This window comes from Synergistaceae bacterium, from assembly GCA_017450125.1.
Lineage (GTDB): Bacteria > Synergistota > Synergistia > Synergistales > Aminobacteriaceae > JAFUXM01.
The window spans coordinates 1-115,343 of record JAFSWZ010000013.1 but is presented as its reverse complement, the minus strand read 5'-3'; the positions used below and the strand labels follow the sequence as shown (position 1 = coordinate 115,343).

The 115,343-nt window shown below is 55.1% G+C and carries 106 protein-coding genes, 6 tRNA genes, 1 pseudogene and 1 riboswitch (1 of these 114 running past the window's edge); of the genes and pseudogenes, 51 read left to right on the top strand and 62 right to left on the bottom strand.

Translation table 11 applies throughout. The annotated features are described in order from the left end of the window. The 3 genes in view from IJT02_02445 to maf are tightly spaced (at most 11 nt apart) and all read left to right on the top strand, a layout consistent with a single transcriptional unit that may run on beyond the window. A protein-coding gene (locus tag IJT02_02445) for a ribonuclease J (protein ID MBQ7543780.1) crosses the window boundary here: on the top strand, positions 1–159 show its 3' portion. Its footprint begins 1,635 nt before the window's first position; only the last 159 of its 1,794 coding nucleotides appear in the window; its start codon lies off the left edge, out of view; it ends in the stop codon at positions 157–159. An 11-nt stretch (positions 160–170) separates the two neighbouring features. Beyond that, positions 171–974 carry an undecaprenyl-diphosphate phosphatase gene (locus IJT02_02440; protein ID MBQ7543779.1) on the top strand — a complete coding sequence of 268 codons (804 nt, stop codon included), beginning with the start codon at positions 171–173 and terminating at the stop codon, positions 972–974. Further along, positions 971–1,546: a septum formation inhibitor Maf gene (maf, locus tag IJT02_02435; GenBank protein ID MBQ7543778.1), complete on the top strand. Its 576-nt coding sequence runs from the start codon at positions 971–973 to the stop codon at positions 1,544–1,546. The genes IJT02_02440 and maf overlap by 4 nt, the downstream gene beginning before the upstream one ends. Here the strand turns inward: maf and lpxK are convergent. From lpxK to IJT02_02420, 3 genes are read right to left on the bottom strand one after another with little or no spacing between them, the layout of a single operon-like run. Beyond that, entirely contained in the window at positions 1,462–3,720 is a 2,259-nt protein-coding gene (gene lpxK / locus IJT02_02430) for a tetraacyldisaccharide 4'-kinase (GenBank protein MBQ7543777.1), read from the bottom strand. The genes maf and lpxK overlap by 85 nt on opposite strands. Next, positions 3,717–5,447, bottom strand: coding sequence for an ABC transporter ATP-binding protein (locus IJT02_02425; protein MBQ7543776.1), 1,731 nt, complete (start codon positions 5,445–5,447; stop codon positions 3,717–3,719). Before IJT02_02425 ends, lpxK begins: the two co-directional genes overlap by 4 nt. After that, positions 5,444–6,538, bottom strand: coding sequence for a cdisaccharide synthetase (locus IJT02_02420; GenBank protein ID MBQ7543775.1), 1,095 nt, complete (start codon positions 6,536–6,538; stop codon positions 5,444–5,446). The genes IJT02_02425 and IJT02_02420 overlap by 4 nt, the downstream gene beginning before the upstream one ends. Positions 6,539–6,625: 87 nt before the next feature. Here IJT02_02420 and IJT02_02415 point away from each other — a divergent pair, with 87 nt between their 5' ends. Then, entirely contained in the window at positions 6,626–8,350 is a 1,725-nt protein-coding gene (locus tag IJT02_02415; GenBank protein ID MBQ7543774.1) for an ABC transporter ATP-binding protein, read from the top strand. Positions 8,351–8,355: 5 nt separating this feature from the next. Next, positions 8,356–9,627, top strand: coding sequence for a hypothetical protein (locus tag IJT02_02410; GenBank protein ID MBQ7543773.1), 1,272 nt, complete (start codon positions 8,356–8,358; stop codon positions 9,625–9,627). Positions 9,628–9,679: 52 nt separating this feature from the next. On the opposite strand, the gene IJT02_02405 is transcribed toward IJT02_02410, so the two are convergent. The 21 genes from IJT02_02405 to IJT02_02305 form a co-directional block, all read right to left on the bottom strand. Then, positions 9,680–10,939, bottom strand: coding sequence for an MFS transporter (locus IJT02_02405; GenBank protein MBQ7543772.1), 1,260 nt, complete (start codon positions 10,937–10,939; stop codon positions 9,680–9,682). Beyond that, the gene (cysS, locus tag IJT02_02400) at positions 10,940–12,370 is read right to left on the bottom strand and encodes a cysteine--tRNA ligase (protein ID MBQ7543771.1); all 1,431 of its coding nucleotides are present in this window, start codon (positions 12,368–12,370) and stop codon (positions 10,940–10,942) included. 21 nt (positions 12,371–12,391) lie between these two features. Next, positions 12,392–12,757 carry a hypothetical protein gene (locus IJT02_02395; GenBank protein MBQ7543770.1) on the bottom strand — a complete coding sequence of 122 codons (366 nt, stop codon included), beginning with the start codon at positions 12,755–12,757 and terminating at the stop codon, positions 12,392–12,394. Next, positions 12,750–13,868 (bottom strand): glycosyltransferase, encoded by a 1,119-nt coding sequence (locus IJT02_02390; protein MBQ7543769.1) that lies wholly within the window; start codon positions 13,866–13,868, stop codon positions 12,750–12,752. Before IJT02_02390 ends, IJT02_02395 begins: the two co-directional genes overlap by 8 nt. Before the next feature lie 9 nt (positions 13,869–13,877). Beyond that, entirely contained in the window at positions 13,878–15,005 is a 1,128-nt protein-coding gene (locus tag IJT02_02385; GenBank protein MBQ7543768.1) for a flagellar basal body P-ring protein FlgI, read from the bottom strand. A 1-nt stretch (position 15,006) separates the two neighbouring features. After that, positions 15,007–15,579 (bottom strand): flagellar basal body L-ring protein FlgH, encoded by a 573-nt coding sequence (locus IJT02_02380; GenBank protein ID MBQ7543767.1) that lies wholly within the window; start codon positions 15,577–15,579, stop codon positions 15,007–15,009. Between the two features lie 13 nt (positions 15,580–15,592). After that, positions 15,593–16,531 carry a flagellar basal body P-ring formation protein FlgA gene (gene flgA, locus IJT02_02375; protein ID MBQ7543766.1) on the bottom strand — a complete coding sequence of 313 codons (939 nt, stop codon included), beginning with the start codon at positions 16,529–16,531 and terminating at the stop codon, positions 15,593–15,595. 5 nt (positions 16,532–16,536) lie between these two features. Continuing rightward, on the bottom strand, positions 16,537–17,328 hold the full coding sequence (gene flgG / locus IJT02_02370) for a flagellar basal-body rod protein FlgG (protein ID MBQ7543765.1): 792 nt from the start codon (positions 17,326–17,328) through the stop codon (positions 16,537–16,539). A 15-nt stretch (positions 17,329–17,343) separates the two neighbouring features. After that, positions 17,344–18,150, bottom strand: coding sequence for a flagellar hook-basal body protein (locus IJT02_02365; GenBank protein MBQ7543764.1), 807 nt, complete (start codon positions 18,148–18,150; stop codon positions 17,344–17,346). Between the two features lie 16 nt (positions 18,151–18,166). Next, complete coding sequence (locus tag IJT02_02360) at positions 18,167–19,213, bottom strand: rod shape-determining protein (GenBank protein MBQ7543763.1); 1,047 nt, start codon at positions 19,211–19,213, stop codon at positions 18,167–18,169. Continuing rightward, positions 19,200–19,868 carry a hypothetical protein gene (locus tag IJT02_02355; protein MBQ7543762.1) on the bottom strand — a complete coding sequence of 223 codons (669 nt, stop codon included), beginning with the start codon at positions 19,866–19,868 and terminating at the stop codon, positions 19,200–19,202. The genes IJT02_02360 and IJT02_02355 overlap by 14 nt, the downstream gene beginning before the upstream one ends. Then, a complete protein-coding gene (gene larB, locus IJT02_02350; protein ID MBQ7543761.1) occupies positions 19,865–20,635 on the bottom strand; it encodes a nickel pincer cofactor biosynthesis protein LarB in 771 nt (256 codons plus the stop codon). Before larB ends, IJT02_02355 begins: the two co-directional genes overlap by 4 nt. A gap of 53 nt (positions 20,636–20,688) precedes the next feature. Beyond that, positions 20,689–20,985: an acylphosphatase gene (locus tag IJT02_02345; protein MBQ7543760.1), complete on the bottom strand. Its 297-nt coding sequence runs from the start codon at positions 20,983–20,985 to the stop codon at positions 20,689–20,691. Further along, complete coding sequence (locus IJT02_02340) at positions 20,982–21,692, bottom strand: hypothetical protein (GenBank protein MBQ7543759.1); 711 nt, start codon at positions 21,690–21,692, stop codon at positions 20,982–20,984. The genes IJT02_02345 and IJT02_02340 overlap by 4 nt, the downstream gene beginning before the upstream one ends. Positions 21,693–21,765: 73 nt before the next feature. Then, complete coding sequence (locus IJT02_02335; protein ID MBQ7543758.1) at positions 21,766–22,566, bottom strand: class I SAM-dependent methyltransferase; 801 nt, start codon at positions 22,564–22,566, stop codon at positions 21,766–21,768. A 71-nt stretch (positions 22,567–22,637) separates the two neighbouring features. Continuing rightward, positions 22,638–24,371, bottom strand: coding sequence for a (2Fe-2S)-binding protein (locus IJT02_02330; protein ID MBQ7543757.1), 1,734 nt, complete (start codon positions 24,369–24,371; stop codon positions 22,638–22,640). After that, the gene (locus tag IJT02_02325; protein ID MBQ7543756.1) at positions 24,365–26,224 is read right to left on the bottom strand and encodes an FAD-dependent oxidoreductase; all 1,860 of its coding nucleotides are present in this window, start codon (positions 26,222–26,224) and stop codon (positions 24,365–24,367) included. Before IJT02_02325 ends, IJT02_02330 begins: the two co-directional genes overlap by 7 nt. 75 nt (positions 26,225–26,299) lie before the next feature. Next, a complete protein-coding gene (locus tag IJT02_02320) occupies positions 26,300–27,292 on the bottom strand; it encodes an aldose 1-epimerase family protein (protein MBQ7543755.1) in 993 nt (330 codons plus the stop codon). Beyond that, positions 27,292–28,788, bottom strand: a complete 1,497-nt coding sequence (locus tag IJT02_02315) for a UDP-glucose--hexose-1-phosphate uridylyltransferase (protein ID MBQ7543754.1) — start codon at positions 28,786–28,788, stop codon at positions 27,292–27,294. The genes IJT02_02320 and IJT02_02315 overlap by 1 nt, the downstream gene beginning before the upstream one ends. A gap of 59 nt (positions 28,789–28,847) precedes the next feature. Continuing rightward, a complete protein-coding gene (locus tag IJT02_02310) occupies positions 28,848–29,984 on the bottom strand; it encodes a DegT/DnrJ/EryC1/StrS family aminotransferase (GenBank protein ID MBQ7543753.1) in 1,137 nt (378 codons plus the stop codon). A gap of 31 nt (positions 29,985–30,015) precedes the next feature. After that, positions 30,016–30,534 (bottom strand): hypothetical protein, encoded by a 519-nt coding sequence (locus IJT02_02305; protein MBQ7543752.1) that lies wholly within the window; start codon positions 30,532–30,534, stop codon positions 30,016–30,018. A 115-nt stretch (positions 30,535–30,649) separates the two neighbouring features. On the opposite strand from IJT02_02305, the gene miaA reads away from it, so the two are divergent. Genes miaA through IJT02_02290 form a run of 3 tightly spaced genes read left to right on the top strand, consistent with a single transcriptional unit; the run spans position 30,650 to position 34,092 of the window. Beyond that, positions 30,650–31,594, top strand: a complete 945-nt coding sequence (miaA, locus tag IJT02_02300; protein MBQ7543751.1) for a tRNA (adenosine(37)-N6)-dimethylallyltransferase MiaA — start codon at positions 30,650–30,652, stop codon at positions 31,592–31,594. Continuing rightward, positions 31,591–32,442 (top strand): 4-hydroxy-3-methylbut-2-enyl diphosphate reductase, encoded by an 852-nt coding sequence (gene ispH / locus IJT02_02295; GenBank protein MBQ7543750.1) that lies wholly within the window; start codon positions 31,591–31,593, stop codon positions 32,440–32,442. The genes miaA and ispH overlap by 4 nt, the downstream gene beginning before the upstream one ends. Before the next feature lie 27 nt (positions 32,443–32,469). Continuing rightward, complete coding sequence (locus tag IJT02_02290) at positions 32,470–34,092, top strand: S1 RNA-binding domain-containing protein (GenBank protein ID MBQ7543749.1); 1,623 nt, start codon at positions 32,470–32,472, stop codon at positions 34,090–34,092. Between the two features lie 66 nt (positions 34,093–34,158). Here IJT02_02290 and IJT02_02285 read toward each other — a convergent pair whose 3' ends face one another. The 4 genes from IJT02_02285 to IJT02_02270 are packed head-to-tail and all read right to left on the bottom strand — an operon-like array spanning position 34,159 to position 38,732. Then, positions 34,159–35,475, bottom strand: coding sequence for a PAS domain S-box protein (locus IJT02_02285; GenBank protein ID MBQ7543748.1), 1,317 nt, complete (start codon positions 35,473–35,475; stop codon positions 34,159–34,161). Beyond that, a complete protein-coding gene (locus IJT02_02280; GenBank protein MBQ7543747.1) occupies positions 35,460–36,239 on the bottom strand; it encodes a TIM barrel protein in 780 nt (259 codons plus the stop codon). Before IJT02_02280 ends, IJT02_02285 begins: the two co-directional genes overlap by 16 nt. Continuing rightward, entirely contained in the window at positions 36,236–36,943 is a 708-nt protein-coding gene (locus IJT02_02275) for a phosphotransferase (protein ID MBQ7543746.1), read from the bottom strand. Before IJT02_02275 ends, IJT02_02280 begins: the two co-directional genes overlap by 4 nt. Beyond that, positions 36,930–38,732, bottom strand: a complete 1,803-nt coding sequence (locus IJT02_02270; GenBank protein MBQ7543745.1) for an ATP-binding protein — start codon at positions 38,730–38,732, stop codon at positions 36,930–36,932. The genes IJT02_02275 and IJT02_02270 overlap by 14 nt, the downstream gene beginning before the upstream one ends. A 75-nt stretch (positions 38,733–38,807) precedes the next feature. Here IJT02_02270 and thpR point away from each other — a divergent pair, with 75 nt between their 5' ends. The 3 genes from thpR to IJT02_02255 all read left to right on the top strand — a co-directional run bounded on the left by thpR (position 38,808) and on the right by IJT02_02255 (position 40,349). Continuing rightward, complete coding sequence (gene thpR, locus IJT02_02265) at positions 38,808–39,350, top strand: RNA 2',3'-cyclic phosphodiesterase (GenBank protein MBQ7543744.1); 543 nt, start codon at positions 38,808–38,810, stop codon at positions 39,348–39,350. A 68-nt stretch (positions 39,351–39,418) separates the two neighbouring features. Beyond that, complete coding sequence (locus IJT02_02260) at positions 39,419–39,763, top strand: hypothetical protein (GenBank protein ID MBQ7543743.1); 345 nt, start codon at positions 39,419–39,421, stop codon at positions 39,761–39,763. Next, a complete protein-coding gene (locus IJT02_02255; protein MBQ7543742.1) occupies positions 39,744–40,349 on the top strand; it encodes a 4Fe-4S binding protein in 606 nt (201 codons plus the stop codon). Before IJT02_02260 ends, IJT02_02255 begins: the two co-directional genes overlap by 20 nt. Before the next feature lie 40 nt (positions 40,350–40,389). On the opposite strand, the gene IJT02_02250 is transcribed toward IJT02_02255, so the two are convergent. Next, a complete protein-coding gene (locus IJT02_02250; GenBank protein ID MBQ7543741.1) occupies positions 40,390–45,723 on the bottom strand; it encodes a hypothetical protein in 5,334 nt (1,777 codons plus the stop codon). A gap of 104 nt (positions 45,724–45,827) precedes the next feature. Here IJT02_02250 and IJT02_02245 point away from each other — a divergent pair, with 104 nt between their 5' ends. Then, complete coding sequence (locus IJT02_02245) at positions 45,828–46,739, top strand: chemotaxis protein CheV (GenBank protein ID MBQ7543740.1); 912 nt, start codon at positions 45,828–45,830, stop codon at positions 46,737–46,739. Between the two features lie 38 nt (positions 46,740–46,777). On the opposite strand, the gene IJT02_02240 is transcribed toward IJT02_02245, so the two are convergent. From IJT02_02240 to rpsO, 7 genes are all read right to left on the bottom strand, one after another. Then, positions 46,778–47,056: a prepilin-type N-terminal cleavage/methylation domain-containing protein gene (locus tag IJT02_02240; GenBank protein MBQ7543739.1), complete on the bottom strand. Its 279-nt coding sequence runs from the start codon at positions 47,054–47,056 to the stop codon at positions 46,778–46,780. Next, a complete protein-coding gene (locus IJT02_02235; GenBank protein MBQ7543738.1) occupies positions 47,037–47,813 on the bottom strand; it encodes a peptide chain release factor N(5)-glutamine methyltransferase in 777 nt (258 codons plus the stop codon). Before IJT02_02235 ends, IJT02_02240 begins: the two co-directional genes overlap by 20 nt. Then, positions 47,803–48,882 (bottom strand): peptide chain release factor 1, encoded by a 1,080-nt coding sequence (prfA, locus tag IJT02_02230; protein MBQ7543737.1) that lies wholly within the window; start codon positions 48,880–48,882, stop codon positions 47,803–47,805. Before prfA ends, IJT02_02235 begins: the two co-directional genes overlap by 11 nt. Continuing rightward, positions 48,879–49,697, bottom strand: a complete 819-nt coding sequence (locus IJT02_02225) for a DUF1385 domain-containing protein (protein ID MBQ7543736.1) — start codon at positions 49,695–49,697, stop codon at positions 48,879–48,881. The genes prfA and IJT02_02225 overlap by 4 nt, the downstream gene beginning before the upstream one ends. 85 nt (positions 49,698–49,782) lie before the next feature. Beyond that, positions 49,783–50,472, bottom strand: a complete 690-nt coding sequence (locus tag IJT02_02220) for an FAD-dependent thymidylate synthase (protein ID MBQ7543735.1) — start codon at positions 50,470–50,472, stop codon at positions 49,783–49,785. Between the two features lie 42 nt (positions 50,473–50,514). Beyond that, a complete protein-coding gene (gene rpmE, locus IJT02_02215) occupies positions 50,515–50,745 on the bottom strand; it encodes a 50S ribosomal protein L31 (protein ID MBQ7543734.1) in 231 nt (76 codons plus the stop codon). Between the two features lie 9 nt (positions 50,746–50,754). After that, positions 50,755–51,021 (bottom strand): 30S ribosomal protein S15, encoded by a 267-nt coding sequence (gene rpsO / locus IJT02_02210; GenBank protein ID MBQ7543733.1) that lies wholly within the window; start codon positions 51,019–51,021, stop codon positions 50,755–50,757. 148 nt (positions 51,022–51,169) lie between these two features. On the opposite strand from rpsO, the gene upp reads away from it, so the two are divergent. From upp to IJT02_02125, 17 genes are all read left to right on the top strand, one after another. Further along, entirely contained in the window at positions 51,170–52,264 is a 1,095-nt protein-coding gene (gene upp, locus IJT02_02205) for a uracil phosphoribosyltransferase (GenBank protein ID MBQ7543732.1), read from the top strand. A 2-nt stretch (positions 52,265–52,266) separates the two neighbouring features. Further along, positions 52,267–53,151: an undecaprenyl/decaprenyl-phosphate alpha-N-acetylglucosaminyl 1-phosphate transferase gene (locus IJT02_02200; GenBank protein MBQ7543731.1), complete on the top strand. Its 885-nt coding sequence runs from the start codon at positions 52,267–52,269 to the stop codon at positions 53,149–53,151. Next, a complete protein-coding gene (gene wecB, locus IJT02_02195; protein ID MBQ7543730.1) occupies positions 53,148–54,257 on the top strand; it encodes a UDP-N-acetylglucosamine 2-epimerase (non-hydrolyzing) in 1,110 nt (369 codons plus the stop codon). The genes IJT02_02200 and wecB overlap by 4 nt, the downstream gene beginning before the upstream one ends. Before the next feature lie 18 nt (positions 54,258–54,275). Next, positions 54,276–55,526 carry a UDP-N-acetylglucosamine 1-carboxyvinyltransferase gene (murA, locus tag IJT02_02190; protein MBQ7543729.1) on the top strand — a complete coding sequence of 417 codons (1,251 nt, stop codon included), beginning with the start codon at positions 54,276–54,278 and terminating at the stop codon, positions 55,524–55,526. Continuing rightward, positions 55,519–56,337 carry a hypothetical protein gene (locus IJT02_02185; GenBank protein MBQ7543728.1) on the top strand — a complete coding sequence of 273 codons (819 nt, stop codon included), beginning with the start codon at positions 55,519–55,521 and terminating at the stop codon, positions 56,335–56,337. The genes murA and IJT02_02185 overlap by 8 nt, the downstream gene beginning before the upstream one ends. Beyond that, positions 56,334–56,921, top strand: a complete 588-nt coding sequence (locus tag IJT02_02180; protein MBQ7543727.1) for a uracil-DNA glycosylase — start codon at positions 56,334–56,336, stop codon at positions 56,919–56,921. The genes IJT02_02185 and IJT02_02180 overlap by 4 nt, the downstream gene beginning before the upstream one ends. 5 nt (positions 56,922–56,926) lie before the next feature. Next, positions 56,927–57,625 carry a di-trans,poly-cis-decaprenylcistransferase gene (gene uppS, locus IJT02_02175; protein ID MBQ7543726.1) on the top strand — a complete coding sequence of 233 codons (699 nt, stop codon included), beginning with the start codon at positions 56,927–56,929 and terminating at the stop codon, positions 57,623–57,625. Further along, positions 57,606–58,448: a phosphatidate cytidylyltransferase gene (locus IJT02_02170; GenBank protein MBQ7543725.1), complete on the top strand. Its 843-nt coding sequence runs from the start codon at positions 57,606–57,608 to the stop codon at positions 58,446–58,448. Before uppS ends, IJT02_02170 begins: the two co-directional genes overlap by 20 nt. Next, on the top strand, positions 58,445–59,542 hold the full coding sequence (locus IJT02_02165) for a 1-deoxy-D-xylulose-5-phosphate reductoisomerase (GenBank protein ID MBQ7543724.1): 1,098 nt from the start codon (positions 58,445–58,447) through the stop codon (positions 59,540–59,542). Before IJT02_02170 ends, IJT02_02165 begins: the two co-directional genes overlap by 4 nt. A 98-nt stretch (positions 59,543–59,640) precedes the next feature. Beyond that, positions 59,641–60,630 (top strand): ABC transporter ATP-binding protein, encoded by a 990-nt coding sequence (locus IJT02_02160; GenBank protein MBQ7543723.1) that lies wholly within the window; start codon positions 59,641–59,643, stop codon positions 60,628–60,630. Positions 60,631–60,635: 5 nt separating this feature from the next. Beyond that, the gene (locus IJT02_02155) at positions 60,636–62,516 is read left to right on the top strand and encodes an iron ABC transporter permease (protein MBQ7543722.1); all 1,881 of its coding nucleotides are present in this window, start codon (positions 60,636–60,638) and stop codon (positions 62,514–62,516) included. Then, a complete protein-coding gene (locus tag IJT02_02150; protein ID MBQ7543721.1) occupies positions 62,513–63,355 on the top strand; it encodes an ankyrin repeat domain-containing protein in 843 nt (280 codons plus the stop codon). The genes IJT02_02155 and IJT02_02150 overlap by 4 nt, the downstream gene beginning before the upstream one ends. Positions 63,356–63,386: 31 nt before the next feature. Beyond that, positions 63,387–64,688: a hypothetical protein gene (locus tag IJT02_02145; protein ID MBQ7543720.1), complete on the top strand. Its 1,302-nt coding sequence runs from the start codon at positions 63,387–63,389 to the stop codon at positions 64,686–64,688. A gap of 24 nt (positions 64,689–64,712) precedes the next feature. Beyond that, complete coding sequence (locus IJT02_02140) at positions 64,713–65,507, top strand: VWA domain-containing protein (GenBank protein MBQ7543719.1); 795 nt, start codon at positions 64,713–64,715, stop codon at positions 65,505–65,507. Between the two features lie 8 nt (positions 65,508–65,515). Then, entirely contained in the window at positions 65,516–66,895 is a 1,380-nt protein-coding gene (locus IJT02_02135; GenBank protein ID MBQ7543718.1) for a protein phosphatase 2C domain-containing protein, read from the top strand. After that, on the top strand, positions 66,882–67,673 hold the full coding sequence (locus tag IJT02_02130; protein ID MBQ7543717.1) for an ankyrin repeat domain-containing protein: 792 nt from the start codon (positions 66,882–66,884) through the stop codon (positions 67,671–67,673). Before IJT02_02135 ends, IJT02_02130 begins: the two co-directional genes overlap by 14 nt. Positions 67,674–67,683: 10 nt before the next feature. Continuing rightward, a complete protein-coding gene (locus tag IJT02_02125; protein MBQ7543716.1) occupies positions 67,684–70,398 on the top strand; it encodes an ankyrin repeat domain-containing protein in 2,715 nt (904 codons plus the stop codon). A 62-nt stretch (positions 70,399–70,460) separates the two neighbouring features. Here the strand turns inward: IJT02_02125 and flgC are convergent, their stop codons facing one another. Continuing rightward, positions 70,461–70,880: a flagellar basal body rod protein FlgC gene (flgC, locus tag IJT02_02120; GenBank protein MBQ7543715.1), complete on the bottom strand. Its 420-nt coding sequence runs from the start codon at positions 70,878–70,880 to the stop codon at positions 70,461–70,463. 14 nt (positions 70,881–70,894) lie between these two features. Further along, complete coding sequence (gene flgB, locus IJT02_02115; GenBank protein MBQ7543714.1) at positions 70,895–71,296, bottom strand: flagellar basal body rod protein FlgB; 402 nt, start codon at positions 71,294–71,296, stop codon at positions 70,895–70,897. Positions 71,297–71,341: 45 nt separating this feature from the next. Between flgB and IJT02_02110 the strand changes: the two genes are divergently transcribed. From IJT02_02110 to IJT02_02065, 10 genes and pseudogenes are all read left to right on the top strand, one after another. Beyond that, on the top strand, positions 71,342–72,292 hold the full coding sequence (locus IJT02_02110) for a helix-turn-helix domain-containing protein (GenBank protein MBQ7543713.1): 951 nt from the start codon (positions 71,342–71,344) through the stop codon (positions 72,290–72,292). 125 nt (positions 72,293–72,417) lie between these two features. Continuing rightward, positions 72,418–73,689, top strand: coding sequence for a rhamnulokinase (locus IJT02_02105; GenBank protein MBQ7543712.1), 1,272 nt, complete (start codon positions 72,418–72,420; stop codon positions 73,687–73,689). Between the two features lie 4 nt (positions 73,690–73,693). Beyond that, entirely contained in the window at positions 73,694–74,944 is a 1,251-nt protein-coding gene (locus IJT02_02100) for an L-rhamnose isomerase (protein MBQ7543711.1), read from the top strand. A 3-nt stretch (positions 74,945–74,947) separates the two neighbouring features. Next, on the top strand, positions 74,948–75,760 hold the full coding sequence (gene rhaD / locus IJT02_02095; protein ID MBQ7543710.1) for a rhamnulose-1-phosphate aldolase: 813 nt from the start codon (positions 74,948–74,950) through the stop codon (positions 75,758–75,760). A gap of 18 nt (positions 75,761–75,778) precedes the next feature. Next, positions 75,779–76,926 (top strand): annotated as a pseudogene (gene fucO / locus IJT02_02090) (lactaldehyde reductase). A gap of 60 nt (positions 76,927–76,986) precedes the next feature. After that, on the top strand, positions 76,987–78,492 hold the full coding sequence (locus IJT02_02085; protein ID MBQ7543709.1) for a sugar ABC transporter ATP-binding protein: 1,506 nt from the start codon (positions 76,987–76,989) through the stop codon (positions 78,490–78,492). A gap of 15 nt (positions 78,493–78,507) precedes the next feature. Then, positions 78,508–79,512 (top strand): ABC transporter permease, encoded by a 1,005-nt coding sequence (locus IJT02_02080; GenBank protein MBQ7543708.1) that lies wholly within the window; start codon positions 78,508–78,510, stop codon positions 79,510–79,512. Positions 79,513–79,514: 2 nt separating this feature from the next. Further along, positions 79,515–80,594, top strand: a complete 1,080-nt coding sequence (locus IJT02_02075) for an ABC transporter permease (protein MBQ7543707.1) — start codon at positions 79,515–79,517, stop codon at positions 80,592–80,594. Positions 80,595–80,613: 19 nt separating this feature from the next. Beyond that, positions 80,614–81,627, top strand: coding sequence for a substrate-binding domain-containing protein (locus IJT02_02070; protein MBQ7543706.1), 1,014 nt, complete (start codon positions 80,614–80,616; stop codon positions 81,625–81,627). A gap of 3 nt (positions 81,628–81,630) precedes the next feature. Then, positions 81,631–81,948 carry an L-rhamnose mutarotase gene (locus tag IJT02_02065; GenBank protein MBQ7543705.1) on the top strand — a complete coding sequence of 106 codons (318 nt, stop codon included), beginning with the start codon at positions 81,631–81,633 and terminating at the stop codon, positions 81,946–81,948. A gap of 40 nt (positions 81,949–81,988) precedes the next feature. Here the strand turns inward: IJT02_02065 and IJT02_02060 are convergent, their stop codons facing one another. The 18 genes from IJT02_02060 to thiT all read right to left on the bottom strand — a co-directional run bounded on the left by IJT02_02060 (position 81,989) and on the right by thiT (position 95,716). Then, on the bottom strand, positions 81,989–83,878 hold the full coding sequence (locus tag IJT02_02060) for a hypothetical protein (protein MBQ7543704.1): 1,890 nt from the start codon (positions 83,876–83,878) through the stop codon (positions 81,989–81,991). A gap of 158 nt (positions 83,879–84,036) precedes the next feature. Beyond that, positions 84,037–84,112, bottom strand: a tRNA-Lys gene (locus IJT02_02055). Positions 84,113–84,125: 13 nt separating this feature from the next. Beyond that, positions 84,126–84,199: transfer RNA gene (locus tag IJT02_02050), tRNA-Arg, on the bottom strand. A gap of 14 nt (positions 84,200–84,213) precedes the next feature. Continuing rightward, positions 84,214–84,290 (bottom strand) — tRNA-His (locus IJT02_02045). 16 nt (positions 84,291–84,306) lie between these two features. Next, positions 84,307–84,383, bottom strand: a tRNA-Arg gene (locus IJT02_02040). Between the two features lie 12 nt (positions 84,384–84,395). Further along, positions 84,396–84,472: transfer RNA gene (locus IJT02_02035), tRNA-Gly, on the bottom strand. Positions 84,473–84,500: 28 nt separating this feature from the next. Beyond that, a tRNA-Pro gene (locus IJT02_02030) sits at positions 84,501–84,578 on the bottom strand. Between the two features lie 46 nt (positions 84,579–84,624). Next, positions 84,625–85,404 (bottom strand): PhzF family phenazine biosynthesis protein, encoded by a 780-nt coding sequence (locus tag IJT02_02025; GenBank protein MBQ7543703.1) that lies wholly within the window; start codon positions 85,402–85,404, stop codon positions 84,625–84,627. Positions 85,405–85,473: 69 nt separating this feature from the next. Further along, positions 85,474–86,889, bottom strand: a complete 1,416-nt coding sequence (locus IJT02_02020; GenBank protein ID MBQ7543702.1) for a hypothetical protein — start codon at positions 86,887–86,889, stop codon at positions 85,474–85,476. 18 nt (positions 86,890–86,907) lie between these two features. After that, positions 86,908–87,909, bottom strand: coding sequence for a 4-hydroxythreonine-4-phosphate dehydrogenase PdxA (gene pdxA / locus IJT02_02015; GenBank protein MBQ7543701.1), 1,002 nt, complete (start codon positions 87,907–87,909; stop codon positions 86,908–86,910). 12 nt (positions 87,910–87,921) lie between these two features. Then, entirely contained in the window at positions 87,922–89,229 is a 1,308-nt protein-coding gene (locus IJT02_02010; GenBank protein MBQ7543700.1) for a four-carbon acid sugar kinase family protein, read from the bottom strand. A 30-nt stretch (positions 89,230–89,259) separates the two neighbouring features. Next, positions 89,260–90,201 (bottom strand): UDP-N-acetylglucosamine--N-acetylmuramyl-(pentapeptide) pyrophosphoryl-undecaprenol N-acetylglucosamine transferase, encoded by a 942-nt coding sequence (locus IJT02_02005; protein MBQ7543699.1) that lies wholly within the window; start codon positions 90,199–90,201, stop codon positions 89,260–89,262. Further along, positions 90,198–91,316, bottom strand: a complete 1,119-nt coding sequence (locus IJT02_02000; GenBank protein MBQ7543698.1) for a cell division protein FtsW — start codon at positions 91,314–91,316, stop codon at positions 90,198–90,200. Before IJT02_02000 ends, IJT02_02005 begins: the two co-directional genes overlap by 4 nt. After that, a complete protein-coding gene (gene murD, locus IJT02_01995) occupies positions 91,304–92,626 on the bottom strand; it encodes a UDP-N-acetylmuramoyl-L-alanine--D-glutamate ligase (protein ID MBQ7543697.1) in 1,323 nt (440 codons plus the stop codon). The genes IJT02_02000 and murD overlap by 13 nt, the downstream gene beginning before the upstream one ends. A gap of 99 nt (positions 92,627–92,725) precedes the next feature. Beyond that, positions 92,726–93,307 (bottom strand): NAD(P)H-dependent oxidoreductase, encoded by a 582-nt coding sequence (locus IJT02_01990; GenBank protein ID MBQ7543696.1) that lies wholly within the window; start codon positions 93,305–93,307, stop codon positions 92,726–92,728. A gap of 12 nt (positions 93,308–93,319) precedes the next feature. Beyond that, complete coding sequence (locus tag IJT02_01985; protein ID MBQ7543695.1) at positions 93,320–93,820, bottom strand: flavodoxin; 501 nt, start codon at positions 93,818–93,820, stop codon at positions 93,320–93,322. Positions 93,821–93,863: 43 nt separating this feature from the next. Continuing rightward, positions 93,864–95,198: a cobyrinate a,c-diamide synthase gene (locus IJT02_01980; protein MBQ7543694.1), complete on the bottom strand. Its 1,335-nt coding sequence runs from the start codon at positions 95,196–95,198 to the stop codon at positions 93,864–93,866. Beyond that, positions 95,195–95,716, bottom strand: a complete 522-nt coding sequence (gene thiT / locus IJT02_01975) for an energy-coupled thiamine transporter ThiT (protein ID MBQ7543693.1) — start codon at positions 95,714–95,716, stop codon at positions 95,195–95,197. Before thiT ends, IJT02_01980 begins: the two co-directional genes overlap by 4 nt. Positions 95,717–95,755: 39 nt before the next feature. Continuing rightward, positions 95,756–95,861: riboswitch (TPP riboswitch) on the bottom strand. An 80-nt stretch (positions 95,862–95,941) separates the two neighbouring features. On the opposite strand from thiT, the gene IJT02_01970 reads away from it, so the two are divergent. The 5 genes from IJT02_01970 (at position 95,942) to ispG (ending at position 103,305) form a co-directional block, all read left to right on the top strand. Further along, positions 95,942–98,107 (top strand): carbohydrate-binding domain-containing protein, encoded by a 2,166-nt coding sequence (locus IJT02_01970; GenBank protein ID MBQ7543692.1) that lies wholly within the window; start codon positions 95,942–95,944, stop codon positions 98,105–98,107. Between the two features lie 68 nt (positions 98,108–98,175). Continuing rightward, on the top strand, positions 98,176–99,993 hold the full coding sequence (gene cadA, locus IJT02_01965; protein ID MBQ7543691.1) for a cadmium-translocating P-type ATPase: 1,818 nt from the start codon (positions 98,176–98,178) through the stop codon (positions 99,991–99,993). A 21-nt stretch (positions 99,994–100,014) separates the two neighbouring features. After that, positions 100,015–101,202 (top strand): pyridoxal phosphate-dependent aminotransferase, encoded by a 1,188-nt coding sequence (locus tag IJT02_01960; protein ID MBQ7543690.1) that lies wholly within the window; start codon positions 100,015–100,017, stop codon positions 101,200–101,202. Positions 101,203–101,216: 14 nt separating this feature from the next. Continuing rightward, positions 101,217–102,260, top strand: coding sequence for an RIP metalloprotease RseP (gene rseP / locus IJT02_01955; protein ID MBQ7543689.1), 1,044 nt, complete (start codon positions 101,217–101,219; stop codon positions 102,258–102,260). A 4-nt stretch (positions 102,261–102,264) separates the two neighbouring features. Next, positions 102,265–103,305, top strand: coding sequence for a (E)-4-hydroxy-3-methylbut-2-enyl-diphosphate synthase (gene ispG, locus IJT02_01950; protein MBQ7543688.1), 1,041 nt, complete (start codon positions 102,265–102,267; stop codon positions 103,303–103,305). A gap of 36 nt (positions 103,306–103,341) precedes the next feature. On the opposite strand, the gene mcrC is transcribed toward ispG, so the two are convergent. Genes mcrC through IJT02_01935 form a run of 3 tightly spaced genes read right to left on the bottom strand, consistent with a single transcriptional unit; the run spans position 103,342 to position 106,354 of the window. Beyond that, complete coding sequence (mcrC, locus tag IJT02_01945) at positions 103,342–104,367, bottom strand: 5-methylcytosine-specific restriction endonuclease system specificity protein McrC (protein ID MBQ7543687.1); 1,026 nt, start codon at positions 104,365–104,367, stop codon at positions 103,342–103,344. Next, the gene (locus IJT02_01940) at positions 104,361–105,794 is read right to left on the bottom strand and encodes an AAA family ATPase (protein MBQ7543686.1); all 1,434 of its coding nucleotides are present in this window, start codon (positions 105,792–105,794) and stop codon (positions 104,361–104,363) included. The genes mcrC and IJT02_01940 overlap by 7 nt, the downstream gene beginning before the upstream one ends. Further along, positions 105,764–106,354 carry a sugar O-acetyltransferase gene (locus IJT02_01935; protein MBQ7543685.1) on the bottom strand — a complete coding sequence of 197 codons (591 nt, stop codon included), beginning with the start codon at positions 106,352–106,354 and terminating at the stop codon, positions 105,764–105,766. Before IJT02_01935 ends, IJT02_01940 begins: the two co-directional genes overlap by 31 nt. 95 nt (positions 106,355–106,449) lie before the next feature. On the opposite strand from IJT02_01935, the gene IJT02_01930 reads away from it, so the two are divergent. The 6 genes from IJT02_01930 to coaD are packed head-to-tail and all read left to right on the top strand — an operon-like array spanning position 106,450 to position 112,505. Beyond that, positions 106,450–107,814: a GntP family permease gene (locus IJT02_01930; protein ID MBQ7543684.1), complete on the top strand. Its 1,365-nt coding sequence runs from the start codon at positions 106,450–106,452 to the stop codon at positions 107,812–107,814. 53 nt (positions 107,815–107,867) lie between these two features. Next, positions 107,868–109,253 (top strand): phosphomannomutase/phosphoglucomutase, encoded by a 1,386-nt coding sequence (locus IJT02_01925; GenBank protein ID MBQ7543683.1) that lies wholly within the window; start codon positions 107,868–107,870, stop codon positions 109,251–109,253. Further along, positions 109,241–110,164, top strand: a complete 924-nt coding sequence (gene trmB / locus IJT02_01920; GenBank protein MBQ7543682.1) for a tRNA (guanosine(46)-N7)-methyltransferase TrmB — start codon at positions 109,241–109,243, stop codon at positions 110,162–110,164. Before IJT02_01925 ends, trmB begins: the two co-directional genes overlap by 13 nt. Then, the gene (locus tag IJT02_01915; protein ID MBQ7543681.1) at positions 110,151–110,633 is read left to right on the top strand and encodes an RsmD family RNA methyltransferase; all 483 of its coding nucleotides are present in this window, start codon (positions 110,151–110,153) and stop codon (positions 110,631–110,633) included. The genes trmB and IJT02_01915 overlap by 14 nt, the downstream gene beginning before the upstream one ends. Positions 110,634–110,667: 34 nt before the next feature. Further along, complete coding sequence (locus IJT02_01910) at positions 110,668–112,002, top strand: MATE family efflux transporter (protein MBQ7543680.1); 1,335 nt, start codon at positions 110,668–110,670, stop codon at positions 112,000–112,002. Continuing rightward, positions 111,999–112,505 carry a pantetheine-phosphate adenylyltransferase gene (gene coaD, locus IJT02_01905; GenBank protein MBQ7543679.1) on the top strand — a complete coding sequence of 169 codons (507 nt, stop codon included), beginning with the start codon at positions 111,999–112,001 and terminating at the stop codon, positions 112,503–112,505. Before IJT02_01910 ends, coaD begins: the two co-directional genes overlap by 4 nt. Positions 112,506–112,519: 14 nt before the next feature. Here the strand turns inward: coaD and IJT02_01900 are convergent, their stop codons facing one another. From IJT02_01900 to IJT02_01890, 3 genes are all read right to left on the bottom strand, one after another. Continuing rightward, on the bottom strand, positions 112,520–113,140 hold the full coding sequence (locus tag IJT02_01900; protein MBQ7543678.1) for a hypothetical protein: 621 nt from the start codon (positions 113,138–113,140) through the stop codon (positions 112,520–112,522). 317 nt (positions 113,141–113,457) lie between these two features. After that, positions 113,458–113,994 (bottom strand): hypothetical protein, encoded by a 537-nt coding sequence (locus tag IJT02_01895; protein MBQ7543677.1) that lies wholly within the window; start codon positions 113,992–113,994, stop codon positions 113,458–113,460. 52 nt (positions 113,995–114,046) lie between these two features. Continuing rightward, a complete protein-coding gene (locus IJT02_01890; GenBank protein MBQ7543676.1) occupies positions 114,047–114,454 on the bottom strand; it encodes a PaaI family thioesterase in 408 nt (135 codons plus the stop codon). A gap of 133 nt (positions 114,455–114,587) precedes the next feature. On the opposite strand from IJT02_01890, the gene IJT02_01885 reads away from it, so the two are divergent. Then, a partial coding sequence (locus IJT02_01885; protein MBQ7543675.1) for a Glu/Leu/Phe/Val dehydrogenase occupies positions 114,588–115,343 on the top strand: 756 nt, incomplete at its 3' end.

The window sequence follows — 115,343 nt, the reverse complement described above, 5'->3', positions numbered from 1 at the left end:
AGGGTGAACGTCGATGCCCTGAAGAAGACACTGAAGGCACGTGTGAGGGATGTGCTGAGGAAACGCAACTCATCATTTGCTGTGGTGCTGCCGGTTGTGTCGGTGAGACAGTCGGGGTATTACGACGACATAAGCAATTACGAGAAAGAGTTTTTCTAGGAGGAATAATCATGATAAAGACGCTTATACTCGGGGCGGTCCAGGGCTTATGCGAGTTCCTGCCGGTCAGCAGCTCTGGACACCTTGCGCTGTTCCAGATATTCATGGGCTATGAAGATAACCTTGTGGCGTTCGACATACTGCTTCACTTCGCGACACTGCTGGCGGTTGTGCTGTTCTTCTGGCGGGACATCTGGGAGATTCTGTGCGACTGGTTCGGCGGGTGGTTCACGAAGAGCAAACGTTCCGGCTGGTCTTATGGCTGGGCAATAATAATCGCGTCATGCGTTACGGCGGTGCTCGGGCTGTCCTTGAAGAACGTCGTCGAGAAAGCCAGCGAGAGCTTGTTACTTGTCGGAATAGGAGAGCTTTTCACGGCGATAGTGCTTCTGATGATACCTGTATTTTCGCGCCGTCCAAGCAACTCATCGCTTATGGCGATAGCTCTGGCTGTGGGCTTCGCGCAGGGCATCGCGGTACTGCCGGGCGTTTCGCGCTCTGGAATGTCAATCGCTATGGGCTTGTTCATGGGGCTGAGCATCTCTGAGGCGTTCAGGTTCTCGTTCCTGATCTCGATACCTGCGATTCTCGGCGCAACACTTCTTGAGTGCCTGAAGTACATCAAGGGCGGAGAAGCTGTGTTTCTGCCGGAAGGATGGATAGCTGGTGCAGTTGTGGCGTTTGTTCTCGGAATGGCCTCACTGAAATTCATGAAGGGACTCGTTGACGCAGGGAAGTGGGTATACTTCGGGGTGTACTGCCTTGTGATTGGTGCGGCGGCTGTGCTGTTCGGGCTGGGGGTGCTGCAGGTTTGAGGATAATTCTTGCGTCGGGAAGCCCGAGACGTAAAGCCTTGCTCGCTGAACTTGGCCTGACATTCGAGGTGTGGAAGCCTGATGCTGACGAGTCTCACTCTCCCGACGAAGCTCCTGAAGCACTGTGCGTGAGGTTATCGAGGCTGAAGGCAGAAGCTGGCTCACGAAGATTCCCTGACGCGCTGATTATTGCCGCAGATACTATCGTGGTGATTGATGATGCGGTTCTCGGGAAGCCAACTGACCGTGAAGACGCTGTGAGAATGCTGACGATGCTTCAGGGACGCACGCACGAGGTCTTGACGGGAGTAAGTGTGTGCAGGGGCGGAAAGATTTTCTCTCACGCAGAACGTACCCTCGTGAAATTCCGGCCTCTGACGCGTGAGGAGATAACCGCGTATGTAGCTTCAGGAGAGTGCGACGACAAGGCCGGTGCGTATGCTGTTCAGGGTAAGGGCTCGCTGTTGGTCGAAGGGCTTAACGGGGACTACTTCAACGTTGTGGGGCTTCCTGTGTGCGCACTGGGGAAAATGCTGGCCTCACTCGGAGTGAACCTGCTAAGCCGCATGTAGACTTCCTCGCGGATCTTCCAGCCCAGAACCTCACAGGCATAGTCAGCGATGCCGTCGAGTGCTCCGGGCTCGCCCATTCTCTCGCGTCCTGCGCGGCTCATCGACGAATACAGCTCTTCATCACGCAGAACCATCAACGCACATTCAGCGAGTGCTTTTCCCGACGGCTCAGTGAGAATCTCAGAATCACCGAGCAGTTTCTTCTGCACACGTTTTCCCTTCTCGTCGATGCTGATGACTGGAATCCCCAGCCCCGCGCACAGCTGGTTAGCCGTCCCCCCGAGACCAATAAGAATCTTCACGCCCTCTGCTGCCCTCGCTATGGATTCGTGCGTTAGGGTGATAGTTATTCCGCTGTGCAGAAGCCTTCCGTTATTCACAGTCCAGCCGTAACCCTCGCAGGCCTGCAGGAACTCATCATCCGGCAACGTAGGCGCAAGTACCATCCTGAAACTAGTCTCTCCCGCCTCGCACATAATCTCTGCGGCATCAAGCAGCATCTTCACGTCCTTGCAAGCCCTCATCCTTGAGCCCGGCAGCAGAAGAATCACATCTCCTTTCACGCGTTTGTGTTCACCCAGCAGATCCATCACCGGGCTTCCCGAATACACGGCGTTGTGCCCGAGCTGTTCAGCACTCTTCCTGTCGCGCGTCCATGTCCGCAGGGTGAAGCGGCTGATTATTGCCCGCTCAATCCGCCAGTGCCCGGAAAGGTAGACAGTTTTTGCCGTAGCGCAGAACATCGGGCGAGCACCAGCCCCCCATAACGTATGAAGCAGAAGGTACACATCCCCGACGCAAATGGGAGTCCTCACCGAGCGCGCAATCTTCTTCCAGTCAGCGAGCTGAGCACGCACATGCTTCAAGAGGCCTGCTCTCATGTCTCCCCATAAATCTTTCAGGGAATATTTCAGGACACCTCCCGACGGCGTAACTGACGGAGCAGATTTCACCGTGAACCCTGCCTGCAGGTACGCATCACCTTTTCCGACGAGCGGGAACGCCGAGACTTCGGAGGCCGGAAGACGTGTGCGGAGCTTATCCGCGAGCGCAACACCTATTGCGTCCTCGCCGTAACCGTTTGACGCGACAACTATTCGGGGCTTCATGCAGTCGCACAGCGCAGAGAAGAAGGCTTCAGGCTCGTTGACTGCGGCACGAACTTTCGGGACAGCAAGAGGAAGCGTGAACGGCCAGAGGTTACGCGCTGGAAGGTTGTAGAGGTCTTTCTCTGTGCAGGCCATGAAGTCAGCACCTTCCGCGAGAGCGCACAGTTCCTCAAGGTCTCTGACGGAAAACTGATGATGATCCGTGAAGCTCTTGTGCCCCGCAAGAATGAAGCCCTGCTCCTCGAGCGACTTCCTGAAACTTTCGGGACTTCCTATCGCAGAGAACGCAAACACACGCGCTCCCTTCGCCGGAGGTTTGTCCGTTCCGTGAAGAACCCAGCCGTCAGGTTCGAGCCTCGACGTGAAGATTCTCTCTGGGGGCACGAACTCAGCGACACGTTCACGCAGTGCAGAGAGTTCATCTGTTGTAACCTGCTCCGACTTCGTGAGCACAACCATGCTTGCACGTGAGAGCGCATTAACCTTCTCGCGCATTATCCCCGCCGGAATCAGCCTGCCGTTCCCGAACGGACACAGAGAGTCGACGAGAACAATATCTGCATCCCGGCCAAGTGCTTTATGCTGGAACGCGTCATCAGCGATAACCAGTTCAGCACCGGCCTCACGCAATGCCTTCACACCTTCAAGCCTGTTCTTGGCCACAGCTACCGGCACATCAGGAAGCTCGCGCGAGAGAAGAAGCGGCTCGTCCCCTGCAAGTTCACGGTCTCCTTCTCCTCCGCGAATCAGTATCACCCTGTGTGAATGCCCAGTGTAGCCCCGCGTAACAATTCCGGCCTTTATGCCCTTAGCCTGCGCGTAACGTGCCAGCATTTCGACAAAGGGAGTCTTGTTCGTCCCGCCGTAAGTGATGTTGCCGACGCTTATCACGGGAAGAGGAGGCTCGGAGGTTTTCAGCAGTCCGTGTGCTCTCAGAAAGTCCGTGAACGCAATCACCGCACCGACAGGCCAAGAGAACGGAGCAAGGAAGGCGTTAAGCATAATGCTCTGCCTCGTGCCCCGTACGTGGTGCATGTAGGCTCTCATGAAAGAATACATCTTCACCGCACCTCGCCGAACTGCATACGGTACAAGTCAGCGTAAAGCCCTCCGGCTCTCAGCAGTTCTTCATGAGTACCTGACTGCGTGAACTTTCCGTCCTCGAGCACTAATATTCTGTCGGCCTCACGTATTGTTGTGAGACGGTGCGCGATGATGAATGACGTTCTGCCCTTCATCGCCTGGTTGATTGCCTTCTGCACAGCCTGTTCTACTGCCGCATCAAGCGAGCTCGTAGCCTCGTCGAGGATTAGTATTCTCGGGTCTCGGATTACCGCGCGGGCTATGGCGATTCTCTGACGCTGTCCGCCGGAAAGGGTTACGCCGCGTTCTCCGACTTCGGTTTCGTACTTCTCAGGGAGGCTCTCAATGAAGCTCCGAATGTCCGCAATCTCCGCCGCCTCTGCAATCTTCTGCATGTCGGGTTTGTCGATGCCGTAAGCTATATTGAAGGCTATTGTTCCCTTCATCAGCACGCATTCCTGCGGCACAATCCCTATCTGACGGCGCAAATCCTTAAGTGAGAGCGTTCGTATGTCTTGGCCGTCAACTAGGATTCGTCCTGCCGTCGGGTCATAGAATCGAGGGATAAGGTCTGCGAGCGTAGATTTTCCCGAGCCCGTCGCTCCGACAATCGCGATTTTCTCGCCAGCCTTCACGTCGAGGTCAATACCCTTAAGCACTTCCTGTCCGTCCTCGTAGCTAAACGACACTCCCTCGAACTTCACAGCCCCAGAAAGCCTGCCGGGATTTATCCCCTCGTCGCCTGTTGAACCTTCTACAGGAGCATCAAGCATCTCACAGATTCTTTCCGCGCTCGCTATCCCCGTCTGAAGTGTACTCATGCTGTTCATCACCGAACGTATTGGCTGAACCATGAAGGCTATGTACCCGATGAATGAGATTAATTCTCCGGGCGTTAATGTACCCTCTATGACGTTCTGCCCCCCGAACCAGAACACCACAGCCAGCGCGGCAATAAGGAACTCCTCAATCACTCCCGCCAGAACTCCCTGAATCGACACTGCGGACATCAGCGCGTTGTAGTTCTCCGCGTTGGCAGTCCTGAAACGTTCCAGCTCCATGTCCTCAGTCGCGAATGACCTCACAACGCGTATCGCGCTGAAAGCCTCCTGCGCTGTCGCCGTAATGTCGGCCAAGTGCTCCTGTACGTTGTGCCCTGCCTTGCGGAGTTTCTTTGAGGCGAACGACAGCAGGAATCCCACTACCGGCAGGACAAGCACGATTAAGCACGTCAGCCGCCAGTTCAGGTAGATGATGAACGCGAACATTCCCAAGAACGTTACTAGGTTGAAGAGCAGGTCGACTATCGTGCTCGTTACTATGTTCTGTAACACAGCAACATCGCCCGTTATCCTGCTCATGAGCTCTCCTATGCGCGAGGCGTAAATTTTCGCGAGGCTCATCCTCTGCATGTGGTCATAGAGGGCTATGCGTATGTCCATCACGGCACTCTGCCCAGCGTCGTTCATCAGGTAACGCTGAAAGTATGTCGTTATCGCTTTGAGCCCGAAGATTACGACGATGGCAACGCAGATCATGTTCAGCATGAAGACATTTCGCGAGATAAGCACGTCATCAACAACGGTCTTGAACAGGTACGGAGGCAGGACGTTAAGCCCCGAAGACGCGAGCATGAACAGCATGGACAGGCAAATCTTCAGGGAATATTTGCGCGTGTAGGAGAGGAGGAACTTTACCGGGCTGCTCATCTTGCCGTAACTATGTCGCACAGTCTCGAGGCAGCACCGGCTTCACCCGACAGGCTCAGCAGTTCCGCGCGGGTACGCTTGAGGCCGTCCTTGTCGAGGAGGCGTTCGCAGATTTCTTCGGCGGCATCTTCCGGCGTAATGTCTCCCCACATCTCATTCATGACCTTGTGCGGAGATATTCTGTTCGGCAGGGAAATGCATCCGTTCCAGCGTTTTATGATTCTCATTGCTCCGTACCTTCTCAGCTTCAGGCCAAGAATCGGAAGCCCCGCCAATATCCCCAGCACTCCCGAGACCGGCACGAACGGCAGGAACTTTTCCGGCGCAACGACCAGAGCAGGAAGCCCGCAGTGCATAAGCTCGAAGTTGTTTGTTCCCGGCTGGGTCAGTGCGTAATCAGACGCGCGCATCGCAACGCCTGCACCGGCTCTTATTGGGTTGAGCCCTGCCTTCTGCCACTGCACGAACTCCGACTCCGGCATGAACTGCGAGAACAGAGTACGTACTCTCACGGCGGGCATTCTTGCTTTCAGCGCAGTGTGGACATCGACCAGCCACTGAAGGGCGGGCTTGCGGATTGCCGGACGGCTTCCGGGCAGGAACAGTACGCGCGGAGAACCTTTCTCTTCCGGCCAGTTCCACGACGAGAGGCTGTACTTCCCCGCGTCAAGAGCAAGAGCATCCTTCACGATGTCGCCGATAGCTTCTGCCTTCGTGCCGTTAGCCTGTGCCTCGTATGCCGTGAACATCCTAACGCCGTCAATGTCCTTTCTCGGCCCGTAAGTGTAGCACACGAGAGACGCGCGGGTTGTCTCTGACATTCGGAGGCCGAAAGCTATATCACCTCCGAGCTGTATAATCTTGTCCGTTCTCTCGTAAGCAATATCCTTCCAGATTGTTGAAGCACCAGCCGGACCTTCCAGTTTGTCGACACCGAGAAGCGATGCGGCTTCGCGCTCATGCCCCGACGCAAACTGGCAGGGCAGTATCCAGAGAGATATAGTGTGTCCGCGTTTCCGAAGTTCCGTAACGACAGGACGAACCCAGCCCCATAATTCGCCGGGCCCGTTAGTGAGAATAGTAATCCGCAAGAAATTCACATCCCCGAATTAAGATTGTTAGTGATTGAGAAATTATAATATGGTCTGAGTAAAAAATTTCACACGGAGAAAGAAATCATGTACGCCAAATTAGCAGCAAGTATCCGCGAATATAAACGCCCCTCAATCGAAGCACCGTTTTATGTGTCGCTTGAGGTAGTTATGGAGTGCCTTATACCCTTTGTTGTCGCCAGCCTCGTGAACCAGATTCGGGCGGGCTGCGAGCTGTCGAGCCTCTTGAAGGACGGCGGGATTCTCGTAGTGATGGCGTGCATGTCGTTATTGTTCGGGATACTCGCCGGCAATGCGTGTTCCACAGCGTCGTGCGGCTTCGCGAAAAATCTCCGTATGGACATGTTCAGGGCAGTGCAGACGTTCTCTTTCGGGGACATAGACAGGTTCTCTTCGGCATCGCTGATTACGCGCCTGACCACTGACGTTACGGACGTTCAGGAAGCGTACATGATGCTTGTGCGCACGGTGATACGCGGGCCGTTGATGGTGATCTTCTCGTGCGTAATGGCCTTCGCGATGGGCGGCCGGATTGCGGTTGTGTTCGTCGCAGTAGTGCCGTTCCTGGCACTTGGCCTGTGGTCTGTGGCACGTTGGGCAATGCCGACATTCAGACGGTTATTCGTGAAGTATGACCGCCTAAACGAATCGATTCAGGAGAATGTGCGGGGTATGCGTGTCGTGAAGGCGTTTGTGCGCGAGGACTTCGAGAAGGAGAAGTTCTCACGTGCGGCGGGTGAACTTTGCGGGGACTTCACGACGGCGGAGAGGATAATAGCCCTCAACAACCCCATGATGCAGCTCAGCATGTACACTGTTACGCTGTTCATCCTCTACTATGGCACGTACAAAGTCATAACATCGCGGGGGCTTGACCTGAATGTCGGACAGATAAGCGCGCTGATGACCTACGGTGTGCAGATACTGGGCTCATTAATGCGCATGTCGATGGTGTTCGTGATGGTAACCCTTGCCCGCGAGTCGGCAATACGAATCGTTGAAGTGCTTGACGCTGTGCCGTCAATCTCCAGCCCCAAAGACGGACTGCAGGATGTTGCGACGGGTGATATAGAGTTCGAGGGAGTAAGTTTTTCGTACGGAGCTGGTGCTAACGCACTCGAGGGAATCTCCCTGAAGATTCGTTCCGGCGAGACGATAGGGATAACCGGCGGAACAGGCTCGTCGAAGTCAACGCTTGTGCAGCTTATCCCCCGTCTCTATGACGCATCAGAAGGAGTCGTGAGAGTCGGCGGGCACGACGTGAGAGAGTATGAGCTTGAAGCGTTGAGGAACAGTGTAGCCGTCGTTCTGCAGAAGAACCTGCTGTTCTCCGGGACGCTGCGCGACAATCTGAAGTGGGGAAAACCAGATGCGACGGACGCGGAAATTTGGGAGTCCTGCAGGATCGCGTGTGCTGATGAGTTCATAGAGAGGCTGCCGAAGAAGCTCGACACATGGACGGAGCAGGGAGGCACTAACCTTTCCGGCGGGCAGAAGCAGAGGCTGTGTATTGCGCGCGCGCTCCTGAAGAGGCCGAAAGTCTTAATCCTCGACGACTCCACAAGCGCGGTCGACACGCACACGGACGCGAAGATACGTTCTGCACTCCGTGAGTACATGCCCGGCACGACAAAGATAATCATTGCCCAGCGTATACTGTCGGTGCAGGACGCGGACAGAATCATCGTAATGGACAAAGGAGGTGTTGCGGCAATCGGAACACACGAGGAGCTGTTAAAGACGTGCGGGATTTACGGCGAAATTTATGCATCACAAAACAAGGAGGAGTGATTATTATGCGTAAATTGTTGGTTATGGTTATGGTGCTGTCGTTGTGTGTGAGTGCGGAGGCAAGCGACTGGTCAAGCTACTTCAAGTTTGACTGGGATGCCGTGAAGGATTACACCTCCGAGAAGTGGAATGACGCGTCAGACTACGTGTCGGGATGGTTCAGCGGAAAGAGTGAGGACGTAGAAGTGAAGGCATCGGACGACAACCTTCCTCCCGCTGTAGCAGAGGGCTGGGACAGGCTTACAGGAACACTCGGCGACACTCTGACCTTGCGGGACAAGCAGGAGACACTGCCGCGCAGTACGTGGATACCGTTCCGCGAAGACCAGCAGAGCAACGGCAGGAAGATTAACGCACTGCTTGATAGGGCGGTAAACATTCTGGTGAACGGCGAAGCAGGAGACATCCGCAAAGAGGCATCACAGCTCCGCGACACAATCACGAAGCAGAAGACCGAGCTTGACGGCCTCAGGAACAAGCGCATAAGTGCACCCGAGAAGTCATCTCTTCCCTGGAAGCTCACGAAGTCCAAAGCTGACGAGAGGATAGCCCGCCTTCAGGAGGAGATAGCGGACGAAGAAGAGAGGCTCGGAGCAATAACCTCACGACTCACTGACGCTCTTAAGGCTGTCGGGCTTGAGCTTGACGAGGCACAGACAGATATACTGCTCAACTCCGTAACAGGAGATGACCTCATGCAGAACACGATAGTTTTCAGCAACGTGAAGGCAGTTGTGGCGAAGCTCGAGGAACTTGCCCAGAACGACACGAACACGCTCGAGATTACGCGGCGTTACACGGGAATGTACCTCGTGCTGAATGACCTGCTCATACACACGCAGGAAGAGCTGGTGAGGAAGATTGACGAAGAGTACAAAGCACGCCTCAAGGCAATAATAGCTGAGGCTGAGGCACTGAGGAAGGAAGCATTAGCGCGGAGCAACCAGAACATCTACAGTGTTGAACAGCGCAAGGGTTTTGCGGCAAACGCACAGTCGAACGCACTGACGATTCAGGTTGCGAACCTCTACACGGAACTTCTTGACAGCCAGAGAGCCGGAACGATGGAGAGCCTCAAGAGTTTGCGCCTGAACAGGGACTTGGCCGAGAACACGTACAAGACTGTTCGGAGCTCGGGTGAACTCAGAGGGTTAATACACACGGGGCTGAAGCTGTTTGACGCTGTCGGTGCGCTGAAGATGCCGGAGCTGAAAGTGTTTGAGAGCGGGGCGATGCGCCTAGAGTTCGAGGAGATTAACCGCAGACTGAGGAAGTAAGGGAAAAGGATAAAGAAGCCGCCCGGTGAAGAGCCGGACGGTTTTTTTTGTGCTACAGCATTCCAACCAGAAGCCCGACGATAAACGTAGTCGGCCCCATCGTTAAGAACAACTGCGGGATACTTACTCCCCACGAGATCAACACCCCCGCACCGAGCGCGGCAACCGCCATGAAGATGGAGTCGGTGATGTTCGAGCACGCGATAGCTCCAGAGACTTTGTCGCCAGCACCTGTCTGCATCACTGCATAGAGAGGCACGATGTACAGCCCTCCGCAGAATGCAATCACGAACAAACACGCCGTAATCGTCCAGTTCTCCGGCCGCGCAAAGAACTCCCAAGCTCCGATTATCGGTGTTCCTGCCTCTACCGGCGGCCTGTCGCTCACCCACCAGAGCAGAACGCTCGCAACCGCAATCCCGTACGCGGCGGAAGGCACGAAGCGCGTCGTAACCTTACCCTTCAGGAGCGAGTCGCAGACCATAGAGCCGATGCCGATACCGCACGAGAATATTGCGAGGAACGCAGTAGCTACGCTCTCATCCGTTCCGAGAACGAGCCGCGAATACGTCGGGAACTGCGCGAGGAACACCGAACCCACAAGCCAGAACCACGATATAGCGAGCATTGCCCCGAAGACTTTTCGCATCGGCACAATGTCCGCGAACATCTCACGAGTCCTCTTTACGATTCGGAACGACACTTCACGGCTCGGGTCAATCGGTGTTGTCGGAGGAATGAACATACTGCTTAACCATCCTGCGGCGGCAATTGTTACCGCGAGCCCTCCGACCCAGTAGATGCCGTTCTCCCTGAGAATCATAAGCCCGCCCGAGATTGTGCCCGTGAGAATCGCTAAGTACGTTCCCATCTGAATAAGGCCGTTCCCCGCGATTAATTCATCTTCGCGCAAGTGCTGGGGAAGTATGCTGTACTTTGCGGGCGAGAAGAAGGCAGACTGCGCGCCCATAAGGAACAGCACAGCCATCAAGAGCCAGACATTTCCGAGCCAGAAGCCCAGTGCCGCCCCGGACATCACAACGATTTCCGCGAACTTCACCCAGCGCATGAGGTCTGAACGGTCGTACTTGTCGGCCAGGTCGCTTGCTGTCGGCGCAAACACGAAGAACGGCAGAATGAACACACCGGCGGCGGCGTTCACGAGGATTCGCGAGTCCACACCTGCGGCATCACCGAGCCGGTACGTTATGAGCATCATCAGCGCACTCTTGAAGAAGTTATCGTTGAATGCCCCGAGAAACTGCGTCAAGAAGAGGGGCATGAATCTCCTGACAAATAACAGCTTTATCATCTACAGTTCACGCTTCCATTTCGTGCCCTGCGGAGTGTCTTCGAGGACGATTCCCCGCGCCTTGAGGGAGTCTCTTATCTCGTCGGAACGCTTGAAGTCTTTTGCCTTCCTTGCGTCCGCACGTTCCTGAATCAGACGCTCGATCTCTGCGGATTCGTCGTCGTGCTCTGTCTCTGCGTCATCAGAACCGATTACCCCGAGAATTTCGTCGTACTCAGACAGCGCGTCCTTCGAGAGCGTGAAGAACTCTGCAGGAAGTTTCCCGTTCTCCTTAAGGCTGGTGTTGATGAGGTAGACCACATCGAAGAGGATTCCGATTGCGGCGGCGGTGTTGAAGTCGTCGTTCATTGCGTCGGCGAATTTTCCGTGAAGCTCCGCGAGCTGTGCCTTGAACGCCTGAACGTCGAACGCTGAGGCTTCATCTGCACGTGTCCTGGCCGCAAAGTCGAGGTCGCTCCGGCAGTTCCTGAGGCGTGCTACTCCTGCTGAGGCCTGTTCGAGAGATTCGGGCGTGAAGTTGATGGGGCTTCTGTAGTGCGCGCTCAGCATGAAGAACCTCAACGCTAACGGAGGGTACTCCTTGAGGGCTGCCCGTGCTGTGAGGAAATTGCCGAGAGACTTGGACATCTTTTCGCTGTCGATGAGAAGGAAGCCATTGTGAAGCCAGTAGTTCACGAAAGGTTTTCCCGAGCCCGAGGCAGCTTCGCTCTGTGCGGCTTCGTTTTCGTGGTGCGGGAACATCAGGTCAACTCCGCCGGAATGTATGTCTATGTTGTCGCCCAGATACTTGCTCGACATTGCGGAGCACTCTATGTGCCAGCCGGGCCGTCCCTTTCCCCACGGGGAATCCCACGAAGGTTCGCCGGGCTTCTCTGCTTTCCACAGCGCAAAGTCCAGAGGATCACGCTTCTTTTCGCCGGGTTCGACGCGCGCGCCTGCTTCGAGGTCTTCGAGGTTCTGCTTGCACAGCGAACCGTACTGCGGCCAGCTCTGGATGTCGAAGTACACATCTCCGTCCGCAACGTATGCGTGTCCGTTGGCGATTATGCGTTCGATGGTGCTGATTATCTCGGGAATGTGTTCCGTTGCACGGGGCGAAACGTCAGGCCTGCGTATTCCGAGCGCGTCCGCATCCTTGTTGTACTCCGCTATGAACCTGTCGGCGAGCTCCTTCACCGTAATTCCGTCGTGTCGGGCACGGTGTATCATCTTGTCGTCAATGTCCGTGAAGTTCTGCACAAACGTAACCTTATAGCCTTCATGTTCGAGCCACCTTCTGAGGACATCGAACACGATGAACGGCCTTGCGTTGCCGATGTGGAAATAGTCATAGACCGTCGGCCCGCAGGAATAGAAGCTTACGTGCCCGGGCTTAATCGGGTTGAACGTCTCCTTTCTGCGTGTCAAGTCGTTGAACAATACAATACTCATTGTGATAACAAATCCTTTCTCTTATGCCTGAACGTCCAGCCTTGAGGCTTCTTCGTCTGCCGCGCGTCTGGCTTCGGCTTCCTGGTCTGCCGCGAGCTTGCCGATCATGCTGTCATAGAGCATCTTCCACAGCCCCGCGCCTCCTGAGCCTTCGACGAGGTCATCACTTGCCATCTCAAGCGACAAGTCCTCCATCTTCTGGAACGTGTGGCCTTTGTCGTTCCCGCTTATTGCCTGTGCAGAGTCCCGCATGTCCTTCCAGAGCTTCGCCCACAGAATAGACTCGAACTGCTGGCACGACTCCTTGAGCTTCTGTGCGTCTTCCGTCTGGTGAATCTCCGGCGGAACTTCACGCACTATCCTTGTACTGCTTATACCGTTAATCATTGTCTGCTGCTCCTTCGCAAAGTTTCTCTATCGCGGACTTGGCCGCATATACATCACCGCACTTTATCACCCGCGAATCCTCACGATGTATTGTTTCTGGTGCTCCTCCTGCGTCATATGTTACCACCGGCGTACCGCAGGCTTCCGCTTCGAGGTTCACTGTCGGGTAATTGTCCTCATACGTCGGATTGAACAGCACATCAGCGGCAGTGTATATCTCCGCAAGTTCCTGCTGATTGCGGGTGCGCTCTATGTGAATGATGCTGTCCGGCAGTGCGTCATGCTTGCGGCCAACAAGCACCACCTTGAACCTTTCAGAATCCAGAAGCCCCGAAAGCCTCACGAAATCCTTTATCCCCTTTCTGGGTTCCCATCTGTTGGCAACTCCGAGCACTATATGTTTGCCTGCAAGTCCGTACCTCTCGCGGAAATCTCCCTGCACAGGACGGAAAATGTTTCTGTCTATTTCGTTGTGCCTGACCTCACAGGGATATTCGCCCAGAAAACTCTGTGCCGCAAGGTCAGCAAGCCATTGCGACGGAGTTATCAGGGTCATATCTTTTACGCCGGTGAAGAGCCTGCGTTTGTCCTCGTAATTCCTGTAACTGCAGTCCACAAAACTTGCAGGGTATGCACTTTTCTGCGGGCAGTGTTCGCAGTGCGCCCTCCACTTCTCACAGCCAGCAAACGTGAAGTATGCGCAGTGCCCGGTGAACGCCCAGCAGTCATGAAGAGTCCAGAGCACCTTCATTCCAGGCCGGGACTTTATCCACGTGAACAGCATCTCCATATTGATGTAGTAGCCGTGAATGTTGTGCAGCCACAGCAGGTCAGGACTATATTCTTCAGCCCAAGACAGAAAGCGTTTTGTTGCACCGCGCGAGAAGAACCCGTTTCTGTCGGTGAGGCGTGTCATGAGTGCGTGAAAGTAGACATCAACAGCTGAGCCGATTCTCACAGCGTACTTCCTGAATTTCTCGGGAATGTCCGGGTCTCTGCCGTAAGCTATCTTCACTTCGTGCCCCTGACGCTCGAACTCTTCAGCCTGAGCCGCCGCTATCTTGCCATGACTTCCTATCCCGCACTGTACGTTGATGAACAGAACGCGCATAAACCTTCCTCACATCGTAACAAGTTCGCCGTGAAGCGCACCAGCCCTGCTTATCGCCTGCAGAATCTCGATGATATCTCTCGGCCGTGCCCCTACAGAGTTCAGCACACGCACCAAGTCTCTCACCGTCGTCGTCGAAGGCATCGCAATGAGGCTTCCTCCTTCTTCGTCCGCAGTAATGTCCGTCCTGTTCGTGATGGCCGTAACTCCTCCGCTCATGCTCTCGGGCTGAACAACAGTTGCGGTGTCCCCGACGGTAACCGTCAAGTTCCCGTGCGCAACTCCGACCGACGAGATTTTCACGTTTCCGCCGAGAACCACAGTGCCGCTCCGTTCGTTGACCGCAACTTTAGCTGTAGTGTCCGGCTCAATCTCGAGGTTGCCCATGTTCGCGAGGAACGCCGCAGGTGCCTGAACGTACGGGCCGGGAAGGTTCACAGCGACTCGCGCGGCATCTTCTGCGTAAGCTACCACACCATAGACCTCATTGATTGCGTCGGCGATTCTCTGTGCTGTCGTGAAGTCAGGATCTCTCAGCAGCAGCGCAACCTGCCCGCCCATCGTGTAATCCGTCGGGACTTCGCGCTCGACGATTGCTCCGCCGGGAATACGTCCGGCTGTCGGGATGTTCTGCGTACGCGAAGCTCCTGCTCCCTGTGCGGAACTTCCTCCGACAATCACAGGCCCTTGCGCGACCGCGTAAACTCTGCCGTCAGCTGCTCTTAGCGGAGACTGGATCAGCATTCCTCCCTGAAGGCTCGAGGCGTTGCCCATCGTGCTGGCTATAACGTCAATGTTCTGGCCTTCTCGGACATAAGGAGGAAGAGTAGCAGTCAGCGAAACTACCGCAATGTTCCTCGTCCTCACCGAACGTGCATCAAGAGTTACGCCGAAGCTCCGCATCATGTTGCGCATCATCTGTACGGCCATCGGCGAATTGTCCCCTGTACCGTTGAGCCCCGTAACGAGCCCAATTCCTGTGAGCTGGTTTCCGCGTGCCCCCTCAACTTCGGTGATGTCCTTTATGCGCACGGAAGGATTAACGCGGGTGAAGTCCATGTCCTGAAGGTTCACCGCCGCAAAGATCTCTGCCTGAACGCTGAGCACAAGCAGAATCACACACAATACTTTCTTCATCTTAGAACACCGTCTGCAGAATCTGCGTGATTACTCCGACTTTCTGGGTACGCGAGATCATCCCGCGCCCCTTCACGGAAATTTCGGCGTTCGCGACAAGGCTGCTGTTGATCTGGTTGTCCGCCGTAACATCCTGAGGACGAATCACACCCACAAGCTGGAGCTGTAACATCTCCTCGCTCGTGCGGATGTCTCTTGTGCCCTCAATCACTAAATTTCCGTTGGGCAGGACTTCCGTAACCAGACACGCCAGAGTTGCCGTAGCGTGGTGCTTGCGTTCCGCCGAACCGTCGCCAGCTGTTGAGTTTGTCGTGCTGAACGTTAAGCCGCGAATGAACTTCAGGATTCCCAGTCCGTCTTGGCCGCCGTTGATGTCGTTGTTGCTGGACTTGCTCACGTCCATTGTCGCCTCGTCCTTAGCGTCGGTCTGCTCGTTCACGAGGACGGTAACGATGTCTCCGACCCTGCGGGGACGGTCATCCGCGTACCAGTTGTTGTCGTCGTTCCACAACGAGCCCGCGCACGCACTCCCTGCCACCGCCAGCACAAACAGTACGCACAAAAACTTCTTCATGTACATTCCCTCCTTAGTTGACCTGAACTTCTACCGTGTTTTCATTGATGATGCGCGCCCGCAATTGTACCCTCTTGTCGTCTGCCCTGCGAACCTTCACCCATTCGCCCGGACTGCCGTCCTCCATCAGGATACCTTCTGCCGACACAGTTATTCCGCCGTAACGCGCAATTATCCTCACCCTCCGGCCTCTCTTGAGCATGTTAGAGCTCGTTACACTGCTGAGAGGGATGGGCTCTCCCTGCTTGATGGTCTTGTTGGCAGTGAAGCCCGCTATTTCTGCAACAGATGAAGCGTAAAGTCCGGGACGGGTTATCTTCATCGGCCTCACTATGAGGCTTCCTGCAGTGAGCCGGTCGCCCTTGTTGACGTTCCGCGAGGCGAAGACTACGTTCTGCGTCCACGTCAAGCGAACTCCCAGAGACCGAACGCATCCCGTGCTGTCCCTGAAGCGCAACGTTGCCGCCTGAGTTCCGGGCACGATGCTCGCAGGGTCAACAAGCTCACCGTCAGGCACAGGAGAACCCGCGCTCACCTCAACTTCTCCGTTCCACGACGCGAGGGACTTGATGAGCGGTGCTAGGCTCTGTGCTGTGCGTACCTGCGGAGTCTCCGTGAAATTCCCCTCGTAGCCCGGAGCTTCTATGCGCGAAAATGGAGGCATGTAGAGTTCTATCCTTGCGTCGCTGGCATCACTGTCCTGAATCGCACGAAGCACCTCGTTCCGCGTCAGCCTGCCTCTGTCCGCAAACACCTGAACGTTCACGAGGATATTCCGCGTCCTGAGCTGTCCGCCTGTTATACGTGCAACTTGGCCGAGCGTGAAACTGTCTCCGGCAGCGTAAATGACCTCAGGAATCTCTATCCTGATGGTCTGCGCGGCTTCAGCACCCGCAATACAACAAAGCAGGAGCATCAATGCCAGACACTCCTGCCGCAATAACTTGCGCATAACCTTTAACGTTTCAGGCCGTTAGCGATTCTGAGAAGGTCATCTGCTGTCTGTATGCCCTTAGAGTTCGCCTCGTAAGCCCTCTGTGCAACTATCATTTCTACCATCTCTTCAACTACCTGAACGTTCGACATCTCTACGACGTTCTGTCTGACTTGCGGCATTCCGTCTTCTCCGGGAACTCCCGTAATGGGTTCGCCGCTCGCGTCCGTCTGCACAAACAGCCTGTCGCCGATCGCGCGGAGACCTGTGGGGTTGATGAAGCGGGCAAGCTCTATCTGTCCGAGTTCCTGAAGCTCAGTCTCGCCTGCGATACGTACGCTGACTACTCCCGTCGGCGATAACTGAATCTCCTGCGCGTTTGCAGGAATCGTGATTGCGGGTTCGAGTAAATACCCGTCCTCGTTGACTATCTGCCCCTGATCGTCAATCTGCCATGCTCCGCCTCGCGTGTAACCTATATCGCCGTTGCCCAAGTTCACCTGAAAGAAGCCGTTGTCGTCGATTATTGCCCAGTCAAGCGGCCCGTCCGTTATCTGGAAGTTTCCCTGAACCATGAAGCTGGGTGTTGCTGTTACTCTAGTGCCTAGTCCTACCTGAACTCCTGTAGGCACAACGCTTCCGCCCTCGATTGGTGCGCCGGGCTCGCGGTAAATCTGGTACATCAAGTCCTCAAAGTCTGCACGTCTCTTCTTGTAGCCCTGCGTGTTGACGTTCGCCAAGTTGTGCGTAACTACGTCTAAGTGTGTCTGCTGGGCTATCATTCCTGACGCGCTCGTCCACAATGAACGTAACATTATCGTTTCCCTCCCTTATCCGCGACTGAATGCTGTAACCAGTCGGCTCGTCATTTCGTCATGCGTCATCAAGGCCTTCGATGCTCCCTCATAGATTCTCTGAGCCTCAATCATTCGTGCCATCTCCGTAACTACTTCAACGTTCGACATCTCCAGTGCACCGCTCCACACACGGACATTCTCGACAGCTTCCGCCTCGCCGGACTGCTCCGTAGGCGTGAGGAGGTTGCGCGACTGGTGATGAAGGTACGTCGGATTCCCGAAGTTGAAGACTGCGATTCGCCCCACGACCTCACCGTCAGCGATGACTTGGCCGGAGCGGTTGATTTCGACGTGCGACGCGTTGCCGATGCTTATTGCTCCGCCCTCACCCTGAAGCATCATTCCGTTCGGCGTAACGATGTTTCCCGTGCCGTCAAGCGTGAAGTTCCCCTCGCGCGTGTAGAACGTGTTGTCGTTCTCGTCAGCTACCGCAAAGAACCCCTCGCCCTCTATCGCCACATCCAGCGGGCTTTCAGTGGTCTTCAGCACTCCCGGAAACGTGTCCATAACGTCCTCAGAGAAGATTGCGGCAAGAGCAACTGAGCCGATGACCTCGCGCCCCCTGAAAGGCATATCCGCAGGCAGCACGGTGGTAATCTTCGTCTCGCCGTCCTCGCTGACCTTCTCGATGCGGTCAAGAAGTGCAGAGAAGTCCGCCGTCGCGCTTATCCTCCGCTTGTAGCCCGGCGTGTCTACGTTGGCCAAGTTGTTGGTGATTACGTCAAGATGCGTCTCCTGAACAAGCATTCCCGACGCGGCTTCGTATATCCCTCTGTTCATGACTCCTCAACTCCCTCTAGTAGTGCTTGCGGCTCGAACGCTTCAGGTTCACCAGCATTGAGCTTCTGCCGGAACTCTTGAGGCGGTCAATCTCCGACAAGGCTTTACCTGTCCCGAGCGCAACGCTCTCCATCGGGTTTTCTGCCGTGAAACAGTTTATGCCGGTCTGCTGGGCTATGAGTTCGGGCAGTCCGTGAAGCAGAGCTCCTCCGCCCGTAAGCACTATTCCTCTGTCAATTATGTCGGCGGATAATTCGGGAGGAGTTAGCTCGAGGACGTTGCGTATTCCGTCAATCAGCGTCTGTATCATCTCGCCAATCGCCATATTCACCGCCGAACTGGTTACGTCTATCTGTCGCGGAAGTCCCTGCACGAGGTCTCTGCCTTTCACTATCATGTGCTTGTCTTCCTCAAGGGGAACGCATGTGCCTATCCAGATTTTGAGGTTCTCTGCAGTCTGCTCACCTATTGCAAGATTGTACTGTCTCCGAAGGTAGCGCATAATCCCTTCATCGAACTTGTCGCCCCCGAGCCTTAATGACTTCGACACAACAACTCCTCCGAGCGAAATCACGGCAATATCCGTCGTTCCTCCGCCGATGTCGACGAGCATTTTTCCGCGCGCCTCCTCAACGTCGAGGTTCGCACCTATCGCGGCGGCCATTGGCTCTTCAATGAGGTACGCTTCACGTGCCCCGACCTCTAGAGCTGCCTCAAGCACAGCACGACGCTCAACATCCGTTGCTCCCGAAGGTACGCAGATCATAGTGCGGTTGCGGAAGAACCTCTGCGAACCCTTAGTTACACGCCTCATGAAGTGCTGAAGCATAGCCTCAGTCATCGCGTAGTTGGCGATTACTCCGTCGCGGAGGGGACGTACTGACGTTATGCTGCCCGGTGTCCTGCCGACCATGCTCTTGGCATCGTAACCCACCGCCAGAATGTCGCCGGTGTCCTGATCCACCGCAACAACAGACGGCTCGCGCAGAACTACTCCGTGATTCTTCTCGTAGATGAGTACGGTTGCTGTCCCTAAGTCTATTCCGATGTCAGTCCCGAACAATTCCGCGCACCCCCGCTAACAAAAGCAGCATCATCAATGCTCCGAAACCTGAATTGCACCCGCTGTCCGTCTCTTCTTCGAGCGTAGGCCTCTGAGTTCCGTACTTCCAGACCGTACAGTCAGAGTTGAGCTCCGTTTTGCCCACAACGTCAAGGTCAACGTAGCCTGTTATCCTGACCTTGCCGGACGTTGTTGATGTCAGCGTAACCCTGTAGGTCAGCCCGTCATTGTAGGCGTAGACCGGGAGCTCGTAGGGATGGCTGTTCGACGGCCTCATTTCCGGCAATGGAACAGGGATTCTTATGTAGTTGGGGAGGTGGTCGCTCCATGCCTTGATGTCCAGCTCTGTCGCCGTAATCTTCAGGTCAATCTCGTATGCTGTCAGGAATTTCAGGTCTCCGCTGAGGATGTCGGGGCTGTCGGGGTATTCCTGCCTCACTAGGTCGCGGCTGGCTGCGTTGTCCAGAACCTCTTGAGTTGTCGAGGTCGTCAGGTGCATGTCTCCTTCAAGCTCGAGGCTGACGCGCAGAAATTCCTTCTCCACAAAACCTGTCCCCGCTAAGTTCCAGCCGCCCGAAATGTCATAATCTTCCGCAATACTTGAACTGCACAGCAGCATCACAGCCGCCGCCGCAAGCAGAATTTTTCTCTTCACTGCTGATCACTATCTCCTTCCGTTCGTATCCTGTTTATCATGGCCGCCAAATATCCGGCTCCGAATCCGTTATCTATGTTCACGACACTTACACCGCTGGCGCAGGAGTTCAGCATTGCCAGCAGTGCCGCAATTCCGCCGAACGATGCACCGTAGCCCACGCTCGTCGGTACGGCAATCACCGGGCAGTCCGCTAGTCCTCCGAGAACGCTGGCTAACGCTCCCTCCATCCCGGCGACCGCGACGATGACACTCGCGCTCATTATGTCGTCAATGTGCGACAATACGCGGTGAAGCCCGGACACTCCGACATCGTAGAGACGTTTCACCCTGCTCCCGAGAACTTCTGCGGTGAGCGAGGCTTCTTCTGCGACGGGAATATCGCTCGTTCCGCCCGTAGCCACAACAACAGAACTCTTCCCTTCGGGCTCGGGAATCTCTCCGGCGACTCCTGCGCGGGCTTCGGGGTAGTAATTCACCTCACAGCCAAGTCGGCCAAGTTCTGCGTGTGCTTCAGGAGAAAGACGCGTGATAAGTATAGCTTTCTGGTGGTGGGAACGCATTACGCTGACGATGCCCGCTATCTGCTCTGGGGTTTTCCCTGCGCCGTAAATCACTTCACTTGCTCCTTGACGAAGCTGGCGGTGAAGGTCTACTTTCGCATAGCCGATGTCCTCGAAGGGTGCTTCCTTGAGCCGGAGATACGCCTCATCAATATTTATCGTGCCGTCCTTGAAGTCGTGAAGTATCTGCTTTATGTCATTCATGCAAACTCTCTCTTATCTGTGGAATACAGCAAATGATAACACACGCAGTTGACTTAATACACCGGGCCGAAATATGTCTCCTCTTCCTTGACCCTTTCGCGGTAAAAGATTACCTGCTTAACGACTGCCATGCTCGGCCCCTGCTTCAGCTTCTCCTTCATCTCGGCGACGCACTCAGGCACTCCCTGAAACACTACCTCGACCCGTCCGTCAGAGAGGTTCTCGACGCTTCCTGTCAGCCCTAACCTCTCTGCCTGCTCGAACGCCCAATAACGGTAGCCCACGTGCTGAACCCTGCCGCTGATGAGCGCGCGTACACGGATGAAGCTGCTCTTGTCCTCGTAACTCATTGCCATACCCCCGAATCTATAAGCTGCTGTGTAACTTTTCCGGCCCAGTCATTATTGCTCGCAGGTGATGCCGGGCTTGGATGCAGAATCCTCACAACCTTTACGCCCTTCAACGCCTCCCGTGCTCTCTTCTCTGCGAACGCTCCAACTCCGACGACAACTTCAGGCCTGAGTTCGGCTACTACACCTTTGAGGCACTCATCACAGAGCGCGAAGAGGGCTGATTGTTCGGGCTTGCGGAGCTTGTCGGGAGTGAGGTTGCGGCCTTGTTCGATGAACAGTAACGGGCAGTAGTTCAGGACGATGTTCTCACGGAAGAAGGCTTCTGCTGTGCCGAAACGCTCCCTGAAGAGCCCCCAGAGCCTGCGTCCGCTGACCTCTGAACGTGAACACTCGAGGCCTTTGACAGGGTAAGATGGGTGCTGATGCTCAGGAGGAACAGCGTCAATCCTGCTGATGCCGAGAAAGTCTCTGACTGCGTCAACCTCGCCGAATGGGACTCCTGTCTGAGCCATGCCGTACGGGCCGGGGTTCATTCCGAGAAAGACGGTGCGGGGATTGTCCGGGCACAGATGAAGGTACTGCGTGAAACCGTCCCAAGCGTAACGCAGAGGATTATAGACGCACTCGACAGGAGGCGTGAACGTCAGAGCGTCAGCATCCGTGCGAAGGCGTGAATAAAGTTCAAGTATGCGCGAATTGTTCATGATGGGGTATATTTTACACGAGAGGACGGGCAAAAAAATATCCCCCGTTAAGATCTCGGGGGATGCTGATAAATTACAGACGGCAAACAGCTACAACGCTCCCTCCGAATGGCAGTGATATTGACGGCACAAACAGCGATTCGAATGAATATATTGCAGTGAGTATCTTGTTCAGTCCGAAACCAGGTATTCCCGTACCGCTCTTGTTGAAAGCACGCCCTAATGCCATGAGCGGGAAAAGAAATGTGTTCATATAGCCTGAATAAGTTACTGTGAAGCCGTGTGATGATATAAGCCTCTTGAGGTGCGTCCTAGTGTAACGCCTGTAATGCCCCATTCTCTTATCGTGTGCGCTGAACATCCATTGATACGCTGGCACAGTGACAAAGAGGAAGCCCCCACGCGCAACATATGGCTTCAGGGCTTCGAGTGCAGCTCCGTCGTCCTCAATATGCTCCAGAACATCGAACATACATATAAGGCTGAAAGTTTTTCCGTTAATCTCATCAAGACCGTTCGGAAGCCAGCCCTTAACTTTTGCAATAAGGGAACTTTCCTGTATTGCGCTGCGCGCGTAATCATCCAGCTCCATCGCCGTAACATGGCCGTATCGGGACAATATGCCCAGATTTGCGCCTGTTCCGCTGCCTATTTCCAGTATGTGGGGAGTTTGTGAAAAGAATATCTTTTTGCGTATTATTCTGTCTATGACTCTGCGTCTGCCTTCGAACCACCAATGTGCACTCTGTGTCTCCAGCATTTCCTCAAACTCGCCGCGACTCATTGCGTGGTCTTCGGACTGTGGAGCTTCAGGATTTATATCAGCGCACAGTTCGTCCTGAGTCCTGAGTCCTGAGTCCATTATGTTACTCATTATCGTTTTGTCAACCGTCCTTCCTGTGAAAATTTCCCCCCGCCGTAATTGACGAGGGGATAACGTTCGTCCTACTTCCACAGCTCCCACTTGGCCTGGTCGGTGTGGAGAAGATGATGCGACTTCTCGCCCAGCGGTGCTCCGAGATACTCAGCATAGCACTGCTTGATGCTCGGATTCTCGTGCGAGAAGCGGAGGTTCATTGCGCGATCCATGTCGAGAAGGATTCTTCCTCTGCCTTCGCCGAGCTCCTGTCCTTCCTCGATGGGCTGTCCGCCACCGCCAGCGCATCCTGTCGGGCACGCCATGCACTCGATGAAGTCATACTGCGCCTTCCCGCTCTGTACGTCCTCGCAGAGCTTGCGGATGTTTCCGAGCCCGTGAACTACCGCGATCTTCAGCTTCGTTCCAGCAATCTCGAACGTCGCTTCCTTAAAGCCGTCGTAGTCGCGCACATAACGGAACGCGTTCGGGTCGGGGTTGCTGCCCGTAACAAGGTAGTACGCCGTACGCAGTGCCGCTTCCATTACGCCGCCGGTCGTCCCGAAGATGTGTCCTGCTCCTGATGCAGTCCCAAGAGGAGCGTCAAACTCCGACTCCTCGAGAGCCTTAACGTCGATGCCCTCAGACCTGATGAGGCGGTCAAGCTCCCTCACTGTCAGAACAACATCAACATCACGCGCGCCGGAACTGTTCATGCATTCCACGTCGCATTCATACTTCTTGGCCGTGCAGGGCATGAATGACACGTGATAAATCTTGTCCGGCTCAACTCCCAGAATCTGGGCGTACCACGACTTGATGATTGCTCCGAACATCTGCTGGGGTGATTTCGCGCTCGACAGCTGGGGCACTAAATCCGGGAACTCCATCTTTATGAACCTCACCCAGCCCGGACAGCATGATGTGAACATCGGGAACTTCACCGGCTTACCCGCAAGAGAGGCCTTGAGTTTCTCGACGAACTCGCTGGCTTCCTCCATAATCGTGAGGTCAGCAGAAAAGTCCGTGTCGAAAACGTAGTCGAACCCTACAGCACGCAATGCCGCCGCAAGCCTGTTCTGTGAAGCCTCTTCGTGGGTGAGGCCGAGCTGTTCGCCCCATGATGTTCTGACTGCCGGAGCTACTGAGGCTATCATTATCTTCTCCTTCGACGCGAACGCATCACGCACCTTCTGGGTGTCGTCGCGTTCAACGAGCGCACCTACAGGGCAATGCGTAATGCACTGTCCGCAGACCGTGCAGTCTACCTTAGTGATGTCCTGCCCGCCCGTTACGTCAACCGTCGTGCGCGAGCCGGTCTTCGCGATGTCCCAGACGTGCATAGCCTGTACCTTGTCGCATATCTGGACGCAGCGCATACACTTGATGCACTTGCTGGCGTTGCGAATCAGCGGAAAATCATTGTTCCAGTCGAACGCCGCAATGTCCTCATGATACGGGAAGGTGTTGATGCCCAAATCGTTTGCTGTCGTCTGGAGCTCGCAGTTCCCCGACCTCACGCACTCGGCACAGCGGGCATTGTGCTGGGAAAGGATAAGCTCTACGTTTATGCGTCTGGCCTGGCGGGCTTTGGGGCTGTTCGTGAGAATCTTCATGCCTTCCTGAACGATTGTGTTGCAGGATGATACCAGCCTGTCCTGTCCCTCGAGCTCGACTACGCACACACGGCACGCGCCTATCTCGTTGACCTTCTTCAGGTAGCACAGGTGAGGTATTGTTATGTGGTTGAGCTTCGCGGCTTCAAGTATCGTCGTGTTCTCCGGGACCTGAATCGCTTTTCCGTTAATCGTCGCGTTTACCATTCGAACTCACGCCCCTCTCTGAATTTTCCGAAGCCGTAATAGTCGCACCGCAAGCACCTGTTCGACTCCTGCTCCATCTCTTCCTGCGTCATGCCCTGCTCAACCAGCTTGAAGTCGTGGATACGCTGGTCTATCGGACGTTCGCGCATCTTCACGCGGCCGCACGCAGCCCTGTTGTGAGGTACGGGGTCAGGAATCTCTACGGGAAGCGTAATCGGATGGTGGAAGCCGAGATACTCATCAATGTTTGCCGCCGCGACTTTGCCTGCCGCGATTGCACGGATGACTGTTGCGGGGCCCGACACGCAGTCGCCGCCCGAGAACACTCCGGCCATGTTGTCGCCCTTGACTGCCTCGCTCTCGAATGCCTCAATGCATCCCCACTTCACTGCGATGCCTGACTGTTCGAAGTTGTAGCTGTCGATGCCCTGTCCGATTGCGACGACGATAATATCTGCCTCGATTCTAATAGGCTCTGCGCTCGCGTCTTTGGGTGCGGGACGGCCGCCCTTGATGTTGCTTATCATCTGCTGCTTCACCCAGAGTGCTTTGGCCTTTCCGTCCTCGCCGACTTCAACCTTAAGCGGTGCGGCAAGTTCCAGAATCTCGCAGCCCTCAACCTCTGTTGCCTCGACTTCTTCAGCAAGTGCAGTCATGTCGTCCTTGCGCCTGCGGTAAGCCAGCGTAACCTTGTCCGCGTTGAGCCTGAGTGATGAACGTGCGCAGTCCATAGCGACATTTCCGCCTCCGACAACTACGACCTTCTTGCCCTTGAAGTTCGGGAAGTCCTCATCACCGATTCTCCTCAGAAGCGCAACAGCTGACATTACGCCCTGTGCGTCCTCGCCGGGAATCTTTAAGGTCTTGTCGGTGTGTGCTCCGATTGCGATATATACTGCGTCGAACTCTTCACGGAGCTTTGACAGGGGAAAGTCTTTTCCGCCTACGGATACTTCTCTGTGAACCTTGATGTCTCCGGCCGTAAGCAGGGTCTCTATCTCGTCATGGAGAATCTCTCTGGGCAGACGGTATGACGGGATGCCGTAGCGGAGCATTCCGCCGAGATGTTTGCGCTGTTCGAAGATTTCCACGCTGTGGCCCATCATTCCGAGATAGTACGCGGCACTGATTCCGCTCGGGCCTCCGCCGATTATTGCGACTTTCTTGCCTGTTGCAGGTGCTGGCTTCTCGCCGTCGCGGTATACCGGCACGTGTCCTGAATGGTCAATCGCGTAGAGCTTGAGCCCTCTGATGTTGATTGCGTCGTCAACCATACGGCGGCGGCACTTGTTCTCGCAGGGATGCTCGCAGACCATTGCGCACACGCTCGGGAACGGGTTATCTTTGCGGATGAGCCTCACTGCGTCGGCGTAACGTCCGGCGTTGACCAGCGCGATGTAGCCCGGGATGTCGACGTGCGCGGGGCACAGCGTAACGCACGGCACTGCGTGGAAGCCGTCTGCTGTGCAGTGGTGGCCTTCACTTGCGTGGGCTACGTAGTCATCACGGAAGCCCTTCACGCCCTTCAACACCATGTTGGCGGCCTCGTAACCTATTGCGCAGTCCGCAGAGTCGGCGATTGTCTCGGCTGTACGCTCGATTGTCGCAACGGTGGACATGTCTCCCTTGCCGTCAATGAGGTCATCAATCAGCATCTCGAGCTGGGGAAGCCCTACGCGGCAGGGCACGCACTTTCCGCACGTCTGCGCTGAACACACCTTCAGGTAACTGCTCGCAAGGTCCAACGGACACAGGCCGGGAGGTGCTCCCGTTACTCTGCGTTCAAGATCCTTGTGAAGCGATTCGACGGTTGCCTGAGCTTTTGTCTCGTTAGTAATGCTGAGGCGACTCAAAATTCATCACTCCCTCGTTAAGTTTGCTATCTAGTTTTACCCGCTGGATAAGTGTAATTATACCCTATGAACACGCTAAATTTCCGACAGCTTAAGCCTCACGCAATGCTTGACGCTCCCAAACGCACCGAGCTTCTGAAGCCTGCCTTCCTTCCTCTCGTTCGCGCGTCCCATGATGTAGCAGTTCGACGGCTCAAGCCCCATCACGTAATCACCGCTCGCCGGGTTCTTCCACTGCGCAAGGATGGGCAGAGTGTCCAGCGACCACGTAATCTCCGCGCACAGGCCCACTTCAGGGTTCTTCAGGCGCGCGTAAGGCTCGCTCTCCATCTCGTTGAAGAAGACCTGCTCCTCCTCGCCGTCAATCGGTGCAGGGAACTCGCATTGTGTGCTGATGTTTGCGGCGGCGTAGGGCGTGCGGGGTGTAACCTTGCGCTTGGCCGGAAGCTCGAGGACTGCATGTTCGCTCAGCATCGGCCAGCCGAAATTCATGTGGTACAGCATCATGTATTCTACGGGTGCGGGCGTGAGGTTCGTGATCTCGTCCTCAATCGTGAGCTCGCTTCCCCAGACGGGAATCGTGTACCGTCTCTTCACGCTGAAGTTGTGTCCACCCTGCTCTGTCTCCCTGACCTCTCCGCCGACAATGATGTTCTCCCCGTCAACGTAACCGTACAGGCCTTTTGCGCTCTGTCCGTGATAGCGTCCGTGAAGCGGCTGAAATTCACCGTTGCCGTCGGTGTCGGTGTTCTCCGGGCCCGCAGAAAGCAAGCCGCACGTGAAGAGCATTCCGCCCGGGAAGTACCGCCCGAACTCGCCGCTTACAGGCAGAAACCGTGCGGGAGAGTCGTAGCCGTTCTTCGTCATGTAGCTGATGTTCACGCCTTTGTAGCGCAGATTTCCGATGTCCAGCCCCGTGTCCGGCAGAATGTCAAGCGTAAGCCCGCCAGCAGTCTTGACCTGATAGATTGCTATTCCGCGTGCGTTGCCTTCGTCCAGAATTACCCTGCGGACACCGTAAACCTGCCCGCTGTTGCCCACGTAACGATAAAATCTCTCCTTCTCCATTACCGCAATACCTCCGTCATGAATTTGTCGAATGCCGCCGTACCTTCCGGCGTTCTCTTGTAGACCCCGCTGTCCGTCAGAACCTGCGCGAACACGTGCCCGACCTCAGAGCGCAGCATCTCCCGCGTCTCCGTCTCGCCGCTCAAGCCCTCGTGCTTCTTCCGAAGGCCTCTGTACCACACGTCATGCGCCTCAAGCTCTGACGGCAAACTCTCTTTCCCCTCAAGCCACGCCGCGCATATCTTCTCCAGAGCACTCTTCAGCCTCGCAGGAAGAACCGCCAAGCCCATTACCTCAATCAGCCCTATGTTCTCTTTCTTGATGTGGTGAACTTCTGCGTGAGGGTGGAAAATGCCCAGCGGGTGCTCTTCGCTCGTTCTGTTGTTCCTGAGCACAAGGTCAAGCTCGTAGTCCGTACCGTGCCTCCGCGCAATCGGCGTGATCGTGTTGTGGGGCTCGCCGTCGGAATACGCTAACACTCCCACGCTCTCGTCCGTCCATTCGCGCCACGCAGAAAGAATCTTGTCCGCTAACGGTATCAGCTTCTCGGGGTCTGCCGAACGCAGGCGCACCGCACTCATCGGCCACTTTATGCGTCCCACTGTTACCCCACTATCACCGTACTCGTACTGACGCTCGAACGGAGCTGTGTTCATCGCGAAGACGTAACGCCCTCCCTGATAGTGGTCGTGTGAGAGTATCGAGCCCCCGACGATGGGCAAATCTGCATTCGAGCCCACAAAGTAATGAGGAAACTCCGTGATGAACGCAAAGAGGTTGCTGAACGTCTCGTGGCTGATGAGCATGGGCACGTGATTGCCGTCGAGCACAATGCAGTGTTCGTTGTAGTAGCTGTAGGGCGAGTACTGGAAATACCATTCACGCCCCTCAAGCTCTACGGGGATAAGCCTGATGTTCTGTCGCGCAGGGTGGCCGTGATGACCGTAGAAGCCCTCGTTCTCCTTGCAGAGCAGGCACTTCGGGTAGCCGGTCGCCTTTATCGTCTTGGCCTTCGCAATGTCGCGCGGGTCTTTCTCGGGCTTGCTCATGTTTATCGTGATGTCGAGCTCCCCGAACTCCGTCGCACTCTTCCAGCAGATGTTCTTGGCCGTGCGCTCGGAACGTATGTAGTTCGACGACACTCCCAGCGCGTAGAAGTAATCAGTTGCCGCTACGGGGGACTGTGCACGCAGGGCGTTGAACCTCTCGATCACGTCGGAAGGTCTGGGTGTGAGTGCCCCCATTAATTCCGTGTCGAGAAGGTCGCGCTCGGTCTCTGTGTTCTCGATGAGGTGATTTTCTGCCGCCCAGTCAAGAATCCTGGCCAAGATGCTGTCCGGCGATGTCCCGAACGTCTCGCTGATGTCTTCGGGCTGGAAGTCGTGGATGCCGAGTATCCCGATGAGCGAATTTGCCGCCCATATCTTGTCGGCGGGCGTGATAAGCTGGTGGTGAAGCGCAAAGGCTAACAGCCGGTTGAGTTCGTGGTTGACCATAAAACAATACCTCCATATTAAGCTGAATGTTGGGGGATTTATGGAGGTATTGTATCAGATTACTTCGTGAAGAACTCTGCTATTCTCACCACTACTTCTTCCTGTTCCTCCTGCGTCAGGCCGGGATACACCGGCAAGGCCATAACCTCACGCGACAGCTCCTCGCTGACCGGCAGGCTTCCTTCCGCGTAACCCAGATACCTGAAGCACGGCTGAAGGTGCAGCGGCAGGGGATAATACACCCTCACGCTCACTCCCTTATCCTCAAGGAAGCTCATCAGCTCATCGCGCCTCTCCTTGACCCTCACTACGTACTGATGCCAGATGTGCACGTTGCCGGGCAGTTCCTCAGGGACGCTCACGAACTCATGAAGCCCCTTCGCCTTGAACAGCAGCTTGTAGTACTCGGCTGACTTTCTGCGCTGTTCGTTCCACTCGTCGAGGTGGCGGAGCTTGATGTCCAGTATTGCCGCCTGAATCGCATCAAGCCGACTGTTTATGCCTATCTCGTCGTGGTAGTACGTCGTCCCTGAACCGTGAACACGAAGACGGCGCAAACGTTCCGCAGTGTCCTTGTCGCGAGAGACTACCATTCCGCCGTCCCCGCAGCCCCCGAGATTCTTCGTCGGGAAGAACGAGTAGCACCCAACATCACCGACGCATCCTGCGCGCGTAATCTCGTCATTGACGTTGCGCGTCGCACCGAAAGCCTGAGCCGAGTCCTCGATGACCTTGATGCCCTTGCCGTGAAGCTGGGGGATTATCTCTTCAAGCGGTGTCATCTGTCCGAACAAGTGCACAGGCAGAAAAACTCTCGTTCTATCCGTAACTTTGTCCATCACCTGCTGAAGGTCGATGTTGTACGTTACAGGGTCAACGTCCACGAACACCGGCACTCCTCCGAGACGCGCAATCGCCCCCGCCGTCGCAAAGAACGTGAACGGCGTTGTGATTACTTCGTCGCCGGGCTTGAGGTCTTCGGCCATCAGAGCAAGAAGCAATGCATCTGTACCCGACGCACAGCCAACACACGAGCCTTCTGGAATCTCGAGATACTTCTCGCAGTGCTTCTCGAACACACTGACTTCACGCCCGAGAATAAATCCCTGCGAGGCAAACACTCTCTCTACCGCCGCAGAAACTTCCGGCTTTATCTCACTGAACGAACGCTTTAGGTCTAAGATTGGTACTGCCAATTACGAATCATCTCCCGATAATTATTATCCGTCATTTGCCCCCGAGTGTCAGCGGCTTCACTGCGTCGGGAAGGCCGGTCTCGTGGTCTTTCGGCAACAGAGGGTTCGACGAGTACCTTGACCAATCCCGCATGCTGCCGCGATAGTTCTTCAGGCGCGAGGGCGAAAAGTTGAAGTGCCGGATCAACGCATCAGCGAACTTCCCCGCCGCTGTCCCGGTGTTACAGTACAGTATCACCGTCCTGTCCTTCACGATGCCCGTCTTGGCCAGTGCCGCCGCTGGTGCCGCAATCTTCAGGTCATCGAGCGGAAAGTTCACTGCTCCAGGAATGTGCCCGCCAGGAACTCCAGGCATCGGAGACGCTCCCTCAAAAACCTCCTCGCTCCTCACGTCAACCAGCACGTAGCCTGCTTTCCCGGTGTTGGCCTTGACGTACGACGCGTCCACGTCCTCAACATGCGGCTCGAACCGCGAGTATATCAGCGTAACCGCAAACACTACCGCGAACACTACCGGCGCAACTATCTCGAGGGGAGGATACTTCTTCATCACAGTTCGTCTCCTTCATGTAACGGATTGGCTAATTATACACTCGCAGTTTCACGATTTATGCTATAATCACCGCATCAATTCTATTTCGCGTCAAGAGGTCATTAGCATTTTTATGAATCGGCAGCCTGTGGTTGCTTTAATCGGAGCTACAGCGGTAGGCAAAACTGCGCTCAGCTTATCCATTGCAGAGAAACTAAACGCTGAAATCATATCAGTAGATTCACGTCAGGTGTATCGCTACATGGACGTTGGCACTGACAAGATTTCGCCTGCGTTGCGCCGTGAAATTCCACACCACATGATAGACATTGCCGACCCCGACGAAAAATTCACCGTCTCAGACTTCGCAGAAGAAGCATCACGTGCGGCATCGCGTATTCTTGCGCGCAGACGTATCCCGCTGTTCGTCGGCGGAACTCCGTTCTACTACAACGCGCTGTTTCACGCTGTGCTGAATGAAGAGCTGCCGTCTGACTCTGAGGTTCGGGAGAAGTACGAGACGCTCGCCAACTCTCAGGGAGCAGAGCTGCTTCACATGAGGCTGGCTGAGGTTGACCCCGAGACGGCGGGAAGGCTCCACAAGAATGACGTTCAGAGAGTAACGCGGGCTCTGGAGATATGGGACTTGACGGGGAAAGCTCCCTCACAGCTCTATCAGGAAGGCAGCAAACGTGATTACGGCTTCGATGTGCTGTACGTCGGGCTGTCGCGGGCGAGGGAAGAACTGTTCTCGCGCATAGAGATACGGCTTGAGCAGGAGTTCTCGGAGGGTTTCCCTGAAGAAATAAGCTGGCTTCTGTCGCACGGTTTTGATGAGAGGTTCAACCCGCTGAAGGGCTTGGGCTACAAGGAACTCATCGAGCATCATCGCGGGAAGTTGACACTGGAGCAGGCACTTGAGCAGACAATCTCACGGACAAAGGCATTCTGCCGGAGACAGCAGACGTGGTTCAAGAAGTTCACGCCCGCAGTCTGGTTTGACATGTCCGCGTCAAATCACGAGGAAGAAATCATAGAGGCTATAACACATCACATGCACGGAGAAGCTCACGAATGATAACGGTTATGGCGGAACATGCCGGTTTCTGTTTCGGGGTGAAGCGTGCAGTCGACGCAATAGAGGCAGCCCTTCGCGACACGCCGGAGGTCTGGACGATAGGGCTTCCCATCCACAACCCGCAGGAAGTTGCACGCCTTGAGGCTATGGGGCTGAAGGTAGCACGTTCGGCTGAGGACATCCCCGCCGGAGCAAGGGTGCTCATTCGCGCTCACGGCGAGCCGCTCGAGGTGCTGGCGGAACTTTCGGCGAAGGGTGCAGTTGTCGATGACATGACGTGCCCTTTCGTCAAGAAGGCTCAGGACATGGCGGCGGAATGGGAGAAGCTGAACTATCACATCGTTCTTCTGGGAGACAAGAACCATCCCGAAATCAAGGGCATTCTCGGGCACACTGCACATCCTGAAACCGTCGACGTTGCGGCGGATGAGGAAGAGGCAGCTCACATCACCAGACATCCGAGAATCGCACTGGTCTCGCAGACTACGCAGAGAGAAGAACGCCTGGCGAAGGTAGCAGGGCTTCTTTCAATGAAGTGCTCGGAGCTCCACGTGTGCAACACAATCTGCAAGGCTACGGCCGAACGTCAGGCAAGTGCACGCGCACTCGTCAGAGACAGCAATGTTGACGGAGTGGTGCTGATTGGCGGAAGAGAGAGCGCGAACACCGGCAAGCTGAGGGACATAATAGCTTCTGAGGGAGTAAGTGTGTTATGGGTAGAGGACGAGGACGAGCTGGAGGAAAATCGCAACTGGTTCACGGGTAAAAACAGGATTGGTATTGCCGCCGGAGCAAGCACGCCCGGGTGGCTTATCGATAAAATACGTAACATAATAGCGCACAAATAGGCAGTAATAGGGGGTTTGATTCACATCATGGATCAGCAGGAATTAACAGCACAGGAAGCTGCAGCAGCGGAAGACACAGCACCCGTCCAGTCGGAAGGTGCACAGGCAGAAGCACAGCATGAGCCGGAAAACATGGGGGAACTCCTCGACCAGTACGGCAGCGCGGTGAGGCTTCGCAAGGGGCAGATACTTACGGGCACGGTAGTAGGCAAGACGGACGCAGGTTTCATCGTCGACGTAGGGTTTAAGTGCGAGGGCGTTCTTCCCGAGAAGGAGTACACCAATCACGCGCTCATCGAGACCGGCCCTGAACCTAAAGCGGGCGACCAGATAGAAGTTGAAGTAGTCAGCGTAAGAGACGGCGAAGAAGCACAGTTATTGCTGTCGCGCTGGAGGCACGAGTTCGACAGGAGATGGGAAGCACTCGAGGCAGCCGTAAAGGAAAGCCCCGTGATGCAGGTTCGCGGTGTGAGCCGTGTCAAGGGCGGGCTCATGGTGGACAGCTTCGGGCTCGAGGGGTTCATCCCCGTATCTCACCTCACGCTTGCAGGCAGAGGAGCTAACCCGTCGAACTTCGTCGGCCAGAACATAAAGGTCAAGGTACTCGACCACGACAAGAGGAAGCACAGGCTTGTGTTCTCGCGCCGCGAGCTCCTCGAGGAAGCAGAGAACGAGCGTAAGGCCAAGTTCTACGAGAGAGTTCATGAGGGCGACATCGTAGAAGGTGAAGTGTCGAGCCTGACGGACTTCGGCGTGTTCGTAAATCTCGGCGAGCTTGACGGCCTCGTTCATGTTACGGAGCTCACGTGGAAGCGCAACGTGAAGATACGCGACATGTTCAAGAAGGGCGACAAGGTTAAGGTGAAGGTCATCGGTATCGAGCGCGACAAGGACAGGATTTCCCTCAGCATCAAGCAGGTAACCGGCGACCCGTGGGACACCATGAGCGAGCGCATCCACAAGGGCGATGTCATGAAAGGCACGGTAACGAACCTCACGGACTTCGGGGCGTTCGTTGAGCTTGAGCCGGGCATTGAAGGCCTCGTGCACGTCGGAGACATCAGCTGGGCGCGCATCAAGAAGCCGCGTGATGTCCTTCGCAGAGGGCAGGAGCTCGAGGTTCTCGTTCTCGAGGCAGACCAGGAGAAACGCCGCATCAGTCTCGGGTGCAAGCAGCTCAATGACCCGTGGGCGGACATCGACAAGCGTTACGTCAAGGGTCAGGACGTGCCCGTAAAGGTTGTGCGTCTGGCGGAGTTCGGGGCGTTCGTGGAGCTCGAAGAGGGCGTTGAGGCACTTATCCACATCTCCCAGCTCAGCCGCAAGAGAGTGGAGAAGCCCGCTGACGTTCTCACGGAAGGCCAAGAAATTACGGCGCGCATCCTCGAGGTTGACCAGGCACAGCGCAGAATGAGGCTGTCCCTCAGCGCGCTTGAGCCCGAACCTGTGAAGGAGGCAGCACCTGAGGCGGAAGGCAGACCCGAGCTTAGGGGAGACCGTTCCGAGAGAGGCGACCGCAGAGACCGCAAGGGCGGAAAGAATTACCCTCACCGCGATAAGGATGTTACAGGTTACGAGGACGACTCGGAAGAAGGAAATTACACCCCGTTCGCGGAAGCCTTCAAAGGCTTGGACTGGGGAAAAGAGTAACAAGGCGGAAACAAAAACGGTCTCTCCGAGAATGGGGAGGCCGTTTTCATTGTGCGTTGGTGAGGGCTAAAACAGGCTTTTGACCCACGAGGGGAAATTGTCGGGCTTGGAGGTGAAGCAGATTGTGATTTGCCGTCCGCTGACACTGACAGCCTTTGCGTAAAGCAGTCCCCCGTCAGTATTTATCACGATGTTTTGCAGCGCGTCGACGTGATTACCGCTCTCGATGACTGCATAGCGTTCATCGTCAGACAGCTTCAGAACTCGGCCTGTGCATTCTTCACCGTCAACGTTCTTTGCGCCGGTAATCCTGAAGAATTTTACCTCTGGTTTGCGCACAGTGTCCCTCATCACGTATTCTTTGTGCGTCATGTGAACATCACCCAGCCCGTCGACCGCAAATATCTTCATGGGGCTGGCCGTACCTTTGGGCATGAAACTTTGTTCCTCTGAGACTGACAGCTCAGAGTGAAGCCCGGCCTTAGTGCGTTCCGTGATGTATATCTGGCTGCCGGTCGTGAAGGTCTCAGTACGTCCGGCCAAGTTGACCGTCTCGCCCATACAGCCATACTTCATCTTGTCCGCTGAACCTATATTGCCGACGACTGCAGGCCCGGAATTTATCCCTATACCCATCTCCAGCGCAGGATAACCATGCGAAGCGTTCCAGCTGTTCACGCCCGACATCGCGTTCTGCATCTCGAGGGCACATGAGACGGCGTGTTCTGCGTGCTCAGGGTCAGCCTCAGGTGCTCCGAACACGACAAATATTCCGTCGCCAAGAAACTCTATCACCGTGCCGTGCCAGCGGGATATTACTGCGGTCATTTCCTCGAAGTAGTGATTGAGTATAGCTATCAGGGTATCAGGGTGCAGCTTCGTGCTCAGTGCAGTGAAGCCCCGAAGGTCGCTCATCAGTATGGTAACGTCGCGGGTCTGGCCTCCCTGTTTCTCGCCGCCGGGTGTGGTCAGGACGTACTTTGCGATTTCCGGCGAGGTGTACCGTGCAAAAGCAGAGTTCACGCGCACAAGCTCCGTTAGGTCTCTTGCTACCATCACGAAAATTCCGTTCCCATCGTCCATGTACGTCATATTTACGTGAAGGCTGAAGATTTTTCCGTCGTTGGCCTCGTACTCGACAAGCGAATTTATGTCCTTGCCCTGTGTTACTGCGTCGAGGAAGAGCTGGATAATACCGTCATTCTTCTCTGTGAAGCGGATAACGTCCCATATCTTCATTCCGTCGTAACGGCTGAGGCTGAAGAGTTGTGCCGCGCTGTTGTTGACGTATAGCACAGCACCGTTCTTTCTGGTGATGCACACAGCGTCAGCCATGTTCGCGAAAATATAGGCTAACCGTGCCTCTCTCATATCATCCTGCATAATGTCCTGATGTCCTCCATTAACGGCTGGCCGTGATATTCCGGCCTCGTGTACTCTATGATTAGGTCTGCTTCAGGAACCTGCGCGCGGATACAGGTCATGACTTCCGCAAAGTCCAGCGTCCCGTCATTAATTCTGTTGTGCAGGTCATGAACTCCGTCGTTGTTGTGAAGGTGGAATGCGCGTATCTGCGGCTTCAGGTCAGCAATGAGCTTCCTGATGTCCCATGAATTTGCGTGTGCGTGCCCGATGTCTATCAGCACGTCAAAGCTCTTCTCCCTGCACAAGTCAGTGAACTCCTGCTGGTCTAACAGCTTGTCGCCCTTGATGTCTGTGCCGGTGTTCTCCACAAAAATCTGAACGCCGGAGAAGATTTCCCGTATCTCCTCGAGATTGGCGAGGGACGTGCTCAGCATCGCGTCTTTGGCGGAGGGGGGTACTGCGCAGTTGTTGAGGTGATAGACCATGTGCTCAGGGTGCAGAATGTCCGCGTATTTCTTGGTCAGCATGATGTGCCGCATTGATTCAGCGTATTCCGGCGTGCCCTTCGGGGCGGTGTGCTCAACGCAGAAAACAGGCTCGTGAAAGCTCACAGTTCCTTCACGGAAGAAGTCCAGATTGGCCGCAAGGTTTGCCTCGAACTCCGGCAGGTCGAACATCGGCAGAATCTCAAAGCGCAAATCATCCCCAAATTCATCGCGGTAAATCTTGGCCGTCTCGAGCCTGCATCTCGGAAGGACGCACGTATTAACGTATATTCTCACTTGTCAAGAAGCCTCCTTAACTTGTCGATTGTCGGTGCAATCATGAAACTGTCGGGCGAGGAAAGCTCAATCATCACGACATGAAGAAACCTCATCCACGCAAGAATCTGAATGTCCCTGCTGTCTCCGGCGAACTCGAACAGCTGATTTCCTGCGCTGAGCGTGTTCATGTCGATTAGCATCATCTCGCCGTTGGAGAGCATTACGTTTTTCATCTGGATATCACCGTGAACAAGCCCCGCCTCTTCCGGCACAGCTGTAACGAAACTTTCAAGCCCAGCGTAAATGTCCTCAGGCAGATACTGCTTGATGCACTCGAGGTAGTCTGTGTAGACCTTGCGGACATCCGGGAACTCTCCGGGCTTGGCTTTGACTGCGTGAAGTTTCCTGATGAACCCGGCGTATTCCTCTATGAGCTTGTCGGCCTTCTCCGGGTGTGCGGCTATGAAGTCGTTGCAGTTGCGCGCCTCTATAAGCTCGAACATTGAGCCGTAACTGTCTCCTACTCTCGCAATCCCGAACGGTATCGCCGTCGGAATGCCCCTGATAAACGCCCGCCGAGATCTTTCCTGCTCAGTCTCTATAAGGGGCAGGTTTGCGGGGTCATCGTAGACTTTCACCACAGTATCAGCGTCAAGCCTGTAGACTTTGCCGAATGTGCCCGTGCCTATAACCGGGCAGCCCTCAATACTAACTTCCCTCATGTGTCCTCTCCTTCTCCTTTGTGTCAATGTATATCATGATGTTGTTGCTGCTGAACGCGTTGAAGTACCTCACATCGTCAGCCAGCTTCATTAGGATGCGCATTCCCGGCACGTTCTCGCCGGAGTCGTCTTTGTGGGCACGGTAGAAAGCTGAGATGTCGAAGTGCTCGCAGCAGTCCCGCAGGGTCAGGCAGATTTTCCCGCCGTTCAGGGATAACCTGTAATCGGCTCTGAGACTGTGCCAGCGTTTGGGCTTGCCGTGAGCGATGATGTTTCCGGCCGCTTCCTCAACGAACAGCGACATCAATTGTGCCTTCTCTGCGCTAATTCCGTGCTCAAGGCAGAATGACTCGGCTCTTAAGCTCTCGCGCGACACGTCGTCCATTGAGGAGATTGATGCGTACATGTTGTCAGCCTGAGAACCTCCGAAGCCGTCGGGAAGGAACATGCAGTCCCTCAATGAGCCCGTGCGGACGTAGACAATCACCGCCAAAAAGACCAGCAGAATTACTTTGCCGACAGCTATTGATGCCATGATGCCCTTCGAGCCGAATAACATGCCCATCACAAACGCAGTCCCTACAGGGATAATGAACCTGTCGCTGAAGTTGATGACGTTCACCATAGTCCGCTGGTTTATGCCCTGCAGGTAGTCGTGAAAGGCTAGCGACAACGTGTCTGGCACCAGCCCTAACGCCATGCACCTTATGCTGAACGCCGAGAGCTCCACAACTTCGGGTTCTGACGTGAAACATTGCGCTATCCATGTAGCGGCGAAGAAGACTATTGCGCCGACTGTGCCGGAGATAATCACTGATAACTTCATCGCGTAGTTGAACAGCCGCGTTAGACCCTGCCTGTCCTCTGCACCGTAAAAGATACCCGTCATGGTTACCAGCGTCTTTCCGATGCCCAGACCTATGCAGAAAAGCACCGTGTTCAAGTCGTTCTGCATTCCGCGCGCCGCAATTGCCGCCGTCGAGAGAGCTACATAGATGTTTATCCTGTTGACGGCCAAGTCTCGGAGGGCTGTAGCAAGTTTCAGCGTGAAAGCCGGTGATGCTGCCCTGAGCATTTCGGGGAGCTGTCCGAACGTGAAGGCTTTTAGCGAAGTCCTGAAGTATGAGTTTTTTCGCAGGAAGTGAGGGAGAAGCACCAGAGCCTGAAGCAGGTACGCCGCAGAAGTCGCAATCCCCATCCCGAACGTTCCGCCGTGAAAGACAAACGCATTCAGCAAATCACCGGCTATGTCCCCCACAAACAGCACGAAGGCCGACGACGTGAACAGGGCTTTTCCGCTGTCCATGACGATAATCGGCCCGATGACCTGTATCAGCATGATGAAGGGTATTCCCGACATGTAGCCTCTGAGGTAGCCCAGCATGTGGGGATAGATTGACGGATGAGAAGCCTGCGACACTCCGCAGATGTTGAGCAGTCCGTCCGGCCAGAGAATGCACAGCATAACTAGCACCAGTGCGAACAGGGCATCAATTATCAGCGCAACAGTGAAGGCAGAATTGGCGGTGTCCCTGTCTCCGCGACCGATGGCCTGAGAACTCACTACCTGCGCGCTCACTGAGACTGCTCCGCTGAACAGCAGGACTATTCCGTTGAACGGCCCGAGCAGAGATACGCCGGAATATGCCTGAGAGCCCAGAACTCTGCTGGTGATTATGCCGTCAATAAGCACAGCCCCGTAGCCCGCAAGCTGGGTGAATATCATGGCTATTGCTGTGGAGAGGAACATTGCAGGTATAAGGTCAGGCTGAGATTTTCTGTGAAGCATGTCTGTATTTATTACCTCCGATTATGAGCATCAAACGTGTAGAATTAGTATTATACCAGAGAGAGGAGACCATCTATGTCTGAGCTTATACGTGCATTCGTCGCCGTGAAGATGCCGGGGAACTGCGCGGACACGCTGGAGAACTTCCTTGCGGACTTGCGGCCTCTCGCGCCGATACGCTGGATGAGGCGGGAACAGTTCCACATAACGCTGAAGTTTCTCGGCGAGCTTCCTCGTGAGGTGATAGAGCAGGTCAAGGACGCGTTAGAGCCCCTGAAACACTTTGAGCCTTTCACCGTAGGGCTGGACTATATAGGCGCGTTCCCCAACCTCAATGCTCCGCGCGTTTTGTGGCTCGGCGGAAAAGAAGGCGCGTCGGAACTTGGCCGGATTGCACGGAAGGTTGACGAGGTGCTGAGTGAGGAGGCGGGGCTTGAACGTGAGGCACGGAAATTCCGGGCACACATGACGCTTGCTCGCCTGAAGGACTCCCGTCTGCCTGAAGAGTTGGTGAGGGAGCTGGGGGAAGTTCCGGCGTTGTCGTTCACGTGCGGGGAACTGTACCCGATGAGGAGCCAGCTCACTCCTAGAGGGCCGGTGTACTCGGAGCTGATGTGAGGGGGTTACGTGTTAAACGGTCGGCATGCCTTCCCGTTTAACAACCCGCCCACCCACCCCCCAAAAACATGACGATGTATTGCAAGTTAGAGATATTCATTCCAGAGACACACCTAGCTGTGTTGCAGGAGACACTGAGAGCGTGCGATGCCGGGCACATCGGGAAGTACGACTCGTGCATGTCGTGGAGCAGAGTTATCGGGACATGGCGGCCTCTCGAAGGCACTAACCCTTACAGCGGGAGCATCGGCACTGTCAGCGAAGAGCCGGAAATCAAAGCGGAAGTTACGTGCAGGGTTGAGGATGTCGACGGGGTAATTGAGGCGGTGAAGAAAATTCATCCCTACGAAGAGCCGGTCATTAACGCAATACCATTACTAAGGACGGGATTAGATGATAAGACGGATAATTAACATCGACGAGGCCAAGTGCAACGGCTGCGGGCTGTGTGCTCGTGCCTGTCATGAGGGAGCAATAGACATCGTTGACGGCAAGGCCAGACTTGCGCGGGAAAGTTTCTGCGACGGGCTCGGAGACTGTCTGCCGGAATGCCCCGCAGGTGCGATAACCTTCGAGGAGCGCGAAGCCCCCGAGTACGATGCTGTTGCGGTTGAACGCTCGAAGGTTGCGCGCGCAATGATGGCGCAGGGTATTCAGTGGCCGATACAGATTAAGCTCGTGCCCGTTAATGCGGCGTTCTTTGAGGGGGCTGACTTGCTGGTTGCCGCTGACTGCACAGGGTACGTGTACAGGAACATTCACGACGAGTTCATGAAGGGACGCGTTACGCTGATTGCGTGCCCGAAGCTCGACGGGGTGAACTACGCAGAGAAGCTCAGCCAGATTTTCGCGCTCAACGACATCAGGAGCGTTACCCTGCTGAGAATGGAAGTTCCGTGCTGTGGCGGAATGCAGAGGATGATTCAGGAAGCGTTGAACACGTGCGGGAAGGAGATACCGTTCAGGACAGTGATAGTTTCCCGCGATGGGAGAACGTAAAAAAAATCCCCCTCGTGATTGAGGGGGTTATTGTTCTCTGCTACCTTATCTCCAACACAGGCTGTGCGGGCCCTGTGAACCTCACTCCTGCGTCATACATCCCGTAGGCACTTATCTGCGGTACACGGAATTTACCCCTCGTTACCGCACGCATCTTGAAGCCGTATGACCTCTCGCCGTTCAGACGGTCGAAGAACAGCACCAGCCTGTCATCACGGACATCATTCACGATGCCGTACGTGCCGGACTGCTCGGAAGCTCCGTCCTCAAGGCGCGGGTTCTCGAGCTCAAGCCCAGCAGGAAGCAGGTAGTTCAGCGCAAGGTTGCTGACCCGCATTGAGGGCTTCACCGTCAAGACCGCCTGAATTATGCTCCCGTGAGCAAGCGGACGCGACAAGTCTACTGCATTGCCCTTCTCGTCGAAATACACGCACTCTACGTTGACGTTGCGGCGCTCGGCTTTGGGCTGGGATTTCGGGAAACCCGTAATGTTCCATGACCAGCATCCCTGTCCCGTGCCGTCTGCCTCAATGAGTATCGTGCTCCCTTTCGGCAAGTCGGAGATGTTCACGCTTGCGGTCTCGTTGTTGAAGGTCAGCAGGGCGTGGTCGCTGGTCTCGGTGGTTACCCGCGCGTGAATGTCGCTCTTTGCACCCGCCGCCTCGACGTTGTAGCGGGCAAGCGCAACTAATGCCGCCGCATTGTCCTGTGTGCTGAACCATTCCCCGCGTTCACCGAGCGTTACGAGACGCTGTGCGAGCTCCGTAACTTCGGGTGCTTGGGGTTCAACGTCAAGCCACATTCCCAGCAGAAGGGCGGTGTTGCGGGTTGTGCTCTCGAGGGTTTGTCCTGCCCAGCCCGAGCTTCTGCCGAGTTCAACGTTCCTCAATGCGTCGGGTTTGCCGTCAATGAGGGATTGAGCTCCCGCAAGGTAGATGTGGCCTGAAGGCCTGAGGGAGGAGCTGTTCTCGCGGAGGTACTCTATCCAGCCGAGAGGGCGTTCACCGTTCAATGCAAGGACGTACACAGCATAAGCCTTCGCCGTGATGTCATCTTTCTCTGCGTCGTCATAATCGTAAGTGGGCATTGAGGCAAGGAACTGACGAATCCAGTTGAGCGCGCCGGTGAGCATCTCTTCCGGGAAGGGTACTCCGGCGTTTTTGGCGGACAGGAGGAAGTGAGCCGCGTAGACGCTTCCCCAGTTGTAGGGGACAGTTGAGGAGGGCCACATTGCGAACGAGCCGTCGTAGAGCTGCATTGACTGAATGCGGTTAATTGCGCCTTCGGTGCGTTTGCGGATGTCGGGGTCATTGAGGGTTAGGGGGTCAAGTTCCGCAACGGCATCGGGGAGGATTAGGAACGGCCATGCAGTGGAGATGGTTTGTTCAAGGCACGCGTGGGGGTAATTGCGGAGGAAGTTCACGGCCTTAGTGAGATTCACTGCAGGAGTATTCGCGAGGGTAAGAGTTCCCGTAACCGGCCCGGTGAAGTCGTCGAGGGGGAGATTGAGGCGGGTTGTTCCGGGCTCGAAGACTCCAGATCCTCCGACAGTGATGCTCGGCCAAGCTGAACGGATGGGCATCTCTATCTCCTGCGTGAATGACTTGTCATCCCACGATGTAGCTACCTTCAGGCTCGCTCTGTTCGCTCCTCCGAGTGCCCGTGCCGTTACGCTGAATGCTCCCTTTGCGCCAGCATGAATCTTCAGGGTCTGGTAGGTCTCGCTGAGCATCAGGCCTTCAGGTGTTAGGTTGATGGTTATGTCCTTATCCTGTCCGCTTGTGTTGAACACCGACACAGGAATCACGAACTCATCACCGGGTGCGGCGAATCTCGGAAGCCCAGCCTCCGTAACAACATCGCGCGCTATCTCTATGGTCTGTTCCGCGCTCCCGAAATTCCGTCCCGAAGCAGCAACAACAAACAGCCTTCCTCTTCCGCTGAACTCCGGCAGGTCAAGCTCCGTCGTAAGCATTCCCTTTTCATCGGGGTAAAGCACTCCCTCGAACAGCGATAGAATCTTGAACCTCTGGATGTTGCCGTCAAGCTCGATTGCTCCTGCTCCTTCGTCGCCGCCCGGGTGAAGCTGCTCTGTGGCTCTGTCCTCGACAGGTATAAGCTGGTCGTAAATGTCGTAGCCCGCAGAGTTCAGCTTCTTCAAGCCCCAGAAGTGAGACAGGAGGTCAGGTGTCTTGTACCGAGTGAGGCCAAGTACTCCGTCGTCAACAAAGGCTATTGCAACATCAGCATTGCTCGAGATGCCGGCACTGCTTCCCTTCAGAGTAATTGTTACGGGAAGTTTCCCTGCAGGCTCGGCTTTCTTTGGAGCACTTATCCCTACATTAATTCGGTAATCGCTGAGGTCTGTCTTGATGCGCGTAAGACCTATGGCACGGTGCGAAGCCCACTGTTTCGCGTCAGAGTCTTCAACCGGCCTCACAAGCCACGCACATACCCAAGCATTAGGCCGCAAGTCCTGAGTTACCGGCACATCAACGGTGATTTCGCTGTCCTCTACAACCCTGACATTACGGGTAATCAGCTTTGAGTTCTCGACGGTAATCATCATCAAGCCCTCGAACGGAGCTTTGATTTTTACCTTCGCTGTTTCCCCGAGCCTGTAGGTATCTTTCTCCGTGCTCATCTCTATACGGTCAATGAGCTGTGAGCCTCTGCCCGCGTATCTTGGATCTGTTGCATAGAACCTGTAGACTGCGCGGGCGTTGTCATCTGCGTCGGAGATTCTCACCATGTACGAGCCCCACTCCTCAGGCCTGAATGAGACTTCACCGAGACCGTTGCGGAGCGTGAGAGACTTCTCCTCAATCTGCGTAAGTTCCTCTGTGCTCTGCCAGCGTTTGCGCCCGTCGATCTCGATCATGTTGTAGTTCCACGTTACACGGAAGAGTTCTGCCTTCAGCTCGCCGGGGTTCGCGGGCTCTTCTTCGGGCGTAATTCCTGCGACCCTGAAGCGCGCGTTGTTCCTCACTGTGAAAGTGTCATTCTCTGCGGCGATTCCCAGAAGGTACGGCACTGCGAAATATGGACGGCTTAAAGTAGAAGTTATCCATCTCCCCCCGTCCTCCATCACTTCAGCCTTCAAGGTTACCTCAATCACAGCAGGTGCCTGCCAGTCATCCACCATTCTCAAGCTGGCCTTCGCCGCCCCGAAGCTGTCCAGCTCACCTTCCCCAAGGTCGCCCTGCATCCACTCGAAATGTCTCGTCGAATCACCGAACGCGTATTCCTTCCACCTCTCCTGCGTCGGCGTGAATGTCCCTTCCCTAGCCGTCCATGAAGTCCGGTAATTCAGCCCCGCGCCGTCTACCCCGAACAGCCACCTCGCGTAAATGTCCATCGTGAACGTGTCCCCCCGCACGAGGTATTTGCGGTAACTGTTCAGCTTCACCTCGATGCGAGGAGGCGCAAAGTCCTCTACGTGGAACTTGTACGACGTTATCGGCTTCATCTCGTTGCCCGGAACTGCCAGAGACACCGTCCATAACCCCGTCAATGCGTTCGTCGGCAACGTCATCGTGAACGTCGCACTACCCCTCGCGTTCAGGGTTACCGCCTCCTGTTTGGCCGTGCGGTTCAGCGGGTCTTTCACCACAAACACCACAGGAAATGCCGCAGGTGTCGAAATGTCAGGGTTCCTCACTATCGCCTTGAACGTAACTTCCTCCCCCGTTCGGTAAATGTCGCGCGGCGAAATTATTGCCCCGTCGTAGCCGCTCCTCAGCCATTCACGCCCGGCCGTGTCGAAGATTTCACGATTAAGCAGGTTGCGCGTAAGCTGTACGTACGTCAGGTCAGCACTCTCGCCCTGCCCCTTCCGCACTACCGCCACAAACGGCTGATTGTCCGCGTCCCACTCCCGGCCGTTCTCGTAGTAGAACACTCCCGCGTTGTTCGTCCGCCCCTGCGCCACCAATTGCTTGGCCTCAGAGTATATCTTCACCTCAGCATCGTTCACGCCCCGCGACGATGTCAGGCTGTTCACCCAGAGCAATGCCGCATCATTCCACAGACGAGCCGTTACGCCCAAGTCCGACAGGCTGATTATCTGCCTCGCCTCGCTCCACCACTCGGATGACGCGTCCCGCACCGTCAGCAGAAATACTCCGTGCTGTCCCTTCGCCATCTCCGCAACAGGAATGCTACGCCTCACCCTCTCGTTGAACGGCAGGGAGAGCGGGATTTCCGCCGTGTATACACGCTTCGCAATGTCCTTGTCGAACGTCTCGTAGTCCTCGTGAAGCATGTACGGTATGTTGTTCTCGTACATCCGCCACAAGTCCACCTGCAGTTTCTTCACGTTCAGCAGTTCGACTGGAACAAGGCCGTTGTCCAGCTCCGTAAGGTACGTCCCCGCTGAAGGAAGCTCGATGTCAGGGTCAAGGTCAGGCATGATTACCGCCTGCTTGTGGTCCTCCTGAAGCACCAGACCTCCCTTAGACGGAAAACCCTTCCTGAACGTTATCACGAACCTGTCGCGCGGCTTGAACTTCTTTGAGCGCATCACGATGATTTCGTCGCTCCATCCGCTCTCGAACCTCACATCATCCACAGCCGGTTCAATGTTGATGAAGCTCCGTGCTGTCTGCGGGTCAATCCCGAAGTTGAAGTATGTCCGTATCCGCTTCTCGTCGGGGGTCATCTCCCTCACCATCAGTTCCGGGTCAAGCACGACGCGTTCCGTGTAGTCCTGCTCAATGCCCATGTCGCCCTCTCCGCTCTTCAGGCCCGCCGCAATCCTAACCGTGAAGGTCTGGCGCGAGGAGGTTTTCACCACAGGAACAGCCGCACGGATTGTGCGTGAAGGTAATGCACCGTTGATGCTGTAGGCTAGCTCCTTGCCCTGAGCGTCAACTATCCTCATGTAGCCTTTGAGGCGCGCAGGGTCTACCCTCATGTTGAAGTTCAGCGTGAAGTACGCCCGGCCGTCCCTGCCCATTGAGGCCTTGATGTCCGTCGGCGACAAACCTTCCGTCTGAAACCTGAACGTTCCGGGACCGATGCGACCTCCGCGCCTGTCCTTGAGGCTGTCGCGCAATGTCGCAGTGTAGGTTGTGGCGTTGCGGAGAGGCGAGAGCAGCTTGGCCGTGAATGTGCGCTCGTTCTGCCACCTGCCCTCAAGCTGTAGCGGCGGGTTCACCTCGAACGGAAACAGCGGGTTTTCCGGCGTAATAACCTTGCCGGTCTGCGCACGGGTTACGACGGGGTTGCGGAACACTGCCCTGAACGACACATTGTCCGGGACAGTCCCTGTCGGCACGAAGCTCTGAACACCAGCGGGCATGTTTGCCGCACCATAAGCCGCGCCCGCCAGCAGAACCAGAGCCAGCACCAGAAATCTCTGAAGACTTCTCAATCTTATGCAGTCCTTTCATAAATAAACTGTGTGCGATGAAATTATTATAAGCTATTTTGCTATAATCTAACCGTCCATTGAAGAGGGAGGAACAAATTTGCGTCATGGAAGAAAAGAAAACTGTAGCAGCTGCCAGCCGTAAATGGGAAGTCGTCGTGTTCCGGCTGGGCAAAGACTTATTCGCTATCAACGTCAACAAGACACGGGAAATCTTGCGCTGGACAGGATACCGGCCTATACCCTCAAAGATACCGGCATTCTTGGGCATCACGACGCTGAGAGGAGCAACCCTCCCGCTTATCGACCTGCGCATATTTCTGGGTATATCGTCCACCGTTCCGACGGAGCAGACAAAAGTCATGGTAGCAGAGTTCAACGACATAAAGCTGGGGTTTTTGGTCGACGGAGTGGAGCGCATCCGTCAGGTCAACGCCGAAGACCTCGACAGCTCGAAGATGCGGGGAGTGTCGCTGAAGTGGGTTCTGTACATCATCAAGCGTGATGAGCGGAACATCTTGCTTCTGGACTACGAGGCGATAATTCAGGAGACAGCCCCTGCGGTAGCTGAGCACATGTTCGACCAGGACAAGCTGGGAACGTATCACCGCCAGATTGGGCACGTTGAGGACTTCCACATACTTGTTGCGGATGACAGCCCGCTGTTGCGACAGCAGACGTGCGATGTGCTTAAGCAGTCGGGGTTCTCGAGCATTTACCCAGTGAAAGACGGCGTAGAAGCCAGAAAGTTACTGCTTGACCAAGGGGAGAACTTCGACCTGTTGGTGTCGGACATAGAGATGCCGTTGCTGGACGGGCTGAGCCTCGTTGAGACATTGAGGCAGGACCCCAAGACCGAGAACATGCCGGTGATACTTTTCTCGTCGATAATGGTGAAGGACTTGCTTGACCGTGCGGAGAGCCTGAAGATTGTGCACGTGCTGAAGCCTGATGTGTATAAGCTGGTAGAAAGTGTCGTGAAGATTTACCGGGACTGCAAGAACAACAGGAACTATTGATGAGATGTTCCCCCCTGCGTTGTGCGGGGGGGTGTTGTTTACTTCGTGCTGAAAGTCAGCGACGTTTTGCCGTTCAGCGTTACGGTCAAAGCATCATCCGCCGACGAGAACGTGATTACCCCGTCAGCCTCCGTTATGCCCACGTCATTGCTGGCCAGCCACTTCTTCGCGTAGTAGAGCATCGTCTCTCTGTCCTTGATGTAGGCGAGGTTCAGCGTCTGGTTGGCCATGAAGTCGAACAGTCCCGACATCATCACAGCAAACACCGTCATCGCCATAATCACCTCAACCAACGTTTCAGCCGTCCTCTTCTTCATGCTTATTCCTCCTCCTGAACGCTAGGCTTCTCGGAAAACCTCCGCCGTCGTAGACCTTATCGCACAGCACAAACTTTCTGCTGAATGATTTTACCTGAGAGAGGCTACCTATTTCAAGCACAACAAGTTCACACGACAATTTTTCCGCGAGCGTGAAAATCTCCCCGTAAAACTTCATGCCGTCCGTTCCGCCGTCGAGGGCACTGCGGGGCTCGTAATCTTTCACGTCTCTCATCAGGCCGTCAATCTCCGCTGAAGGGATGTAGGGCGGGTTGCTGACGAGGAGCTTGCAGGGCGGGATGTCCTCTGCGGAAGAGAGCAGTTCTGCCCTGTGGGTAAGATTGTAGCGTTCGAGGTTGAGGCGGGCGTAACATGAAGCCTCTCTGCTGTTCTCGAGCATGAAGGCGCGGGCATTCGGGTACTCCAGCAACAACGTTACGGCAATGCACCCCGAGCCCGTCCCCCAGTCAACGAACGTGAACTCTTCCGAGCGAGCTATCTGCCGCTTTACCGCCTCAATGAGCGTCTCCGTGTCATGTCTGGGAATCAGCACGCCTTTCCCCACACAAAAATCTCTTCCCCAGAAGTCAGCCTCACCCATGATGTACTGGAGGGGCTCTCCACTCTCACGCCGCCTCATGACCTCCGCAACCCTCGCTTCTTCTTCCGGCGAAAAGCTCTCCCGCGCCATAACCTGTGAGTTCGTCAGGCCAAGCGCAAAAGCCTTCAGCCACAAGGCTTCCTGCCTAGCCGTCAAGGTCCTGAAGTTTCTGTGTCTGTTCGGCGAGAAGCATTGCGTCCATCATCTCATACAAATCACCGTCAAGGTAGCTCTCCAGCTTGTACAGCGTGAGGTTAATGCGGTGGTCGGTTATCCTGTTCTGCGGGAAGTTGTAGGTTCTGATGCGCTCGCTCCTGTCGCCCGTGCCAATCATGCCCTTGCGCTCAGAGCCTCTCTCGCTGTCCTGCTTCTGCTGTTCGAGGTCGTAGAGCTTCGTCTTGAGGTAGCTCATTGCACGTGCGCGGTTCTTAATCTGCGAGCGTTCGTCCTGGCACGTAACAACAATCCCCGTCGGAAGGTGCGTGATGCGTACTGCGCTGTCCGTCATGTTGACGTGCTGTCCTCCTGCGCCGCTTGAACGGTACGTGTCTATCTTTAGGTCTTCGGGGCGAATCTCGACCTCCACGTCGTCAGCCTCAGGCAGTACCGCAACAGTTGCCGCGCTCGTGTGAATGCGTCCTGCCGCCTCAGTAACAGGCACTCTCTGCACTCGGTGAACCCCGCTCTCGTACTTCATTTTGCTGTACGCTCCCTGCGAATCTATCCTGAACACTATCTCCTTGTACCCCCCGATTCCCGCAGTGTTGGTTGAGCTGTCGATGACCTCAATCTTCCACCGCTGGCGTTCGCAGAACCGCACGTACATTCTGAAGAGGTCAGCCGCAAACAACGTAGCCTCGTCTCCGCCTGTTCCTGCCCTAATCTCCACGATTACGCTCTTGTCGTCGTTGGGGTCTTGAGGGAGCAGGAGCAGTGTAAGTTCATGCGTGAAGCCCTCAATCTTCGGCTCAAGCTCGGCGATTTCTTCACGCGCCAATGCCTCAAGCTCAGCGTCGCCGGACTTTATGAGCTCCCGTGCTTCGGCTATCGAGGCTTGGGCGGCCTTGTACTCCTGATACATCGTTACGACGGGTTCAAGCTGTGCGCGCTTCTTCCCGAGTGCCTGAAGCTCCTTCAAGTCAGAAACTATCTTCGGGTCTGCTAACTTCCTCTCCGTCTCCGCGAACTCCTGCTCTAATGCCTGCAGTTTCGGTTCTATGTTCATGCGTTTGCGCCTCCGTTCAGTGCGGTATTTAGTGATGCTAATGCTACTTCTGCCTGATGAATGTCGGGCTCTCTGGTTGTCAGGTACTGAAGGCTGAGGAAGGGAGCTATCACGCACAGGCCGACCTTTCCGCTGTTCGACGCGAGCCTGATGAGCTCGTAGGATATGCCAATCACTAGGGGAATAAGCACAATCCTTGCGAGCACCTGCAGGGCGAAGTTTTCTCCGGCAATGAGCGTCTTGACCGGCGAGAAAACTATAATGCTCACAATCACGGCGATAAGCAGAAAACTTGTCCCGCATCTGGGATGAATCCTTGAACACGTCATGATGTTTTCTGGTGTCATCTCCAGACCGTGCTCCCATGCGTTGATTGTCTTGTGCTCCGCTCCGTGATACCTGAACACCTGCCTTATGTCCGCCCACATCCCTATGACCGCGACGTAACCGATGAAGATTACCGCCCTCAACACTCCTTCTGTGATGTTGACGTAGAGCGGCTGAGTAGCAATCTTCCCTGCGAGCCACAGAGGAAGTGCGATGAACAGCCCCCCTACAGCCGCCACAGCGACCAGCACGGACAACAGCATATCCTTGAAGGTGAGCTGTTCTTGTTCCTCCTCGAGTGCGACTTCAGCGGAGCGTGATAACGCCTTGAAGCCCGTAGCCATCATCTCGCACATCACGACTACTCCGCGAATGAACGGGAGCTTGTAGGGCATTCTCTGCGTGCGTGAAGAGTGAGGCCAGTTTTCGGTGAAGATGTCTCCGTTGGGACGGCGTACGGCCAAGCCCCACAACTCTTTACCCTTCATCAACACTCCTTCAATGACGGCCTGACCCCCGACAGGAATTTTCTTTGCCTCCTCAGCGAAAAGTGCCAGCGTCAGCAACAACAATCTATTCACGTAACAACTCCTCCATGTCTCTATACGGTTTCCCGCAAGTTCTAGCTTCTTCGCACCGTCCGAAAATGCATCTTGGCCCGGCCTTCTCGAACAGTACGGGGGCTTTCTCCCTGCACAGTGCAAGCATCTGCCGAGCGAGCTCGTGAATCTCCCACTGAGCCCTTCTGCACAGCCTCAAGCTGAAGAAGTGATGAAGCTCCCGTGCATTCATGGTGAGCACGAGGCGTGTTGTGTGGCCGTGAGGAAGGATGAAGCGCGCGTCCTCTTTCGGCACTCCCAGCGCAATCAGCTCTGCGTAGGCTTCCTGCGATGCCCTGACCGCCTCCTGAAACACCCTCAACGCTTCGGGGTTCTCCTTTACGCTCGGCGGAACAACTACCGCTTCAGGGTCAGCTGTCATCTTGACGTAACGCTGGCTCTGCTGGCTGAAGCTCGCTAGCCTGTGCCTCACGAGCTGGTGTGATGCTGTTCTGCTGAGCCCGTCAACCCCGAACGTGAAGCTGACATGCTCGAACGTCGAGGTGTGCCCGCTCCTGAACAGGTCGGCGATGAGACTGCGGGATAATTTTTCCCCTTCACCCTTAAGGAGCTCAGCGGCTGTTGTGTCGCGGTAACATATTCTCGCGGCGGCAGCTACCAGCTCATCAGGGTTCGGTGTGTAAGCTAATAATGTTGTCTGCATAACAAAAAAGGGGCATCTTTCAGCCCCCCGTGATAAGCTGCGTTAAACGTTGGTCGTCTGGCCGTAATTGATGCCCTGATATTTCTTCTGGAACTTCTCAAGGCGGCCGGCCTCAGTCAGTACGCGTCCTCTCTTGCCCGTGTAGAACGGGTGGCAGGCTGAGCAAACTCCTACGCGGATTTCCTTCATCGTTGAACGTGTCATGAAGGTGTTTCCGCAAGCGCATGTAACCTTGCATTCCTGATACTCAGGATGAATACCTTTCTTCGCCATTTTGTCCTCCTAGTGCCTTAAGCCGAGACGCTCGATAAGCGACCTGTAGCGGTTGAAGTCCTTGTTCATGAGGTAGCGGAGAAGCCTGCGCCTCGAACCTACCATCTTGAGCAGTCCCCTGCGTGAGTGAAAGTCCTTCTTGTGGACTTTGAGGTGCTCGGTGAGTTCCCTGATGCGTTCCGTGAGCACTGCTATCTGAACTTCCGGCGAACCTGTGTCCGTCTCGTGCGTCCTGAACTCGGCAATAACTGCCTGTTTCTTGTCCTTCTGGATCATTTAGATGAATGTACCTCCTGATGAAATTCACTGACCGGCAAAGCACAAAGCCTGTTCCAGAGTAAGCAATGTCCTTAGCGCGGGAGTGTAAGCATGAGATATATTATAATATACGAAATTTCCCACGCAAAGGAGTTTTCTTGACAGCATGAAAATTGCAATAGGATGCGACCATGCCGGTTATGTCCTCAAAGAGCCGGTAATAAGTTTTCTGCGCACACGTAATATAGACATCATCGACTGTGGAGCTCTCGAGTACGACAAGGACGACGGCTACCCCGAGCCCGCCTTCAAGGTAGGAGCCGCAATCGCTGACGAGACGGCCGACGCAGGGGTTCTTATGTGCGGGACGGGTTACGGCATCTCAATCGCCGCCAACAAAGTGCCCGGTATCCGTGCGGTAGCGTGTTTCTCACCCGAGAGCGCACGCATCGCCAAAGCCCACAACGGCATCAACGTCCTTGCGCTCGGAGGACGCGAGACGAAGCCCGAAGACGTGCCCGCGATACTTTCTGCGTGGCTTGATACGCCGTTCGAGGGAGGAAGACACCTCCTGCGGCTCGAGAACATCGCCAAGACCGAGAAGGCTACCCTGAACATTCACGGCCAAGAAGGCGGACGGGTAACAATCTTCAACCACCCGCTTATTCAGCACAAGGTCGGAATAATCAGGAGCGTAGATACGAGCGTAAAGCAGTTCCGCGAGCTCCTCAACGAGATTACGGGTCTGATGGTGTACGAGATTACGCGCACGCTGCCTCTGACTGCGAAGGAGATAACTACCCCCATCCAGAAGACGACCGTTCACACGATAGAGGGCCGCAAGATGGCGATAATCCCTGTTCTCCGCGCTGGTCTGGGAATGGTTGACGGCATCCTTCAGATTGTGCCTAACTGCAAGGTCGGACACATAGGGCTTTACCGCGACGAGAAGACCTTGAAGCCGGTAGAGTATTACTGCAAGCTGCCTTTCGACATCGAGGAGAGAGATATATTCGTGCTTGACCCGATGCTTGCGACGGGCGGGAGTTCCTCTGCGGCCATCGAGCTCGTCAAGAAGCGCGGCGGAAAGAGGATTTCGCTTGTGTGCCTGATAGCCGCACCCGAAGGCATCGAGCGCGTCCGCAAGGATCATCCCGACGTAAACATCTTCAGCGCGGCACTGGACAGCCACCTGAACGAACACGGCTACATCGTGCCCGGCTTGGGTGATGCCGGAGACCGGCTTTTCGGGACAAAGTAGCTGTGCTTGACGTTAAGCTGTTTCTGTTCGTAATCGCGGGCTTCTTCTGGGGTGGGCTTACCGCTCCTGTCTCGATTAAGCTCGCGGGACTTTACGGGATACTAGACATTCCAGACGCGCGGAAAATCCACAAGGTCAACACTCCCAGAGGCGCGGGGCTGGGCATCTGGCTGGGGTACATGCTGATGTCTGTGCTCATGGCCGACACAATGCCTGCCCTGAAGTTCACGGCTACGGGCGCAACGTTAATCTTCCTGTGCGGCTACCTTGATGACATGTGCTCGCTGTCGCCGTTCCTGCGGCTGGGGCTTCACCTGATTGCTTCATCCCTCGTAATCCTTCCCCTGAACCTCAACATCCTCGTGAGTGCTCTGGCGATAGTGTGGATTGCGGGCGTAACGAGCGCGTACAACCTCATTGACGGAATGAACGGCCTGTGTATCTCGCTGTTCATGGCCTCGTCGGTTGCGCTGTTCTTTCTGGGGCGGTCATACGCCGGAGTGTACACGGGGGCAATGGCGTTGGGCGTGCTGTGCTGGAACTTTCCGAGTGCACAGACATTTCTTGGGGACGGAGGAAGCACGTTGCTGGGGTATCTTTTCGCCTCGCACCTGCTCACGATAATTCTCCCTGTCCTGAACACTCAGGGCATCGGGAAACTGTTTGCGTTGTTCGTGCTGTTCGGAGGAGTGCCGCTGATAGACACTGCGGTAGCGTTCACGCGTAGGATGCTGACGGGGCACTCGCCGTTCTACCCTGACAAGAAGCACCTTCACCACCTCCTGATTTCGTTCACGGGCTCGAACGTCGTAACCGTAACAATAATGCTGAGCCTTCACCTGTTCTCGTTAGCGGCGGGATTGAGGGTATATTTTGGGATGCCATGAAGAAGATAGTATGTATTGTAGGGACAAGGCCAGAGGCGATAAAGATGGCACCGTTAATCCGTGAGCTGAGGAACGACGCAGAATTTCTCGTAACCGTTCTAGCGACGGGACAGCACACGGACATGCTGACGCAGGCACTCTCTGACTTCGGCTTGTCTCCTGACGAGAACCTGAACATAATGCGCGACCGCCAGACCCTTGACCACATAACAGCGAGCGTCTTGCAGGGAGTGGGGAGCTTCCTTGACGCAGAGCCGCAGGACATGATGCTTGTTCACGGGGACACTTCGACGACGTTTGCGGCGGCACTAGCGGGGTTCTACAGACATGTTCCGGTCGGGCACGTGGAGGCCGGGCTTCGGAGCAACAACCTCGCGCTTCCGTTCCCTGAGGAGGCTAACAGGGTACTGACGGACAGGATAGCGTCTCTGTTCTTTGCTCCGACAGAGGGTGATGCAGAGAACCTCCGCCGTGAAGGGATTGCTGATGAGAAGATACACGTTACGGGGAACACGGTAATAGATGCTCTGTACTGGATACTTGGCCGGAACGTTCCGACATCGTTTGCGTTGCCGGAAGGCCGCCCGGTTATCCTGATGACTGCACACCGCCGCGAGTCGTGGGGACAGCCTCTCGTGGAGATTTGCGCCGCCGTAACGGACATAATACGTGCACGGCCTGATGTTGTGTTCGTCATTCCCCTTCACAAGAACCCGACAGTACGCAACGTTATCCGCGAGTGCCTGAAGGATTGTTCGGAGAACGTGATATTCACCGAGCCTCTGGGCTACTCAGAGTTTGTGCGTGTGATGAACAAGAGCGCGTTCATTCTGTCGGACAGCGGAGGAGTTCAGGAGGAGGCCAGCGGGATAAACAAGCCTGTACTGATTATGCGGACAGTCTCGGAGAGGCCGGAGGCGATAACTCACGGGACGTGCATTCTTGTCGGGACGGACAGGGAGACGATAAGGCGTGAGGCACTTGCGCTCCTGAACGCCCCGGAACGCATGAGTGAGCTTCTGGCCAAGAACACGAGGCCTTTCGGGAACGGGGACGCGAGCGTGAAGATACACGATGCAATCACAAACTTCTTCAAGGGGGAATGACCTATAGACTACAAGAACATGATGAAGATTTCCGGCGGCAAGCCCCTTCAGGGCACGGTAAAGACGCAGGGAGCAAAGAACGCCGCACTTCCCGTAATGGCGGCCGCACTCCTCCTGAAAGGCCAGACCCTCACGCTCGACAACGTCCCTGACCTCTACGACATCAACACGATGATTGAGCTCATCCGCACGCTTGGTGTTGACGTGGCCTTCAAGGACGCTAAGGCAGTTTTCACCGTTCCCGAAGACCTGAAGTGGGAGGTCTCCGAGACGTTAGCGCGGAAGATGCGTGCCTCCTCAATCGTTCTCGGCCCTCTCCTCGCCAATTGCGGACGTGTCTCTTTGCCTTTGCCGGGCGGGTGCTCAATCGGAAGCAGACCCATTGACCTGCACCTAAAGGGCTTGAAGCAGATGGGAGCGGACATCGAAATTCAGAACGGTGTAGTTCATGCCAGCGTGAAGGGCAAGCTCAGGGGCAGACGCATTTACTTGGACTTTCCGAGCGTCGGAGCGACAGAGAATCTTATGATGGCGGCATCTCTAGCGCAGGGCGAAACAATCATCGAGAACATTGCGCGTGAACCCGAAATCGACAACTTGGCCGCAACCCTGCGGTGTATCGGCGTACCCGTAGAGCTCGAGGGCACGGGCGGCGTGAGGATACAGGGCATCGACCGGGCACACTCCGGCCGTGAACGCGTAATCCCCGACAGGATAGAGGCGTGCACGTACATTTTGGCGGGAGTGATGACGAACGGACACATACGCGTTGAGGACGTAGTACCGTCGCACATTGACGCAATCCTCGCGAAGCTCGAGGAGGCAGGCGCGAAGTTCTCCGTCAAGAGAAACACAGTAGAGATTTTCCCTTCCAAGCGCAAACTTCACCCCGTATCGATAAAGACAATGCCGTACCCCGGTTTCCCGACAGACAGTCAGCCCCAGATGGCCGCCGCACTCTCAATCTCGCGCGGAGTGAGCACGATTGAAGAGAGCGTGTTTCAGGCACGGTTTCTCTATGCTCAAGAGCTCAACCGAATGGGGGCAGACATCCAGATTTCGCGCGATGTAGCGATAATCAGGGGCGTTAATCATCTTCAGGGAGCGGGCGTTAAGGCTACGGATTTGCGTGCAGGAGCTGCGTTAATCATCGCCGGTCTTGCCGCTGAGGGAGAAACCACCGTTGACGACATGGTTCACGTGTGGCGCGGCTATGAAGCTATCGACGAGAAATTACGGGCATTAGGCGCGGAGGTTGAGCTTGTCTGACGCGTTGGAGAGCATTGAGGTTTATGCGTTCGTCGGGCCTGCGGGGACGGGCAAGAGCCACCGAGCAACCCACGTAGCCAGGCAGAACGGGATAGACTTCATCATAGACGATGGGCTGGTGATTTCACGCGGACGAATAATGGCCGGCCGGAGCGCGAAGTCCGAGATTAACCGTCTGCGTGCGATAAAGCGTGCAATCTTCGAGTACCCCGACCACCGCGACGAAGTAGTCCGTTACCTCACGAAGCATCCGCCCGAAAAGATAATGATTCTAGCCACGTCCGAAGGCATGATAGACAAGATAATCACCCGTCTAGGCCTGAACCATCCCGTGAAGATAATCGAGATTACGGACATTGCGACGGGCGAGGAGATAGAGGCCGCCCTCCGTGAACGCCGCGAGAAGAAGCAGCACGTAGTCCCTGTGGCGAAGGCGCAGATACAGCAGAACTTTGCGGGCAAGCTGGTGAGCCAGATAAAGGGACTGTTCAAGCGCGACGGCTCTAAGAACACGATAGTTCGCCCGCTGTTCAGCTTCAACGGCAAGGTAACGATAGAGGCAGAAGCAATCCTCGAGATGTGCCGGATGTTGCTTGAGCAGGGCGGGCACGTCAGAAAGATACGCGAGATAGACCTAGACACCGACGACGACAAGATAGAGCTCAACATAGAGATAGACCTCAACTTGGGGACGATGAGCGCGCTGTCAATCGCCAAGACGTTACAGAGAAGGCTGCGTTCGAGCCTGAGCTACTTCACCGGCATGGAAGTCCGCAAGGTCAACATCCGCGTCAACGAGATATTCTTATGATTACGGACATAACATCAGCGTGGGAGGAACTGCGCGAAAAAGTCGAAGTTTGCACGAAATGCCCTCTCTGTGCGGAGCGGCATCGCGCCGTCTTCGGGGAAGGCCCGGTGAACGCGAAGTGCGTAATCGTCGGCGAAGCTCCCGGCGAAAAAGAGGACGAGCAGGGCAGGCCGTTTGTTGGTCCTGCAGGCCAGCTGTTGACGAACATTCTGGAGAAGGGCGCGGGCATCCCAAGAAGTTCTGTGTACGTCATGAACGTCGTGAAGTGCCGTCCGCCGGACAACCGAAACCCTGAACTCATAGAGATAATTTCGTGCAGTGATTACCTCGAGGCACAGCTTGCGTTGCTTCATCCCTATGTAGTGGTAACGATGGGCAACATTTCGACGAAGACGCTCCTGAAGACTTCAGCGGGCATCACGAAACTTCGCGGAAAGTGGACAACGTGGCGTGGGATAGACCTTCTGCCGATGTATCACCCGAGCTACCTTCTGCACAGGCCGGGAGAAATGCAGCCCCGAAAAGAGACGTGGGAGGATGTCAAGGCACTCAGAGCAAAACTAGATTTACTTCAAGGAGGATAAGCATTTTGTCAGACACAAAGATACCGAAGCACTTAGCGATAATTCTCGACGGAAACGGACGCTGGGCGAAGCGCAGAAACCTTCCCCGCCTTATGGGGCACAGAGCCGGTCTCCGCAAACTCGAGGACATGGTGAGGCTGGTGAAGCGCGAGGGGATACGTTACTTCTCCGTGTACGCATTCTCAACCGAGAACTGGAACAGGCCTGTGATGGAAGTTACGGGGCTGATGAGGCTGTTCGACTACTACCTTAGGAGGAAGGTTGATGAGGTCAAGGCGGAAGGTGCGCGCATACGTTTCTGCGGGCGCAAGGACAGAATCCCCGACGTGCTCCGCGAGCGTATGGCTTGGGCGGAGGACTACACGAAGGACGAGAAGATACTGGACTTCATACTGTGCATAAACTACGGCGGAAGAGCAGAGATTCTCGACGCAGTGAACGACTTGATGGCTTCGGGGCACTCCGGCCAAGTAACAGAGCCTGACCTCAGGGCACACTTCTACCTTCCCGACGTGCCCGACCCAGACCTGATAATCAGGACGAGCGGAGAACTGAGACTAAGCAACTTCTGGCTGTGGGAGAGCGCGTACAGTGAATATTATTTCACGGACATACACTGGCCTGACTTCGGGGAAGCTGAGCTGAAGAAGGCACTTGCAGATTACGCAGGAAGGGAGCGTCGTTATGGCGGGCTCAAGAGCTGAGAAGCAGGAGCTTCGTCTTCGTGCCCTGAGCAGTGTAGGCGTAGTTGTGGTGATTATCGGGTCGATATATCTCGGGCATTACGCGTGGACGCTCGTTGCGGGACTAATTGCCCTGTCCTCTCTTGGCGAGTACTACAGGATTCTCAACCGCAAGGCCGCGACTAGAGCCGCCCGTGTCTCTCCAGGAGTGGGCTATGTCTTCTCGGTGGTGTTTCTGGTTGCCGCGTCGCTGGACAAACCTCAGCCGGTAGTTCTGGCTATGATTCTGTCGCTGTGCGTGTGCGCGGTGTTTGTGGTTGAGATTGTGAGGAGGCAGCTCACTAAGGGGGAGAGCTACGCGATAACCAGCGCGGGAGCAATAATCTCGGGTGTGCTGTACATCACCGTCCCTTGGGTGTGCATGATAATGCTTCATGATTACTACGTCGGACGGCAGATTCTGTGCACGCTGTTCTTCTGCACGTGGGCGTGTGATGTCGGGGCGTACGTCGGCGGAAAGCTCTTCGGCACGGTAAAGCTCTGTCCGTACGTGAGTCCGGGAAAGACGGTACAGGGCTTCATCGCGGGAGTAATCGCGAGCCTCTTGGTGAATGCGCTGTGCCTGTACATCTTCAGCCTCCCGGAAAACCCCATGATTTGCATCGGCTTTATCTGCGGCATCTTCGGGCAGGTGGGCGACCTTGCAGAATCACTCCTGAAGCGCGAGGCAGAAATCAAGGATTCAGGGAGCGTAATTCCCGGGCACGGGGGAATGCTTGACCGTTTCGACAGCATCTTGTTCAACGGTCTGCTGACGTACTTAATGCTGAGGGTGCTGCTATGAACGTAGGAGTTATCGGAGCAACCGGCAGTGTCGGAAGTTCGGTGATGGCTGTGTGCGAGGCTTGGCCGGAGAAGCTGAAGGTTGCTGCTGTTGCTGCTAATCACCATTCACCAAAACTTGCTGAGCTTGCGGAGAAGTTCCGTGTCCCGCACGTTTACGCTTTCGAGGAGACCGGCGAGGCTGGGCTTGAAGAGCTCGTGAACCTCCCTGAGGTCGAACACGTTGTGTTTGCGTCGTCTGGGACTGGTGCGATAAAGGCTCTGTGCTCCGCGCTTTCTGCGGGGAAGACCGTATCGCTCGCCAACAAAGAAAGCATAGTTGTCGGCGGTTCGTGGGTTATGCCTCTAGTGAAGCACCCTGAACAGCTCCGGCCATTGGACAGCGAACATAACGCAATCTGGCAGTGCCTTCACGGGGAGGATAAAGCGTTCGTGCGTAAAATCTACCTTACAGCATCGGGCGGGCCGTTCAGGAATTTCACTGTTGAGGAACTGCAGAACGTAACTCCTGAAATGGCGTTGAAGCATCCTGTGTGGGACATGGGGGCAAAAATCACAATCGACAGCGCAACTCTCATGAACAAGGGCATAGAGCTTATCGAGGCAATGTACCTTTTCGGGCTTGCGGCGGAACAGGTTGACGCGCTGGTGTCGCCGGGCTCGTTTGTTCACGGGCTGGTAGAGTTCGAGGACGGGAGCGTGAAGATGCTTGCGGCTGAACCAGACATGAAGCTTCCTGCCGCTTCGTGCTTGTTCTGGCCTGAGAGACACTTTCCGGCGGAGAGTTTCCACAGGCCTGACTTCCTGAAGCACGAGGTGAGGTTCTACGAGCCTGATGCAGAGAGGTTTCCGGCGATACGGATTGCGCGCGAGGTCATGAGGAAAAGGGGCGCGTATCCTGCTCTGCTGGTCGGTGCGGATGAAGCGGCGGTGGATTTGTTCCTGAAGGGCAGGATAGGCTTCACGGAGATTGCGGGGCTGGTTGAGGAAGTGCTGAGTAAGTGCACGGTGAGTGAACCGCACAGCCTTGACGATGCGATAGGGTACATAAAGACGGCGAGGGTAAAAGCAGTGGAGCTTGGGGGAGGAATCTAGCCCTCCCTTACAGCTTCAGTCTGGATTTCTCCTGTGGTAATGGATTTATGCTATACTCACACAATCCATTCACTCATTTTCTCAGGAGGTAATCTACCTTGATAAGGCTTCATAGTATCTTCGTCAAGTTCGGAGACTTCGAGGCTCTCCGTGATATTAACGTTCACGTCAAAGAAGGACAGTTCTACACATTTCTCGGGCCCTCCGGCTGCGGCAAAACTACCACCCTTCGCACCATCACCGGCTTCATCGAGCCGTCATCAGGCAGCGTCTTTATGGCCGGGCAGGACATCACTCACGTACCAATCGAGAAGCGCAACATCGGAATCGTGTTCCAGAGTTACGCTCTCTTCCCGACAATGACGGTCTACGACAATATAGCTTTCGGCCTCAAGATAAAGAAGCTCAGCAAGTCAGAGATTGACCGCAAAGTCAGGGACATAGCCGCGAAGGTTGACCTCTCCGACGAACAGCTCGCAAAAGCAGTCAGCCAGCTTTCCGGCGGACAGCAGCAGAGAGTTGCCATTGCACGAGCACTAGTTACCGGCCCGGCAATAATCTGCATGGACGAGCCGCTCAGCAACCTCGACGCGAAACTGCGCGTACAGCTCCGCAACGAGCTTAAGAGTATGCAGAAGGAGTTTGGCATAACGACAATCTACGTTACCCACGACCAAGAAGAAGCGTTGACGCTGTCGGACTGCATCTCCGTCTTCAACAAGGGAGTTATCGAGCAGACCGGCACGCCGAACGAAATCTACAACCATTCCGCAACTGAGTTTGTCGCGAACTTCATCGGGGACATCAACAAGCTGGAGGGAGCAATAACCTCAACACTTGGCCTGAACGAGGACAGCAATCACTTCATCCGTCTCGAGAGGATTCACGTTGAGCGCGGAGGCACTGAGGGCTTCGACGGAGTGATAGAGAGCCAAGAATATTACGGCCTCTACATCAAATACTACATCAAGGTGTTGGGGCAGACCCTCAAGGTCATAGAGAAGAACGACGGCGTGAACATCTACTCTCCCGGCGAAAGCGTGAAGGTCATTATCCGTCCTCAGGACATCATGAGCTACGGCAGGTGATAGTCATGCAGAAAACTAACTCTTTCGACGCTGGATTCGTCGCTAAGCTCTTCGGGCTGGTGCTGTTCCTGTATCTGTTTCTCGGCTTCATGGTGCTTCCTTGCCTCAACACATTAACATCAATCTTCACCACCAAGAACGCGCAGGGCAACATTGACCCTCTCGCCGTGATTAAGTTCTTCATGGCAGGGACTATGCCCCTCTTCGTCTGGAACTCCCTCAAGCTCGCCGTGTGCCTCGTCTTCACGGTTAATGTCGTCGGGATAAGCATTGTGCTCCTCACCGAGTACTTCGACATCAAGGGAGCAAGTATTCTGCGGATGGGCTACATGACCACATTAATCTACTCTGGCGTGGCTCTGGTTACGGGGTATCAGTTCCTCTACGACAGCAACGGAATGATGACCACATGGCTCGCGCAGATGTTCCCGATGATGAACCGTCAGTGGTTCTCGGGGTTCAACGCCGTGCTGTTCACGATGACTTTTGCCTGCACGTCGAATCATGCGCTGTTCCTCCGCAATGCCATTCGCGGGATAGACTACAACACTGTCGAGGCAGCCCGCAATCTCGGAGCAAGCCCCTTCCGCGTACTCTTCAGCGTCGTGATGCCCACGCTCCTGCCGACTCTGTTCTCGCTTACCGTTATGACGTTCATCACCGGCTTGTGCGCAATGTCCGCACCTACGCTCTTAGGCTACAACTCAATCAACCCTGAAATTGTCAGGCTCGCAGGTTCAAGCTCGGCTGATGAGGCATTCCCTCAGGCGAGGGCGGCACTCCTCAGCGTGATTCTGGCGATGTTCACGGTCATTCTTCTCAGCGTCCTTAACCATTACGAGCGCAAAGGTCATTACCTCTCTGTGTCGAAGACGAAGGCAAAGCTCGTCAAGCAGAAGATAGCTTCTCCCTTGTGGAACGCAATCGCACACATCTACGCTTACGTCCTGTTCATCATCTACATGACCCCTGTTGTGATGATTGTGCTGTTCTCCTTCCAGAATTACCCCGCAATACGGAGCAAGATGCTCAACTTCACGGACTGGACGCTGGTCAACTACTTCGGCACTCAGAACTACGAGTACATGACCTCGCGCGGAAGGCTCCGCACACGAATCGGCTCAATCTCCGGCGTGTTCTCGAACGCAGACGCTGTAGGGGGTATCCGGCTGTCGTTCGTGATGTCGGCGGTCGCGGCGGCGTTGGCGTGCGTAATCGTGGTCTTGGCCGTGTCGTACATTTTCCGTCATCGCAACAAGATGCGCGCTCTCGTTACTGAAAGCTGTCTGCTGTTCCCTTGGCTTCTGCCCACAATCCTAATCTGCTACTCCTTCAGGATATTCTTCAACCGTGAAGTGTGGTACGTGTTCGGGCAGAATCTCTACTGGCGCGAGAATGTACGCTTCCTTATCGTCATGGCGTACACGGTTACGAAGCTGCCGTTTGCTCTGAGGATGATTAAGGCGGCGTTCTACGCTATCGACGACGAGCTCGAGGATGCGGCCAAGAATCTCGGAGCTTCGCCGGTGTATACTTTCCTGAAGGTCAAGCTCCCCATAATCCTCCCGAGTGTTCTTGCTGTCTTCGCGCTGAACTTCAACGCACTGTTCACTGAGTACGACATGGGGGCGACGTTCCAGTCGTCTTACGGCAAGACCTACGCGATGATAATCCAGAACATGACGATGGAGGAAGGCAGAGAGGGCTACAACATCAACGCTTCGGGCAGACGGTGTGCGTCTACTGTGTTCATTATGGTTGTGTCGGGAATTATCCTGTACTTGGTGTACGGAGTAGGAGCGCGGGACTTGGGCGAGAGGCTGGAGGCTCGGAAGAAGTGGCGGAAGCGTTGGGCACGGCTGACCGGCAAAGGAGGCGGACAATGAATTACGACAGGGACGACCTCGAGAGCGTGTTGAGGTATCTTGCCGGAGAGTACGGCGCGGAAATTTTCTCCGGCAATGGGAGAATCGGGGGCAAGGAAAACATAATGAACCTTCTCCCTGATTTCTACAGCACCGCATCGCACAAGCAGGAGTATCACGTCATCAAGATTATGGCCAATGAGGGCGTAATGAAGGCTCTAGTTGCACTGAAGCAGTCTGGAGCAGATAAGTCTGAATGTCAGAGGAAGGTACGCTTGGAGGTTACGAAGCTGACGGAGCTGTTCATTCCTGAGGACGTAGCGATGAAGTATGTGCACATGGTGGCGGGGGTGATTGGGCTTCGTCTTCCCGCGCCTGTGAAGAGCACCCCTACACCACCTGTTGTTCAGCAGGTGAGACAGCCCGTGCAGAGGTTCAAGTCGACACGTCCGGCGATGGATGACGAGGAGTTCATAGCCCTTTGCGGAAGGGGCGATGCTGGAGCGGTTGAAGAGGCTCTGAGGAATGGTGCTAACGTCAACGCTAAGTATCGAGGCGACTGGACGGCTTTAATGCATACGGTAGCTCTCGGCCGCTTGGACGCAGCAGAAGTGCTCTTACAGTATGGTGCTGACATAAATGCTAAGAACGAGTACGGCCGGACGGCTTTACATGAAGCCGCACAATACGGGCGCGAAGACGCAGCAGAATTTCTCCTGAGGCACGGCGCAGATGTCAACGCTGTGGATTGGACCGGCCGGACAGCTTTATATGATGCGGAACGCAAAGGATATTCCGCTATAGCAAGACTCCTCCGTGCTTACGGCGCAAGATACACTCACGCAAAACAGAGATGTTAATCACACACAAAGGAAGGTGCATCAGCAGAACATGAGCAATCTCAATCAAGGTTTCTCCATCAAGACAAACTTAGGCGGCACAGTAACAATCGACAAGTTCCTAGCTGAAGGCGGCGAAGGTGAAGTCTACCTCGTAACCTTCAACGGCGAGAAGAAAGCCCTCAAGTGGTACAAGAAGGGACGCTTGGGCGACAACCCCACAGCCTTCTACGACAACATCCTTCACAACGTCAAGAAGGGTGCACCGAGCGACGAATTTCTGTGGCCGGTCGACATCACAGAGTGGCACGACGGAACATTCGGCTACATCATGCCCCTAAAACCCGCGAACTACTACGAAATTACTGACTTCATGCTCTGCAAGCAGCGTTTCAAGTCCTACAAGAGAGTCGTGGATGCCGCGCTTCACATCGTCTCGGCATTCAGGATTCTGCACAACGCAGGCTACAGCTATCAGGACCTCAACGACGGCAACTTCTTCATCAACCCCGACACCGGCGACGTACTCATCTGCGACTGCGACAACATAGCTCCCGACGGCAAAGAGACCGGCATAATGGGCAAGCCCCGCTACATCGCACCAGAAATAGTCCTGCGCGAACGCAAGCCCAACAACTTGAGCGACAGGTTCTCGATGTCCCTGATACTCTACATACTGTTCTGCCTTGACCACCCGCTCGAAGGCAAGCGGCATTTTTCCGTCCCCTGCCTCACGCCGGAGATTCAGGAGAAGTTCTACGGCTCAGACCCTCTCTTCATGTGGAACTCTGAGAACACCAGCAACGCGCCTCACCGCAGGCTTAACCGCAACTCCCTCGCAGTATGGCCGTGCCTCCCGGACTACATGAAGGAAATCTTCACCGCCGCGTTCTCTGAGGAAGCATTCCGCGATCCGGCCGCAAGACCGAAAGAGATAGAGTGGCTCAAAGCATTAACGCGCTTCAGGAGCGACATAGTCCTGTGCTCGTGCGGAAACGAGATTTTCACGCAGCAGGGCAGGCCGTGCGAGTGCGATTCGTGCAGAAAGATGGCGGATATACCCTTCAGGCTCGAGCTCTCGGGGTACAGCATTCCGGCAGTGAGGGGCACGAGGGTCTACAGATGTCAGCTCGGGGTCTGTCATGAACAGGAAGCATTATCGCCAATTACCGCTATAATAGCGAGGAAAGACAATCCTTCCGCTCTGGGTCTCAGGAACATGACCAGCAAATCTTGGGACGCAGTAACCTCTAAGGGTGCGGCAAAAGAAGTCCAGCCCGACGGCGTTATCCCGCTGAAGGACGGAATAACATTCACCGCCTTTAAAGCACCGATAGCGATAAAGGCTAACTGACAAATTCGAAAGGAGAAAGTTTTTATGCCCAGCACGTCATTTCTTGAAGAAGCTCCGCGCAGAGATTTAACTATTTTCTACATTCTCGACTCCTCCGGGAGCATGGAGGGCGCAAAGATCGCCAAGCTTAATATGGCGATGGGAGAGACCATCGAAGCCCTCAAAGACGTGGCCAAGAGCAACAGCGACGCGAAGCTGAAGGTCGCAGTGATGAGGTTCGACAGCGACGTGAGCTGGATGACCTCCAACGGCCCGGAGTACGTCGAAGAGGACTTCCACTACACGCCCATCGAGCACCCTTACGGCCTCACGGAAGTAGGCGCGGCACTGCGTGAACTTGACGACAAGCTCTCCGTCAAGAAGTTCATGAAGTCTGCGGCAGGCTCATTCATACCCGTGATAATCTTCATGACCGACGGAATCGCTACCGATGAATACACTAAGGCACTTCACGACATCCGCGAGAACAAGTGGTTCAAGCGCGCCACCAAGATAGGCTTCAAGCTCTACAACGACGACGACGACGTTGCGACGCGCGAAGCCGGAGTGAGTATGCTTGCTTCCGTTGTGGGCAACATCGAGTCCGTTATCGAGACCAGCGACCTCGACATGTTTGCGCGGCTGATAAAGTTCGTCTCCGTAACGGCTTCAATGCTCGCCTCGCAGACTGCGACAACTCACAATACAGTAACCGGCGCGGACGTGATAAAGAGTGCCGAAGGTATCCCGGCCGACGTAGTGCCGTCAGGGGTCGCGTACGATCCTGAACCTCAGGACACCGGCGGCGGAGCACAGTGGGAAGACCCTGAGGACTGGTAGGTGCAAAAGTGTTCACATTCAGCGAAACAGTGAGAGGCAGCCTTCACGAGAAACGCAAGATCGTGTGCGAGGATGCCTCTGACCACTTCGCCAGCACGGACGGAAAGTACTTCATTGCCGCTGTAGCTGACGGGCACGGTGCGGAGTCATGCTTCAGGAGCAGCACGGGCTCAAAGCTGGCTGTGTCGTCTGCTCTGGAGTGCCTGCAGAAGTTCGCGGAAGCCGTCCTTGAGAGCGAGGAGAAGGAACAGAAGTTCTACGACGACATATTTTCCGCTCTCCGTGAACAGAAGACGGTTCTGCGGCAACTCACGGACAGGATAACTGCTTTGTGGGCCGACAACGTCCTCAAGGACTGCCAGAAGAACCCGCTTCCTCCCGAATATGCCGCTGAATCACAGAAGCTTCACGCCTACGGAACGACGCTTATTGCGGCACTGAGGCTGCCTTCATGCCTCGTGATGATTCATCAGGGCGACGGCAGGTGCGAAGTCATCTACAGCGACGGTAGCACAGACCAGCCAGTCCCTTGGGACGAACGCTGCGAGGCCAACATCACGACCTCAATGTGCGACGTTGACGCTGCCGAGAGCTTCAGGACTTGCGCACTTGACCTGAGGAGCAGAAGCGTTACTGCCTGCTACATGTTCACGGACGGCGTGGAAGATGCTTACCGCGACACGTACGAGGCGATTGACGGCGAACACAGCCTGATGGGGGGCGTTCACACGTTCAGCAAGTACCTGACGTGCCGTCTCGTCGAACAAGGCACTGAAGGTCTGGAGCGATTCCTCTCGGAGTTCAGCGCAAAGGGTCTGTACTCGCCGGGCGGAAGCGGGGATGATGTGTCTGTCGCGGGCATCGTTGACCTTGAGGCGGCGAAGGAGCTCACTGCGGCTTTTGGGCGCGAGACGGAGATCTACTCCCTCGAGGAGAGGCTGATAACGCTGGAGATTGCGCTCTCCAGTAAGCAGAGGAAACATGAGGCACTTTCTGCACAGCTGAAGGAAGCTGAGGCGAAATGCGATCAGTTCATCTCCGCCTACATGGCATGTATTGACGCGGTAATGCGGAAGCGCAAAGCCAAGAAACTTGCTGTGCACCTCAGGGGGATTGAGGAGGAGTTACGCGGCCATCCTAACCACAAGAAGGTGCTCGATGAACTGCGAAAGCTCGATGGTGAGATACGTGCGCTGGACGTTGAGATAGCCGGGTACAGGCATTCCGTAGAGAGCTGGAGGAAGGCAATACGTGAGAAACTCTTAGCTGAGTATGAGTTCAAGAAGTATGATGCGGCGTATCAGGAAATAGTCCGCGAGATGAAGAAGACGCGTGCGGAGATTGAGGCTCTTAAGGCTCCGGCGGATGCGGTGAATGAGCAGCTTTGACAGGGAAAACCTAGAGAGCGTGCTGCGTTATCTTGTCGGCGAATACGGGATAGAGATTCTCGCCGGACAGGGCAGAATTGCGGGCAAGACCGACATCATGAGGCTCTTGCCTGACTTCTTTAACGCGGTGAACCACAAGGGAGATTCGGCGATGTTCGGCGCAATGTACCGTGAAGGTGTCTTGAAGGGACTTGTTGCGCTGAAACTCTCGGGGAGTTCAGGCGAGGAGCTGCGCAGGAGGGTGAAGGTAGAGATCCGCAAGCTGACGGATATCTTCCTGCCTGAGGACGTATCGTTGAAGTACGTGCAGATGGTTGCGCGAGTTATCGGGCTCGGTGCTTCCGGCGGAACGCGACAGGTGCGGACAGCCCCAGCCCCGAAGCCTCAGGCCAGAAGAGGAGCAGACTTGCTGTCGGTCTGCTGGAGCGGGAGTTCTGCGGAGATAGAGGGAGCTATACGGCGCGGCGCAAACCTTAACGCGAAAGACAAATACGGCTGGACTGCCCTGCACTGGGCGGCCTACAGGGGACTGTCTGACACGGCGGAACTTCTCCTGCGTTACGGAGCTGATGTCAACGCACGCAACGTGAACGGCTCTACAGCACTGCACGAGGCGGCGAGAAGCGACCATGCCAGCACGGCAAGAGTTCTCCTGCGGTACGGGGCTGATACCAACGCGACGAATGATTACGGCAGGACGGCACTGCGTCTTGCGGCAGAACGTGGAAGCAGAGAAGTTGCAGAACTGCTCCGAACCAGCGGAGCGAAATTGATTTAGGAGGCATTACATGCTTAATTACGATAAGGATAATCTGGAAAGTGTATTGCGTTATCTTGTGGGTGAATACGGTGTAGAGATATTCGCGGGACAAGGAACTAACGGCGGCAAAGAAGACATCATGAACCTTCTGCCTGACTTCTTCAGCCAGTCATCGCACAAAGGAGAGTATAACCTACTCCGAATGATGGAGCGTGAAGGAATCCTGCGCAACCTCGTGTCCCTCAAGCAGGCCGGAAGCCCGGAGAGCGAGTGCATGAGGAGCATCAACATGAGCATACAAACTCTCACCGACAACTTCATCAGCCGCGAGATGGCGGAAAAGTACGTGTACATGATAGCTAACGTCATCGGGCTCAACGTTACTCAGCCGTCAGCGAAGCCTACACCGCCTGCAAGGCCGACCCCACCGAAACCTCCCGTGCAGTCCGGCGGAAGCAGGAGCACTCCCGCGCGACGAGCCGGAGCAATGAGCGACAACAAGTTCATAGAGCTGTGCAAGCTGGGTGATGCTGAGGACATAGAGGATGCCATCAACGCCGGAGCAAACGTCAACGCTGCCGACAAAGAAGGCTGGACACCCCTCCACTTCGCCTGCAAGACCGGCGCAACAGAAGTCGTCGAGCTTCTCCTCCGCTACGGTGCGAACGTCAACGTCCAGAAAGAGGACGGGTGGACACCGCTGCACTTGGCCGCGTTCAACGACCACACGGAGATTCTGGAGATGCTTCTGGATCACGGCGCAAACATCGAGGCTAAAGAAGAGGACGAGTGGACACCGTTATACGCCGCTGCCTCGAAGGGCAACACTGAGAGCGTGAGGATTCTCGTCGAGCACGGAGCAAACGTCAACGTTGGCAACGACCGCCAGTGGACACCTCTTCACACTTCTGCGTGCGACGGCTACACGGAGACGGTACAGATTCTCCTCGACAACGGGGCAAACGTTGATGCCGTAGAGGACAAGCACTGGTCAGCGATTATTCTTGCGGCACAGAACGGGCACATAGACACGGTTCAGGCTCTCATTGATGCGGGGGCAGACCTCAACATTCGCACGTCTAAGGGCAACACAGCAATAGACATCGCCAAGCAGAACGGTCATCACGATGTAGTAGACCTCCTCAAGGGGTTGGTGATGCATCCGAGCAGCAGCAGTTCATCTAAGGATGACGACTTCGTGGAACTGTGCTTTATCGGCGACAGCAACGCTGATGAGGTCGAAGAGGCCTTGAGGCAGGGCGCGAACCCCAACGCAAAGAACGACAAGGGCTGGCCTGTCCTTCATGTTGCCGCGAGGGACGGAGACAACGAGATCGCCAAGCTGCTCATAAGGTTCGGTGCTGATGTCAACGCACAGAAAGAGGACGGCTGGACTCCTCTTCACCTCGCCGCCTACAACGACAACCCTGAAATTCTCGGGGCACTCCTCGACAAGGGAGCAGAAATCGATGTCAGGGACGACAAGGGCAGTACTCCGCTCTACGTTGCCGCGCTGAAGGGACACACCTCAATAGTGAAAACCCTCCTCGAGCACGGAGCTAACATCAACTCCCGCAACAACAGGAGCTGGACTCCGCTTCACACGGCATCCTGCGACGGGCACACCGACACTGTGGAGCTGCTCATCAGCAACGGTGCGAACCTCGACGCACGCGAGGAAGACAGGTGGACTCCTCTTCACCTCGCCGCGCAGAACGGTCATGCTGATACGATGCGGGCACTTCTTCGGGCAGGCGCGAAAGTTGACGCGAAGGAGAAGGACAACTGGACACCCATGCACTTGGCCGCGCAGAACGGACACCTTGAGGCGATACGGGTTCTTCTCGACAACGGCGGAGACCCGCAGGCCAAGACCACGAAGGGCAACACTCCGGTAGACATTGCACAGCACAAGGGAAACACCGAGATCGTGAACGCGCTGAAACGTGCGATCGGAGGCGGAGGAAGCAGGAGCGGAGGCAGCAGCACCGGCAGAAGCGGCGGAAGCAGCAGCAGGAGCAGCGGTGCGATGAGCGACGAGGATTTCGTTGAGCTTTGCTTTGCCGGAAACAGCAACGCCTCGAAAGTCGAGCAGGCTCTGAGGGACGGTGCCAACGTCAATGCCAAGAACGACAAAGGATGGACGGTTCTTCAGGTTGCGGCACGGGACGGGGACACTGAAATCGTGAAGGTTCTGCTGAGGCACGGAGCAAGCGTCAACGCACCAAAGGCTGACGGCTGGACTCCTCTTCACCTCGCCGCCTACAACGACAACAAGGAGACGCTGATGGTTCTGCTGGACAACGGGGCAAGCCTCAACGTCAAGGAAGAAGACGGCTGGACTCCTATCTACGCGGCGGCCTCGAAGGGGCACACGGAGATTGTCAGGATTCTCGCCAATCGCGGTGCTGACGTAAATGCCCCGAACAACAAAGGCTGGACACCTCTCCACACGTCAGCGATTGACGGCTTCACTGAAACCGTGCTCGTCCTCATCAACGCCGGAGCACGCGTCAATGCCACAGAAGAGGACGACTGGACTCCTCTGCACATGGCGGCGCAGAACGGCCACGCTGACACAGTCCGTGCCCTCCTCAGGAATGGAGCGGACACCAGCGCAACCACAACCAGAGGCAACACTGCGGCGGACATCGCCAAGCAGAAGGGACACACCGAAATAATCTCTCTTCTTCGTTCCGGCGGCGGCAGTGATGAGTCTTGGTGGTCAAAGCTGTTCTCATAAAGCACAAAAAATTCCCGGAAGCTGGTTCGTCCGGCCTCCGGGAAAATTCTTCTCTTTCTCGTTTACCCTCTCATTACGTCAAGAGCACCGTTCCACATGTCCCGTCCTGTCGTTACTACAGACAAGTTCGCCTCGTAGGCACGGCTTGCTACGAGCATGTCCGTCATCTCGCGCACAAGATTGACGTTAGGATAAGCGACGTAGCCTTCTGCGTTAGCGTCCGGGTGGTCGGGCTGGTAGACCATTCGCGGAGCTGAATTGTCCTCTGTGATCTCGAGCACTCTGACTCCTCCGATGTCGTGATAGCCGCCTATCGTGTTGTCCAGCATCTCGGAGAACAGAGGCACTCTGCGTTTGTAGGGGCCTCCGGCTTTGGTGCGCGTAGTGTTGATGTTGGCCAAGTTCGACGAAATCGTGTCGAGCCATAACCTGTGAGCCGTCAAAGAACTTCCCGCAACTTCTAGGCTGTCAAATATCTTCATGGTTAATCACTCCTCTATCTTCCGGCTATTACGCTTCTCAGCATTGCCAGCTTGCTTGAAGCTATCCTCATGAAGCCGGTGTACATCATGCGTGTTTCGGCCAAGACTGCCATCTCGCGCTCAGGGTCTACGTTGTTGAGGTCGAGGCGGTACTGTTCATCCATTATCTTTGTGTCGGCGGCGTGAACGTCCCTTATCCTCAAGGGGTGTGAAGGTATGTGCCCCGCATCCGTTACCGTCATGTGAAGGTGCGTACCCTGCTCCATGACCTCGCGGAGCTGATCCTCAAATGATACGTTGTGGCGCGCATAACCCGGCGTGTTGGCGTTGGCTACGTTCTTGGTTACTGCCGAAAAACGCTGTGCGAGACACTCCGACTCCTTGTCGATTACGTCCCACGTATAATCGCCTAGCATGATTCTTTCTCACTCCCTGTCTGTGATTGTAGTATTATATACCACATGAACCAGAAGATTATCGACCGTCTCAGCATCATTACAGAGGAAGAGAAGCATATCTTGTCGGGCCGTACGGAGATTGACCGCAGTATCTACATGTCAGGAGAGAGGGACATAATCAGCGGGGACAAGTTCCTTCCGCACGGCAGGTACATAATGATAAGGCCTCACACGAGATTCATACATTTTCCCGAACACACTCACGATTACGTTGAGTTTGTGTATATGTGCACAGGAAGCACGGAGCACACCATCAACGGTACGCCGATAACTTTGCGGGAGGGAGAACTTCTGATGCTTGGCCAGCACGCACGGCAGGAGATTTACCCCGCAGGCAAGGATGATATAGCAGTGAACTTCATCGTGAAGCCCGACTTCTTTAACGGAGTGCTGTCTTTTCTCGGCAATGAAGAAACTCCGCTCCGGCGTTTTCTGCTGAGATGCATTACGGGCGAAAATGAGATGGGCTACATGTACTTCAAGGTCTCGGATGTCCTGCCGGTTCAGAACCTCGTAGAGAATCTTCTGTGGCTTCTCATCACCCAGACTTCAAACGTCAGAGGAATTTACCAGCTCACGATGGGGCTGCTGTTCGTTGAGTTGCTCGAGTGCACCGACAAGATGGAGTTTTCGCAGAAGGACCAGAGCATAATCATGAAGGTACTGCGCTACATCGAGGAGAATTACAGGAACGGAAGCCTGAGCGAGATTTCCGGCATCCTGCACTACGAACACACCGGGCTTTCACGGCTCATCAGCAAGGAGACAGGCCGGAACTTCACGCAGCTTTTGCGGGACAAGAGGATAGCGCAGGCGGCGTGGTTTCTCCTCAACACGGACGAGAGAGTCGACGACATTGCTTGCATGGTCGGCTATGAGAACATGACGCACTTCCACAAGCTGTTCCACGAGTATTACGGCAAGACCCCGAAGCACTACAGGGACTGCACATGAAGATACTTTTAGCCGTAACATTACGTTTGCAAATCACAGCCCTTCCCTTCATAATTACTACACTCACAAATTTTAACGACAACTGAATATCTGCAACTCGTTCTGCAACAGAGGAGTGTATATGCATGAAGTATTACCTTGCTGTTGACATCGGAGCGTCTTCGGGTCGCCATATTCTGGGGTGGCTTGAGGACGGCAAAATTTCTGTACGGGAGCTTTATCGCTTCCCCAACGGAGTAACTGAGTGTGAAGGACATCTGACGTGGGACATTGAAGCTCTGCTGTCTCATGTGAAACACGGAATAGACCTCGCCCTCAACGAATGCCCGGACATCGCCAGCCTCTCCGTAGACACGTGGGGAGTTGATTACGTCCTGATGAAGGGAGACGCTGAGGTTCTGCCGTGCTATGCCTACAGGGACACGCGGACGCAGAAGAGCATCCCTGAAGTTCACGGGATTATGCCATTCGAGGAGCTCTACAGGCGGACGGGTATACAGTTCCAGCCCTTCAACACAATCTATCAGCTTTACGCCGACAAGATGGCGGGAAGGTTAGAGGGAGTTACGGACTTCCTGATGATGCCGGAATATCTGCTGTACAAGCTCTGCGGAGTGAAGTCCCACGAGTACACCAACGCGACAACCGGCGGAATGGTCAGCGCAAAAACAGGGCAGTTTGACGCGGAAATCATCTCTGCACTTGGCCTGCCGCCCGAATTGTTCTGCCCTCTCTCACAGCCCGGCACGAAGCTCGGGACGTACAAGGGGATTCAGTGCGTTCTGTGCGCAACCCACGACACAGCCAGCGCGGTTGAAGGCATCCCGATGGACGGCGACGAAATATTCATCTCGTCAGGGACATGGAGTCTTCTCGGCGCAAAGATACCCTCACCCATAACCACACCCGAGAGCATGAAGGCGAACTACACGAATGAAGGCGGAGTAGGTTACACGCGTTACCTCAAGAATATAATGGGAATGTGGCTGATTAACCGTCTGCGTGATGAACTCTGCAAGGGCAAAGACTTCGGGGAAATTGTCAGCGAGGCAGAAGCCAGCACGTTCAATGAGACGGTCAACGCCGATGATGAAGCATTCCTCGCACCCGAGAGCATGAAGGCAGCGTTTGACTCGAAGCTCGCGGCCAAGCCCGAAGACAGCGCGGGGTACTTCAGGTGCGCGTACAGGTCTCTTGCGCAGAGCTACAAGAAGGCAGTAACGGAGATGGAGAACATCAGCGGCAGAACGTACACGAGCATTTACATAGTCGGAGGAGGAGCAAAAAATAAGTTCCTCAACCGCTTGACGGAAGAAGCTACAGGGAAGAAAGTTATTGCCCTGCCAATCGAAGCAACGGCACTGGGCAATCTCAAAATACAGATGGAGGCGATTTGACGCAATGAGTTATTCAGACGCAAAGAAGAAGTATTCAGCACTGGGGATTGACACCGACGCGGCAATCTCGAAGCTGAAGGGTGTACCTGTATCACTGCACTGCTGGCAGGGCGACGACGTGAGAGGTTTCGACACAGACCCCAGCAAGCCCTTGACCGGCGGAATCCAGACTACGGGCAATTATCCCGGACGCGCAAGGACTCCTGAGGAGCTTATGGCAGACCTCGACGAAGTCATGAGCCTGATACCCGGAACGCCGAAGATGAACCTTCACGCGAGCTACGCAATCTTTGACGGCACGGACTGGGTAGACAGGGACAAGCTCGAACCGAAGCACTTTGCGAAGTGGGTAAAGTTCTGCAAGGACAGAGGACTCGGGTGCGACTTCAACCCCACATTCTTTTCACACCCGAAGTGCGACCCGCTGACTCTTGCTTCACCGAACGAGGACACGCGGAAGTTCTGGATCGAGCACGGCAAGGCCTGCATCAGAATCAGCACGTATCTTGCGGAGGAGCTCGGAGTTCCCTGCGTGATGAACATCTGGACCGGCGACGGCTTCAAGGACGTACCCGGCGACAGACTCGGGCCGAGAATGAGATACCGTGAAGCGATTGACGAGATACTTTCTGAGCCTTACGACTTCAAGAAGGTAAAGCCCTGCATTGAAAGCAAGGTGTTCGGCATCGGCGTTGAGGCTTATACTGTCGGGAGCGCGGAATTTGCCCTGAGCTACGCCGCGTACAACAGAGAGAAGTGCATTCCCCTCATGGACAACGGACACTATCACCCCACAGAGGTTGTGAGCGACAAGATACCTGCACTGCTGACGTTCTTTGACGAGATTGCGCTTCACGTAACGAGGCCGATACGCTGGGATTCGGATCACGTTGTGCTGTTCGACGACGAGACTAGGGAGATTGCCCGCGAGATAGTCAGGTGCGGCATCGGCAGGGTGAACATTGCGCTTGATTACTTCGACGCATCAATCAACCGTATAGCCGCGTGGACTATGGGCTACAGGAACTTCCAGAAGGCGTTACTGTTCGCAATGCTGCAGCCAGTTGAAGAGCTGAAGGCCATGCAGGATAAGGGCGAGTTCTCGAAGCTGTTTGTGGTGCAGGACGAGCTGAAGACGTTACCGTTCGGCGACGTGTGGGATGAGTACTGCAGGACTTGCGGGAAGCCGTTAGACCGTGAATGGTTCGGCCAAGTCGAGAAGTATGAAGCTGAAGTTCTCAGCAAGAGGAGTTAAGCGATGAAGGACATAATGACAGCTCCCTTCATGGTCGAGATGATTCGTACGTGCACGAACATGTACGCTCACGGCTGGGACGAACGCAACGGCGGAAACATCTCGCTGATGCTTGAAGAAGATGACGTGAAGGAGTACGGCGACATTAACAGGGTGTTACGCACAATCCCGACGGGGTTTGAAGCTCCTGCTCTCGATGGCAAGTACTTCCTCGTTACGGGAACAGGAAAATACTTCAAGAATGTGCAGTACGCACCTGACGTGAATCTTGGCCTCGTGAAAATCATTGACGGCGGAAAGAACGCACAGCTTCTGTGGGGATTCAGCGACGGCGGAAAGTTCACGAGCGAATTTCCCGCGCATATGATGAGCCATGCCGTGAGAATCTCCGTCAACCCCGCAAACAGAGTCGTGATGCACTGCCACCCCACTAACCTGCTCGCAATGACCTATGTCCACACGCTGGACGAGAAGGCGTTTACGCGCACCCTATGGCAGATGTGCACTGAATGCATCGTGGTTTTCCCCGACGGCGTTAATGTCCTTCCGTGGATGCTCTGCGGTACGAACGAGATCGGCGAGGCAACAGCGGAGAAGATGAAGACAGCGCGTCTTGTTGTGTGGGCACAGCACGGGCTGTACGGTGCAGGGGTTGACCTTGATGAAGCGTTCGGGCTGATCGAGACAGCGGAGAAGGCGGCGGAAATCTACATGAAGATAGCTCATCTTCCGCTGGTCAACACAATAACTGATGAACAGATGCACCTCTTAGAGGGCAGGTTCGGAGTAAAGGCTCGCGAAGGCTATTTATCGTAAGGAGGAATATTAATCACTATGGCAAGTCGTATCGTACTGAACAACATTTCGTATCACGGCAAGGGAGCAATCGAGAACATTCCTGCCGACCTCAAAGCACGCGGAAAGAAGAAGGTTTTTGTGTGCACGGACGCAAGCCTCGTGAAGTTCGGAGTGAGCAAGAAGGTAACTGACCTTCTGGACAAGGCCGGAATCGCGTACGAAGTCTACAGCGACATCAAGCCCAACCCGACCATCGAGAACGTACAGAAGGAGTAGCAGCGTTCAAGGCGGCACAGGCAGACTCCATCGTGGCTATCGGCGGCGGTTCTGCAATGGACACGGCAAAGGCAGTCGGAATCATCATCAACAACCCGGAGTTTGCGGATGTCCGCTCGCTCGAGGGAGTTGCGCCGACGAAGGCACATGCAGTGTTCACGATTGCCGTACCGACGACGGCAGGGACAGCGGCGGAGGTTACCATCAACTACGTAATCACTGACGTGGAGAAGAAGCGCAAGTTCGTGTGTGTCGACACAAACGACATCCCTGAAATCGCGGTAGTTGACCCCGACATGATGGCCTCAATGCCCAAAGGACTCACAGCCTCTACGGGAATGGACGCACTGACTCACGCAATCGAGGGCTACATCACTAAGGGACACTGCGAGATAAGCGACATGTTCCACCTGAAGGCAATAGAGCTCATCAGCCACAGCCTGAGGGACGCGGTAGCCGGAAAGGACTGCGGGCGCGAGGGAATGGCACTCGGCCAGTACATCGCGGGAATGGGCTTCTCGAACGTCGGGCTCGGAATCGTCCACAGCATGGCACACGGACTTTCTGCGCTGTACGACACTCCGCACGGTGTGGCCTGCGCAATCATTCTGCCCTACGGCCTCGAGTACAACGCACCTGCGGCGGGCAAGAGGTACCGTGCGATAGGTGCGGCAATGGGAGTTGAGGGCATCGGCGCGATGACGGACGATGAGGCTTGTGCGGCGACGATTGCGGCGGTGAAGAAGCTCTCTGCGGACGTGGGCATTCCTGCTGACCTTAAGGGCATCCTGAAGGAAGAGGACGTGCAGTTCTTGAGCGACAGTGCATTTGCGGATGCTTGCTGCCCGGGCAACCCGAGAGATACGAACGTAGAGGAGATAAAGGCACTCTACAGGAGCATGATGTAGCGAAGATAAAGAGGGGAGGTTCAGGCCTTCCCTCATTCACAACGAAAGGAGGCACAAACTTTGTCGGAATACATACTAGAGCTTAACGGCATAACAAAAATCTTTCCGGGCGTTAAGGCTCTCGACAATGTTCACTTCAACCTTAAGGCCGGAGAGATTCACGCCCTCGCAGGTGAGAACGGTGCAGGGAAATCTACCTTCATCAAGGTCATCACAGGCGCGCACCAGCCCGACGGCGGAGAAATCATCCTCAACGGTGAACGTGTCGTAATGTCTGACCCTGTCGTGGCTCAGGAGCGGGGCATTGCCGCAATCTACCAGCACGCCGCGAGCTACCCTGATTTGAGCGTGGCAGAGAACATTTTTGCGGGGCACGAGTTCAAGATTGGGCCGTTCATCGACTGGGGAAAAATGAACCGCGAGGCCAAGAAGTTATTAGAGGCTGTCGATGCGGACTTCAGCCCGACGGCATCAGTGGGCTCGTTGTCTGTTGCTCAGCAGCAGCTCGTCGAAATCGCAAAGGCACTCTCCATGAACGCAAAGATTCTCATCATGGACGAACCTACAGCCGCACTCTCTCAGCGCGAAGCCGAAGCCCTCTACAAAATAGCATTGAGGTTAAGGGATCAGGGCACGGGAATTATCCTCATCTCTCACAGGTTCGAGGACATGTACGGCCTTGCTGAAAGAGTTACGGTCTTCCGTGATGCACAATATATCGGCACGTGGAATCTTCACGAGGTTGAACAGTCATTCCTGATTCATCAGATGGTAGGGAGAGACATCAACCAGCTCTATCCGAAGAAAGAGCCGGAAATAGGCGAAGAACTGTTGAGGCTTGAAGGACTCAGCAGAACGGGTTTCTTCCGCGACGTGAACATCACAGTTAAGGCCGGAGAGATTGTGGGCTTGACGGGACTTGTCGGCGCGGGCAGGACTGAGGTAATGGAGTCAGTTTTTGGAGTTCACCAGCCCGACAGCGGAAAGATTATCTTCAGGGGAGAAGAGATAGGCTACCACACTCCGACACAAATGATGGAGAAAGGTCTCGGCTATCTTCCTGAGGACAGGCAGAAGGATGGGCTGTTGCTGCAGTGGTCAATCAATCACAACATCTCCCTTCCCGTAATGGCTAAAGAGTGCCAGGACGGAATCTTCATCAACCGCAAAAAGGAGTACGAGCTATCCGACGGAATGCAGGCAGTCCTCGCGATTAAAGCCCCCAACACCGACACGCTGACCGGCGCGCTCTCGGGCGGAAATCAACAGAAGGTAGTCGTGGCGAAACAGTTAGCGGCAAACCCGAAGCTGATTATCCTCGACGAACCCACTAAGGGCGTTGACGTTGGGAGCAAGGCGGCAATCTACGAGATTATGTCTGACCTTGCCTCGCAGGGCTTGGGAATACTCATGATAAGTTCTGAGCTCCCCGAAGTCATCAACATGAGCGACAGAATTTACGTCATGAGTGAAGGGAAAGTTACGGCGGAGTTCACGGACACGAAGAGCCTGACTCAGGAGATAATCCTTAATGCCGCAATGCCCCAGAGCAAAGCAGCATCCTAGAAAGGAGGAAGCACAATGAACAAGGGCAAATCATTCTATTCGTTCCTTATCGAACACAGGGAGCTTCCCCTTCTGGCGGTGCTGGTGCTTTTGCTGGCTGTCGTGAACGTCAGAGTTCCGGGCTACCTCGCTAACTCGTGGCTTAACGTCCTGAAGAACGGCTCTATCAACATGGTCATGTGCTGCGGAATGCTCTGCGTCCTGCTCGTCGGCTCAATAGACATTTCCACTACGGCAGTCCTTGCGTTCGCGGGAGCTGTTGCCGGTAAGCTGATGGGGCTCGGAGTGATTCAGAACACGTTGTTGATGTTCGTGCTGGGTATCGCAATCGGCGCGGCTATCGGTGCGATTAACGGCATCTTGATGAGCTACGGGCGAGTCATCGCGTTAATCGTTACGCTGGGCACGAGCTACATAGTCAGGGCACTAATCCCCATGAACTGGCTGTTAGGGATGAACAAGGTCAACCCCACACAGCTGACACAAGCCTTCAAGGACAGCCTGATTAATCACGAGTTTCTTGGCCTGCCTTTCTTGGTGTGGCTGGCGGTTCTAGTGGTGATTGCTACTGCGGTGTTCCTGAACTACACGCGCACAGGCAGGAATCTTTACGCTGTCGGCTCAAACGCTGAGGCAGCACAGATGCGCGGCGTTCACCTGAACAAGATACGCGTTCTCGCACACACAATCTGCGGAGCGTCTGCAGGACTCGCGGGTATAATGTGGCTTGCGTTCTATGCGGCAATCGAGAAGGGCAGTGCTACGGGTGATGAGATGTTCACGATAGCGGCCTGTGTTCTCGGAGGAGTGAGCGTTACCGGCGGCTACGGAAAAATCACAGGGGTTGTGATAGGTGCAGTGATGGTAGCGTTCATCGACAGTGCGATACCGCAGATGCAGATAGGCAACTCAATGATTACGGAGTTCATCAAGGGAATACTGTTATTATTCGCTATCCTGCTGAACGTGATACTTCAGAGGATTTCGGCCAAGCAGGACTTAGCAAGGAGGAACATATAACCATGAAGAGCATCAAGAGATTTTTCACGAGCTGGGAATTTTTCCTCGTCATCCTTCTTGCTGTCGTGTGCGTGGTGTTCTGGTACGTTGATGCCGCACGTGTTGCCGCAGGAATTTCGCGCCGTCCCGTCTTCTACTTCGCTAACGTCGTGAGGAGTATGCGGCCGTATTTCCTGTACAGCTTCATGACTCTCGGAATGATGCTGATACTTGCGATGGGAGACATTGATATTTCCGTCGGAGCTATCGGAACATTGAGCGTCGTAACTTTAGGCGTAACGTACAACAACCTTGCTGTTCTCGGCGGAATGTCCGGGCCTGTGGCACTGACGCTGTCGCTCTTGGCCTGCCTTCTCGTCGGAGCAGTGTGCGGTGCGCTGAACGGTTTTCTGTGCACGCGCTTCAAGGAATTGTTCTCGATGATAATCACCCTCGCGACGCAGTTATTCTTTCGCGGGTTCAGCTACCTCATAATCGGCGGAGAAACTCTGACGTTCAAAGATCCTACGTTCCGTTCTCTGTCTGCGTTGAACAAGCTGCTTGATGTCGGGGGCGTGAAAGTTCCTGTGTCATTGCCGGTGTTCTTAGTGTTCGCGATAATCTTCTTCGTGTGGCTTCACATGACCGGCAACGGCAGAAAGATTTTCGCGATAGGCACGAACAGGAGCGCGACGTACTATTCAGGTATTCAGACGGATCGTATAAAATTCTGGTGCTTCGTTATCGCGGGTCTGATGAGTGCAGTAACAGGTATATTCTTTGTCGGCAACTCGTCATCGAGCGTGAAGGCCGACATAATGGACGGCTACCACATGTACGCGATTGCGGCGGCAGTTCTCGGAGGCTTCTCGACTGACGGCGGAAAAGGAAGCGTAATCGGTGCGGCCATATCGCTGGTGATATTCGGCGTGGTGAAGTTCGGTCTGGGTACGCTGTTCGGATTTGCGGACAGTGCGGTAAACTTGTCTGTAGGAGTAATCCTGATACTGAGCGTGTTAGTGCCGAACCTCATCGAGGACTGGCAGAACGCAAGGAGAGTAGCGAGACGCAGAGCCGAGACAGCAGCGGCTGTGCATTCATAATCTTAAGGAGGTTATATTCATGAAGAAGTTGTTAGCGTTAGTGTTAGTGCTGTCGTTCGTGTTCGCAGGGTGTGCGTTCGCTGAGGACAAGCCCGGAGCAGGAATCACGATCGGCGTAGTCTACAAGCAGTCCGGCAACCCCTACTTCCAGGCAGGAGTCGCAGGCTTCCAGAAGGCCGCTGACGAGCTCGGCTTCACGTTCATGCACGACGGCCCCGACGACGGAAGCTCTGACGGACAGATACGCATCATCGAGAACTACATTGCACAGGGCGTTGACGTTCTCTGCATCTCCGCAAACGACCCCGCATCACTTGTCGACGTGTGCAACGAAGCCCGCGAGGCCGGAATCAAAGTCGTAACGTGGGACGCTCCCGTAGACCCCGAAGGCAGAGACCTCGATGTCGAACCCGCAAGCGCGAAGGTCATCGCACTCACACAGCTGGACTCGATGGTGAAGTCTGTCGGCGGAAAAGGACAGATCGCAATCCTCTCCGCAATGGCCACAGCTCCCAACCAGAACCTGTGGATCTCCTTCATGCTCGACGCACTCAAGAGCGGCGACGACAAGTACAAGGATATAGAGTTCGTCGGAGTAGTTTACGGTGATGACGAGTACACAAAGTCCTTCAACGAGACGCAGGCACTCCTCGAGCAGTATCCCAACCTCAAGGGAATCATCGTCCCGACGACGGTCGGTGCTCCGGCAGTCAGCAAGTGCATCATGGACGCAAAGCGCAACGTCAAGGTTACCGGCCTCACGCTCGCGTCAGACATGAAGGAGTTCATCAACAAGGGTATAGCCGACGAAACCTTCCTGTGGAATCCCACACAGCTCGGTTACGCGGCATCTTATGCGGCGGTAGCTTTCGTGAAGGGGCAGATAACCGGCAAAGAGGGCGAGACCTTCGATGCAGGCGAGGTAGGAACGCTGACCATCGAGAAGGCGGCGGACGGCGGAACGATCAGCTTCCTGAACAAGCTCAACACGTTCAACAACGACACTGTTGACGAGTGGATCAACATTCTGTAGGTCATGGAACGTTACGCGTGGAAAGCAACCGTCAAGCCCGGAATGCTCGCGGAGTACAGGAAACGCCACGACGAGATCTGGCCTGAGCTTGTCGAGCTCCTGAAGTCCGCAGGAATCCGCAACTACACAATCTGGAACACGGGTTCGGAGCTGTTCGGGTACTACGAGTGCGAGAAAGGCGTTGAGTTTGCGGCTCGTACTCAGGCGGAAAGCGCGGTAGTTGACCGCTGGAACGAGTACATGAAGGACGTAATGACTATGGAGCTTGACCCCGAAACAGGAGCTCAGCCGAAACTAACTCAAGTGTTCTTCTTGGAGTAACACAAAAATTATCCCCCCGCGTGCTGTGGGGGGATTGTCTTTACTGCCTCTTGTCGAGTGCCCGCCGTACTTCCTTCGGGAAAACTTCCTCGCTCACAGGGTCTGTCCGTATCATCTTCGGAAGGCAGCTGTAGTAGTACCCCACATCCTTTATCCACTGCTCAACAGGGAAACGCGTCCCCTCCTGCGAGTGCTCTCCGTTCTCGTGAAACGCCTGGATGAACGAGTCCTTTATCTGCCGCACAAGGTGGCTCCAGATCTTCCGTGCCTCCATTGACGGAGCTTTGTAGCCCTTTATCGCACGGAACTCCCCGACAGTGTACGGGAACTTTCCCGCGCGTATCTCCTCTTCGGGAAGCTCGCGCTCAAAGCTGGCGTAAGGCGGGTAACCCTGCATCATCATCCTGAACACCAGCGTCGCAACACCGAAATTCTCATTGCCCATCGTCCGCAGGAACGTGCTGAAGTCCTTGCCCTGAAGCTCCGGCGGTGTCGAGTACGGGTCTCCGTCAGGGCACGGAAACTCCTTGTACTGCCAGCTGTCCGCGTCAATGAAGTATATCTCTTCTGTCGAGTTGTAGATTATGTTCTCGGGCACAACGTTGCCGATTATTACGCCGTTGTCGTGAATGTATTTGATGTATTCGAGGATGCGCTTGGTCATCATGACCATGTCGGTCTTAGTCCACTTCTTGAACCTCTCCGCGAAGGCCGGTGCTGTGCAGAAGAGTTCCTCGATGCTGCCGCCCTCTGCTCTGGGCATTAGGCATCCGCAGAACTGCGCGCGTTCGTTGAGGAGAACGTCAGTCGGGAAGCATATCCCGTCATGCTGAAGTCCCATGCTGATGATGAGCCTCAGCTTCTCGAGCCTGCGTGCCGTGCAGAACTCGGGATTGTAGATCTTGGCCGCCATCTTGGGATTGCCCTCAATGTCATAGACCACGCTCTTGCTGCCTCTGGCGATGATTGCAGAGAGAGTGTACTCTTTGCCGTCGAGCCCCTTGACCTTGCAGCCCGCTTCGGGAATCTGCGTGATGGGGACAGGGTCGTCCGCAACTGACGTAACCTGAAGCGGAATAGACGCGCTTGCGGCACTGCCGAGAGAGCACTCTTGCATCTCGATTTCGCCGAAATCAACGTCGACGTTCGCCAGAAGCCCGGACACCGTTACGGACTGCCCGCGCTCCATGCCGTCAGCCTCCATAGGCTTGCCCGTGAAGCGGCATATTATCCTGCCGTTGAAATCGTCGGCAAGCAGCTCGGTGATGAAGTCCCTGCCGTCCTCGTACGTGCGCACTACCCTGCCGGAAAACATCAGGCACTGGTTCTTGTAGACCTTGCTGCTGGCTTCTGTGTTGTTCCTGAACTGCTGAACCAGCTGGGAGGGCGGTATCTCTAAAGCGTTCATGTTCATTGAAGTCTTACTCCGTTCCATGTGTGAATCTTGTTTCGCATACTGTGCTGTGATTTCCGTAAGCGTTCCGTCGCTCTCCAGCCTCTTTACCGCGACGCTGAGGCCGTTCACAGCTCCGTTGTTCCTGGCGTTCAGGAGGGCATCTGTGAGCCCTTTGTCCTGAGTGATTATCACTATGTTGTTGTTGAGGCCGTACCTGAATGCTATCCCTAGAAAGACATTGTCCGCAATGTTTCTGGTGTCTCTGTCGTCGTCAAAGTCGATCTTCACGAGACCCTTTGCTTCGTAGTCGAACACGAGGTTGAAGACTGCCTGAGCCCTGTCGCTGAGTTCTGGGTCTTTGTCGTGCTCGCGTATCTTCTTGCGGAGCTCGTTGGTTACGGCTCTGATGACGATGACCTTGTCCCCTGAGGACTTCAGGCTCTTGAGGTAAAGCTCAGAGGCAGGGACTTCGAGCAGTGAGCAGGTGTCGATGAAGGTGAGTGTGTCGCGCGTGCTAAAGATGTTGTTCTGCATTATTGAGCGGTGAATAACCTCCTGAATGAAAAAGTTTTCTGAATGCCTGTAATTATAGCAAAATCTCGTGTTTTTCTGCATAACAACAAGCCCCGCCTGATTGTTCAAACGGGGCTTCATTGTCTCTATGAGTGCCGATGCGTTATCGGGTGATTATCTGGTGGACTGTGAGGGACTCGAACCCACGGCCCGCTGATTAAGAGTCAGCTGCTCTACCAACTGAGCTAACAGTCCATTATTCTCGTTGCGCGCCCTGCAGGATTCGAACCCGCCGCCTGCAGATCCGAAGTCTGCCGCTCTATCCCAATGAGCTAAGAGCGCATCTTTCTTGCTGATGGGGTGAGTGAAGGGACTTGAACCCTCAACCGCCGGAACCACAATCCGAAGCTCTAACCAATTGCGCTACACTCACCATGTTGTCAACTTACTGGCGCGCCCTGCAGGATTCGAACCCGCGGCCTACGGCTTAGAAGGCCGTTGCTCTATCCAGCTGAGCTAAGAGCGCGTATCTTACGCTTGGAGCGGGAAACGGGATTCGAACCCGCGACCTACGGCTTGGAAGGCCATCGCTCTAGCCAACTGAGCTATTCCCGCATGTTCTTCACTCTTCGTAGCTTCACTCTGGTCGGGGCGAGAAGATTCGAACTTCCGACCCCCTGCTCCCAAAGCAGGTGCGCTAACCAGACTGCGCTACGCCCCGCTGTTGCGTTCAACAGTTGGGTATTATAGCCCTTGCGCTGATTTTGTCAAGCCTCCTCCAAAATTTCAGAGCGTGAGTACAGTGCGGCCTTCCCGGAAATCGTTATGCGTTCGCCTTCGTGATGGCAGTACAGCCAGCCTCCGCGTTCGGATGCCTGATACGCCGTTATGTCCTTCCTGCCGAGAACGCCGGACCAGTACGGCACAATGTGGCAGTGTCCCGAGCCGCACACAGGGTCTTCAACAATCCCCAGCTTCGGCGCAAAGCTCCGTGATACGCAGTCAGCCCCGCCGTGCCCGCGCGCAGTGATGTGCAGAAGCAGGCCGTCAAGCTCCTTCAACTTCGCCATGTCGGGGGTGCACGCCCTGACTTCGTCCTCAGTTTTTAGGACGCACAGCAAATCCCTGCCCATGTACGCGCATTCAGGAACACAGCCGAGAGCCTCGCACACTGCTTCCGTTACGGGGACAGGCACAAGCTCATACGCCGGAAAATCCATCGACAGAAGGCCGTCATGTTCCCTCACGGTGAGTTCTCCGCTAAGCGTCGTGAAGGTTACTGTGTCAGCCTCCTCGTAGAACCTCAGCACTACGTACGCTGTCGCAAGAGTAGCATGTCCGCAGAGGTCTATCTCTCCTCCGGGCGTAAACCAGCGCAGGCGGTAACGGTCTCCCTCTTTCACCGTGAAGGCTGTCTCCGAAAAATTGTTCTCGCGCGCAATGTTCATCATCAGCTTTTCGTCCGGCCAAGTGTCTATCACGCACACTGCCGCCTGATTGCCCGAAAATACTTTGTCCGTGAACGCGTCAACTATGTATTGTCTCATTGCTTCACCCTCCGAAAAAATCAGCAGGCCTCGTTTTCTGAGACCTGCCGCAATGTCTTTCAGACCGTATTACAGGATATAGCTCAGCACAAAAACTTCAACAACACCGACCGCCCACGCAATCGTTGAGGTGAACGACCAAATACGAATCTGGTCTTTGGCCTCGCTCACGCCGAGCGTCCTGTTCACAACCCAGAAATACGAGTCGTTGAAGTACCCGAAGAACAGCGAACCCACACAGCAGGCGATAACTCCCAGAAGGGGATTCACTCCCGCATTGTTGAGGATGGGGGCAGTGATGCTCGCCGCAGTAACCATCGCAACAGTGCCCGAGCCCTGAACGAAGCGCATTGCCGTCGAGATAACCAGAGGTAGAATCACTAGAGGAATTGAGGTATCAAGCAGGTACTTCGCCATGTACGTGCCAAGCCCCGAGTCCTGGATTATCCTTCCGAGTGCTCCGCCGCCGCCTGTAACAAGAAGGATTATTCCTGCGGAAGCCATACCCTTTTCCATCTCGGCGAGTGCTTCATCACGGGTGAGCGTACGTGCGAGCGTGAAAATCGCAACAAGAAGGCCGAGACCGACCGCGATTATCGGCTGTCCGAAGAAGATAACTACCTGCATGAATCCGCTCGTAAACTTCAGGGCTGTTGCTACGGTGTTGATGAGGATAAGGATTATCGGGAGAATAAGGGGCATGAATGATTCCATTGTGCCGGGTACTCCCGTCATGTCCATGTTGAACGCCGCATCATAGTCCGGCTTCTGGTACTCGGCTTTGACGATCTCGTCCTTGTCGTTCTGCAGCCAGTAATACTTCTTCGCGAGGGACATACGCGCGTACATTATGCATCCGATAGCCATCGGCAGAGCCAGAACAATGCTCGCCAGAATGTACAGCCCCACATCAACGCCGAAAATTCCGCACACACCCAGAGGGCCGGGAGTCGGAGGAACAAGCGAGTGTGTAATTACGAGTCCTGCCGCAAGAGATACACCCAGCGCAATAAGTGATTTCTTCGTAACTTTGGAGAGTGCTTTAGCGATAGGAGCAAGAACTACGAACCCTGAGTCGCAGAAGATAGGTATCGAGACAAGGAAGCCCGTGAATGCTAACGCTTCCTCTTCACGTCCGCGCCCGAACATCTTCAGGAACGTGTGAGCCATTCTCTTGGCCGCGCCGGTGGCCTCGAAGAGCTGTCCCATCATTACGCCGAAACCGATGATGATTCCGATGCTCCCGAGCGTTCCGCCGAAACCGTTAGAGATTGACGAGATTATGCTTCCGCTGTGAGACAGTCCGTCAGCACCAATGTAGGAGACGTTCAGCAGGGGCATTCCGCCGATTACGCCGACAATAACCGTCGCGAGGATAAGCGCAAGGAACGCCTGAACCTTCGTGAACAGCACGAGGCCGATAAGGATTACTATTCCGACCAGAAGGCCGATAAGCATCTGGTTTCCGCTAACGATGTGTTCCATGAGAATAATTGCTCCTTCCTAGTTTTTCTTGAAGAATGGTGCGTACTTGGCCGCAAGACGTATTGCTTCGACCATGCTTACCTCACTCACTATGTTTTTGCCCGCAATGTCGAACGCCGTACCGTGATCCACGCTCGTGCGGAGAATGGGCATTCCGTTTGTGATGGAGATTGTGCGCTCAAAATCGAGAGTTTTCGTCGCGATGTGCCCCTGATCGTGGTACAGGGAAAGAACGCTGTTGTATCTGCCTATTGCCGCCTGATGGAACACAGAATCTGCTCCGATAGGCCCTGCAACATTGTAGCCCTGAGCCTTAAGCTCCTCGACCGCCGGAGTAATCTCGTTGACTTCCTCCCAGCCGAAAAGTCCGTGTTCTCCGCTGTGGGGGTTAAGACCCGCAATCGCCATCGTGCCTTCCGTAACGCCGAGACGCTTAAGAGCGGCCATGCATTCCTTGACGCACGAGATGATTTTTGCCTTGTTGATGCTGACTATTGCCTGCATAAGCGAGAGATGGCGCGTCAGGAAGAACACCCTCAGCCCGTTTGTCTCGAACATCGTTAGAGGGTCTGCGGTGTTAGTCAGCGCACCGAAAATCTCCGTGTGTCCGATGAAGGGAACGTTCGCCGCGTGAAGTGCCTCCTTGTTGATGGGGGTAGTTGCGACCGCGTCAGCCTTGCCCGACATTGCGAGCTCGATGCTGCACTTAATGTAGTCGAACGCCGCCTGTCCGCACATCGCCTGAACAACCCCGTACTTGAAGCCGTCAAGATTAATGTTGTGAAGGTCAATCAGGTTGAGAACTCCGTCAGAGAAATCCGCATCTGATACGTCCTTGCACGTGTGAACCTTGAGGGTTGAACCTGTGAGAGCTATTGCCTTGTCGATAATGCCCTTGTCGCCGATTATGATGCAGTCCGCACACTGCTTCACCACGTCGGACGCAAGAGACTTCACGACGATTTCAGGCCCTACGCCCGCAGGGTCTCCGATTGGTACTGCTACGATTGGTTTTGCCATTAATGTACCTCCTTATATGTACAGCTTAGACTTCAGGTAGTTCACACAGAGATTTATTGCGTCAGAATTTCCCTGACTGCCTCCCTTAGTTACCACGTGAAGCCCGTCAAACTCTCCGCCCGAAAACACCCCGTAAGCCGCAAGAGGAAGAACCTCGTCCATAAGCACAAGCCCCGACGCACCGAACTTCTCGCACACCGCCTGAGTTACATCACCGCCGCTCGCATAAAGCCCCCTGAACGACGGCTCAGCCAGCAGGATGCGCAGTGCAATTTCTGCCATCGCAGTGTTGATTCTGCCGGTGAGAATCTCGATGTGCCCGGAATACTGCTTGAAGTCTATGCGTTTCTCCGGGTAAATCCCGTCGCCCGTAACAGTCAGAACTGTGTTGGTCTTCGAGAGTTTCAGTATCTCAGTACTCACACGGTCTATCTCCTGCTCCCTGTGTTCGTCGCCCTCAAGAAGTTTGCGCGTCTCAACGAACACGTTGGCGATTGGACGCTGGGCGAGCCACAGCTTCTCCATCTGTTCGCGCGTGTTGGGGTTGACGCTCCCGACGACTGCGAGAATCTTAAGACGTTCCGTCTTGTTCTGCGGAGTAATGATTTTACGTGCGAGGGTTGCCGTGAACGCTCCCGGGTCTACGGCGAGAATCTTTCTCTTGCTGGTGATTACTGCGTCAGCTATCAGGTTCAAATCTTCATTGGTTACGCAGTCGATGATTATGATTCTGTTCCCTGCGTTGGCGAGTGCGTTAATCTTCTCTGCGAGGGCATGTTTGCCGTTCATCAGGTCATCAATGAAGAGTGAGGCAACCTTGTACTTGCTCTGAGACTGGAAAATCTCCGCAATGTCCGAGACCTTCACTGGTGTTTTGGGGTCAATGGCTATGTTGGTCTTGTGCAGTGGCAGACCGTCAACGAGCAGATACCCCCCGACAAGCGTTCTCCCTGACGACGGGAAACACGGTGCGCACACTGCGATATAGTCATCACCCAGCGAGTCAAGCATTGCATCTGTCTCCGCGCCTAAGTTGCCGCGAAGGGTGGAGTCAATGCGCTTCGAGTAGAGCTTCACATCATCACTGCTGAAGACACGGGCGGCGTGCTTTATCCGCGAATACGCTTCCTTCTGCGTTAGTGCCCTGCTGTCTGTCGTGATGATTAAGCAGTCGCACTCCATGAAGGCGGGGTTCTCGCGGGAATGTTCGTAGCTCAGAACTGAATGAGCCTTGTAGCCGGTCTTGGCCAAGAGTACGCCCGTAGCGTTGCCGCCTGTGAGGTCGTCGGCTATAACTAAGCACTGTGGAATCTTTACCACCTCATTTATTTATGGGATGGCAATAGAATATCACATGTCTGCTATTATTCCTGCTAGTTTTTCGGGGTTGTCGGCCTCGCTGAACGTGCGCGCATTCTTCGCGAGCTTCACGAACTCGAGGGCGTTCTTCTGCTGGTGGTTGTCCATCGCACCGGGCCAGGGGATTGAGATTGTCGGTAGCTCCCACTTCAGGGCTTCAGCGAGCGTCGAACCTCCCGCCCTGCACACGAGGACATCACACGCCGAGTAAAACGGGTTCATGTCCCACTGTGAGGGGATGTAGTGTGCGTTGCCGTCGTCCTTCCTCTCCTTCGACGACAAGAACACAAACTCGTACCCCCCGCAGAGTGCAGCTGTCTCCTTGAGCTTCTCGCTGAGAGGCCCGCTCCCCAAAGATCCGCCAGCAATTCCGACAACCTTGCTCCCCGCAGGAAGGTCGAGCCCGAGTCTCCTCAACGCTTCTTCACGCGGAAGCCTCACGGGTTCGCGCACAGGTATTCCGACGTAACGGAAATTCTTTATCCCCTCGCAGACAGGCCAGCCCGTGTGAATCTCTGCTCCCATCCTCGAAGCAAGACGTGTAACCTTCCCCGCTACGGTGTTCTGTTCGTGGAGAGTTACGGGAATCCCCCTGAGCTTTGCGGCAATCAGCGGCGCGAACGAGATATATCCTCCGAACAGGTACACAGCATCGAACGTCTTTACGTGTCGGAACGCAATCACGATCGACTTCACGACATCAGCAATCCGGCCAAGAATCTTCAGCGGAGACTTCGTGCCCAGAGGAGACCCCGCCAGAGGCAGGCACATCGGAGAGATGCCTTCCGCGCCGTAAATCGTTCTCTCTAGCTCGCGCGAACCGCACATCCATTCCACAGAGTCGCCCTCTGCCTGAAGACTTTTCCCGAAAACTATTGCCGGGAAAATATGCCCGCCTGTTCCTCCTGCCGCTATAAGTACCTTCCTGCTCAACTCGTTTTCCCCTTTCCGGCTGTCCTGCTCTCCGCCTTTATCCGCAGCAGCACTCCGACTTTTGCCCACATAAACAGCATCGCACTCCCTCCCGAACTGATGAACGGCATCGGTATTCCCGTCAGCGGCATCAGCTTCGTTACACCCGCAACGTTCACGAACATAGGAAACACTACCGAAGCCGCAAGTCCCAGCGCAAGGCACTTCGTGAAAGGAGTCTTCGCGTCCCTGTAGATGTAGTATGCCCGCCACGTCCACACAGCATACAGCGAAACAAGGAACATTGTCCCGACAAGCCCGAACTCCTCGCCGATTGCCGGGAAAATGTAGTCAGTGTCAGACTCGGGCAGATAACGGTTCTCCTGAAGTCCTTTGCCGATTCCCACGCCGGTAACGCTGCCGTTCGCGAAAGCTACTAGACCCTGTATTATCTGGAAACCTGCATTGCTCGGGTCAGACCACGGATCCCAGAAGGCAGTAAACCTCCTCATTCTGTACGGCGCAATCAGTATCAGGAAGACGACTGCGACAGCTCCCATCATTATGCCCATAGCCGGATACTTCCAGCCTCTGCGCTCAATGTGCATGACGAAACATATTGCGGCAATGATTATTGTACTGCCCAAGTTCGGCTGCATTAATAGAAGCCCGGCGTTGATGAGGGAAATCATCAGCGTCGGGGTAATGAACGCGTGAAAGTCCTTGCGCTCGTTCACCACGTCGTCGTCAGTGAGCCTCTTTGCCATCAGAACGGGGACGGCAAACAGCATCAGTTCTACGGGCTGAAACCTGAAGCCGGGAAGCGCAATCCATCTTCTTGCGCCGTTGACCTCTATTCCGATGCCGGGAATTATTGTGAGTATCAGCAGAATAATCGCCACAACGAAAATCTTGAAGCTGTGCTTTCTGAGCGTCGATGTCGGGAGACGCAGCATCATCACCATCACCGTGAAGCCCAAGCTGATGAACTGAAACTGTTTCAGCGGCCCCATGTAGGGATTTCCCCCAGCGAAACTGTTCCTCAGCGAGAGGGACGAAATCATCACGAGCCCGCACCCGCTCAGGATGAGGGGGATAATTACCTCGAGGGAGATTAGTGCGGCTACGATTTCCATTTTTCGCGGACTATCCGGCAGAAGTGCTCGCCTCTTGCCTTGTAGCTCGGGTACATGTCCCAGCTGGTACACGCAGGAGACAGCAGCACAACCATTCCCGGACTTGCGAGGGACTGCGAGACGTTGACGGCATCTTCCATCGTCTGGACACGTCGGAAATTCGTGAAGCCCGAAGCCTCAAGTGCACTCTGAATCTTCCCTGCTTCCGTGCCGATAAGCACAGCCGCATCACATTCTGCCTTCACTGCCTCAGCAAGAGGAGCGTAGTCCTCGCCCTTGCCCTGACCTCCGAGAATTATCACCTTGCGGCCCTTGATGCTCTTCATCGCCGTAACTGTTGCCGCTACGTTCGTGCCCTTGCTGTCGTCAATGTACTGCACTCCGTCAATCGTTCCTGCGTCCTCGCACCTGTGCGGAAGGGGGCGGAAACCTTCAAGCAGATATTTCGGGTCTCCCTTAACGCCGAGAAGGTGAACTGCACAGAGGGACATTGCGACGTTCTCGAGGTTGTGTGAGCCGATTAATGTCGTGTCCGTGTACTTGAAGAGCGGGAATGTCTCATCGTTGAGGGTTAAGACTGCTTCATCATCCTTCATGAAGATGTGTCCGCCGGTTTTGTGTTCGGGCTCTTGCGTCCAGCTTAACACTATGATTTTCCCCGAAGGCTTAAGCGCGTCAAAATCCCTGTCCTGAATTATCCCCCAGCCTTCACGGAGCTTTAAGACGTTGTTCTTGGCCTCAACGTATGCTTCATAGCTTCCGTGCCAATCGATGTGGTCGGGGGCAAGGTTAGTGATGATTGAGACCTTCGAGCGGAGATTACGTGTTGCGCGGGCGAGCTGGAAGCTGGAGAGTTCGAGGACTACCGCGTCAAAATCTTCCTGCGTGAACTTGGCCGAAGCCGTCCCGAGATTGCCGCCTGTTCCTGCCTTGAGGCCTGCGCGGTTCAGGATGTGGCCGATGAGTGAAGTTACTGTGCTCTTGCCGTTGCTCCCTGTAACGCACACAAGGTTGCTCGTGCGGATGTGTGGAAGCACGTAATCAAGTTCTCCCGTCATCGGAAAGTTCCTGCGTTCTGCCTCGCGGAGAATCTCTGACTGCGGGGGAATGCCTGAGCTGATTAGTATTCCGTCCGTCTCGAAAACTTTATCGCTGTGCCCTTCCTCGTAAGCTATATTGTTCTGCGTGAAGAGGGCTTTAACCGTTTCGGGTATTGCTTTCTGCTCGGAGACCAGCACTTCTTCCCCGAGACTGCGTGCAAGCAGAGCCAGACCCTGCCCGCTTACTCCTGCTCCTATGACTGCGAGCATAAATACTTCCTCCTGTGTCTGTTGATTGTCAGAATATTATACGCGCAAAAAAAGCCCCGCTCCCTTTTTGGTGAGAGCAGGGCAGTCGTTTCCCCTGTCCTAGAAGCCTAAGCCCTTGAGCCAGCCGTCTACTGTGCGTTCAACACCAGCACCGCCGCTCTGCGCCGTCGCTCCCCTGACCGCAAGAGGCTTCGCTATCGTCGCACCCTTCATCGTGCGCTTCAGCGTGCTTTCCGTCCTTCCCGCCGCACTGCCTTCGTGAGTGCAGAACGGGTAAACCTTCTTCCCTGCCCAGTCGTGAGCCTCGATGAATGTGTACATGCACATCGGAATATCTCCCCACCACACAGGATACCCGAAAAATATCGTGTCGTACTCGCTGATGTCTTTGTCCGCGAGAATTGCAGGGCGTGCGTTGGCGTTCTGCTCCTTCTTGGCCACGTCAATGCACGTCTCGTAGTCCGCAGGGTACTTCTTCGCCGGAGCTACCTCGAACGTCTCAGAGCCCGTCTTCTCCGCTATCATCTGCGCGAGCTTCATTGTGTTGCCGACGGTGATATAGCCCACGCTGTAGTTCTCGTCAGCGCGCGAAAAGATGATGACGAGAGACTTTGCTTCGGCGGCAAACGACGCACTGATTACCGCCACAACTATTAACATTCCCAGAAATATTTTGCGCATGATTACTCCTCCTTACTCTACCCAGCCCTGAATCGCAGGCTTCGACTTCGACGCATCCGCACCGTGAATCGCCAGCCCCTTCTTCACGTCAGCTCCGGCACACGCCTTCTTGAGGTCTGACTCGCTGTGCCCCATTCCGCTGCCTTCGTGCGTGCAGAAGGGTTTGACCGTCTTGCCCGCCCAGTTCTGGCTCTCGATGAACGTGAAAACGCACATCGGGCATGTTCCCCACCAGTTGGGATAGCCCAAGTACACCACGTCATAGCCTGAAATGTCGGGAAGTGATTTCACGGCGGGACGTGCTTTCGCTCTCTGCTCAGCCTGAGCTTCCTTGATGCACTCGTTGTAGTCCAGTGCGTAGGGTTTCGCGGGCTCAAGCCGGAACATCTCTGCTCCTGTGAGCTCACTGATGAACTCTGCGGCTATCTCGGTGTTGCCTTTCGCGAGGTTCACTATTGAGCCGTTGACGTAGTTGTTGCCCTCGCGGGAAAAGTATACGATTACTGCTGACATGAATTGCGTTCTCCTTTCTCTGGATATGCGTTAGTATACCTGATTAAACACTGCTTAAAGTCAACGAGTCGAGGAATCTTTCAGCAAGTCCCGCATTCCCGAAGAAGTTGACGTGAAGGTACGAGGCGAGAATGTTATCCTTAGCGTACCCTCCGGCGTGTGAAGTGTTCGTGTTACGCCGCGTGAGGCTGAACGCGCAGGTCTCTGGGGGAAACTCAACGCGCGAGTAGTGGAACTCATGCCCCCGAATCACCGTGCCTTCCACGCACAGAATGTTATCACGCAGTGCCCGCGCCTCCATGTACCCGAGAACTGCCCGCCCCGTCATCTCTGCCCTTAACGGAATAACCCCCGCCATCGGCCAAGACCTGCCGTCTGTGTCAGTGAGTTCGCGGCAGAGGTACATCATCCCTCCGCACTCAGCGAGAACGGGACGTGTGTTGCGCCTGACGCTGGCGAGCATCGGGGCATTGCACGACAATGTCTCGGCGAACATCTCGGGGTAACCTCCGCAGAAGATATAGCCGTCAGCATCGGGGAGCGCGTCGTCATTCAGCGGCGAGAAGTACACGAGCTCTGCCCCCAGCTCCTCGAGGACTGCGAGGCTCTCGGGGTACGTAAACGAGAACGCCTCGTCCATCGCGATTCCGATTAGAGGTAACCTTACTCCCTGCCCCCTATCCTTAGACAGGCGAGGGGGAAAGTCCCGCCCTGTCAGGGGAGGTGTGCTTGCGGCGATACTCAGCAGTGCGTCAACGTCAATCCCTTCGTCGACAGCAGCTCTCAGTCTCTCGAGGTTCTCCCCTCTGTGTTCGAGCGCGAGGCCAAGATGACGCTTAGGGACAGCAAGCCCGTCGTTCCTCCTCAACGCACCGAAGCACTTGATGCCCTTCTCCCTCAGTGCATCAGCGATAATCCGTCCGTGATAGTCCGAACCTATGTTGTTCAGAATCACTCCCGCAAAATCTATCTCCCTGTCATACTCCCTGAAGCCCAGAGCAGCAGCAGCTACAGATTCCCCCGCAGACTTCGCGTCCACAACAAGCACAACGGGAGCTCCAAGCAGTTTCGCGATTTCCGCAGTGCTGTTCGTGCCCCCGTCGTAGAGACCCATTGCTCCTTCAATCACCGCGATGTCATGACCGCGTGAAGTCTTAGCGAAAAGCTCCCTCACATTCTCACTGCTCATCAGCCAGTTGTCGAGGTTGTACGCCTCACAGCCTCCGGCAGAACGCAGATACTGCGGGTCAATGTAGTCCGGGCCGGTCTTGTACGCGCAGACCTTGAGGCCGCGTTTTCTGAGTGAAGCGAGCAGTCCGCAGGCTATCGTGGTTTTCCCGCAGTGGCTGGACGTTCCGGCAACAATTATCCTGCTCAATCGACAACAGGAAGATCGCGCTCAAGGACTTTCCACATGAACATTGCGACAATTCCCGAGAGAATATACTTTGCTCCGAGTATCGGTGCGTTGTACAGGATGGAGTAGACCCACGGGTTCTGCCCCTCAGGTGCGTACTGCGCAAAGAATATCGCGCCGGAAATTACGCTGCACGTTATCTGTCCCAACGCCGCCAGAAGAATGCTCAGCACTCTGGGGTGGAACGCCGCAAGTCCGACGCACATATACGCCAGAGGGTAATCCAGCGCGACCTGCATAACGTTGAGGAAGTAACCGCCGAGCACAATTTTTATGAGGCCGGTGAGGAAGCCTATCTGCAGCCCCCACTTCAGCCCGCGCCTGTACGTGAAGAGCAGAAGGGGAATGAGTTCGAAGTCAACGGAACCGCCCTGAGGCATCGAGAAAATGTTTATTTTCTCGAGGACGATGCAGAGAGCTATGCACAAAGCTCCCTCGATCATTACAGCAATGCTTTTGTGTCTGACGCTTGTAGGCATGATGAGAAATGTTCCTCCAAATGCAAGAATTTACACGTTCGGAGGAAATTATGTGCTCCCTGCGGCGGCATTACCCGTATCAGGTTCAAAGGGTCGGTGCAGAATTTCACACCCTCTCAGCAAAAAAGCTCCCCCGAAATGTGATAATACATTATACAGCGATACCGATAATGTTATTGTGTTAGAATTTAGCAATCGCAAATTTTCACAGGAGGTATGTTCAGTATGAAGAAGTATTCGGTTTGGTTGTGCGTAATGCTGGCGGCTATGCTGGTGCTCTCGTCTGGCGGATGCAACGACGATGACGACGACAACACACAGCAGAGCGTTGTGCCATCGGGGAAGGTTATGCTCATAAGCTCGCCCGTCCTCAAAAAGGGAGAAAGCTATAACCTCTACAGAGGCAACAGTGTCGGTGTGCGCAACTGGGACACCAGCGGGAACAGTGATTATAATCCCACATACTACGTTGCTCCGATTGAGGGCGGCGAAAACGTAGTCGTCAATCTCGAGTTTGCTGAGTCGATAAGCGGGGACGACCAGCCGTTCTTGATCACCACCAGCAACGATAACGGCGACGAAGTGGCAGTGTTCTTCTGGAATCCCAATGGTGATGGTACTCAGGATCTCAGCACTGACTTCGGGAACGTACAGAGGTACGGCGGAAAGACACAGCAGCTCAGCTACAACGGGCTTACTGTTGTCGCCACGTCGGTGGATGTTGACGACACGGACGCGGTAACCATCGTGCTCAACGGAACTTCCGCGACAATCGACGACGAGGCTGTCCCTTCATTCAACCTTGTGTGGCACGCAGACCCACAGCACCCGGCAGAATACTGGACGGAAGGCATCGACGGCACAGAAGAGCTTGATGAGAGTGATTATGAGAACGAGATTGACGACCTCAGCGGCGTGTACATTGCGCACGACATACGCTACACGTCGAACACTCTCGAGTTCAGCACCTCGCAGACTGCCACGAAGGACGAGGACACCGAATATGTTGTGTACTACGATGCTTCGTCGGAAGCCGTGAGAGAAGCGATAGCCGCGCTCGGCGATGATTACGGCGAGGCCTACAGCACGGACAAATACATTTTCGCGACCCTGCCGATGCAGAACGGAATGCAGGGAGCTCCCGGCGGCCAGGAAGGTCAGGGAGGTCAGGGAGGTCCCGGCGGTCAGGGCGGCCCGGCCAGAAATGCGGCCGCGTCGGACATTGCTTCGTTCTCGACTATGACTCACTCAGCGGAAGAGGCCTACAACAACCCCGTTCTTCACATCACCGAAGCCGGAACGTACAAGCTCAAAGGTACGTGGAACGGCCAGATATGGATCGAGGTCGGCGCGAAGTCCCAGCATCAGGTCGCGCTTATCCTCGACAGCGTGGACGTAACCTGCACGGCCGGGCCTGCGCTCGTGTTCTACAAGGTCTACAAGTGGGCGGAAGACAACGGCTATGACGACCAGACGACGCTCGCGGCCAATGACCTCTGGAAGAATCTCAGCGCAAAGATGCTCAGCACAGACGGGTATTACGATGTCGGTGCAATCGTGAGCATCGCTGACGGAACAACCAATACCTTCACCGGCGCGAACACCTACAGGCTGCTTGAGCTTTGCCCGAAACTCGACGATGACACAGATCTTCCGAAGTACGATGCAAGCCAGATCGGGAGCAACATCTCGGCCCAGGAGAAGATGTACAAGCTCGACGGAGCATTCCACTCGCGCAGGACTATGGTCATCGGCGGAGGCACGGCAGGCACGGGCAAGCTCACAATCACGTCAACAACCTGCGAGGGGCTCGACTCGGAGATGCACCTGCTGATTGACGGCGGAGTTATCAGCGTTACAGCACCTGATGACGGCATCAACGTGAATGAAGATTACGTGTCTGTGTTCACGATGGACAGCGGAACTCTGACGGTGAGCTCGACAGGCGGCGACGGCATCGACTCCAACGGCTGGGTTGCAATAAACGGCGGAACACTGAACATCTCTGCGGGCAGCCAGAAGGAGAACTCAGCGGGCGAGGCAGGAATCGACGCGGAGAACGGAACGTACATCTCCGACAGCGCGACGTACAACTGGAGCCAGGCCGGCACGCAGAACGGCGGTGCAGGCGGCGACGGTGTCGGACAAGACCCCGATGAAGACGGCGACGAAGAGCAAGAGGACAGCAACACCACCACAGACGATACCACAGATTCCTACGGCGTAAGGTCTCCGATAGTCATCCAGGACAGCGACGGAAATACCTTGATGTCGATAGTCTTTTCAGGTGTCAGCAAGGATGTCGATACCGAAGGCGCACGCACAATTCCGAGCACGGGAGATGTGTTCATCCTCCAGCACAGGGTCAACGACTTTTCTGGTGTCAAGTAACAAGTCGTATTTTGCGGGAAGCTCTCTGAAGTTCAGGGGGCTTCTCTTGTTTTAGGGAGGGAATATTCATGAATGAACATGCGAGCAAGCTGCTCAGAATCATTGCGGCGTGCGTGGTCTTGGCCTGCGGCTTGCTTTTTCCGCAGTGGAAGCTGTACCTGTTCCTGAGTGCGTACGTTATCGCGGGGTATGACGTTCTGCTCGAGGCTCTGGAGGGCATACGCAAGCGCGAAATCTTCGACGAATGCTTCCTGATGGCGATCGCTACGATAGGCGCGCTTGTGCTCGGCGAATACCTTGAAGCCTGCGCAGTAATGATACTCTACCAGACCGGCGAACTCTTCCAGGACTACGCTTCTGACAGGAGCAGGAAGAGCATCACCGCACTGATGGACATACGCCCCGACTACGCGAACGTCGAGCATGAAGGCCGCGTTGAACGCGCTGAGCCTAAAGATGTTCCGGCGGGAAGCGTAATTCTGGTGAAGCCTGGCGAGAAGATTCCGATTGACGGTGTGATAGTTGAGGGACATTCTGCGGTTGACGCGCGGGCATTAACGGGAGAGAGCGTCCCTGTCGACAAAGCAGAGGGCGACGAAGTCTTGAGCGGCTGTGTGAACATGACCGGCGTTCTAAGGGTACGGACAACGAGAGACTTTCAGGACTCCGCTGTCTCGAAGATACTTGACCTCGTGGAGAACGCAGAGTCCCGCAAAGCTAAGGCCGAGAACTTCATCACGCGTTTCGCCAAAGTCTACACTCCTGCTGTGTGCGCGTCTGCCCTGCTGCTCGTAATCGTGCCCTCACTCTTCAGCCCTAAGGACTTCACGCTGTGGCTGTACAGGGCATTGACGTTCCTCGTGATTTCGTGCCCGTGTGCTCTGGTGATAGGGATTCCTCTGACGTTCTTCGCGGCACTCGGCGGAGCAGGAAGAGCGGGGATTCTCGTGAAGGGCTCAAACTTCCTCGAGGGGCTGGCTAAGACTTCATGCGTAGTGTTCGACAAGACGGGGACGCTGACGCGCGGGGTGTTCGAGGTTGTTGCTGTCCACCCGGACATCAGGAGCGAAGAAGAACTCCTGCACTTGGCGGCACACGTGGAGAGGTACTCGGTTCACCCTGCGGCGGATGCTCTGAGACGTGCTTACCCGAACGAGTCGGACTCGTGCGTCGTTGAGGAGGCAGAAGAGCTTGCGGGCTTAGGAGTACGTGCGCGCGTGAACGGCGAGACTGTCTGCGTCGGGAACTCGAAGCTGATGGAGAAAGCCGGTGCAGAGTGGCATCCGTGCTCGAGGTCTTCAGGGACTGTAATTCATGTCGCGATTGACGGGGTCTACGCCGGGCACGTGGTAATCTCCGACGTTGTGAAAGATTCCTCGCGCGAAGCTGTGAACGCACTCAGGGCAGAGGGCATCACGCGAATCGCAATGCTGACCGGCGACACGAAGGCGAGTGCTGAGGCAGCAGGTTCGGCTGTAGGGATTGACGAGGTTTATGCGGAGCTGCTTCCTGCGGACAAAGTAGCACACGTCGAAGCTATGGGGAACGATGTCGTGTTTGTCGGCGACGGGATTAATGATGCTCCTGTTCTTGCGCGGGCTGGTGTCGGTGTTGCGATGGGAGCTCTGGGGAGTGATGCGGCGATTGAGGCGGCTGATGTCGTGCTCATGAACGATGACCCGCTGAAGGTTGCGGAGGCGGTCAGGATTTCGCGGAAATGTATGCGCATCGTCAGAGAGAACATAGCGTTCACGGTCGGCGTGAAGGTTCTGTGCATGGTGCTCGGAGCTCTCGGAATGGCCGGAATGTGGGCGGCAGTCTTCGCGGATGTCGGAGTGATGGTGCTTGCGGTGATGAATGCCCTGCGGGCTATGCTACAATCTTGACATCAAGGAGGAATATCATCAATGGCTTACGATTTCACGACAACACATAAACGTTTTCACACCGGCTCGGGCAAATGGGACACGCTCACGAAGTACGGCGTAAAGGAGTCAGAGGACATAATACCGTTCTCCGTAGCAGATATGGAGTTCGTTACCGCGCCGGAGATTGTCGAAGCCCTCAAGCGCGAGCTGGACACCTCGATAATGGGTTACGCCAACCCTACGGACGGATACCTTGAGGCAGTGTGCGGGTGGTTATCTTCACGCCACAACTGGGAGGCACGTCCTGAATGGATGCTGAGCACTCACGGGATAGTAGACGCGTTCTTTGAGGCCGTGAGAGTGTACACGAAGGAAGGCGACGGCGTGATGCTGACGACTCCAGTTTATCACCCGATGTACATGGCGGTGAGGGATAACAGGCGGACGCTCGTCGAGTCGCCGATGATTTACACGGGAACGCGCTACGAGATAGACTTTGAGGACTTCGAGCGCAAGGCTTCTGACCCGAACACAAAGATGTTTCTTCTGTGCAGTCCTCATAACCCCGTCGGCAGAGTCTGGACGCGCAAGGAACTCGAGCGCATCGCGGAAATATGCCTGAAACACGGCGTGCTTGTTCTCTCCGACGAGATACACTGTGATTTGCTGATGCCCGGCCAAGTCCACACGGTCTTTGCGTCAATCAGCGAAGAAGCCGCGAACAACTGCATTGTGTGCACAGCTCCGAGCAAGACCTTCAACATTGCTGGCCTCCAGACATCAAGCGTCTTCATCCCAAACGCAGAACTACGCGCGAGGTACTTTGCGGCTCTGAAGCTCCACAACCCTAACCCGAAGTGCAACATTCTGGGTTACCGTGCTGCTGAGGCAGCGTACAGGGAGTGCGGTGAATGGCTCGACGAGTGCCTGAAGGTCATCGACGCGAACAGAGGAATCATCGCTGAGTTCATGGCGCGTGAGTTTCCGCAGGTGAAGGTGTGCGAGCTTGAGGGGACGTATCTTCTGTGGCTGAACCTCAACGGCTTCGGGCTGGACTTCCGGGAGGTTGAGAGGATTAACCACGAGGAAGCGCGCCTGTTCTTCGACGAAGGGTATGTGTTCGGGAAGGCTGGCGAGGGGTTCGAGAGGTGGAACATTGCTTGTCCGACAAGATATATTCATGAGGCACTAGAGAGGTTCAAGGGAGCATACAGGAAACATATTTAGCAGGAGGAAAGTACATGTTATCGTTAATAGCATTCGTCATAGTCATAGCCGTCTGCGTCGTAGTTCATGAGTACGGCCACTACATCACCGCCCGTCTTCTCGGCGTTCAGGTTCACGAGTTCGCATTCGGGATGGGGCCGGCAATTCTTCAGCGCAAAGACCGTAAGAACATGCTGTGGTCGCTGAGAATTTTCCCCGTCGGAGGTTTCTGCCGTCTCGCGGGAATGAACGAGGAAGAAGACGGCGAGAACGTCATTCCCGGAATGGGCTTCAACGAACAGCCCGCGTGGAAGAGGTTTCTGATTCTCCTCAACGGTTCGGCATTCAACATTCTGCTTGCTGTGGTGCTGATGGCGTTATTCCTCTGGGGAAACGGCATCCTTGACATGAACAGCACGCGCATCGGTGAAATCATGCCCGGCTTCCCCAGCGAACAGGCAGGCCTCAAGGTCGGAGACGAAGTCCTCGCGGTCAACGGCCACAACGCGGCCAAGTGGCGCGAGATGTCCGAGCTCATCCGCACGGAAGGCGCGAAGTCCCCCGAACTCACCTTGACAGTCCGTCGCGGAGAAGAAACTATCACACTCACCGTCAACGTCCCCAACAACGAGGAGTACGGCCGTCCTATGCTGGGAGTTTCGCCGTCGTTGACGCGATACACGTTCCTTCAGGCCTGCAGGTCTTCGCTCTCTTACACCTACAGGATGAGCAGGATGATGCTTCAGGGAATCGCCGAGTTCGTTCTTGGCCGGCAGGAAGCTGAAGTTACCGGGCCTGTGGGAATCGCCTCGATGTCCGGCAAAGCCATGCGCTCCGGCTTCTGGGACTTCCTGACGTTCATAGCCATCATCGCCCTCAATCTCGGAATACTTAACCTCTTCCCGATACCTGCCCTCGACGGCGGAAGGATTCTCTTCACGCTCCTAGAAATCATCACGCGCAGAAGGCTTCCCGAGAAGATAGAGGAATGGATTCACACGGCGGGTTTTGTGGTGTTAATCTCACTCATGATTCTCATCACCTGCAAAGATGTCTACAACATTTTCCTGACACACTAACGCCATGAACAGCAAACGACAAGTTACGATTAACGGCCTGACAATAGGCGGCGATGCTCCCGTGAGAGTAGAGAGCATGTTGAAGGTTTCTCTGGATAAGCGCGATGAATGCACGGCGCAGTGCGAGAGGCTTCTTGCCTGCGGGTGCGAGATGGCTAGAGCTGCCTTGCCGGACAAGAAGTTTGCGGATGACTTGAAGCATCTCGTCGAACACACGAAGCTTACAATAATGGCGGACATACACTTTGACCCCGCGCTGGCGATTCTGGCGATGGAGGCCGGATGCCGAGCAATCCGCATTAATCCCGGCAACATGCCGCTTGACCGCCTCAACGACGTAATCACGACCGCAAAGAATCTCGGTGTAGTAATCAGGATCGGCGCGAACGGAGGCAGCATCTCGGGAATGCAGTTAGCCCAAGCCGGAGGAGACAGACCGCGCGCGCTGTTCCTTGCTGTGTGCGAACAGGCGGAGCTTCTGCTGCGTTCGGGCTTCACTGACATGATTCTTTCGGCCAAGTCGTCGAGCGTTCCCGAGTGCGTCCGAGCAAACGAGCTCATCGCGGAGAAGTATCCTGAATTTCCCATGCACATCGGCCTTACTGAGGCAGGGCCGGGCGACGGCGGAATCGTCAAGGGCAGTGCGTGTATCTCTGCTCTGCTGATGAAGGGCATCGGCGACACTCTGAGAGTCTCCCTCACCGACGAACCTGAACGTGAGGTGCGCGTGGGCTACGAGATTCTGAAGGCCTTAGAGCTTCGGACAAGGGGCGTGAACCTCATTTCCTGCCCGACGTGCGGAAGACGGCGCGCTGATGTCATGAGGCTCGTGAAAATCGTTGAACCGTTATTGGCGAATCTTCCTGACGGGACTTCGGTTGCGGTTATGGGGTGCGAGGTCAACGGCCCTAAGGAAGCGAGACATGCACAGTTCGGGATTGCCGGTACGCCGGGAGGAGCTGTGCTGTTCAGGGAAGGGAAACCGGCAGGAGAATACTCGTTCAGCGAGCTTGAAACAGTCTTGCCGGAGTTCCTGAAAGTGTGAAGCGTAGCCTCCCTCGCTAACGGGGGAGGTCGTTTTTTAGCACAGTAACTTTTCTGCTATGTCGTTGAGCTGCTCGCGAATCATCTCGAAGTCCCCGCTCAAATCCAGAGTACGCACGCTGATTCTGCTGCCGCTCATGCTGTATTCGTGCGGAGAAATACCTTCCTCGTCGGTCTTGGCGTACAGGAGCATTCCCGAGACTTCGTGAGAAGCAGCGGACAGTGCGGCGTTCTTGACGTAGGTGAATATCTGGTAAAGGTTGCCGGAATGGAACTTGCGTGTCCCGAAGTTCATCGCAGTCGCGTGTGAATAGCATTTAGCGTCGATGATGAGCATCTTGTCCCCGTGTGTCAGCGTTACGTCCGTCCGCATAATCGGGAGCATGTCCCTGAAATCATCGTCAACCTGCCACTCTACGTGCGGAGAACTTGGCCGAAGCTGCGGAAACTCTTTGCGGAAATACTCCAGAATAAACTTCTCGTAGAGACCCGGCAGATTGCGTTCATCGAGAAAATCCATCATCCTCATCGTCCCGTCCGACTGTGTCTGCAGAAGCCCATTGACCGTCAGGTAGCACACCGCAAGCATCATCCTGTAGGTCTGGTTGTTCCTGTTGTAGCGGAAGTTCCAGTCCACCGTCCGCAGATTCACGAGCTCCACTCCGCTGAAGAACTGCAGAAGCCCGCGAAGTTCCTTCTTCCTCGAGCGCGAAATGTCCGCCTTCATCAGCATAACCGCAACGGACTTGATGACTCTGTTCATGCAGGAGTTCACGGAGAAATCATCGTACGTGCAGACCATTTGCCGCCGCAGAACCGAACGCGTCTTCACTGAGGCCGACACGTCAATCTTCCCGCGCAGCGTCGACAACGCTTCCGTGTCAGGAAGGTACTCCCGGCCAAGACCCCGCTTTATCTGCGAGCTTATTCCACGCGCAAGAATGGCCGCAAAAAGTTCCGCCGTGTTCCCGAACTCCTCAGCACCAAGATTCTTGAAGCCCTGCTCGTTAAGGACGCTGAAGGCATAAGCCAGCATGTAGTAGATGTTCTGTACCTTTACCACTTCAGAGCATCCCTCAGCCTGCCGCTCCACTCCTCAACCTTGCGCGGATCGTCGAACCAGTATTCACGCAGCAGAGGAATAATCTCGTACTCAACTATCCCTGACAGTCTTTCGTCGCTAAGCTCTCCGGGAGTTATGCCGCAGAAATAGCTGTGCCCTACGCAGAAGCCTTCGCCCAGCGATTCGTCCTCCGCAATCGCCCCATTGAGCTCCTCAACGCAGCGTATCAGTGCGTCGAACTTCGGGCTGTTCAGCGATGTCCTGTACTTGGTGAAGCCCTCTGACGAGAAGCCCGGCCTGAGGTCGAAGAACGCAAAACGCCTCCTCAGCGCGTAATCCAGCAACGCGAGGCTTCGGTCTGCAGTGTTCATCATGCCGATGATGTAGACGTTCTCCGGCACAAAGAACAGCTCGTCGGAGTAGAGCAGCTGAAGTTTGTTGTATTCGCCGCGCTTATCGCTCTCGAGGAGCATGAACAGTTCGCCGAAAATCTTGCTCAGGTTTCCCCTGTTTATCTCGTCGATGATGAAGAAGTAATCGTTGTCGCCGTCATCCTCTGCCCTCTTGCAGAAGTTGTAGAAGACTCCCTTCTTGAGCTCAAAGCCTTTCTCTGACGGCCGGAAGCCCATAATGAAATCTTCGTAGGAATAGCTCTGATGGAACTGAATCATCATGACGCGCGAAATGTCCTTCACGCCCATCATCGAATACGCGAGACGTTTTGCGAGGTAGGTTTTGCCCACGCCCGGAGCACCCTGAAGGATGATGTTCTTCTTGGTGTGCAGTAAACCTGTCAGCGTGCCGTAAGCCTCTCTGCTGATGTACACCTGCTGCAGGAAGTCGTCCTCCGTGTACGCGGGATAGTCTATCTCGGGGGTGTCTTCATCATCGTCATCGCCGTCATCCGTGCCGAAAAGTGAAGCTATATTTCTGACCTTGCCAGTGTAGTTGGTGATGTCGGTCAGAGTTTTCGTCGGGTTTCCCTCGTCGGTCTCCTTGTCGCATGTGTGAGTCCATTCCACTTTGCGGATATTCGGATAGCCGTCGTTCTTGCTGTTGTCAAACTCGTAATCCCCTCTGACGATTCCTCTGCCGACAATTCCATAGTGTCCGCGTTTTGCGAAGATAACATCACCCGGCTTCAGTTCATGCACGAACTGCCACAGACAAAGCGAAACATCCCTGAATGAAGAAGGGCTGTCGGGGAAGACTTCACGGAGCTTTGCGCGCATCTCTTCCCTGTTTGAGTAGCTGCGGAGGTCTCCGAGCTGCGGCCAGCCTATGCCTATCACGCCGCGATCGTGGAAATCCTCCCACATATGCGCTCCCTGCCCGGCTGCGCACAGCCAGTAATGCACCGTCTGAACATCCGCATCACCGAGAGCGTTTCCGCCGTCTATTGCTCTATCTGTCTGATCACTCTGCATGGTACACCTGCCGCAAAACTGTTCGCCGGAATATCCCTTGTTACTACGCTTCCTGCACCGATTACGCACCCGTCCCCGATGGTTACACCGCCGGTTACCGTAACGCTCCCCGCAATCCAGCAGTTGTTCCCGATCGTTATGGGCTTGGCCGCCTCGAGCATCACTGCCGAACCGTCCTCCATGATTCTCGGATTCCTCTCTTGCCAGCGCATCGGGTGAGTTGGCGTGAGCAGGGAAACATTCGTGCCAATCAGGACGTTATCTCCTATCTTCACCGGGCACACGTCAAGTACCGTGAAGTTGAAGTTTGCGTAGAAGCCTTTGCCGATGTAGGTATTGACTCCGTAGTCGAAGTATATCGGCCCTTGAAGGTAGAAGTAGTCGTCGAACGTGCAGTTTGGCAGGAGCTCGCGAAGTAGGGAGTACCGTGCCGCCTCGTCAGTGTCGTGCAGTCGGTTATAGTCCGCGCACAGACGGTGTGCCTTCGTCCTGAGGGTGTACAGCTCATCATCAGCAGGGTTGTACAGTTCGCCGAGAATCATCTTCTCGCGTTCAGTCATTAATTCTTCACACGCCTTTGCATAAGTATTAGGGTATAATTCTAGCATTTATCCATTCACAATCTATCTCACTCCCGAAAGGAGAATTTATAGCAATGGTACAAGGTTCTATGCTAGTAGTTATTCTTGTCGTTGCAATAGTGCTGATGGTGCTCCTCATCTCAAAGATGAAGTTCCATCCGTTCGTTGCTCTGTTCGCCGTAGCTCTGGCTATGGGGCTTGCTGTAGGGATGGCTCCCGCAAAAGTCCTCGACACAATCCTTAACGGTTTCGGCGGGACGTGCAGGGGCATCGGCATCGTAATCCTGCTCGGCACTATCATCGGCGCAATGCTCGAGAAGTCCGGCGCGGCTTTCACGATGGCTGACTCGGTGCTCAAGGTCGTCGGTGAAAAGCGTCCTGCCCTCGCGATGAGCTTAATCGGCTGGGTGGTCTCAATCCCTGTGTTCTGCGACTCCGGCTTCGTAATCCTGTCGTCCCTCAACAAGTCATTAGCCCGTCGTTCGCACGTAAGGCTGTCTGTGATGGCTATTGCTCTGTCGACGGGACTTTACGCGACACACACTCTTGTTCCTCCGACACCCGGCCCGATTGCCGCCGCGAATGAGCTTCATGCAGATCTGGGAATGGTCATCATGTGGGGTATCGTGGTCTCCATCGTGTCGGTGATTGCGGGCTACGTTTATGCGTTAATCGCCGGGCCGAAGCTCCCCGTGCCGTTCGACGAGCAGGACGGAGTCGGCGAGTCCTACGAGGAACTGAAGGCCAAGTACGGGACTCTTCCTTCAGCGTTCAAGTCGTTTGCTCCCATCCTGATACCGTTAATCCTGATTGCGTTCAGCTCGTTCATCAGCTACCCGTCAACCTTAGCGAAAATCGGCGGCAAAGAGTCAACCCTCTTCATCGTCAGCAACTTCTTGGGCAATCCTGTTATTGCTCTGTCAATCGGAGTTGTGCTGTGCTTCTTCCTTGCTCCGTTCACTGAGGAAGTAACCAACGGCTGGATAGGCGAAGGCGTAAAAGACGGCGCGAACATCATAATGATTACGGCGGCTGGCGGCGGTCTCGGTGCAGTTATCGCGGCATCTGGTGTCGGAAACTACATCGGCGAGGCGTTATCCAGCTACAACTTCGGAATCTTCCTGCCGTTCATCATTGCGGCGGCACTCAAGACTGCGCAGGGCTCATCGACTGTCGCAATCGTAACCACAGCGCAGATTATTGCTCCGATGCTCGGTTCTCTGGGGCTCGGTGCTCCGATGGGTGCTGTGCTCGCTACGCTGGCTATAGGTTCGGGCGCAATGGTCGTGTCCCACGCTAACGACTCGTACTTCTGGGTTGTTACGCAGTTCAGTGATATGGATCTGAACACTGCGTATAAGGCTCAGACGATGGCAACACTGATTCAGGGTATCGTTGCGGTTCTGGCAATCTACGGAATTTCACTCTACATGCTTTAACAATCTTTGAAGGAGGTATGAGGGGGCTGAAACACGCTCCCTCTTTTGCTGTTATGACTAACATACCAAGATATATTTTCCGTGAATACGACATACGAGGCACGGCCGATACCGACCTCGCGGACGAAACAGTGAAGGCAATCGGCCAGGCATACGGTACGTGGCTGATTCGGAACGGAGTAACAGGAAGCGTCTCCATCGGAGGAGATGCCCGGCTCTCAACCCCGCGCATCAAGGCCGCAATGACCGACGGCATAACGTCAACAGGCCTCAACGTTATTGATGTGGGACTGCTTACCACACCAATGCTATACTGGAGCTTGATACGCTTCGGGCTCGACGGCGGCGTAATGATTACCGGCTCTCACAACCCGAGCGACATGAACGGAGTGAAGCTGTGTTACGGGCACGGCACGCTGTGGGGCGAGGAAGTCCAGCTGATCCGCCAGATAGCAGAGTCCGGGAACTTCGAGCACGGGCAGGGCAAAACCTCTCAGGCACACATTGATGATGAGTACCTGAAAATGTTAGTGTCCCACTTTATCCTTCCGTTCAGCAGGAAGTTCAAGGTAGTTGTGGACTCCGGCAACGGTGCGGCAGGCCCGACGGCGCGAAGATACTTCGAGATGCTGGGCTGTGAAGTGATTTCGCTGTTCGACGAGCCGGACGGACATTTCCCGAACCATCACCCTGACCCGCAGAAGCGCGAAAACCTCCAGGCCGTAATAGAGAGAGTGCGCGCAGAGAAAGCAGATGTGGGCTTCGCGTATGACGGCGACGCTGACAGAATCGGAGTTGTTGACGACAAAGGAGAAGTGATTTTCGGGGACAGGTTAATGGCGTTGTACTGGCGCGAGATTCTCCGTGAACACCCGAAAGCTGATGTTCTCGTCGAGCCGAAATGCAGCATGGTTCTTCCCGAGACAGCCGAAAAGTTCGGAGGAAAACCATTCTTCTGGAAGTCCGGCCACTCCGTAATCAAAGCAAAGATGCGCGAGATGGGCTCACTCTTTGCGGGCGAATACTCGGGGCACATGTTCTTTGCTGATGAGTTCTTCGGGCACGATGATGCGTTCTATGCCTCAGGAAGGTTGCTGCGCATTCTCTCTGATGAAAACACTTCGCTTTCACGGCTGATGATGTCGATACCGCTCTACCCGTCTACGGAAGAAATCCGCGTTGCCTGCCCGGACGAGACGAAGTTCCAGATTGTGGAGAAGATTGCGGCGAAGGCAAAGGCAGAACACGAAGCCAGCGACATTGACGGCGTGAGGATACTCTACCCTGACGGCTGGGGGTTAATCCGCGCGTCGAACACACAGCCGGTTGTTGTTGTGAGGTGCGAAGGCAGGAATCAGGAAGCCCTTGAACGCATAATGCAGGACGTTAAAGCCCGTGTGCTCGCCGAAGGACTGCCCGACTTCACATGGACATTCTAGCTGCGACAACCAACGCAAAGCCCCAGTACGGAGTTATTCTCACGTCTCCTGCACTTCCTCTCGAGACGGCGGAACACACGCAGTTAGAGATAGGCTTTGGGAACGGAGAATACACGGTGCAGTACGCGGAGGCACACCCTGATGTGATGTTCTACGGCGTGGAGATCTCGCAGGCCTGCGTCCTGAAGTGCGCTCGTCGGGCGGCGGGGCTCTCCAACCTCCGCATCCTCAACACGGATGCGCGCTACATGCTCCGTGAACTTTTCCGTGATGAGTCGCTCGAGCACATAATCATGCAGTTTCCGTGCCCGTGGAGCAGCAACGGTCAGGCTCACAGGCGCGTAACAGCTAAGGACTTCTCCGACGGGCTCGCGGCTGTGCTTAAGGTCGGCGGGCAGTTCGAGATGCTCACGGACGACGAGCCTTACTCCCTAGAGGTCAGGGAAGTTCTGGGGCAGCACCGGGCACTTGGCCTGACATCGTACGAGGTGAACCCTTCACGCACAATCACGACTAAGTACGAGCGCAAGTGGCTTGATGAGGGCAAGGACATCTACCGGCTTTTGTTCACGAAGACGGAGAAATTTACGGTTGAGAGGCGGGTAACAGACGAGATGCACATCAAGATTGCAGGAAGAGTAACACCGCAAAGCATGGCTTCACTGCGCAACGCTGAGGGCAAACGCGACAAAGCCTTCTGGAAGTTCGGGCGGTCATTCACTGACGGAGAATCGTACTTGCTGGAGACACTGACCAGCGATGACGAGTTCGGGCAGAAGTTCTACATCCACGCTGCGCCCCGCGACGAAGGCTCATTAATCCGTCTCGACAAGACTGCGGATGCGTTCCTGACTCCTGCGGTGCGTTACGCTCTTGCTGACGCGGCGGAAAGGCTCAATGAAGGACGTTAGGCCGACGAGCGGACGTGTGCTCTCTGCGCTGTTCAGCATACTCGGAGAGAGAGTTAGCGGAGCGAGGTTTCTGGACATGTTCGCGGGGACGGGCAGGGTTGGCCTCGAGGCACTGAGCAGGGGAGCAGATTCGTGCGTGTTCATCGAGAGTGTGAGGGCACGTGCTGATGAGCTCAGGAAGAAGGCAGGTGATAGCCTCGTGCTCTCTCTCGAGGTCAGGCGTGCGGTCTCGTGGCTCGTGAAACGTGAGATGACGTTCAGCTTGGTGTTTGCTGACCCGCCGTACTGTTCGGGATGGTGCGAGGCTCTCCCTGCTGTCCCGGGCATTGCGGCTCTGCTCGCTGAAGATGCGGTGTTCGTTGTTGAACACTCCGTGCGTGAGAAGATGGACAAAGCTCCGGGCTTCGAGATTTTTTCCGCGCGGGAATACGGCGAAACATGCTTAACTTTCCTGCGCAGACTGATATAATCCCACCTACAACCTTGAAAGGATACGTGATAATTTGCAGCCCCAATCCGTAGCAAGGCAGGCAATCAGCAACATAATTCCCGCAATAGTCGTGGAAATCATGATGCTGATCTACAACCTCGCCGACGCGTTCTTCATTGCCCGCACCAATGACCCCTTGCAGCTCGCCGCAGTCTCAATTGCCGCGCCAGTGTTCCTCGTCCTTATCGCGATGGGAATAATCTTCATGGCCGGAGCAATGTCCTTCATCTCGCGTTCTCTCGGAGCAGGGCAGGAAGACCGCGCGAACAGCATCGCTTCCTTCTGCGTGTGGGGAAGCCTAGCGTTCGGTACGGTGATGGCTGTGGTGTTCATGTTCTTCATCGAGAAGATACTACGCGCAATCGGAGCAAGTCCCGAGACCTTCAGGATGGCGCACAGTTATTTGTCCATCGTGATAGCCGCCGCTCCGTTCGTGCTGTTCTCGATGGCGTGCGGAGGAATTATGCGGGCAGAGAGGCACGCCGCAGGAGCAATGTTCGGGCAGATTTTCGGCAACATGCTCAACGTCGTCCTCGACCCGATAATGATTCTGTGGTTCGGCTGGGGCATAACCGGCGCGGCCATAGCTACGACCGTGAGCATAATCATCGGCGCGATGTATTACGCCGGATATTTCCTGCTCGGCAAGTCATCAATCAGCATACACATCAGGCACTTCAAGGTGAGGGAGGGTATAGCGTGGGGAGTTCTGGCGATAGGTATTCCGTCATGCCTTGACCTGTGGCTGATGAGCATTGCGCAGATTCTCATGAACTCGCTGATGTCGGCTTACGGTGATATGTCAGTCGCCGCCGCAGGAGTAATGATGAGGATTGACCAGATTACAGGTCTTTTCGCGATGGGCACAGGGCAGGGAATACAGCCTCTTCTCGGTTTCTGCGTCGGAGCTGAGGACTGGGACAGGTACAAGGCGTTCCTGAAGTTCGCGCTGAAGTTTGCCCTGTCGCTGAGTTTGGCGATGATTGCCCTGTGCTACGTCTTCACGACGAATATAGTTGCGGTCTTCCTGAGAGAGCCTGAGGCCTTCGGGTACGCGGTGAAGTTCCTGCGGATAAAGCTGTCGAGCAGCATATTCTTCGCGCTGTTCATCATCCTCATCAACGCACTGCAGGCGATGGGAGCGGGTAAGGCCTCTCTGATTCTGAGCGTCTGCCGTCAGGGAGTGCTGTACATGCCGCTGCTGTTCCTGATGAACCGCTGGGCTGGAGTGTACGGGCTTGTGTGGGCACTGCCTATCGCTGAGATGCTGTCGTTGCTGCAGACAGTAACTGTGTATGGAAAGATAATCTTCAACCCCAAACATTTCGTGAAGGAGGAGAGGCCGTGAAGAGCATAGCGGTATACCCGGGCTCGTTTGACCCGATAACGAACGGGCACATCTGCATTGCGGAACGTGCGGCGGCAGTGTTCGACGAAGTGATAGTGAGCGTACTGGTTAATGAGCGCAAGACAGGTGCATTCAGCATTGAGGAGAGGTGCGGGATGGCACGGGAGGCACTCTCTCACGTGAAGAACATCACGGTAGACAGCTTCAACGGGCTTCTTGTGGACTACGTGAGGCAGAAGGAAGCTGGGGTGATAATCAGGGGGCTTCGTGCGATGAGCGACTTCGAGTACGAGTTCCAGATGGCACTGATGAACAGGCAGCTTGCGCCGGAGATTGAGACGTTCTTCATCGTTACTGACCCGAAATACTCCTACGTGTCGAGCTCGAGCATCAGGGAGATCTTCCACTTTGGCGGGACGGTGAAGGATGTTGTCCCGCGTGTGGTGTACGAGAAGCTGAGGAAGCGTTACCCTGCCGCAGAAGGCCTGAAAGCAGGGCAGTAACTTTCCGCTGATTCCTACTTTCCTGCTGCTTCATCAAGCTCCGAGAGCTGGAAGTCTCCCTCTTTTTCGTTCTCCTCAAGCTCGAGAATCTTGGGCTCTACCTTCTTCCAGTCCTCCCATGCCTTCGGGCGTATCCTCTTGAAGCTCAGTTCCTGCCCGTTAATCACGAAGCCTATGCGCGCAATCACCGGCCGTGCTCCGTACTTGAAGGGCAGGTCATGCCAGAACGTTACGCGAATCCAGAACGTCTCGAGGATGTCGCGCGGGGTGCCGTTGGTCTCGATGTCCGCGATGTAGCCCCACGGCTTGCTGTTGCGCCAGCTGAACTTGTTAGTTCTTGTGTCGAACCCGTCCCGTACGTCGAGCTGAAGGGGCGTGTCCTTGTCGGACTTCACCATGAACACGGAGAATATTCCCTCGTCAGGCTCTGCGGCTTCGTCCTGAGAGGCAGGCTTGGCCTCAGGGTTCGTCCTGAACGTCCCCACGTAAATTATTCTCAGTCCGTCGGCGGTCTTCATGTCGACGATGTTGCCCAGAGAGTCGCGCTTGATGTCGGGGCTGACTGCTTCGTCGTCGGCGAAAGCACACCCTGACATCACCAGCACCGCCAGCATTGCAGCTAAAAACTTCTTCATGATAACTTGGATTCCTCCTGAAAAGATTACTGTGATAACTCAGTATATTATAATAGCTGCTGCCGTTCCTGACCGTCCAGCTCTACAAGAACGTCAAGCCCCTCAGCTGGCTCGAGTACCTGTTCTATCCGGGACAACTCTTCAGGCCATAAGCCACAGCCCGACCATGCACACAACCGCCCCTACAACCTGCACGTACGCGATGACGCTTCCGGCCAAGTACGTGATGATTAACGTCCCGAAGGAGTCAGAGCGAAATTATAGCGCACAAAAAAGGACTTCCCCGCTTGAGGGAAGCCCTTGCTCTCTGTTGTGTCTTACCGCTCGCACGGAGCGATTGCGTCCTCCGCTGACATCCCCTTGAAGATTACATCAAGGATGCCGGGCGCGTACCTCTCGAACATCATCGCCGGAATCACGATGCTTCCCCTCACGATCTCCCTCGAAGGAAGCTGTCCGTCGCAGTCCACGAAGATCTTGTAGCGGACTTCCCCGTCCCTCATGTCGAGCTCGAAGTTCCCGTTCCTCAGCCCGTAGTTTGCGCGGCACACGAACTCAGCAAGGCCGTTCATCACGCGCGGGTCATCAGAATCACCGTTTATCGGCGAGATCGCGTATACCGTGTACGAGTCATCACGCACAGGCAAGAAGTAGTTTACGTGCTTCATCTTTCCGCCGATGTTCACTCCGAAACGGAAGATACCCTTCTCGTCGTCGAAGTCAAATTTCCAGTCGTCATCAATCAGGAAACCGCGTATTTCGTCCACTATGTCCTGAGAATAATTCTCATCCGCCCTAGCCGTCCCGGCCATCACCAGCAACACCAGCACACTGCAAAGAATCAATGCGGTCATTCTATGAAGATCCTCCTGTCGAAAAAAATTTCCCGTATTATACAACAAGTTCTCAATCATAGATATTCAGGAACACAAATTTGAATCGGCAGAGGTCTTCGTCTTTCTCGTTAGTTATTCCTGCGTCGATGTAGAATATCCTCCGCCCCGCTTTGCGTACTTTCGCCGTACATATCAACTTCTGGGCATCTCTTGAACCCCTCAGGTAGTCTACGTGTGCGTTGACCGTTACTCCGTTGCCTCCCGCACTCAGGAACGCAATCGCCGCAGTATCGTCCGCCATCGTGAACAGGACTCCGCCGTAAGGAATCCCGTACGGGTTGAAGTGGAACTCCTGAAGGTCGAGCTCGCTCACTGCCACTCCGTCCTCTACCTTCACGAAGCTGAAACCGGTCTTGCTCTCGATGTCATTGCGCAGAACAGATAATGCCTTGCTCTTGTCCTGAATATCCGTACTCATTGCTGATACCTCCGTGAAATTTTGTACACGTGAATTATACGCATAATTTGACAAATCGGGAATGTGCCTGTAAAATTTCCCCCCGTTACAAATATTGCGAATTGACAGACAATTTGAAGTTGAAGGTGTTAGCATGATTGATGAAGCAACGGGAAGAAGAAGATCCAACAACCTCATCCTTGACACTGCGCTCCGTGATTTCTACAGCGCGGCGGACGAGATGCATCTCAGCGAAGGACTCATCCAGATTCTGAGCTACCCTGAGAGGAGAGTAGACGTTTCTGTGCCTGTGGAGATGGACGACGGCACGGTGAAAGTGTTTCAGGGGTTCAGGGTGCAGCACTCGACAGCGTTAGGGCCGTCGAAGGGCGGTATACGTTACGCGCTTGACGTTACAGGCCAAGAGTGCGAAGGCCTCGCGATGCTGATGACGTGGAAGTGCTCTCTTGCGGGAATACCTTACGGCGGCGGCAAGGGCGGAATCTGCTGCGACCCGACTCATATGTCGCGCAAGGAGAAGGAGCGTATGTCCCGTACGTTCGGTGCACGTATCGCACCCATCATCGGAAGGTGGAGCGACGTTCCCGCGCCCGACATGTACACCGGCGGCCAGGAAATGGTCTGGATCATGGACACGATCTGCAAGATGCTCGGACACTTTGAGCCCGCAATGCTCACCGGCAAGCCCATCGACTACTGGGGAGCAATGGGCAGGACTGAGGCAACAGGAAGAGGACTTGCGGCGTGTGCGTTCGAGCTGATGAAGATCAAGGGAATTGACCCGACGAAGATGCGCGCAGTGGTTCAGGGCTTCGGCAACGTCGGAAGCTACGCGGCCAAGATAATGAACGATGCAGGCGTGAAGATCGTAGCAATCAGCGACACGACC

Excerpts from the sequence above, each read along its gene's own strand:
- IJT02_02065 (MBQ7543705.1), top strand. The coding sequence starts at position 81,631 with ATGGAACGTTACGCGTGGAAAGCAACCGTCAAGCCCGGAATGCTCGCG.
- IJT02_02150 (MBQ7543721.1), top strand. The coding sequence starts at position 62,513 with ATGAATTACGACAGGGACGACCTCGAGAGCGTGTTGAGGTATCTTGCC.
- IJT02_02405 (MBQ7543772.1), bottom strand. The coding sequence starts at position 10,939 with ATGATAAAGCTGTTATTTGTCAGGAGATTCATGCCCCTCTTCTTGACG.
- flgB (MBQ7543714.1), bottom strand. The coding sequence starts at position 71,296 with ATGCTAGGCGATTATACGTGGGACGTAATCGACAAGGAGTCGGAGTGT.
- IJT02_01900 (MBQ7543678.1), bottom strand. The coding sequence starts at position 113,140 with ATGAAGAAGTTTTTAGCTGCAATGCTGGCGGTGCTGGTGATGTCAGGG.
- murA (MBQ7543729.1), top strand. The coding sequence starts at position 54,276 with ATGATGAAGATTTCCGGCGGCAAGCCCCTTCAGGGCACGGTAAAGACG.
- IJT02_02155 (MBQ7543722.1), top strand. The coding sequence starts at position 60,636 with ATGCAGAAAACTAACTCTTTCGACGCTGGATTCGTCGCTAAGCTCTTC.
- IJT02_01895 (MBQ7543677.1), bottom strand. The coding sequence starts at position 113,994 with ATGACCGCATTGATTCTTTGCAGTGTGCTGGTGTTGCTGGTGATGGCC.
- murD (MBQ7543697.1), bottom strand. The coding sequence starts at position 92,626 with ATGCTCGCAGTCATAGGAGCAGGAGTAAGCGGGCAGGGTCTGGCTCTG.
- IJT02_02000 (MBQ7543698.1), bottom strand. The coding sequence starts at position 91,316 with ATGGAAATCGTAGCCGCACTAATCTCCCTCGAGGTAATTATCCCCCTC.
- IJT02_02070 (MBQ7543706.1), top strand. The coding sequence starts at position 80,614 with ATGAAGAAGTTGTTAGCGTTAGTGTTAGTGCTGTCGTTCGTGTTCGCA.
- IJT02_02260 (MBQ7543743.1), top strand. The coding sequence starts at position 39,419 with ATGACGATGTATTGCAAGTTAGAGATATTCATTCCAGAGACACACCTA.
- IJT02_01930 (MBQ7543684.1), top strand. The coding sequence starts at position 106,450 with ATGGTACAAGGTTCTATGCTAGTAGTTATTCTTGTCGTTGCAATAGTG.
- IJT02_02105 (MBQ7543712.1), top strand. The coding sequence starts at position 72,418 with ATGAAGTATTACCTTGCTGTTGACATCGGAGCGTCTTCGGGTCGCCAT.
- IJT02_02100 (MBQ7543711.1), top strand. The coding sequence starts at position 73,694 with ATGAGTTATTCAGACGCAAAGAAGAAGTATTCAGCACTGGGGATTGAC.
- flgC (MBQ7543715.1), bottom strand. The coding sequence starts at position 70,880 with ATGAAGATATTTGACAGCCTAGAAGTTGCGGGAAGTTCTTTGACGGCT.
- thiT (MBQ7543693.1), bottom strand. The coding sequence starts at position 95,716 with ATGCCTACAAGCGTCAGACACAAAAGCATTGCTGTAATGATCGAGGGA.
- IJT02_02025 (MBQ7543703.1), bottom strand. The coding sequence starts at position 85,404 with ATGAGACAATACATAGTTGACGCGTTCACGGACAAAGTATTTTCGGGC.
- IJT02_01940 (MBQ7543686.1), bottom strand. The coding sequence starts at position 105,794 with ATGCAGAGTGATCAGACAGATAGAGCAATAGACGGCGGAAACGCTCTC.
- IJT02_01960 (MBQ7543690.1), top strand. The coding sequence starts at position 100,015 with ATGGCTTACGATTTCACGACAACACATAAACGTTTTCACACCGGCTCG.
- IJT02_02220 (MBQ7543735.1), bottom strand. The coding sequence starts at position 50,472 with ATGCAGACAACATTATTAGCTTACACACCGAACCCTGATGAGCTGGTA.
- IJT02_02390 (MBQ7543769.1), bottom strand. The coding sequence starts at position 13,868 with ATGCGCGTTCTGTTCATCAACGTACAGTGCGGGATAGGAAGTCATGGC.
- IJT02_01990 (MBQ7543696.1), bottom strand. The coding sequence starts at position 93,307 with ATGCGCAAAATATTTCTGGGAATGTTAATAGTTGTGGCGGTAATCAGT.
- ispH (MBQ7543750.1), top strand. The coding sequence starts at position 31,591 with ATGATAACGGTTATGGCGGAACATGCCGGTTTCTGTTTCGGGGTGAAG.
- IJT02_02145 (MBQ7543720.1), top strand. The coding sequence starts at position 63,387 with ATGAGCAATCTCAATCAAGGTTTCTCCATCAAGACAAACTTAGGCGGC.
- IJT02_02255 (MBQ7543742.1), top strand. The coding sequence starts at position 39,744 with ATGATAAGACGGATAATTAACATCGACGAGGCCAAGTGCAACGGCTGC.
- IJT02_02225 (MBQ7543736.1), bottom strand. The coding sequence starts at position 49,697 with ATGAAGGGTAAAGAGTTGTGGGGCTTGGCCGTACGCCGTCCCAACGGA.
- IJT02_02440 (MBQ7543779.1), top strand. The coding sequence starts at position 171 with ATGATAAAGACGCTTATACTCGGGGCGGTCCAGGGCTTATGCGAGTTC.
- IJT02_01985 (MBQ7543695.1), bottom strand. The coding sequence starts at position 93,820 with ATGTCAGCAGTAATCGTATACTTTTCCCGCGAGGGCAACAACTACGTC.
- IJT02_01915 (MBQ7543681.1), top strand. The coding sequence starts at position 110,151 with ATGAAGGACGTTAGGCCGACGAGCGGACGTGTGCTCTCTGCGCTGTTC.
- IJT02_02125 (MBQ7543716.1), top strand. The coding sequence starts at position 67,684 with ATGCTTAATTACGATAAGGATAATCTGGAAAGTGTATTGCGTTATCTT.
- cysS (MBQ7543771.1), bottom strand. The coding sequence starts at position 12,370 with ATGAGTATTGTATTGTTCAACGACTTGACACGCAGAAAGGAGACGTTC.
- trmB (MBQ7543682.1), top strand. The coding sequence starts at position 109,241 with ATGGACATTCTAGCTGCGACAACCAACGCAAAGCCCCAGTACGGAGTT.
- IJT02_02130 (MBQ7543717.1), top strand. The coding sequence starts at position 66,882 with ATGAGCAGCTTTGACAGGGAAAACCTAGAGAGCGTGCTGCGTTATCTT.
- IJT02_02365 (MBQ7543764.1), bottom strand. The coding sequence starts at position 18,150 with ATGAACAGAGGGATATACGAAGCCGCGTCGGGAATGCTTGTTCAGGAG.
- IJT02_02315 (MBQ7543754.1), bottom strand. The coding sequence starts at position 28,788 with ATGGTCAACCACGAACTCAACCGGCTGTTAGCCTTTGCGCTTCACCAC.
- ispG (MBQ7543688.1), top strand. The coding sequence starts at position 102,265 with ATGAACAGCAAACGACAAGTTACGATTAACGGCCTGACAATAGGCGGC.
- rpsO (MBQ7543733.1), bottom strand. The coding sequence starts at position 51,021 with ATGATCCAGAAGGACAAGAAACAGGCAGTTATTGCCGAGTTCAGGACG.
- IJT02_02080 (MBQ7543708.1), top strand. The coding sequence starts at position 78,508 with ATGAACAAGGGCAAATCATTCTATTCGTTCCTTATCGAACACAGGGAG.
- IJT02_02290 (MBQ7543749.1), top strand. The coding sequence starts at position 32,470 with ATGGATCAGCAGGAATTAACAGCACAGGAAGCTGCAGCAGCGGAAGAC.
- IJT02_02165 (MBQ7543724.1), top strand. The coding sequence starts at position 58,445 with ATGAACGTAGGAGTTATCGGAGCAACCGGCAGTGTCGGAAGTTCGGTG.
- IJT02_01890 (MBQ7543676.1), bottom strand. The coding sequence starts at position 114,454 with ATGAGTACGGATATTCAGGACAAGAGCAAGGCATTATCTGTTCTGCGC.
- flgG (MBQ7543765.1), bottom strand. The coding sequence starts at position 17,328 with ATGTTACGTTCATTGTGGACGAGCGCGTCAGGAATGATAGCCCAGCAG.
- IJT02_02060 (MBQ7543704.1), bottom strand. The coding sequence starts at position 83,878 with ATGCAGAACAACATCTTTAGCACGCGCGACACACTCACCTTCATCGAC.
- cadA (MBQ7543691.1), top strand. The coding sequence starts at position 98,176 with ATGAATGAACATGCGAGCAAGCTGCTCAGAATCATTGCGGCGTGCGTG.
- thpR (MBQ7543744.1), top strand. The coding sequence starts at position 38,808 with ATGTCTGAGCTTATACGTGCATTCGTCGCCGTGAAGATGCCGGGGAAC.
- IJT02_02270 (MBQ7543745.1), bottom strand. The coding sequence starts at position 38,732 with ATGCTTCACAGAAAATCTCAGCCTGACCTTATACCTGCAATGTTCCTC.
- larB (MBQ7543761.1), bottom strand. The coding sequence starts at position 20,635 with ATGAATGACATAAAGCAGATACTTCACGACTTCAAGGACGGCACGATA.
- IJT02_01970 (MBQ7543692.1), top strand. The coding sequence starts at position 95,942 with ATGAAGAAGTATTCGGTTTGGTTGTGCGTAATGCTGGCGGCTATGCTG.
- IJT02_02285 (MBQ7543748.1), bottom strand. The coding sequence starts at position 35,475 with ATGCAGGATGATATGAGAGAGGCACGGTTAGCCTATATTTTCGCGAAC.
- rpmE (MBQ7543734.1), bottom strand. The coding sequence starts at position 50,745 with ATGGCGAAGAAAGGTATTCATCCTGAGTATCAGGAATGCAAGGTTACA.
- IJT02_02335 (MBQ7543758.1), bottom strand. The coding sequence starts at position 22,566 with ATGAGTAACATAATGGACTCAGGACTCAGGACTCAGGACGAACTGTGC.
- IJT02_02305 (MBQ7543752.1), bottom strand. The coding sequence starts at position 30,534 with ATGAAGAAGTATCCTCCCCTCGAGATAGTTGCGCCGGTAGTGTTCGCG.
- rhaD (MBQ7543710.1), top strand. The coding sequence starts at position 74,948 with ATGAAGGACATAATGACAGCTCCCTTCATGGTCGAGATGATTCGTACG.
- IJT02_01935 (MBQ7543685.1), bottom strand. The coding sequence starts at position 106,354 with ATGACTGAACGCGAGAAGATGATTCTCGGCGAACTGTACAACCCTGCT.
- IJT02_02340 (MBQ7543759.1), bottom strand. The coding sequence starts at position 21,692 with ATGAACAATTCGCGCATACTTGAACTTTATTCACGCCTTCGCACGGAT.
- upp (MBQ7543732.1), top strand. The coding sequence starts at position 51,170 with ATGAAAATTGCAATAGGATGCGACCATGCCGGTTATGTCCTCAAAGAG.
- IJT02_02320 (MBQ7543755.1), bottom strand. The coding sequence starts at position 27,292 with ATGGAGAAGGAGAGATTTTATCGTTACGTGGGCAACAGCGGGCAGGTT.
- IJT02_02110 (MBQ7543713.1), top strand. The coding sequence starts at position 71,342 with ATGAACCAGAAGATTATCGACCGTCTCAGCATCATTACAGAGGAAGAG.
- IJT02_02180 (MBQ7543727.1), top strand. The coding sequence starts at position 56,334 with ATGATTACGGACATAACATCAGCGTGGGAGGAACTGCGCGAAAAAGTC.
- IJT02_02385 (MBQ7543768.1), bottom strand. The coding sequence starts at position 15,005 with ATGAAGAAAGTATTGTGTGTGATTCTGCTTGTGCTCAGCGTTCAGGCA.
- IJT02_02140 (MBQ7543719.1), top strand. The coding sequence starts at position 64,713 with ATGCCCAGCACGTCATTTCTTGAAGAAGCTCCGCGCAGAGATTTAACT.
- rseP (MBQ7543689.1), top strand. The coding sequence starts at position 101,217 with ATGTTATCGTTAATAGCATTCGTCATAGTCATAGCCGTCTGCGTCGTA.
- IJT02_02410 (MBQ7543773.1), top strand. The coding sequence starts at position 8,356 with ATGCGTAAATTGTTGGTTATGGTTATGGTGCTGTCGTTGTGTGTGAGT.
- IJT02_01925 (MBQ7543683.1), top strand. The coding sequence starts at position 107,868 with ATGACTAACATACCAAGATATATTTTCCGTGAATACGACATACGAGGC.
- IJT02_02170 (MBQ7543725.1), top strand. The coding sequence starts at position 57,606 with ATGGCGGGCTCAAGAGCTGAGAAGCAGGAGCTTCGTCTTCGTGCCCTG.
- IJT02_02020 (MBQ7543702.1), bottom strand. The coding sequence starts at position 86,889 with ATGGAACACATCGTTAGCGGAAACCAGATGCTTATCGGCCTTCTGGTC.
- IJT02_02330 (MBQ7543757.1), bottom strand. The coding sequence starts at position 24,371 with ATGGTAAACGCGACGATTAACGGAAAAGCGATTCAGGTCCCGGAGAAC.
- IJT02_02345 (MBQ7543760.1), bottom strand. The coding sequence starts at position 20,985 with ATGAGTTACGAGGACAAGAGCAGCTTCATCCGTGTACGCGCGCTCATC.
- pdxA (MBQ7543701.1), bottom strand. The coding sequence starts at position 87,909 with ATGGCAAAACCAATCGTAGCAGTACCAATCGGAGACCCTGCGGGCGTA.
- flgA (MBQ7543766.1), bottom strand. The coding sequence starts at position 16,531 with ATGCGCAAGTTATTGCGGCAGGAGTGTCTGGCATTGATGCTCCTGCTT.
- IJT02_02275 (MBQ7543746.1), bottom strand. The coding sequence starts at position 36,943 with ATGAGGGAAGTTAGTATTGAGGGCTGCCCGGTTATAGGCACGGGCACA.
- IJT02_02380 (MBQ7543767.1), bottom strand. The coding sequence starts at position 15,579 with ATGAAGAAGTTTTTGTGCGTACTGTTTGTGCTGGCGGTGGCAGGGAGT.
- miaA (MBQ7543751.1), top strand. The coding sequence starts at position 30,650 with ATGAATCGGCAGCCTGTGGTTGCTTTAATCGGAGCTACAGCGGTAGGC.
- IJT02_02245 (MBQ7543740.1), top strand. The coding sequence starts at position 45,828 with ATGGAAGAAAAGAAAACTGTAGCAGCTGCCAGCCGTAAATGGGAAGTC.
- IJT02_02415 (MBQ7543774.1), top strand. The coding sequence starts at position 6,626 with ATGTACGCCAAATTAGCAGCAAGTATCCGCGAATATAAACGCCCCTCA.
- IJT02_02425 (MBQ7543776.1), bottom strand. The coding sequence starts at position 5,447 with ATGAGCAGCCCGGTAAAGTTCCTCCTCTCCTACACGCGCAAATATTCC.
- wecB (MBQ7543730.1), top strand. The coding sequence starts at position 53,148 with ATGAAGAAGATAGTATGTATTGTAGGGACAAGGCCAGAGGCGATAAAG.
- IJT02_02395 (MBQ7543770.1), bottom strand. The coding sequence starts at position 12,757 with ATGATTAACGGTATAAGCAGTACAAGGATAGTGCGTGAAGTTCCGCCG.
- IJT02_02075 (MBQ7543707.1), top strand. The coding sequence starts at position 79,515 with ATGAAGAGCATCAAGAGATTTTTCACGAGCTGGGAATTTTTCCTCGTC.
- prfA (MBQ7543737.1), bottom strand. The coding sequence starts at position 48,882 with ATGAACATAGAACCGAAACTGCAGGCATTAGAGCAGGAGTTCGCGGAG.
- IJT02_02240 (MBQ7543739.1), bottom strand. The coding sequence starts at position 47,056 with ATGAAGAAGAGGACGGCTGAAACGTTGGTTGAGGTGATTATGGCGATG.